This is a genomic window from Pseudarthrobacter sp. NPDC055928, from assembly GCF_042270935.1.
Lineage (GTDB): Bacteria > Actinomycetota > Actinomycetes > Actinomycetales > Micrococcaceae > Arthrobacter.
The window spans coordinates 1-94,197 of the sequence record NZ_JBHJZH010000018.1; the positions used below are offsets into that span (position 1 = coordinate 1).

A 94,197-nucleotide genomic window follows, 5' to 3' on the forward strand; every position below is an offset into this window, starting at 1 on the left:
CCCGATGAGGGCGCGACGATCCGGTTCGGGTCCAAGGTCCCGGGCACGCAGATGGAAGTCCGGGACGTGACGATGGACTTCGGCTACGGGCATTCGTTTACCGAGTCCTCTCCGGAGGCGTATGAGCGTTTGATCCTGGATGTGCTTTTGGGTGAGCCGCCGTTGTTCCCGCGGCACGAGGAAGTGGAACTGTCCTGGAAGATCCTGGACCCGTTCGAGGACTACTGGGCCACCCTGGACGAACAGCCCGAACCCTACGCCCCGGGGTCCTGGGGCCCCGCCAGCGCTGATGAGCTGCTGGCCCGTGACGGACGAACCTGGAGAAGGCCATGATTGTTGACCTGCCGGACACCACTACCTCGAAGATTTCCAAGAAGATCATGTCGCTGCGGGAGCAGGGCGGCGTGATCGCCCTGGGCCGGGTCCTGACCCTGGTGGTGGTGACCAAGTCCGGGCTGGAGGAAGAAGCGATCGAGGCCGCGAACGAGGCCAGCCGCGAACACCCCTGCCGGATCATCGTGCTCGCCGACGCCGGAGCGCAGGCCCCGGACAGGCTGGACGCGCAGATCCGGGTCGGCGGGGACGCCGGCGCGTCCGAAGTCATCGTGCTGCGCGGCTACGGGGAACTCGCGCACGAGTCCGAATCACTCGTCGCGGCCCTGCTGCTGCCGGATGCCCCGATCGTGGCCTGGTGGCCGCACGGGGCGCCGGAGAACGCCTGCGAAACCTCGATCGGCCGGATCGCGCACCGCCGGATCACGGACTCGGCCAACGAACCGGACCCCCAACTGGCGCTGGAGAACATCCGGTCCACGTACAAGGCAGGCGACACCGACCTCGCCTGGACCCGGCTGACTAACTGGCGGATCCAGCTCGCCGCGGTCCTGGACCAGGTCGATTCCTCCCCGGTGACCGCCGTCGCCGTCGAAGGAGCCTCCGACTCCCCCTCCACCATCCTGCTCGCAGCCTGGCTCACCCTGTCCCTGGACGCCCCCGTCACCATCGTCGCGGACCCCGCCGGGACCGGCATCCGCCGCGTCCGCCTCACCCGCCCCGGCGGCGACGTCCAACTCTTCCGCCCCGGACTCTCTATCGCCGAACTCACCCAACCAGGCCAACCCGCCCAACGCATCTCCCTGCCACGCCGCAGCCTCCGCGACTGCCTCGCCGAAGAACTCCGCCGCCTCGACCCCGACGAGGTCTTCGGAGAAGTGATTACTATTGGACTGCCACGTACAAATCTAAGGAGCGTCCGACCCAGTGAGCGTTGAGCCAAGAGTAAGCATTCATCCTGATTCGTCCGTCCTGATGGCTGCCATCGCAGCCCGCCTGATCACCAAACTCGTTGATGTACAGGACAAACACGGTGAAGCCACCGTGGTCCTGACTGGCGGCACGGTGGGCATCGGTACCTTGAAGGCTGTTGCTGACTCCCCGGCTGCGCCCGCGGTCGACTGGTCGAGGGTGAACTTCTGGTGGGGTGACGAGCGGTTTGTTGCCGCTAACGACGCCGACCGGAACACCAAGCAGGCGTTCGACGCACTGCTGTCCCACATCCCGGTGGATCCCGCCAGGATCAACCAGCCGGCGTCGTCCGACGATTTTGACACTCCGGAGGAGGCTGCAGAAGATTACGCACGCAGGCTTCGGGAAGCCGCCCAGGCCGAACATGCTGCAGACATGTCGGATGACCGTCCGGACGAGCCGGGCATTATTCCGCGGCTGGATGTTGTCCTGCTGGGCGTTGGGCCCGACGCGCATGTGGCATCCCTGTTCCCGGAGCAGGGCGGTATCCGGGAGAAGTCGCTGACCGTGGTCGGTGTGCGCAACTCCCCCAAGCCGCCGCCGATGCGTATCTCACTGACGCTGCCTGCCATTAACACGGCAGCCGAAGTCTGGATGGTAGTCGCAGGTGAGGACAAGGCCGGTGCGGTGGGCCTGGCCCTGGCCGGTGCAAACCCGGTACAGGTCCCTGCAGCCGGCCCGAGGGGCACCGCCCGGACTCTGTGGCTTATCGACGAGAACGCAGCCTCACGTGTCCCGCAGCAGCTCGTCCGCAAGGACGCCGCGGGCGCGTAGCCTTTCGAGCGCTCCGGCCAGGACGTCTTCGGCGTCCTGGTCGGAGCGTCTTTCTTTAACGTATTCGAGGTGGCTCTTGAAACCCTCGTCCGGGATGTCCAGGCCTGCGGCTTCGCTGCCGTCCCTGGATGCCGGGGCGCCACACCTTCGGCAGTCCCACATCACCGGGATCTGGTCCTCCGGAAGTTTGATAAACACGGGGGTGGTCTCGTGTCCCTTGGCGCACCAGTAGGACACGCGGATACGAGGGAGACTTTCACCGTGAAGGTCTTCGGACTGGTGCCTGGGGCCGGCTCCCTCCGTGACACCCACACGGGTGCCGCGGAAGCCTGAAGCAGTATGTACCATTCGGGACTCCTGACCGCTTAAACGAAACTGTGGCTGTTGGGAGCCAACAGCCACAGTTTAGTTCGCAGTTTCCCCTGGCGGCAGTGCCGGACGGGGATCAGTTGCTTCCGGACCTCAGGAGTCGCCGGAGCCGCTGAACCTCATGATGAGGCCGAGGGCGATGATGACAATGCCCCACGTGACGCCCAGGATGATCGTGAACCTGTTCAGGTTCCGTTCCGCAACGCCGGAGGAACTCAGTCCGGAGCTCATGCCGCCACCGAACATGTCCGACAGGCCACCGCCCCGTCCTTTGTGCAGGAGGATGAGCAGCGTCAGCAGAAGGCTGGTGATGCCCAGGAGAATCTGCAGAATGACATGAAGAACGTCCACGACGGCCTTTCGGAAGATTGGGAATTACGGGAGCTTACGCTGCGTACTGGACTAATCCGTCAGCAGGTGACTCTCGAACCTGACAATATTAGCAAACTCAGCGGGGTCGAGGCTCGCGCCGCCCACCAACACGCCGTCGACGTCACGTTCCTTGAGGATTGCGGCAACGTTGCTGGCCTTGACGGAACCGCCATAGAGGAGGCGAATCTTGGCAGCGACATCGTCACCGAAAATCGTGGCCAGTTCGGCACGGATGGCGGCGCACATTTCCTGTGCATCTTCCGGGCCTGCCACCTCTCCGGTGCCGATGGCCCAGACGGGCTCGTAGGCCACAACAAGCTCGCTGGCCTGTTCCGGCGTGAGGCCTGCGACGTCGGCGCGGAGCTGGGTCAGCGTGTGCTCGACGTGGGTACCGGCCTGGCGGACTTCGAGGCCTTCACCGACGCAAAGCACGGGGACGATGCCGTGCTTGTACGCCGCCTTGACCTTGGCGTTGAGGACCTCGTCCGACTCCAGGTGGATGGTGCGGCGTTCACTGTGGCCCACAAGCACGTACTTGCAGCCGAGCTTGCCCAGGAACTGGCCGGAGATGTCCCCGGTGTACGCTCCGGAATCGAACTGGGACAGGTCCTGTGCGCCGTAGGCAACGTCCAGTTCATCGCCCTGGACGAGCGTCTGCACGCCGCGAAGGTCCGTGAACGGCGGGAAGACAGCAACCTCAACCCGGTTGTAGTCGTGCTTGGCGTCCGACAGGGTCCAGGCCAGTTTCTGCAGGAGGGTGATGCCCTGGACATGGTCCATGTTCATCTTCCAGTTGCCTGCGATGAAAGGCGTCCGGTCAAAAGAGCCATTCGTTGACGTAGTCACGTATTCTCCAAAAGTTCTGAGGATGTATTCGGCCGGCAGGGAACCCGCAGGCTCCCTGCCGGCCGGAGGACTTGGCAGTCCAAGTTGGCAGGCGTGATGACTTAGCGGTCCAGGACAGTCAGTCCGGGAAGGTCCTTGCCTTCAAGGTATTCCAGGCTGGCGCCGCCGCCGGTGGAAATGTGTCCGAACTGGTCATCGGAGAAACCGAGCGTACGGACGGCGGCAGCGGAGTCCCCGCCGCCCACCACGGTGAACGCGTCGGCTTCGGTCAGGGCCTGCGCTACCGCCCGGGTACCGCCGGAGAAGGCCTCGAATTCGAAGACACCCATGGGGCCGTTCCAGAACACGGTCTTGGCGCCCTTGATCCGGTCCGCAAAAGCTGCGGCGGAGTCGGGTCCGATGTCCAAGCCAATTCCCTGGGCACCAAAGCTGCTGCCCTCGATGCCGTCCGCCGGGACGGTCTCGTGATCGGCGTCGGCGGAGAACTTGCTGGCCACCACGATGTCAGTGGGAACAACAAACTCGGTTCCGGCGTCGGCTGCCCGCTTCAGGTAGTCCTGGACAACCGGGATCTGGTCCTCCTCGAGGAGGCTTCCGGCCACTTTGTGGCCTTCTGCGGCGAGGAAGGTAAACAGCATGCCGCCACCCACCAGGATGGTGTCAGCCTTGCCAATGAGGTTGTCAATGACGGCGAGTTTGTCGGAGACCTTGGAACCGCCGAGCACCACCACATAGGGACGCTGTGTGTCGGCCGTGAGCTTGCGCAGCACCTCCACTTCGGTGTGCACGAGGTCACCCTGGAACGACGGAAGCCGGGTGGCGACGTCATACACGCTGGCGTGCTTGCGGTGCACAGCGCCGAAAGCATCATCAACAAAGGCGCCGTTGTCCCCGGTAAGGGAGACCAGTTCATCCGCAAAGGCGGCGCGTTCGGCGTCGTCCTTGGAGGTTTCGCGGGCGTCAAAGCGGACGTTCTCCAGGACAAGCGCCTCACCGTCCTGCAGTGCAGCGGCTTGTTCCTTCGCGGAGCTGCCAACGGTGTCGTCGGCGAGGGAGACCTTGAACCCTGCGAGTTCGGCCAGCCGGGACGCGGCAGGCTTGAGGGAGTATTTCTCCTCCGGAGCGCCCTTGGGCCGTCCGAGGTGGGCTGTTACCAGCACGCGGGCACCGGCGTCCGTGAGCTTCGTCAGGACTGGAAGGGAGGCCTTGATCCGGCCGTCGTCCGTCACTGTAGAGCCGTCGAGCGGCACATTCAGGTCACTTCTGACAAGAATGTACCGCCCGCGGACACCTTCAGCGATCAGTTCGTTGAGGGTGTGAAATGTCATGTGTCTAACCCTAGCCCAGCTTGGATGCGACGAGCTCCGTCAGGTCCACGAGGCGGTTGGAGTAGCCCCATTCGTTGTCATACCAGGAAACAACCTTGACCTGGTTGCCGATGACCTTGGTCAGCCCTGAGTCGAAGATGGACGACGCGGGGTCACCCACGATGTCCGAGGAAACGATCGGAGCGTCCGTGTAGGTCAGGATGCCCTGGAACGCGTCGGAGTCGGCAGCCTTCTTCAGCGCAGCGTTGACTTCCTCGACGGTGGTCTCGCGGCCAACGGTGACGGTGAGGTCGGTTGCGGAGCCGGTGGGGACCGGGACGCGGATGGCGTAGCCATCCAGCTTGCCCTTGAGCTCCGGGAGGACCAGGCCGATTGCCTTGGCCGCACCGGTGGAGGTGGGGACCATGTTGATGGCGGCGGCACGGGCACGGCGGAGGTCGTTGTGCGGTCCGTCCTGCAGGTTCTGGTCGGCGGTGTAGGCGTGGACCGTGGTCATGAGGCCGCGCTCGATGCCGAACTCGTCGTTGATGACCTTGGCCAGCGGGCCGAGGCAGTTGGTGGTGCAGGACGCGTTGGAGATGATGTGGTGCGCAGCGGAGTCGTAGAGCTCGTGGTTGACGCCCATCACGATGGTGATGTCCTCGTCGGATGCCGGAGCGGAGATCAGGACCTTCTTGGCGCCTGCGTCAATGTGCTTCTGGGCGGCAGCGGCCTTGGTGAAGAAGCCGGTGGACTCGATGACGATGTCGACACCAAGCTCCCCCCACGGGAGGTTGGCCGGATCGCGCTCGGCGAGGACCTTGATGATGTTGCCGTTGACAACGATGTTTCCGTCCTTGACCTCGACGGTTTCGGTCAGGCGGCCGCCGACGGAGTCGTACTTGAGCAGGTGGGCCAGGGCCTCAGGGCTGGTGAGGTCGTTGACTGCAACGATCTCGAGGTCCGCACCCTGTGCGAGTGCTGCGCGGAAGTAGTTGCGGCCGATACGGCCAAAGCCGTTGATACCAATACGGGTCGTCACTTTTTCAGTCTCCTTGGTGCTTGCTTAAGCACAACTAGTTGAGCGGGCGTTCAAGCCAACTAACAGATCCCGCACGCCATTGGGCAGAGATGATTAACAGATTGGAGGGCGACCAGCCACGTTGCTGAAGGCTAACCGCCTTCCGTGATCCATCTTACGTTTAAGTAGGTCCGCCCCCGCAAGTGCGGGGGCGGACCTTCCACATTCCGGCCCTAAAGCGCCTAAATGTGAAGTTTGTTACAGGCAGATGTTGCGCCAGTCACTACGGGAGGGTGATCAGTCCCGTGGCGTTGGTGCGTGCTGCGTCGAACCGCTTGGCGACGTCGGCCCAGTTTACGATGTTCCAGAAAGCCTTCACGTAGTCAGCCTTGACGTTGACGTAGTCCAGGTAGAAGGCGTGCTCCCACATGTCAAGCATCAACAGCGGGGTGGTGCCCAGTGCCACGTTGCCCTGCTGGTCGTAAAGCTGCTCGATGACCAGGTTTCCGCCGATGGGCTCGTAGGCCAGGAAACCCCAGCCGGAACCCTGCAGGCCGAGCGCCGCAGCGCTGAACTGGGCGCGGAACGCGTCAAAGGAGCCGAAGGCGTCGTCGATGGCCGCAGCCAGTTCGCCTTCGGGCTTGTCGCCACCGTCCGGAGACAGGTTGTTCCAGAACACCGAGTGGTTGACGTGGCCGCCCGTGTGGAACGCGAGGTCCTTGGAAAGGCGGTTGATGTTGGCGAAGTCGCCCTTATCGCGCGCCTCTGCCAGCTGGGCCAGCGCGTTGTTGGCACCTGCAACGTAGGCAGCGTGGTGCTTGCTGTGGTGCAGCTCCATGATGCGCGCAGAGATGTGCGGCTCAAGGGCGGCGTAGTCGTAGCTGAGTTCAGGCAATACGTACTCGGTCACAAGATCCTCCAATGTCGTGGACTGACTGTCCGGTTGGTAACTCTCTCGGATTGTGCATCCGGATGGCGGGCATCCGGAAGATTGCTGCGGCGGAGATGGCGGGCATTTCCGTCACATGGTCTTGATTCTAGGGGGCTGCTACTCGTCCAGCATTTCCGGCGTCACATTGGCGTCCGTCCCGGGGATGCCAAGGTCAAGGGCACGTTTGTCGGCCATGGCCAGCAGCCGGCGGATCCGCCCGGCGATGGCGTCCTTGGTCATCACCGGGTCCGCCAGGCGGCCAAGTTCATCCAGGCTGGCCTGCTTGTGGGCGACCCTGAGCTCGCCGGCATATTTGAGGTGGTCCGGAACGTCGTCCCCCAGGATCTCCAGCGCACGATCGACCCGTGCCCCGGCGGCCACGGCGGCCTGTGCGGAGCGCCTGAGGTTGGCGTCGTCGAAGTTGGCCAGCCGGTTGGCCGTGGCGCGGACTTCCTTGCGCATCCGGCGTTCTTCCCAAACCATGAGTGCGTCGTGGGCACCCATGCGGGTCAGGAGGGCAGCAATGGTGTCGCCGTCGCGGATGACCACGCGGTCCACTCCCCGGACTTCCCTGGCCTTGGCCTGGATACCCAGGCGGCGGGCGGCCCCCACGAGTGCCAATGCCGATTCCGGCCCGGGGCAGGTCACTTCCAGGGACGAGGAACGGCCAGGTTCGGTGAGGGATCCGTGGGAGAGGAAGGCGCCGCGCCACACGGCTTCGGCGTCCGCTGCCGATCCGTTAACGACGGCGGAAGGCAGCCCCCGTACGGGCCGGCCACGGCCGTCCAGGAGCCCGGTCTGCCGGGCCAGCGCTTCGCCGTCGCGCACGACCCGGACAACGTAGCGGCTGCCCTTGCGGAGCCCGCCACCGGAGACGACGATGATTTCGCTCTGGTGTCCGTAGACTTCCGCGATGGCGGCCCTGAGTCGCCGTGCCGTGGACGCCAGGTCCACTTCAGCCTCGATCACGATCCGGCCGGAGATGATGTGCAGTCCGCCGGCGAACCGGAGCATCGCGGAGACCTCGGCTTTGCGGACCGATGATTTCTTAATGTCCAGACGGGACAGTTCTTCTTTGACCGATGCTGTCAGTGCCATGGCACCTTCCTAACTGTTCCCAAAAATGTCGTGGTACGCCGTTGCCAGACGCAAGGGGTCATGGACGGGTCGGCGGCCCGACGCCCCTACTTTACCCAAGACGACCTCGGCACCGATCATCCCGGCTGCCTTTTCGAACTCCTGCCTGTCAGGAACGGAGGCCGGATCGGCGAGCACGACGTCGACGCTGAAGTCCGGGGCGTATTTGCGCAGGGCGTGGAGGTGGTCGGCAGCGGTCATACCGGACGTCTCCTTGGTGTCCGTGGCCAGGTTCATGGTCAGGCACCGTTTGGCGGCTGTCCCGCACAGCGCCTGCCGCATTTCCGGCAGCAGCAGGTGCGGCAGCACGGAGGTGTACCAGGACCCTGGGCCGAGGATCACCCAGTCGGCGAGCTCGATGGCGGTCAGAGCCTCAACGCAGGCGGGCGCTGCCTCGGGGAGCAACCTGACGTGTTCCAGCGAACCGGCCACGGCACAGCGCGCCTGGCCGACAATGGTCTGCAGTGCCGACGTGCCATCCGGGGACGCGAGGCGGATGTCGCCTTCAATCGTGAGCGGGACGGTGGACATCGGCAGTACCTGGCCGCGAGCCCCCAGCAGCGCGCCGGCCCATTTCAGTCCGGCGACGGCGTCGCCCAGCAGTTCCCAGAGTGTGACGATCAGCAGGTTGCCCATGGCGTGCTCGTCCAGTGAGCCGCCACGGCCCTCCCCCGGCCGGAAGCGGTGCTGCATCACGTCGCGCCAGGTTCGGCCCCAGTCGGTGTCGTCACATAGCGCGGACAGTGCCATGCGCAAATCCCCGGGCGGCAGCACGCCGTACTCTTCGCGCAGACGCCCGGACGAGCCGCCGTCGTCCGCCACTGTGACGATCGCGGTGAGCTCGGAGGTGAGCAGCCGCAAGGCGGAGAGGGAAGCGAACAGGCCGTGGCCACCCCCGAGTGCAACGACGGTGGGGCCTTTGTCCTTCTGGCTGGATCCAGTTCCGCCAGAAGGCGGAACCAGAGGCAGCGGGCCGGTAAGCATCCCCATTACTCGCGGCCCAGGTCCCGGTGGGTGGTTGTCACGGTGACCCTGGGATATTGGGCCAGTTTCTTGGAAAGTTCGACGGCGACGGCTACAGACCTGTGCTTGCCACCCGTGCAGCCGACGGCGATCGTGGCGTAGTGCTTGTTTTCGCGGCGGTAGCCGTCGAGGACAGGTTCCAATGCCAGCACATAGCGGTCCACGAAATTCTTAACCCCCTCGGCCTCCAGCACGTATTCGCTGACGTCCTTGTCCAGCCCCGTGTGGGGGCGCAGTTGGGGCACCCAATGCGGGTTCGGAATAAAGCGGACGTCGGCCACGTAGTTGGAATCGACCGGAAGGCCGTATTTGAAGCCGAAGCTCATGACGTTGAGCCGCAGGGCCACCGGGCCGGTCTCGCTGAAGAGTTCGGTGATGGCCGTGGCCAGGCCATGGACGTTGTAGGTGGATGTATCCAGCACGACGTCGGCGCTGTCGCGCAGTTCCGTCAGCAGCTCACGTTCGGCTGCTATGCCGTCAAGGATCCGGCCGCCTTCCTGGAGGGGATGCGGCCGGCGGCCCTGTTCGAAGCGGCGGACCAGGACGTCGTCGTTCGCGTCCAGGAACAACACCCGGAACGTGACACCGCTGGCGGCCAGCGCGCCGAGGGCGGCGCGGATATCGGCGAACAGACCCTTGCTGCGGACGTCCATCACAACGGCCAGCCGGGGAATGGACTGGGGCGCGTGCGAGACCAGTTCCGCGAGGGTTCCCAGCATCTGCGGCGGAAGGTTCTCCACGACGTACCAGCCATGGTCCTCCAGCGCGTCCGAAGCCGTGCTGCGTCCCGCCCCGGACATCCCGGTGACCACCAGCAGTTCCGCTTCGAGGGGCTTGACCGGCGTCAGCCCGTCCTGCTCCGTCCCGGATCCCGCCGTCGAGTCTGCCATTGATTCCGCCCCGTTCCTGTCCTCATGTTGGCGGGGAACCGCAAAGGCGGAATCCCCGACCTTTACCCTAGCTAAGTTTCAAGGATTTCGCCGGTGGCCATGTTCACTGCCGGGACCAGGTCGGCAGTCTCGGCGTCGGAGCCGAAGTGGGCAACAATGGCAGCAGCCAGCGCCGGGCCGATGCCCTTTGCCTCCGAAAGCTCTTCCGCAGAGGCCGCCTTGACCCCCTTGACCGAACCGAAATGGTCCAGCAATGCTTTGCGCTTGGACTCACCCAGCCCCGGCACGCCATCAAGTGCGGAGACCGTCATGGCCTTCCCGCGCTTCTGGCGGTGGAAGGTGATGGCGAAGCGGTGGGCCTCATCGCGGATTCGCTGCAGCAGGTACAGCCCCGCCGATGTCCTGGGGAGGATTACCGGGAAGTCGCTGTCCGGCAGCCAGACTTCCTCAAGGCGTTTCGCCAGGCCCACGACGTAGACGTCGTCGATGCCGAGATCGGCGAGGGCGCGGGCGGCCGCGTTGACCTGGGGCTTGCCGCCGTCGACCACCACCAGGTTCGGCGGATAGGCGAACTTTGCCTTCGGAGCAGAGGTAGTGGTGTCCAGTACCGCCGCGTCCCCGGCGGCATTGAGCGCAGCTTGGTGCCCGGAAAGGGCAGAAGCTTCCAGCTGTGCCGTTTTGTCCGTGAGGTAGTGCCTGAAACGCCTTGTCAGGACGTCGTGCATGGCGGCGGTGTCGTCGGCGGCTGCGTCGCCGGTAACGGAAAACTTTCGGTAATCGGACTTTTTGGGCAGCCCGTCCTCAACCACCACCATGGAAGCCACCACATTGGTGCCTTGGACGTGCGAGACGTCATAGCATTCGATGCGTAGGAGCGCCACGGGCAAGTCCAGTGCTTCCTGAAGCTCCTGGAGCGCCTGGGAGCGGACCGTGAGGTCACCGGCACGCCGGGTTTTGTGCAGTTTGAGGGCATGCTCGGCGTTCTCGCGGACCGTGGACATCAAGGCAGCCTTGTCGCCGCGCTGCGGTACCCGGATGTCGACTTTGGCGCCCCGCAGCCCGCCGAGCCATTGCGTCAGCTCGGTGTGGTTGCTGGGGACAACAGGGACCAGCACTTCCCTCGGGAGCCGGCCGTGGCTGTCGCCGTCCTCGCCGTAGACCTGCTGCAGCAAGTGCTCCACGAGATCCGGAAGAGTTGAATCCTCGACCTTTTCGACCACCCAGCCCCGCTGGCCGCGGACGCGGCCGCCCCGGACGTGGAAGACCTGCACGGCGGCCTCGAGTTCGTCCTCGTGAAGTGCGAAGACGTCGGCATCCGTGTCCTCCGCCAGGACCACTGCATTCCGCTCGAAGACTTTGCGCAGTGCGGCGATGTCATCACGCAGCCGTGCGGCGCGCTCATAGTCGAGCTCCGCCACGGCGGCAGCCATTTCCTTTTCGAGCCGGGAGATAAAGCGCTTGGCCTCGCCGCCCATAAACGCGCAAAAGTCCTCAGCCAGGGCCCGGTGGTCCTCCGGGGAGATGCGGCCCACGCAGGGCGCCGAGCATTTGTCGATGTAACCAAGCAGGCACGGCCGGCCACTTGCCTGGGCCCTCTTAAGGACACCGGCTGAGCAGCTGCGCACCGGGAACACGCGCAGGAGGGTGTCCATGGTTTCCCTGATGGCACCGGCGGTGTAAGGGCCGAAGTAACGGGTGCCTTTTCGCCTGTCACCCCGCATGACCTGGACCCTGGGCAGCTTTTCGCTCATGGTGAGGGCCAGGTACGGGTAGGTCTTGTCGTCCCGGAAGACCACGTTGAACCGGGGCTTGAACTCCTTGATCCAGGTGTACTCGAGCTGCAGGGACTCCAACTCGCTGCCCACTACGGTCCACTCCACGCTGGACGCCGCGTGCACCATGGCATAGGTCTTGGGCAGCAGGCCGGCCGGGTTCGCGAAGTAGGAATTCAGCCGTGACCGGAGGCTTTTGGCTTTGCCGACGTAGATGACCCTGCCGTGGGGGTCACGGAACCTGTAGACCCCCGGGTTGGTGGGAATTTCTCCCGTTTGGGGCCGGTAACTTGCTGGATTTGCCACCTATCCAGTCTACTGAGGCGGCGCGGCGGCTTGTGCCACCTGAAGCGCGCGGCTCCTAATCCGTTGCTTTGCTCTGGTTGTAACTGGTGGAGCGTTCCTGCCCGCTGAGTTCGGCAATCGCATCCATGATGCGGTCAGTCACCTGGCGGCGGGCGGGAAGGGAGTGGTCGGGGCCGGTCTTGTCGAAATAGAGCGGCTCACCCACCTTCATGGTGAAGTGATGCGGCTTGAAACCCTTTTCACCCGCCGGCTGCAGGTTCTCCGTGCCAATCAGGCCGACGGGGACTACGGGGGCTCCGGTTGCCAGCGCAAGCCAGCCCACGCCGGTGCGCCCGCGGTAGAGGATTCCGTCCCGGGACCGTGTGCCTTCCGGGTAGATGCCGATGCCCTTTCCGTCCTCCAGGATGTCCATAAGGGTTTTGAGCGCCTGGACGCTTGCTGCCTGCTCGCCGCGCTCCACGGGGATGGACCCCACGGACTCGAAGAAAGATTTCATGACCTTTCCCTTGACGCCACCCGTGGTGAAGTACTCGGCTTTGGCGAAGAAGGCCACAGGCCGCGGCATCAGTGCCTGGACGATGACGCTGTCAAAAAACGAGAGGTGGTTCGGCGCCACAATGAAGGGCCCCTCTTTGGGGACGTTTTCAAGGCCGACGACGGTGGGCCGGCAGGTACCCGCGACGAGCCCGCGAAAGGTCCAGCGGACCGCCTCAAACAGTGCCATCGTTGTGCACCTCACTCATAGCTGCGGTGTGGATGGCTTCCAGCCGTTCGATGGCCGCCACCAGGTCCGGGGCGGTGTCCACGACGGCGACTGCGCCTGCGTTCTCCAGCTCGCCGTTGGGAGCGAATCCCCAGCTCACGCCGATGCAGTCAAGGCCGTTGGCGATAGCACCTGCCACGTCCTGGGCCCGGTCCCCCACCATGACGGCGTGCTGGGTGGTGAGGTCGCCCAGCGCCGCGGCAATAATCCCTGCCTTGCCCACCGGACCCGCGGCGGCCGCGGACTCGTCATCGGCTGAACCCCTGATGAAGCTGAACTTGCCGGCAATACCGTGGTGCTGAAGGACAATTCGGGCCAGGCCCTCAGGCTTCTGGGTGGCCACAGCCACCGGACGGCCTGCGGCTGCGAAGCTGTCCAGCACATCCAGGATTCCCGGGTAGAGCCGGCCCTGGGCAATGCCCTGCGCCAGGTAGTACTGCCGGTAGAGGCGGATGACGTCATCGAGCTTGTCCGCCGGAACCTGCGCCACGGTCAGGAGCGAGTCGCTCAGTTTGGGACCGATCATCGCGTCCAGGAGCTCCTGGCCGGGGACCGGGAGCCCCAGCTCCCGGAGGGCCGAAGCGATTCCGTCTGTTATCCCACCGGCCGGATCGACAAGAGTGCCGTCCAGGTCGAAGATCACGGGCACTGTTGTTTGAGTCACCGGCTTAGTTTCTCACGACACCTGTCCAGCCTGAAACTCGCATACCCGTCAGGGAATATTTCGGGAATGCTTCGGCCGGTGCCGACGCCGTTAGCCCAGAATTTCAGCGAGGAACGCTGCCGTGTGGCTCTCCGTCGATTTGGCTACCTGTTCCGGGGTTCCGGTGGCCACGATCTGGCCGCCGCCCGAGCCGCCGTTCGGGCCAAGGTCCACAATCCAGTCGGCGCTCTTGATGACGTCCAGGTTGTGCTCGATGGTGATGACGGTATTGCCCTTGTCTACGAGGCCCTGCAGAACCATCAGGAGCTTGCGGATGTCCTCGAAGTGCAGGCCCGTGGTGGGCTCGTCAAGGACGTAGACGCTGCGGCCGTTGGACCGCTTCTGCAGTTCCGCCGCCAGCTTGACCCGCTGGGCCTCGCCACCGGAGAGCGTTGTGGCAGGCTGTCCCAGGCGTACGTAGCCCAGGCCGACGTCCACCAGCGTGTTCAGGTGCCGTGCGATGGGCGAGAAGGCGGCAAAGAACTCCGCCCCTTCCTCGATGGGCATGTTCAGGACATCGGCGATGGTCTTACCCTTGTAGTGGACTTCCAGGGTTTCCCGGTTATACCGGGCACCATGGCAGACCTCGCAGGGCACATAAACGTCCGGGAGGAAGTTCATTTCGATTTTGAGCGTGCCGTCGCCCGAGCAGGCTTCGCAGCGTCCGCCCTTGACGTTGAAGGAGAACCGGCCCGGAAGGTAGCCGCGGACCTTTGCCTCGGTGGTCTCCGCGAACAGCTTGCGGATGTTGTCGAAGACGCCGGTGTAGGTGGCCGGGTTGGACCGCGGGGTGCGGCCGATGGGGCTCTGGTCCACATGCACCACCTTGTCAAGGTGCTCCAGGCCCTGGACCAGCTTGTGCCGGCCGGCCACCTGCTTGGCTCCGTTGAGCTTGTTGGCCAACACCTTGTAGAGGATTTCGTTGACGAGTGTGGACTTGCCTGAGCCGCTGACGCCGGTCACGGCCGTGAACAGGCCCAGCGGGAAGGCGGCATCCACGTTGACCAGGTTGTTTTCCCGGGCGCCCACAACCTTGAGCTCACGCTTTTTGTCGTACTTGCGGCGCTTTTTGGGCACCTCGATCTGCTTTCGGCCGGACAGGTAGTCGCCCGTCAGGGATTCCGTGTTCTTGAGCAGGTCCTGGTAGGACCCGGAGTGCACCACCTGGCCGCCGTGCTCGCCGGCGCCGGGTCCGATGTCCACGATCCAGTCCGCCACGTGGATGGTGTCCTCATCATGCTCAACCACGATGAGGGTGTTGCCCATGTCCCGCAGCCGAGTGAGGGTGTCGATCAACCGGCGGTTGTCCCGCTGGTGCAGCCCGATGGATGGCTCGTCGAGGACGTAGAGCACGCCCACGAGCCCCGATCCAATCTGCGTGGCCAGCCGGATTCGCTGCGCTTCGCCGCCGGACAGAGTTGCGGACGGGCGCTCCAAGTTGAGGTATTCCAGCCCCACGTCCAGCAGGAAGGTCAACCGGGCCTGGATTTCCTTGAGCACCTGATGTGCGATTTGTGCTTCGCGGCCGGTCAGCACCAGGTTGTTCAGGAAGTCCGCGCAGTCGCGCATCGGCAGGGCGGCGACGTCGGCGATGGACTTGCCGTTGATGAGGACCGAGAGGGAGGCAGGGTTCAGCCGCGCCCCGTTGCAGGCGGGGCACGGAATCTGCCGCATGTATTCTTCGTAGCGGTCGCGGGCCCAATCAGAGTCCGTTTCACCATGCTTGCGGTGGACGTACTGGATGGCGCCTTCGAAGCCGGTGCTGTATTTCCGCTCCCGGCCAAACCGGTTTTTGTACTGGACCACCACTTTGTGGTCCTTGCCGTGCAGGACCGTCTGGCGGACGTCGTTGCCCAGCTTCTCCCACGGTGTCTTCATGGAGAAGCCCAGTTCCTTCGCCAGGCCTTCCAACAGCCGGTTCCAGTACTCAGTGGTAGCCGTGCCCAGGGACCATGGGGCGATGGCACCCTCGGAGAGGGAAAGCTCCGGGTTGGGGACAATCAGTTCCTCGTCCACTTCGAGCCGGGTGCCGATGCCGCTACAGGCGGCGCAGGCGCCAAAGGGATTGTTGAAGGAGAAGGAACGGGGTTCGATCTCGTCAATGGCAAGCGGGTGCTCGTTGGGGCATGCCAGGTTCTCGGAGAACGCGCGCAGCCGGCCGGGGTCATCGGCGTCCAGGTCCACGAATTCTGCCAGTACGCGTCCTTCGGCGAGGCCGAGGGCTGTCTCGATGGAATCTGTCAGGCGCTGGCTGATGCCTTCCTTGACCACCAGCCGGTCCACCACTACCTCGATGGTGTGCTTGAACTGCTTGCCCAGCTTCGGGGCGTCACTGAGCTGGACCAGTTCACCGTCCACACGCGCCCGCGAGTAACCCTTCGCTGTGAGTTCCTTGAACAGTTCCACGAATTCGCCCTTGCGTCCGCGAACAACCGGGGCGAGGACCTGGAAGCGAGTTCCCTCCTCGAGCTCCAGCAACTGGTCCACGATCTGCTGCGGTGTCTGCTTGGCCACGGGCTCGCCACACACCGGGCAGTGCGGCCGGCCCACCCTGGCCCACAGCAGGCGCATGTAATCGTAGATTTCGGTGATGGTCCCCACAGTGGACCGCGGGTTCTTACTGGTCGATTTCTGGTCGATGGAGACTGCGGGCGAGAGTCCTTCGATGAAGTCGACGTCGGGTTTGTCCACTTGCCCCAGGAACTGCCGGGCGTAGGCTGACAGCGATTCGACGTAACGCCGTTGCCCCTCGGCGAAGATGGTGTCAAAGGCAAGGGAGGATTTCCCGGAGCCCGACAAGCCGGTGAAGACGATCATGGCATCGCGGGGAAGGTCCAGGTCCACGTTGCGCAGGTTGTGTTCGCGCGCACCCTTCACCACCAGGCGGGAGAGGTCCGGACGTACAGGCTTGACGATGGACTTTTCAATGGTGGCGGGCACGGACTCGACTGCTGTTTCTTCAGCTACGGCTTTAGGCACCCACTAATGCTAATCGAAAACTTCTTCGAATATCCATGCAGCGTGCTACTCAGCATCGTAAGCGGCCGCGAGGAGCTGTACGGCTTCTGCGAACGATGCCCCCTGTGCCCGGGCAGCGGACGCGTACGTAGCCGCCGCGGCGGAGAGTGTTCCCCAGCGTTCGTCCCGCGCGCAGACAACCGTACCGTTCCTCCCCCTGGTGGCAACCACTCCAGCCGCCTCGAGTTCCTTGTAGGCGCGGGCGACGGTATGAGGGGCGACGTCGAGCTGACTTGCGAGGCTCCGCACCGCCGGAAGCCTGGTGCCCGGCGGCAACGCTCCGCTGTCCGCCAGCTTGATCACTTGCAGTCGGAGCTGTTCGAAGAGCGCCACCGTGCTGCCCTGGTTCGGCTTCCATTCCCCGGGAAAGGGCGACGCCGCGGTCAAATGCCCGCCTCCAATGCACCGGCACCCATGGCGTCAGCCTCCAGCGGCCGACTCTCCAAGGGAGGGAGGCCTGCGGCCTCTTCCTTGGCGTCACCGTTCTTGCGTCCATTGGGGTGGCCAGCGAACTGGGCAGCGTAAAGCCGGGCGTAATAGCTGTTGGCGGCCAGCAGGCTGTGATGCGTGCCTTGCTCCGCGATGCGTCCGTGGTCCATGACCAGAATTAGATCAGCGTCCCGGACTGTGGACAAACGGTGCGCGATGACAAAACTGGTTTTCCCGCGCCGGAGCCTCTGCATGGCCTGCCGGATCAGCACTTCGGTCCGGGAATCCACGGAACTGGTGGCTTCGTCGAGGATCAGCACGCTCCTGCCCGCCAATTGGGCGCGGGCAATCGTAATCAGCTGGCGCTGGCCCTGGCTCAGCGGGTCCCCTCCGTTGTGAAGCATGGTGTCGTAGCCAGCGGGCAAGGCCCGGACGAAGTGGTCCACGTGCGTGGCCTCCGCGGCGGCAACGACCTGGTGCTCCGTGGCTCCGAGGCGCCCATAAGCGATGTTTTCCCGGATGGTTCCGGCGAAAAGCCAGGCATCCTGAAGGACCACGCCAAAGGCTGAGCGCAGAAGATCCCGGGGCATGGCCGCGATATCGGTTCCGCCTATGGTGATGCGCCCTGACCCTAATTCGTAGAACCGCATCAGGAGGTTGACCACTGTGGTCTTTCCGGCGCCGGTGTGGCCTACGATCGCCACCGTCTGGCCTGGTTCTACCGCGAAGGACAGGCCGCGCACGGCGTGGACCCGCTCGCGATAGCCGAACGTAACGTTATCGAAGACGATGCGGCCGGCCGGTTCTGTTGTTGACTTTTTCGCCCGGCGTTCCGAAGGCAGCTCCACGGCGTCGAGGAGGTCGAAAACCCGCCCTGCGGATGCCATGCAGGACTGGATGACGCTCAGCAGGCCGCCGATCTGGCCCACGGGCTGGGTAAAGAGCCTGCTGAACTGGATGAAAGCCTGGATTCCCCCGATGGTCATCGCTCCGGCAGTGACCTGCAGCGCTCCCACGACGGCAACTGCGATGTAATTGAGGTTGGCCACCAGGATCATCAGCGGCTGGACCAGGCCCGACGAGTATTGGGCCTTGGTCGCAGCCCTGGCCAGGCGATCGTTGCTGGCAGCAAACACAGCAGCTGCCTGTTCCTGGTAGCCAAAAGCCTTGATGACCTCATGCCCCGTGATGAATTCCTCGACGTGCGCGTTCAGTTCGCCTGTCTCGGTCCATTGCCGCGAGAAATGCGATTGGGACCGGCGCGCCACCAGCACGGTAATCACCGTGGAGAGCGGAACGGACAGCAGGGCTATGCAGGCGAGGAGCGGCGAGATCCAGAGCATCATCGCCAGTGCGCCGCACAGCATCAGGACCGACATGATCAATTGGGTGAGGGCCTGGCTAAGGGCCTGGGCGATGTTGTCGATGTCATTCGTGGCCCGGCTGAGGACGTCGCCCCGCGACTTTTCCTGGAAGTAGGTTGACGGCAACCGGTTCAGCTTGTCCTCCACCGCGGCCCGCAGGCGGTACATCACGCCCTGGACGGAGCTGGCCGTAAGTGAGCCCTGGATCCAGTTAAATAGCGAGGCGCCGACGTACATCAGTGAGACTGCCCCGAGCACGCTGCCCAGTGCACGCGAGTCTAGGGTGCCGGCCATCACTCCCTCCACCACGATGTCCGTGGCGTCGCCCAGGTACTTAGGGGCGGCAACATTCAGCCCGGCAAAAAGGCAGGTCGCGGCAATGGCGCCGGCCATGGCCCACCGGAAGGGGTTCAGCAGTCCGAGCAGCCTGCGGGCAGTGGGCCAGAAACGCAGCCCCGCCTCCCCACCCGGCAGCGGCGCGGTCATGGCATGTCCCCCAACGCCAACTGGGACCCTGCGATCTCACGGTACGTTGGGGAAGTTTCCAGCAGCTCACCGTGCGTACCCCCGGCCACCAGGCGGCCGTCGTCGAGCACCAGTATTTGGCCCGCACCCGCGACAGTGGAAATCCGTTCGGCCACGATAATCACGACGGCGTGTCCCAGCGCCGTTTCAAGGCGGTCGCGCAACCGGGCTTCAGTATCAAAATCCAACGCTGAGAAGCTGTCATCAAAGAGATAGAGGGGCGCGCGGCGAAGCACCGCCCTGGCAACGCACAAACGCTGGCGCTGGCCGCCGGAGAGCGTTGTTCCCCCCTGGCCCACCGGAGCCTGGAGCTGCAGTGGAAGTTCCCGCACGAATTCCGCCGCCTGGGCAGTCTCCAGCGCGTCCCAGAGCTCGGCATCTGCGGCGTCCGGGGCCGCGACCCTCAGGTTGTCGGCGATGGTCCCGGTAAAAAGGTGGGACCGCTGCGGCGCCAAGGCGATGTTCTGGCGGAGGACATCCAGGGGCATGGACCGGATGTCCCGTCCCGCGAGGGTGATGTGGCCGGACGTGGCGTCAAGAAAACGAGGCAGCAGGTTGATCAGGGTAGATTTCCCGCTGCCCGTCGAACCCACAATTGCGGTGATGCTGCCCTGCCGGGCCGTGAAGGAGACCGCTTCCAGCACCGGGGCCTCGGCGCCGGGGTAGGAGAAGGAGACGTCGCGGAAGGCGAGATCACCGCCGTCGAACGCTGGCCGGTCGGTGCCTGTGGGGACTTCCGGGCGACGGTCCGCGACCGAAGGGGAGGTGTCAAGAACGGCCCGCAGCCGCTCGGCACACACGGCGGCCCGGGGTCCGGTCATCAGGACATACATGGCCATCATGATGGCCAGCAAAATCTGCAGAATATACGCGATGAAAGCTGTCAGGGCGCCGAGCTTCATGTCACCGGCCTGGACCCGGTGTCCGCCAAACCAGATAACGGCGACCGAGGAAAGGTTCACGACGATCATGATCAGCGGCAGCATGCCTGCCACGAGCAGGGCAGACTGGAGGTTGTTCCGTGTCAGCCTGCCGTTCGCCTGCGCAAAGCGCTGGGTCTCGTGGTCCTGCCGGACGAAGGCCCTGATGATGTTCGCGCCGATGATCTGTTCCCGCAGCACTTCGCCGGTCCGGTCCAGGAGCTCCTGTCCATCACGGTACAGCGGAACCAAGCGGCGCACGATGACGTACATGATGGCCATCAGCACCGGCACCACCACAATGACGACCGAGGAAAGCGCCACATCCTGCTGCAGTGCCAGGACGATCCCGCCCGCGCCCATGACCGGTGCCGCTACCAGCATGGTGAAGACGAGCACGGCGAACGATTGGATCTGCAGGGTGTCGTTGGTGGTCCGGGTCACCAGGCTCTGAGCGCCGAAGGACGCGACTTCCTGGGATGAGAGCGATTGGATTTTCCCGAAAACCTCCTGGCGCAACTGCGCACCGAGCTGCATTGCCACTACGGCCCCAAGATACCCGGCCGCCAGGGCTGCCGCCGCCTGAACAACCGCAATGGCGGCCATGACTGCGCCGAGCCTGAGAATGACATTGGTGTCGCCAGGGACGATGCCGTCGTCGATGATGGCGGCATTGACGGTGGGCAGCAGCAGGTTGCCAAGGGTTTGGACCAACTGCAGGAAGACGATGGCTGCGACAGCGACCTTGTGGGCGGCGAGCAGCCGGATCATCAAGCCGATAAGCACTGCACCTCCACAAGTCGTCTGGAGGCCAATCGGGAACAGGATGCCCCTCCCCCAACAGCCGCTCCGTCATTGTAAGCCACATCACATTCGTTCTGTTGTCACGCGGCGTGACGCGTGCCGTAAGCAATCTACAGGGAATGGAATTCCAGGCCTAGGCGTTTTTCCGGGCTACCGCGAAGATTCTTCGGAACGGGAACGCTGTCCCTTGTTCCGTGGATGGGTAGGCCCACCATGTCCGTATCCTCGAATGTCTCCATGGTCTGTTGTTCGCACCGGTCCCGCGAGCCTGACCCGCCCTCGCCAGGATCTGCGGCGGCTCCCGGGCACTAAGCTGGAAAGCAATGAAACTCGTTGACCAGCTGCCCGTCCTGCCCGCCTCAAACCCCACGGGTGCAGGCATTGACCCGGACGCCTTGTACACACAATTCCTGGAATGGACCGAAAGCCGCGGGCTTGCCCTGTACGCTGCCCAGGACGAGGCCATCATGGAACTCGCCACGGGCGCCAACGTCATCCTCGCCACGCCCACCGGTTCCGGAAAATCGCTCGTCGCCATCGCAGCGCATTTCCAGGCAATGGCGCGGGGGCAGCGCAGCTACTACACAGCGCCCATCAAGGCACTTGTCTCGGAGAAGTTCTTTGCCCTGTGCGACATTTTCGGCGCCGAGAATGTTGGCATGATCACCGGTGATTCGGGCGTGAACCAGGACGCACCCATCATCTGCTGCACGGCCGAGATCCTGGCGAACATCGCCCTCCGCGAAGGGGCAGGTGCGGACCTTGGCGCCGTGATCATGGACGAGTTCCATTTCTACTCGGATCCCCAGCGCGGCTGGGCGTGGCAGGTGCCGCTGCTGGAGCTTCCCCAGGCCCAGTTCCTCCTGATGTCCGCGACGCTGGGCGACGTAAGCCGGTTCGAGGACGGCATCACCGAACTCACCGGCAGGCCCACCACCACCGTCAGTTCCGCCGAGCGTCCCATCCCGCTGCACTACTACTACCACCAGACGCCGGTCCACGAGACGCTCGAGGAACTGCTGTCCACCAGGCAGGTTCCTGTGTATGTGGTGCACTTCAGCCAGATCGAGGCGATCGACCGCGCCCAGACCCTGATGAGCATCAACGTGTGCACCCGCGAGGAGAAGGACAAGATCGCGGAGCTGATCGCCAACTTCCGTTTTGCCGCAGGCTTTGGCAAGACCCTCAACAGGCTCGTCAGGCACGGCATCGGCGTCCACCATGCGGGCATGCTGCCGAAGTACCGGAGGCTCGTCGAACAGCTTGCCCAGGCAGGTCTGCTAAAGGTGATCTGCGGAACCGACACGCTGGGCGTGGGTATCAACGTGCCCATCCGCACCGTGCTGCTCACGGCTTTGAGCAAGTACGACGGCGTACGCACCCGGCTGCTCAACTCACGTGAGTTCCACCAGATTGCCGGCCGGGCAGGACGCGCGGGCTATGACACCGCAGGGACGGTGGTGGTTCAGGCGCCGGAGCACGTGACGGAAAACGTGAAGGCAATGGCCAAGGCCACAGCCAAGTTCGGCGATGACCAGAAGAAACTCCGCCAGGTGGTCAAGAAAAAGCCGCCGGAAGGTTTTGTGTCGTGGGGTGAGCCTACGTTCAAGCGCCTGGTCGAGTCCGTCCCCGATCCCTTGAACTCAAGCTTTAGCGTGACCCACGCGATGCTGATGAACCTGATGGAGCGTCCGGGCGACCCGTTCCAGGCCGCCCGGCGGCTCCTGACCGAGAACCACGAATCCCGGTCATCACAGCTCCAGCTCATGAAAAGAGCCCTGGGGATCTACCGGGAACTGCTTGCCGCGGAGGTAGTGGAACGCATTCCGGTGGCGGAGCAGGGCGCTGACGGCAGGACCGTCAGGCTCACCGTCCACCTTCAGGCCAACTTTGCGCTGAACCAACCGCTCTCGCCGTTCGCCCTCGCTGCACTGGAACTGCTGGATCCGGAGTCGCCGTCGTACGCCCTGGACGTAGTGTCCGTGATTGAGGCGACGCTGGAGAAGCCCCGGCAGATCCTGTCCGCCCAGCAGAAGAAGGCACGCGGCGAAGCCATCGCCGCCATGAAGGCCGACGGCATTGAGTACGACCAGCGCATGGCCATGCTGGAGGAGGTCACGTATCCGCAGCCGCTCGCGGAGCTCCTGGGTGAAGCCTTCGAGGTCTATCGCAAGGCTGCGCCGTGGGTGGGCGACTTTGAGCTGGCACCGAAGTCCGTGGTCCGGGACATGTACGAGCGTGCCATGAACTTCGGCGAATTTGTCCAGTTTTACGGGCTGGCGCGCTCCGAAGGCATTGTCCTTCGCTACCTCGCCGACTGCTTCAAGGCGTTGCGCCAGACCGTACCGCAGGATCTCCTCCGCGAGGACCTCGAAGATCTCATCGCCTGGCTCGGCGAACTGGTCCGGCAAGTCGATTCGAGCCTGCTGGACGAATGGGAGGAACTGACGTCGGGGGCAGCGCCCACACCGCACGATGCACCGCCTCCCCCGCCGCCGTCGCTGACATCCAACATCCGGGCCTTCCGGGTGATGGTGCGCAACGAAATGTTCCGCAGGGTGGAACTGTTCGCCGATGAGGACGCCGCAGCGCTGGGCGAGCTCGACGGCGGTGCAGGCTGGGATGCCGAGCGTTGGGAGGACGTCCTGGACGACTACTTCGACGAGCACAACGACATCGGTACCGGGCCTGATGCCCGCGGCCCGGGCCTGCTGATCATCACCGAGGAACCGGGGCTGTGGAAGGTCCGGCAGATCTTTGATGACCCGGCACGTAACCACGACTGGGGAATTTCTGCGGAGGTGGACCTCGCCGCCTCCGACGAAACCGGCACGGCAATGGTCCGAGTGACAGACGTCAACCGGCTCTAGGGCCCTAGTAAACTCGGACCATGAGTGTAATCCGCCCGGCAACCCGGCACGACGTCCCCGCGATCCTGCAGATGATCCACGAACTGGCCATCTACGAGAAGGAACCGGACGCCGTCCGCAACACCCCGGAAATGTTGGCCGAGGCCCTTTTCGGGGACAATCCACGGGTGTTTGCCACCATGGCCGAAAACGCGGCGGGCGAGGTCCAGGGGTTTGCGCTGTGGTTCCTTAACTACTCCACGTGGGAAGGTGTGCACGGCATTTACCTTGAAGACCTCTATGTCAGCCCGCACGCCCGTGGTGAGGGGCACGGCAAGGCGCTCCTGCAGCACCTAGCCGCCACCGCCGTCGAAAACGGCTACGCCAGGGTGGAGTGGAGCGTCCTGGACTGGAACGAGCCCTCCATCAACTTCTATCGGGGCCTCGGGGCGCGTCCTATGGACGGCTGGTCCACGTTCCGGCTGACTGGTGACGCCCTGGAGCACTTCGGCAGCAGCACAGCAGCGGCCATCCATGGCTGAGCGGGCCGCCACGGCCGCGAGGACCAAAACGCCGGTCCGGCACACGGTACGGGCGCGCCATGAATTCCGTGGCATGCGCACCGCCGAGCACTACTTCACTGTCCCGCTGGATCATTTCGGGACGGGGACAGGCACCGGGGAGCCGGCGCCCGCCACGGGCCGGACGGCTCCGGAGACCATCACGGTATTTGCCCGTGAGTACGTCTCGACAGCCCACACCGAGGCTGAAGCGGAAGAACTGCCCTGGCTGCTGTTCCTCCAGGGCGGCCCAGGTGGCCGGGGCAACCGGCTCGCGTCACTGGGCGGCTGGAACAAGGCGGCGGCCAGGGATTTCCGGATCCTGATGCTGGACCAGCGCGGAACCGGGCTCTCCACCCCCCTTGACCGGAACACGCTGCCGTTGCACGGAACGGCTGAGGAGCAGGCGGGCTATCTTGAGCACTTCAGGGCGGATTCGATCGTGGCCGACGCGGAGCTCATCCGTGCTGCCCTCGGTTCTGGCCCCTGGAGCATCTATGGCCAAAGCTACGGCGGATTCTGCGCCCTCACCTATCTGTCGTTCGCGCCCGAGGGGCTCAAGGAAGCGCTGATCACTGGTGGGCTGGCCCCGCTGTCCGGCCACGCGGACGACGTCTACAGGGCCACCTTCCGTCGCGTCGCCGAGCGCAACACCGAATATTTCAGCTGGTACCCGGAGGACCGCAGGACGGTGGAAAGAATTGCCGCCCACCTTCGCAAGAACAAGGAAATCCTGCCCGACGGCAGCCGCCTCACCGTAGAACGGTTCCAGATGGTGGGCGCCTTCCTGGGCGGCAACACCAGGGTGGATGGCCTGCACTACCTGCTGGAGGATGCGTTCACCGGGTCACCGAATGGGGCCAGGCTCTCCGATACGTTCCTTGAGCAGGTGCAGGGTATTGTGTCCCGCCTGACCAACCCCCTCTATGCACTGATGCACGAATCCATCTACGGCCAGGGGCGGGCCAGCGACTGGGCCGCTTGGCGCGTGCTCGAGGAGTTCCCGGAGTTCGGTCCTGATGCCCAGCCCCTGCTGCTGACGGGGGAAATGGTCTACCCGTGGTACTTCGAGCAGGACCCGGCGTTGCAGCCGCTGCGGCAGGTCGCCCAACTGCTGGCTGCCAAGTCGGACTGGAAGCCGCTGTACGATTGCACCCAGTTGGCCGCCAACAGCGTCCCGGTTGCCGCCGCGGTCTACCGTGACGACATCTACGTGGATCGCGGCCTTTCCTTGGAAACGGCGGCCGCCGTCCGCGGCCTCCAGGTCTGGGAGACAGCCGACTTTCACCATGACGGCATAGCGGACGACGGCGAGGCCATCTTCGGCCGTTTGCTCGGTATGGTGCGTTCAGCCCGGCACTGACTTGCGTCGCTGCGCCAGGAGTGTCACGGAGGCAGCCGCCAGGACCGCCGCCCCTACTACGGCGCCCACCAGGTTCAACCCCAAGTAGCCCGCCCCGCTAAGGACCAGGCCAGACGTTGCCCCGCCAACCGCCCCGGCGGCTCCCATCAGCATGTCGGACACGCCTTGGACCATCACGCGGGACTCCTGGCCGACGCTTTCGGCGAGGAGGGTGGAACCGGAAATGGTGGACGCAGACCAGCCCACACCCAGCAGCACGAGCCCCACGGCAACTGCCGCAGTGGACGCTTGGCCGAACCCGGCCACCGCGACAGCCGCGATCAGTGTGGCGAAGCCGATCATGATCGTCTCTGTCCTGCCGGCCTTGTCTGTCAGCCAACCCATCACTGGCGATAGGGCAAACATCCCCGCGATGTGCAGGGAGATCGTGAACCCGATGATTACCAGCACATCGCCCGTGGCGGCGTGCCCGGCATGGCCAGGCCCTGCGACGAGTTCCTGCAAGTGCAGCGGCGTCATGGACATCACCCCCACCATGACCGCATGGGCACCGACGACGGCGGCCAGTGCCAGCCAGGCTGCCCTCGACTGGCGGATTGCACGCATGCCGCGGACGAGTGAACCGCCGCTTCGGGCCTGTGCAGGCGGAGCCTGGAGAGTCACCGGCGGCTGGCCGGCCCCCTGCTGTGCGACGAGCTCCCGGGCCAGGAGGAGGGGGTCAGGCCTGAGGCCGGCAAACAGCATCACCGTCGCCACAAGGAGGCCCGCTGCAGAAATGACGAAAGGACCCGCAATGGGAGGCAGCCCGAGTGCCTGACCCACCACCGCACCCGGCTGGACCAGGTTCGGCCCGGCGACAGCTCCGACGGTGACTGCCCACACTACGGCGGACAGCGCCCTGCCACGGTGCTCGGCATCAGCGAGGTCGACGGCGGCGAAGCGCGCCTGGAGGCTGGCTGCGGTGCCCACGCCAATGCCCGCGGCCCCCAGGACGAGAAGGATGAATTGCCCGGACACCACGGCAAGCACCATCAGGACCGTGCCCAGCAGTGCCGCGGACAGCCCCGTGACCTGGCCGATCCGGCGGCCCCGACGGTCTGCGAGGGAGGCAAGCGGCAGCGCGGCCAGCGCTGCGCCGAGAGTCATGACGGTGGCAACGGAGCCTGCCCAGGCCGTGGAGCCTGAGAGTTCCACGGCAAGGATGGAGCCGATGGAAACGGTGGCCCCCGTGCCGATGCCGGCGAAAACCTGGGCCACGCTCAGCAGCGTCACGGTGCGCCGCTGCACCTGGCGCACTCCACTTTCGGTCATCACAGTGCCAGCCATGGTCCGAGCATAGTCCTCGGCGGCGCGGTCCTACAGTGCCAGTTTTAAACCAGTAATCCCGGCCGCGCTGCGGCCGGGATTACTGGACTGGACGGTGGAGAAGCGGAGCGTTATTCGGCGTCGGTGAGGTCGGCGTCCCTGAGGCTCTTCTTGGCGTCTTCCTCGAGGCGCGGGTCCAGGTGGGCTGTCTTTGCCTTGGAACTGATGAGGCTGGCAACCACGGCAACAATGATGGTGCCCACGATGACGGCCAGGGAGACGAACGTGGGGATCTCAGGCGCCCATTCGATGTGGTGGCCACCGTTGATGAACGGCAGTTCGTTCACGTGCATGGCGTGCAGGACCAGCTTCACGCCGATGAACGCCAGGATGAAGGACAGTGCGTGCTTCAGGTAGATGAGGCGGTTCATCAGGCCACCCAGCAGGAAGTACAGCTGGCGCAGGCCCATCAGGGCGAACAGGTTGGCCGTGAACACGATGAACGGGCTCTGCGTGAGGCCGAAGATTGCGGGGATGGAGTCAACAGCGAAGAGGAGGTCAGTCAGGCCGATGGTGATGAACACGATCAGCATCGGGGTAAAGACCTTCTTGCCGTTAACCGTGGTGCGAAGCTTTCCGCCGTCGAACTTCTCCGACATCGGGATGACCTTGCGGATCCGGGCGATGAGCGGGTTTTCCTTGTCCTCTTCGTCCTCACCCTCATCCTGGGCCTGCTTCCACGCAGTCCAGAGCAGGAACGCGCCGAAGATGTAGAACACCCAGCTGAACTGCTCGATCACAATGGCGCCGAGGAGGATGAAGATCCCGCGCAGGATCAGCGCGATGATGATGCCCACCATCAGGACTTCCTGTTGGTATTTCCGGGGTACGGAGAAACGGGCCATGATGATGATGAAGACAAACAGGTTGTCGATGCTCAGGCTGTATTCGGTGACCCAGCCGGCCACGAACTGGCCGCCGAACTCGGCTCCGGTAAAGGCGAACATGGCGCCGGCGAACACCAGGGCAAGCGTGACGTAGAACGCCACCCACAGGCCGGCTTCCTTCATGGAAGGTTCATGGGGCCGCCGGATAACCAGCAGGAGGTCGATGAGGAGAATCAGGCCGAGGGCGACTAGAGAGCCAACCTCGAACCACACGGGCAATTCGAGCACAGGGTAGCCTTTCGCAGGGTACAGAGAAGCGGTGTAAGTCTCTCCGGCCATCCTGCGCACTTAGTGCTGATGTGGTGGCCCGCTACGCCCGGCCAGGCAACCATGCCTGGCGTGTTGACGATCGTAGCGCTCGGGATACTCCCCTACGTGACGTTAACTGTACAGCAGGGGGCACTCCAGATTCGAACATGACCTGGCCGGCGGTGTGGCACCGGGCAGCCGCGTCAGGCGTGGCCGGCAGCCTGCATCTGGCGGAGCTCCTTCTTGAGTTCGCTGACTTCGTCGCGGATCCTGGCGGCTACCTCGAACTGAAGTTCGGCGGCGGCACCGTGCATTTGTTCGGTCAGTTGCTCGATCAAACCCACGAGGTCCTCTGCCGGAGCCGCGGCAAGGCCATCTGCACGGACCTGGGCTGCGCCCTTCGCGGCGGACTTTCCGCGCTTGGCACCCTTGGCCAGCCTGTTGTTGTTGAGCAGCTCCTGGGTATCGGCGTCCTCCTTGGCCAGTTGGTCGGTGATGTCGGCGATCTTCTTCCGCAGGGGCTGCGGATCAATGCCCTTTTCCGTGTTGTAGGCCACCTGGATGGCGCGGCGCCGGTTGGTCTCGTCGATGGCGTGGGCCATGGAGTCGGTGATGCGGTCTGCGTACATATGAACCTGGCCGGACACGTTGCGGGCCGCACGCCCAATGGTCTGGATAAGCGAGGTGGAGGACCGCAGGAAACCTTCCTTGTCCGCGTCCAGGATGCTCACCAGCGAGACCTCTGGCAGGTCCAGGCCTTCGCGGAGCAGGTTGATGCCTACCAGGACGTCGAAGACGCCCATCCGGAGTTCCCTGAGCAGTTCAACCCGCCGCAGGGTGTCTACATCGGAGTGCAGGTATTCGACCTTGATGCCGTGGCCCAGCAGGTAGTCGGTGAGGTCCTCCGCCATCCGCTTGGTCAGCGTGGTGACCAGGACGCGTTCATTCTTCGCGGTCCGCGTCTTGATCTCGCCCAGGAGGTCGTCAATCTGGCCCTTGGTGGGCTTGACCACTACCTCGGGGTCGATCAGCCCGGTGGGCCGGATGATCTGCTGCACAAAGCCGTCAGCCTTGCCGAGCTCGTACTTGCCGGGCGTCGCAGACAGATAGACGGTCTGGCCCACACGTTCGAGGAACTCATCCCACTTGAGCGGACGGTTGTCCATGGCCGATGGCAGCCGGAAGCCGAAGTCCACAAGGTTCCGCTTCCGGGACATGTCGCCTTCGTACATGGCACCGATCTGTGGCACGGTGACGTGGGATTCGTCGATCACCAGCAGGAAGTCGTCCGGGAAGTAGTCGATGAGGCAGTGCGGGGCGGTGCCGCGGGCTCGGCCGTCAATATGCGACGAGTAGTTCTCGATGCCGTTGCAGAAGCCCATCTGCTGCATCATTTCGAGGTCGTAGGTGGTGCGCATCCTCAGCCGCTGGGCTTCCACCAGCTTGTTCTGGCTTTCCAAGACCTCCAGCCGCTCGGCGAGTTCGTCCTCGATCCGCTTGATGGCCCGTGCCATCCGCTCGGGACCGGCCACATAATGCGAGGCCGGGAAGACGTACATCTCCTCTTCGTCCCGGATCATCTCGCCGGTCAGCGGGTGAAGCGTATGGATGTTTTCGATCTCATCGCCGAAGAACTCGATCCGAATGGCCAGTTCCTCGTACATCGGGATGATTTCCACGGTGTCGCCGCGGACCCGGAAGGTGCCACGGTGGAAGTCCATGTCGTTGCGGGCATACTGCATGGAGACGAACTTCCGGAGGAGGTCGTCGCGGTTCATCTGCGCACCCTTGCGGAGCGTGACCATGCCCGCGATGTACTCCTCCGGAGTACCCAGGCCGTAGATGCAGGACACCGTGGCGACCACGATCACGTCCCGGCGGGTCAGCAGGGCGTTGGTGGCTGAGTGCCTAAGCCGCTCCACCTCCTCATTGATGGACGAATCCTTCTCAATGAAGGTGTCCGTCTGCGCTACGTACGCCTCAGGCTGGTAGTAGTCGTAATAGGAAACGAAGTACTCCACAGCGTTGTTGGGCAACAGTTCGCGGAATTCGTTGGCCAGCTGGGCGGCCAAGGTCTTGTTTTGCACCATCACCAGGGTGGGCCGCTGGATCTGTTCGATAAGCCAGGCCGTAGTGGCGCTCTTGCCGGTACCGGTGGCGCCCAGCAGGACAACATCCTTTTCGCCGTTCTTGATCCGCTCCGTCAGTTCCGCGATGGCTGCCGGCTGGTCGCCGGCCGGCTGGAACTCGCTGATGACTTCGAAGGGAGCGACGACGCGGTTGATCTCCTGGGCAAGGCTCATGCATCTAATCTACAACCGGGGACCGACAGAGGCAGCCGGATCAGTTACCGGCGAACAGGGTACGACGGCGGCGCCCACCCGGTGGCCGCGGCCCACCGCTCCATCGGGCCCTCCGCCGCGGCGAACCAAGCCTCTTTGGCGGCAGCGTAGGCGGCGGTGGTTGGGTCGCTGGCGTGCACCTCGGACAGGCGGCGCTTGAGGGCCAGGTAGTCGGCCGCCGCATCCGGGACGGCCCTGAGCCAGTCGCGGAAACACAGGGCGAAGCGCCACCCGGGAGAGCCTGCAACCCTGACATGCAGGTTGACGGCCTGGCCTGGGTCGGCGCTGGCGTGGAACCGCTTTGCCCACGCGGAGGGGTCCGGGTGCGTTGGTTTGGGCACGTCGGTGCTGATGGCCGGCACACGGGGATAACCGGCGGCCGCCAAGACCGGTTCCAGTTGCGCCGCCACGGCCAGGGCCGGGACAGTGAGCTGGAGGTCGAGCACGTCCTTGGCGTCCAGGCCGGGGACCGACGTGGAGCCGATATGGTCCAATCCCAGTGGTGCGATACCGTCTGCTCCGGCATGTTTCCGGAGTGCCGCGCGGATCCTGGCCATCACCCGCTCGGCGTCCCGGGGCCACTCTGAGCGCGGACCGTGCAGTACCGGCCCGCCCGGGCGTTCGGCCGGCGTCGCCGTCATGATGTTCCGGGCAAACGGCGCGAGCCGCCCTTGCCAGAGCCCGTCCACCTGGGCCAACAGCGCGTCGACCGGGCCGGAGTTGTCCAAGACGACGTCGGCCGCGGCCAGCCGCTCAACCCGGGAAGCCTGTGCTGCCATCCGGGAACGTGCCTCCTCGGCGGTCATCCCCCGGTTTTCCTGCATCCGCCGGACGCGGACATCGTCTGGCGCGTCAACCACAACGACCAAATGGAAGTCGCTGCCCTGGCCGGTCTCGACGAGCAGCGGTATGTCCTGGACCACCACCGCTCCGTCCGGGGCTGTCGCAAGGATGCCGGCGGCAGCTTCGCGGACCAGCGGATGGACAATGCCATTCAGTACGGCCCGTTGCGCGTCGTTCCCGAACACCACGGCCCCAAGCCGGGCCCGGTCCAGCCGGCCGGCACCATCGAGCATGTCCTGCCCAAACGCCTCCACCACCCGTGCCAGGCCCGGTGTTCCCGGTTCGACGACGTCCCTGGCCAAGGCGTCGGCATCCACGAGCACGGCACCGAGCTCAGCCAGGCGAGAGGCCACCACTGACTTCCCCGAGGCGATGCCGCCCGTCAAACCGATCTTCAGCACCCCACCAGCCTACTAGTGGGCCCCGCGTGGGTTCCCTGGCCGGGCGTCACGAGGTGAAGGGGTGGTGGGGCCTAGACTCGGATGGTGCAAGAGCAAGACAGCCGGGCAACGTCCTACACCACCCTTGCCGCGGGTGAAGAGTTCCGGCACGAGCTTGAGATCAAACGGTCCAGGTTCATCACGGTGCTCCGCCGCGCAGACACCGAGGAAGCGGCACGCGACCTGGTGAACGGGCTGCGGCGCGAATTCCACGATGCCCGCCACCACTGCTCTGCCTTCGTCCTCGGACCGGATCGCGGGATCCAGCGGTCCAGTGACGACGGCGAACCGTCCGGCACAGCCGGCATCCCCATGCTGGAAGTACTCATCAAAAGGGAAAGCGCACCGGGCGCAACGGACCTCAGCGACGTCAGCGCCGTCGTCGTGCGTTATTTTGGCGGCATCCTCCTGGGGGCAGGCGGACTGGTACGTGCCTACTCAGAGTCCGTGTCCTCTGCTTTGGACGTGGCTCCGCTGGTCAGGCGCCGACGGCTGCGGATCTGCGAAGTGTCCGTTCCGCACGCCGCCGCCGGCCGGCTGGAGAATGACCTGCGGGCGGCGGGATATGTGATGGCGGAAACCAGTTACGGCGCGCGGGAAACCGTGCTTCGCCTGGCCATTGCCGACGAACCAGCCGAAATCGCCGCAGCCGCCGAACGTGTTCTGTCACTCACCGCCGGAAAGGCCGGGCTGACACCCACAGGAACGGAGTGGATCGATGTCCCGCTCCCCTGAGGTCCGACTGGCCGAAGTCGACGAACCCATGCTGGAGCAGCTCCTTGCACTGGCCACCTGCGACGCCACGGCTGATGAAGTCACTCCGCCCCTGGGCAACGCGACCGGGTGGACCACCGAACGGATCGACTGGTTCCGTGCCTATCACCGTGCTGCCTACGCCGGCCTGGACGGACCGGCCAGGGAAAAGAGCTGGGCTGTGCTGTGCGACGGCAGCCCCGCAGGCGCGATAAGGCTTAAACGGGCTGCAGAAGGTGTGGCCGAGACCGGCATCTGGCTGGGCCGCGGATTCCGCGGGCACGGGGTGGGCGCCGCCGCACTCGACCTGGTGCTGGCGGAAGCACGCCGTGCCGGGCTGGGGCAAGTTATTGCCCACACCACGGCAGACAACATTGGCGCCCAGCGCCTCCTCAGCAGGGCGGGCGCCCAGTTGGCTTACGACGACGGCGGCGCGGTGAGGGCCGCCGTCGTACTTTAGCGGTAACCCCGACCGGATTGCGTCACTTTTGCCGTCCGGCCGATGCCCTCAGCCCGCAGCTGCAGGGCAAGCCGTGGCTGACGCCGCCAAAAGTTACGCATTCCCGTCGAGCACACAGGTATTAAAGACCACGGGCCCCTGCTCAATGCAGGGGCCCATGGTGTTGGCCCGGGAAGGGGCCGGTGGCAATTAGTTGCCGGTCAGCTTCTCGCGCAGAGCGGCAAGAGCCTCGTCCGAAGCAAGCGTACCTGCACCGGTCTCGGCCGCAGCGGGCTCGGAGGAGTAGCTGGTGGTGCCGGAATCGCTGTCACCGGACGTTGCAGCTGCAGCGTCGTCGGCAGCGTGCTGGGCAACCTGCTTCTTGTGTGCTTCCCAGCGGGTCTGGGCGTCAGCGTACTGCTGCTCCCAGGCGGCGCGCTGGTTCTCGTAGCCTTCAAGCCACTCGTTGGACTCCGGGTCGAAGCCCTCCGGGTACTTGTAGTTGCCCTCTTCGTCGTACTCAGCGGCCATGCCGTAGAGAGCCGGATCGAATTCGGTGCTCTCGGCGTCAACGCCCTCGTTAGCCTGCTTGAGGGAGAGGGAGATGCGGCGGCGCTCGAGGTCGATGTCGATAACCTTGACGAACAGCTCGTCGCCAACGGAGACAACCTGCTCAGCAAGCTCAACGTGGCGGACAGCCAGCTCGGAGATGTGAACGAGGCCTTCGATGCCGTCTTCGACGCGAACGAACGCACCGAACGGAACGAGCTTGGTGACCTTACCCGGAACAACTTGGCCGAGGGCGTGGGTGCGGGCGAAGGTCTGCCACGGATCTTCCTGCGTAGCCTTGAGCGACAGGGAAACACGCTCGCGGTCCAGGTCGACCTCGAGAACCTCGACGGTGACTTCCTGGCCAACTTCGACAACCTCGGACGGGTGGTCGATGTGCTTCCAGGACAGCTCGGAAACGTGGACGAGGCCGTCTACGCCGCCCAGGTCCACGAAGGCACCGAAGTTGACGATGGAGGAAACGACGCCGGGACGGACCTGGCCCTTTTCCAGCTTGTTGAGGAACGTGGAGCGGACCTCGGACTGGGTCTGCTCGAGCCATGCACGGCGGGACAGGACAACGTTGTTGCGGTTCTTGTCCAGCTCGATGATCTTGGCTTCGATCTGCTGACCGATGTACGGAGCAAGGTCGCGCACACGGCGCATCTCGACGAGGGATGCGGGCAGGAAGCCGCGCAGACCGATGTCGAGGATAAGACCACCCTTGACAACCTCGATGACGGTACCGGTGACAACACCGTCTTCTTCCTTGACCTTCTCGATGTCGCCCCAGGCACGCTCGTACTGAGCGCGCTTCTTGGAGAGGATCAGGCGGCCTTCTTTGTCTTCCTTGGTGAGCACCAGGGCTTCGACCTGATCGCCAACGGAGACGACGTCTCCGGGATCAACATCGTGCTTGATGGAAAGCTCGCGGGAGGGGATGACACCTTCGGTCTTGTAACCGATGTCGAGCAGAACTTCATCGCGGTCGACTTTGACGACGGTACCTTCGACGAGGTCTCCGTCGTTGAAGTACTTGATGGTGGCGTCGACTGCTGCGAGGAAGTCCTCAGCGGTACCGATGTCGTTAATGGCGACTACGGGGGTACCGGGCTTCTCGGTGGAGGTGATGGTCATGTAGTAGGGGCTCCGTTGTGGATAGTTAGTCGGTCAGGCAAACCACCGCGCCCGCGTTATGGAACGCAGGCGCAGGTCTCGGCAGATCACGAGGATCTGCCGGGTCATCCTGATTTTGTGGATTCTAGAAACGTGCACGTAGTACACGCCCGTTTATTCTAGTCGTAGGGGCCAACACGGGTCAAAGCGCGGGCAGCACGTCGCCCAGGCGGCCAAACGCGGTACCCCCATCCTGCAGCCGGGGCAGCGCCTGCCGAAAGCCACCTGCGGTGCCGCTGCCTGGCTTGTTGAAGTGCGCGATGACGATGTCTCCGGGTCCTGCGGCGGATAGGGCCGAAGCGACTGCTGCCGGTGGCATGGTGGCACCGGCGTCGGCGTTGATGCTGAAATTCACAGGCAGTATGCCCAAGCGGCGGGTCATCGCGACTGCCACGTCGTCGAAGTACGCCGTGCCTGCCCGGAAAAAGCGTGACGGCTGACCGGCGGCCTCGGTGAGCACGTCCTGGCAGCCTGTCAGTTCGTCGTAAGCGTCCGAGACACTCGCGGTGCCGGGGATGCCGTAGGCGGTTCTGCCGTTGACGGACAGCGGCCGGTGAAGCCAGCCGTGGTTGGCCAGTTCAAACAGCGGGTCTGCGCCGAGTTCGGCGGCGAGCTGGCGGTTCGTGTGGATCCACCGGGCGTTCACAAACAAGGTGGCCGGAATGTTCAGCCGCCGCAGGGTGGCAAGGAGCTCCTGGTCAACTCCGGAACCGCCCGGGCCGCCGCAGGCATCCAGGGTGATGACCGTTCTCTGCGTGGCGGACCTGGTCACCACGCCGGTCACCTCCAGTCCCCACTCGGTAGGGCGCCTGCCGGCGAACTCCGCCACGACCTGGGCCTTCGACAGCGGTTGCACCACGACCGGCGGGCTTGGTGGGGCCTGGGTTGGCGGGCCTTCTGTGGGCACTGGCACGGGCTGTCCAGGCACAGTTGGCACCGGCGAGGCTGCCGCGGCCAGATTCTGTGTTTGAACCGGACTGGCCGCTCCGCCGGTCCCGGTTGCGGACGGCGCGGCACACGCCGACACCGCCGCGAAAACGCCCGACGTAACGCCAAGCAAAAGTGCCCGGCGGCCTGTCAGCCCCGGTGCCCCAATATCCCCCATGAATTGTCCTTGGATCCGGCAGGAGCCCCTAGAAGTGGGTCAGGCAATGCGTGGACCGCTCAACCGCAAACATGCCACGAGCCTGGAGCGCCGCGCCCTGCTTGTGTTCGCGGATCCGCCCAGCCGCCGCCAGCGTAACCGGGCAGACCCCGCCGAGGTAAATTGATGACAGGGCGGAGACATCCAGCGTCAGGTCTGCCTCTTCCTTCTCAAGGCGTACGACGGCGACCTCGCCGCCTGTGACTTCCAAGGCGTACGTCCCAGCCGTGAGGCCAAGCGGATCAAGGACGTCCAGAACCAGCCTGCCGTCCACGGGATAATGCCGGGCTTCAAGTGCCGCAGGAACATCCAGAATCCGGAGCCAGAGCATGTCCCGGCCGTCCGAGGACTCGATGCAGCGGGGATCGGCCAGCGCCCAGGCCAGCGGATCATCCATCGGCGCCTCCGCCCAGGTGACCCGTTCCACCAGGTCGATGGCGCCCAGGAACTGCCAGAGTTCGAGGTACGCCTCGTTGGTGGCGGCCACCAGGTCCACCACCTCGACCGTGTAGGGCGTTGTATCCCAGCCCAGGAATTTGTAGGAGACATAGCCGTCCACGGTGGAATCAGGACCGTAGTGCAACGCCACTTTGACGGCCGGATCCTCCTTTCCGTCGCGGCCAAGGGACCCCGAAGCCAGCTGGCGGTACCACTCCTGGCGGCCGATCGATCCCGGCGTCACGCGGTGGACACGGTCGAAGATTTGTGGTGCCACGTCCAGCAGCACTGTGGGTTCGGCCACTTCCACAGTGCCGACGGCCTGGTGGTTCAGTTGAAACCGCACTGTTGTGTCCACTTTTACGGTGCGTTCGAAGCTGGCCACGCCGTAGCCGAACCGTCCGTAGATGGACCCTTCGGAGGCGGTCAGGGCGCCCATCGCGATGCCGTCGCGGCGGGCCAGGTCCAGGTCCTCGGACATCATCCTGCGCAGGAGGCCGCGGCGCCGATGCGAGGTGCGCACGGTCACGGCGGTCACCATCTGGGTTTCCAGCATCCGGCCGAAGCCGATGTTGAGGGTCTTGCGGAGCGTCCCGAAGGTGGCGACGGGGACATCCGCGGGGAGGGAACCGGGAGCCACCTCCCCCGTTTGGTATGCGCCGGTCAGGACACGGCGGTCAGCCCGGTAGGTCGCCAGGGACTTCGCCACGTGCTCCGGGCTCCGGGTGGACTCGTGGAAGCCAAAGGCCACTGCCCTGACCCACTTTTCCGCTTCGGCGTATCCGTGCTCATCTTTGGAGACGGCGTCGAAGCGCCGGATTTCGTAGTTTCCACTCAGTTCAGCCACATTGCCGAGCCTAACCAACCCATCGGGCCTCTGGCCAGCAACAACACACGGTCGCGAGGTGGGTCAGATCCTCCGCACGGGCTGGCGGAGGATAGTTTTGAGCTTTTCCGGCGCCACCCTCCGGGCGTCGCTGAGGTAGATCTCGTGGTGCGGCCCGGCGAACCCGAAGCCGTTGGCCGGCATGAACTCATGGTGCAGGCGGTGCAGGGTGGGAGCCTCGTCGTCGTAGCTGCCGATGTGCAGGATCTGCACCGAAAGCCCTTCGTCGAGCGTCTCAAGCCGGAGCCGGTCCAGCCGCGGCACCTTCTTCGCAGCGGCGTTTGCGATGCCGTCCTGGAGGTCGGCGGGTCCAATCCAGTCGGGCTGCGGGATCATCATGGTCCACTTCCAACTGTCCTTGTCGCCCCGGGTGAAGGCCCCGGGATCGTCGGCCATCCATAGACCCTCCAGCGGCCCGACGGCGTAGTCCCGGCCCGCGTGCTTGCTGGCAAACTTCACGGCATAGGAGACCGAGTACAGCGCTTCCAGGGCAGCGGCGTACTCGGGCGCAGTTCCGGGGTTACCTTGGCCGTCCAGCATCAGGTAGTTCAGCGGGGGCACGGTAACCACCGCGAAGTCCCGGGCGCGGGGCGCGTACAGTTCCTTGAACTGTTTCCTGACGTCGTACTTGTCCATCGCGCCCCGCCCTTCGGTCCCCTGCCCCTGCCCCTGGCCTGTGCCGCTGGCGTTCCTAGTGCCCGGCGTCGTACCAGCTCGGACCCACGCCGATCTGTACGTCGAGGGGGACGCTGAGGTCCGCGGCGCCGGCCATCTGTTCGGTGACGAGTTTCTCCACCACTTCCCGCTCGCCGGTAGCCACTTCGAGCACCAGTTCGTCATGGACCTGGAGGAGCATACGGGACTTCAGGCCCTGGGCCGCCAGTTCCTCGTGCACACCCAGCATGGCGCGCTTGATGATGTCCGCCGCCGAGCCCTGGATGGGCGAGTTCAGCGCGATGCGTTCTGCGTTCTCGCGCAGCTGGCGATCCGTGCTGGTGAGGTCCGGGAGGTAGCGGCGGCGCCCCTCGATAGTGGCGGTGTAGCCGTCAATCCGGGCCTGGTCCACCACCCCGCGGAGGTAGTCGCGAACGGCGCCGAACCGGTCGAAGTAGTCCTTCATGAGTGTCCGGGCTTCGTCGACGGAAATTTCCAGCTGCTTGGAGAGGCCAAAGGACGTCAGGCCGTAGGCGAGGCCATATGACATGGCCTTGACCTTCGAACGCATGGCGCTGGTGACTTGGTCGGTGGGGACGTGGAAGATGTTGGAGCCCACAAAGCGGTGGAGGTCCTCGCCGTCCTTGTAGGCCTGGATCAGGCCGGCGTCCCCCGAAAGGTGCGCCATGATGCGCATTTCGATCTGCGAGTAGTCGGCGGACAGCAGGCAGTCATAGCCTTCGCTGACCACAAAGATGCCGCGGACTCGCCGGCCTTCCTCGCTGCGGATGGGGATGTTCTGCAAGTTGGGGTTATTGGAAGAGATCCGGCCCGTGGCTGCGACGTTCTGCGCGTAGGTGGTGTGGATCCGGCCGTCTTCCGTGACGGACTTCTTCAGCGACTCCAGCATTTGGCGCAGCTTCGAGGACTCGCGGTGGGCCATGAGCTGGACCAGGAATTCATGCCCGGTTTTTTCCAACAGGTTCTTCAACGACGCGGCATCGGTGGTGTAGCCCGATTTGATCTTCTTGGTCTTCGGCAACTGCAGTTCCTCGAACAGAACAGTCTGGAGCTGCTTGGGTGAACCGAGGTTGACCTCGTGGCCGATCGCCGCGAACGCGAGTTCCTGGGCGTTGTCAATTACCTTGGCGAGGTCCGCGAGCTGCTCATCCATACGGGGCATATCGATGGCGATGCCGGCGAGCTCCATGTCGGCCAGCACCCTGCTGACAGGCAATTCCAGGGTGGCCAGCAAGTCCGCGGCCTGGCGTTCGGCAAGTTCCGATTCGAAGTATCGGCTCAGCGCCTGGACGACGGCGGCCACTTGGACCAGTGCGTCAGCGGCGGCGGCGTCATCGCCGTCGAACGACAGCTCAAGCTGGCCTGCTTTGGCAGTCTCGGAGGAGATGCTCACGTTCAGGTGGTGCTGGGCGAGCTCGGCCAGTTCATAGGTGCGGCGGTCCGGCTGGATGAGGTAGCCGGAGATGGACGTGTCATCCACCACCCCTTCCAGACCCAGGCCGCGGCTGGACAGCGCCTTCAGGGCAGCTTTGTAGCCGTGCATGACCTTGGGCGACGACGCGTCCCGCAGCCAGTCCGCAAGGACGTTTTCGGCTGCGGCGTCCTGGCCGGCGAGGTCGATGTATACGGCCGCATCGTCACGGACAATGGCGATGGCTGCGGCGTCTTCGCCGATTCGGCCGGGAACAAGGTCAACGGCGACGGCCGAGCGTTTCCCTGCACCGGCAGCGAGGAAAGCACCCAATTCTGCTGCGTTGGACGGGGTTTTATACTCCGGCACTGCGACGTTCTCGCGCTCCGCCGGTTCCAGGTCCTCGCTGCCGTACAGCGCGAAGAGCCGGGCACGGATGGTTTTGAACTCCAACTCGTCGAACAACTGCTCGAGGGCAGCTTCGTCCGGCCGCGGGTCCGCGAGGTCCTCCAGGGTCACCGGCAGTTCGAGGTCAGTGTGGAGCCGGTTCAGACGGCGATTGCGCTTAACGTCCTCGATGTTTTCCCGGAGGGCGTCGCCCACCTTGCCGCCGATCGCATCCACGTGCTCAAGGACACCCTCGAGTCCGCCGTAAAGGTTGATCCACTTCGCGGCGGTCTTGGGCCCGACACCCGGAACACCCGGAAGGTTATCGGAGGACTCCCCCACCAGCGCGGCGAGGTCGGAATACTGCGGCGGCGTGACAAAGTACTTCTCCTGGATTGCCGCAGCGTCCAGCCGGGGGATGTCGCTGACACCCTTGCGGGGGTACAACACAAAAACGTTGTCGGTGATGAGCTGGAACGCATCGCGGTCGCCGGTGACCAGGAGGACTTCGTAGCCGGCCTTCTCCCCCATCACGGACAGCGTTGCCAGGATGTCGTCCGCTTCGTAGCCGGGCAGCTTGATGGTCTTGATGCCCCACGCCTGCATGACCTTGTCGATGAGGTCGATCTGGCCGCTCATCTCCCGGGGCGTTTCGTTGCGGCCACCTTTGTAGTCGCTGTACTCGGCTTTGCGGTGCGTGGTCTCGTCCGAGACATCGAAGGCGACGGCGATGTGCGTGGGCTGCTGTTCCTTGATCAGGTTGATCAGCATGGAGGTAAAGCCGTGGATTGCGTTGGTGTGCTGTCCGTTGGCGGTGGAAAACTTGTCGGCGGGCAGCGCGAAGAACGCCCGGAACGCCATCGAATGCCCGTCCAGCACCAGGAGGCGCGGCTGGCTGGTAATAGGAATGACGGGAGCCTCGGTAGCGGAAACCCGGCCCCCGGCCGGCGGGACCTTGATGTCCTGCAGGGCGGCGTCAGCCTCAAGGGCAACGGTTTCGGAAGGGAAGGGGGCCGGTTTGGTAGTTTCACTCACAGGTGCCAGCCTAGTTCCCATGATGGACAATTTCACGCCCGGCCCCTTTACTGAGGAGTTGGTCACAGCAGGCATCCCCGAACAGCTGCATGAGTGGCTCAGCGGATATGGGATCGGTGCCCTGGTGCTCAAGATGGGCATCCACTTCCTGGAGATGAGTCCCGAGCGGACGGTGGCCACCATGCCGGTGGAAGGCAACACCCAGGTGGCGGGCATCCTGCATGGCGGAGCCCACGTTGTGCTGGCCGAAACACTGGGATCCTTTGCGGCGGGCATGCACGCCGGCGCCGGCAGGCATGCCGTGGGCATCGAGGTCAACGCCACCCACCACCGGTCCGTTGCGGCCGGCACCGTCACCGGTACGTGCACCGCCGTCCACCTCGGCGGGACGCTGACCACACACGAGGTGGTCATGACCGATGACAAGGGCAGGCGGCTGTCAACGGCCCGCATCACCAACATGCTCAGGGACAATGGGTCCGCGAAAAAGGGCGACTAGTCCAGCAGGCAGGGGATCCTAGCCAGCCGTGTCCGCAGGGTTGAGGTTGTAGCGCAACTCAACTACCCCCCGCCCCATGGTGCGCGAAGCAGTCAGCTCCAGTGGCGCCGTCGGGCCTTCCAGCGGCAACAACCGCTTGCCATCGCCCAGCACCACCGGGATGACCGAGAGGATGAGTTCATCCAGGTACCCCGCAGCGGCGAACTGGGCTGCCAGGTTGCCGCCGCCCACCACCCACACATTCTTCCCGCCGGCGTCGTCCTTGAAATCCTGTACGAACTCCCGGACCGGGCCGCGGACAAATGTGACGTCTGAACCGGCCGGCGCCGTGTGCTCGTGCCGGGTGAAGACGTAGCAGGGCGTGGACGGGTAGGGCCATTTGCCGGCTTCGTGCTTCATCAGCCAGGCGTAGGTTTCCCCGCCCATGACGATGCAGCCCACGCCCTCCATGAAGGTGTCGTAGCTGTCCTGCCCGCCGTCGAAGCCGTCGAATTGCAGGAGCCAGGTGAGGTCGTCATGTGCGGTGGCGATGAAGCCGTCCAGGGACGCGGCCACGAAGTACTGGAAGCGGGACATGGCTCAAGCGTAGTCATTTCGACTCCGGGTTCCCATACTCCACCCGCAGTCCGGGCTCGTCGCAACAGTCTTAGCTATTCCCCGCCGGGGCCTATCCCCCGGAAAAAACTACTTGCTGAAGTACGGGATGATCAGGTACAGCCCAAACAGCACGGCAACACCGCAGAGGCCGAAACAGATATATGCGAAGGAGCGTTTGGCGCGCGGCGAGGCCTGCTGGGCGTCACCGGCGATGGCGGTCAGCCGGACGCCAAGCGAGTACAGGACTACTACGGTCACGGCAGCCACCAAGGTGGCGCCGCCTACGGTCAGGAGTTCCAACCACTTCATCGCTGCGTATCCTTCTGCTCAGACGCTTCGGCTGGGGCTTCAGCTGCGGTCTTGTCCTTGGTGCGGGCGCGGGCCCGCGCGAGGGCTTTCTTCTTGGCGAAGCGGACGACCTGCCCGGCTTCCTCGACCTCCACGGCGTTGTGGTGGCCAACATGGGACTTACGGGAGTAGAAGAACATAAACAGCACGGCAGCCGTACCGGCGACGGCGGCAATCAGTACACCCACCACGCCTGTCTTGACGAGCAATGCCGTCAAGGCACCGACAATGCCCGCGGCCGGGAGTGTAAACAGCCAGCCCAGCGCGATCTTGCCCACCATGTTCCAGCGGACCGTGGTGCCCTTGCGGCCCATGCCGGAGCCGATGACCGATCCGGACGCAACCTGCGTTGTGGAAAGGGCAAAGCCCAGGTGGGAGGAGGCCAGGATGGCCGAAGCGGTGCTGGTCTCGGCCGCGAAACCCTGGGCGGGCTTAACCTCGGTGAGCCCGGAGCCCATGGTGCGGATGATGCGCCAGCCGCCAGCATAGGTGCCTACGGCAATGGCAATGGCGCACGCGGCGATGACCCAGAACTGCGGGCCGGAGCCTGGTGCCTGGGTTCCTGCGGCAATCAGGACCAGGGTGATGATGCCCATGGTCTTCTGCGCGTCATTAGTGCCGTGCGCCAGTGCCACCAGGCTGGAGGTAAAGATCTGGCCGGTGCGGAATCCGCCTCGCTTCTGCGTGAGCTTGCTGCCCGTTTCGGGGTCGTGGCGGGCGGTCAGGGCATAGGCGAGCCTGGTGCAGATGTAGGCCACAATCCCAGCGATGAGGGGGGCGAAGATGGCCGGCAGGATGACCTTCTGCAGGAGTGTCTCCAGATTGACGGAGTTGAACCCGATCCCCGCGATGGCCGCGCCGATCAGTCCACCGAACAGTGCATGGGACGAACTGGACGGCAGGCCCTTCAGCCAGGTGATCATGTTCCACAGGATGGCGCCCATCAGGCCGGCGAAGATGATGTCCGGCGTGATCTGGACGCCGTCGGAGCCTTCCCTGATGATGCCGCCGGAAACTGTCTTGGCGACCTCCGTTGACAGGAATGCGCCCACCAGGTTCAGGACAGCGGCGAGTGTCACCGCCGTTTTTGGCTTGATGGCACCTGTGGCGATAGGCGTGGCCATCGCATTCGCGGTGTCATGGAAGCCGTTCGTGAAGTCGAAAAATAGTGCCAGTGCGATGACCAGCGCCACCATGAAGGTGATATCCACCTGTTGCCCAATCTGCAGAGTCGACGTTCAGCAGTTTCTTTCCCCCGGCTGCCTTGCACACCATAATTCACCAGCTGTTCGCGTGGAATGACCTGTGGCGTTAACACAACCGGCGTGAAACCTTATCGATCGTACGCGTACCGGGCATCAGGTCAAAACAGCGGCGATATCAGAAAGGAACTGACGGATTCGAGTTCCGCGGGCGAAATTCCCAGCCGTGGATCCGGCGAGACCAGGAGGATCCGCGCGCCGAGGAACCGGGCCCATTGCTGTGCCTCTTTCTCGAACCGGAGCTGGTCGTCGATCCAGACAATGCGCTCCGGGCTACTACGTTCCAGATCCGCCTGGAGCGCCGCAAGCTTCCACCACCGCTCCCCTGTATTGCCGCCGTCAGCGGTCAGGTATGGCCATCGGCCGCCGTCCAGTCCAATGGCGGGGCACAGGTATTCCGGCGCCATCTCCTCCCAGCTGGTAAGCCAAATGCACGCGACGCCCGACCTCGCGGCGAGGTCATTGAGCCCGTCCACCAGTTCCTGTGCATAGGCCACGGGCAGCAAACCGGCATCGGCCTGGCACCATTCGCTGCCCCATTCGCTCCTGCCGGCGGGGCCGAAAGGGCAGATGACTCCGTCCACATCCAAGTAGAGGGTGACGTTCCGCACAGCCGAACCGCAGCTCTAGCGTTGTGGGTAGTCCGGGGCGTGGCCGGAGTCCAGCATGGGCGCCACTTTCTCCTCGAGAGCTATCACCGTGGCGTCGGGAAGGACAATCAGACCGTCCAGTTCGCGGCGAGCCCGCTTGTACGCTGCCTGACGCTCTGCCGGCGTGGCTGCGCTGTCTTCCGCGAGACGAAGCAGCTTCCTGGCTGTAGCCAGGCGTTCACGCTCAGGGCCCGAAAAGTTCGAATCCTTGATGCGCCTGGCCTCGCGTTCGGCTACGGAAAAAGCCACCTCATAGCCGTTGACCGCCGAGCGGTAGGCCTCGAGCCGGGAGGGCACCGTGAGTTCTTTAGCCGCGGCAGGCCGAAGCCCGTCGGCCTCGCGTTTCGCCCGCAGGAACGCCACGGTCAGGGGTTCGCGGACATCAGTCATCAAGGGAAAATCGATCAGCTTGCCTACATCGAGCTCGTAGTCCAGCCATCGTTTGTTCACGGCGTCATGACTGGCCATCAGCATGGCCACTTCGGCCTCGGCTACCTGCTCCGCCTGCAGCGTCAGATTCCTCAGCTTGTAGAGCTCCACCCGGCGCTGGTGCCTGCGCTCGGTGGAGTTCTGCCACGCCTTGGCCCAACCGCCCATGACACCACTGAGCGGAAAGACCAGCCACCAGTAATGGGCCATAAAATCCAGGATGGGCTGCACGCTTCTATCGTCGCACCGCGCGAGGCAGCTGCTCAAGGACTATGGCTTCGGGCCTGCCTAGGACGCGGGAGCCGCCAGGGGGTTATTGACGTTTACCAACCAGGCGGTACCGAATTTGTCCGTGCACATGCCGAAGATGTCGCCCCAAGGTGCCGGTTCCAGCGGAACGGTCACAGAGCCGCCGTCGCCGGACAGCTTGTCCCAGTAGCCGCGGAGCTCTGCTTCGTCATCGCCGCTGAGGGAAACCGAGATGGAGCTGCCCTGCGCGAGGTCCATGCCGTTGGGGGTGTCTGCCCCCATCAGTACCAGGCCCTTATCGGTGGTCAGCATGCCATGCATGATTTTATCGGCCTCTGCCGGATCTTCGCTGGCCTGGAATTCGCCGAACGTGCTCAGGGCAAGGTCGCCGCCGAACACGGACTGGTAAAAGGTCATCGCCTCCCGGGCGTTGTCGCGGAATCCGAGGTAGGGGTTGAGCGTCGTTGGCATGGACAAATCTCCTTGCGGTACGGAACGGAATCGGAAAGGAACAGTCAACATACTGCCCCAATTCCACCCGGCTTCATAGGGTTCCCTGGCCGCCGGTTTCACTGTTGGCCGACGGCGTGGCTCAAGGCACGAACCGGTACCCCACGCCGGGTTCGGTGAGCAGGTGGCGCGGGTTTCCGGGGTCGGTCTCCAGCTTCCGGCGAAGCTGCGCCATGTACACGCGCAGGTAATTGGCTTCCTTCTGGTAAGCAGGCCCCCAGACGTCCAGCAGGAGTTGCTGCTGCGTTACCAGCCGGGCCGGGTTCCGGACCAGCAGCTCCAGGATGCTCCATTCGGTGGGTGTCAGCCGCACAGCGTCGCCATCCCTGGTGACGCGCCGCTGGGCAAGGTCCACAGTGAAGGACGAGGCCGCCACGGTGGGTGCCGATTCGGGCTCGGGCACACGGCGGAGCAGCGCGCGCAGCCGGGCGAGGAGTTCGTCCAGACCGAAGGGTTTGGTGATGTAGTCATCCGCGCCGGCGTCGAGGGCGTCCACTTTATCCGAGGAGCCATGGCGGGCGGACAGCACCAGCACCGGCAGGCTGCTCCAGCGGCGGAGTTCCCGGAGTACCTCCGCTCCGTCCAGGTCCGGTAGCCCGAGGTCCAAAACCATCAGGTCCGGCGGCCGGTGCGATGCGGCACGCAAGGCGCTGCCGCCGTCGGCCGCTGTATCCACGGCATAGCCATGGGCCTGGAGCGTGATCCGGAGCGCCTTCAGCAGGTGGGGGTCGTCGTCCACCACGAGGACGCTGGTCCGTTGGCCCGGATGCGTGCCCGAAGAGTGTGTCTGGGCCGCGTTCACGTGGCATCCTGCCGCGGCTGGCCTGCAGCATGGCGCGCGCCCGCTTCGCCGGTGGAAAGGGCCAACGTGATGACCATGGTCAATCCCCCGCCGGGAGTCTCCTGTGCGGTCAGCGTGCCGCCCATGGCCTTGATGAATCCGTCCGCGACGGCCAGGCCCAGGCCCACCCCCGTGGATTGGGGAAGGTCGTGGAGCCGCTGGAACGGCCGGAACATGTCCAGCACTTTTTGGGCGGGTACGCCAGCGCCGTGGTCGATGATCCGCAACTCTCCGGAAGGATAGCCATCCAGGGTGTCTGCACCCATTCCGTCGGAAGCGCCGGTGATGGTGATGCCGGATCCGGGGGCGTACTTGACGGCGTTTTCGACGATGTTGGCGATGACGCGTTCCAGCAGCACCGGATCGGCTTCCACGACAGGCATGTTGGCCGGCAGTTCAACCCGGACAGTTCCCTCCGGCAGCCCACGGAGGGCCGGGGAAACAACGTCGCTCCACCGAACCGGCCCAAGCGTGGGCATAACCGAATCGGCGGTAATCCTTGACATATCCAGGAGGTTACCGACTAGCTGGTCCAGCCGGTCGGTGCACTCATCGATGGTTTCCAGCAACTCCCTCTCCTCAGCAGCGGTATAGGTGACTGTCCGTTGCAGCAGTCCACCTGCGGCGAGCTTGATTCCGGCCAGTGGCGTCCGCAGATCGTGCGAAACAGCCCGCAGGATGGCAGTGCGCATGGTGTTCCCTTCGGCCAGGCGCAGCACCTCGCGGCGACTTACGGCCAACTGCCGGCGCTCCAGCTGGGCTTTGACGTGGACCGCAAAGGCACCCAGCAGCCTGCTTTCCGACGCCGGCACCTGCCGGCCGAACAGCACGAGCCGGGTATCGGCGTCGACCGGCTCTGCAGTGCTGCCCGCTATGACAGCAACACCCGGCTCCCACCCGGCAATGTCCCCGGCACCGGCCACCAACCGCCATACCCGGCCGTCAGCGTCCGGGCCCCCGTCCCTTGAAAGTTCCGACACCGGTCCAGCGCCTTCCGCTTTCACGGTTTGGCTGCTGAACACTCCAGCGCCTGTTGCACCGAAAACGTCCAGGGCTTCCGCCAGGAGGCCTTCGAGGGTGTCCTCCGAGCGGGAGGCGCCCAAGGCGAGATCACCCAGCGTGGCGGCCTCGGCCTGGGCCCGGGCGGCTTCCTTTGACCGGCGGGCGGACCTGTCCACTACACCGGCCACTGCCACGGACACGCCCACAAAGATACCCAGGGACAGGAAGTCCTGCGGATCACTGACAGCGAGGTCCCCCAGCGGCGGCGTCGAAAAATAGTTCACCAGCAGGCTGCTCCACAGCGCGCCGACGACGGCGGGCCACAGCCCGCCCACCAGCGCCACCGCGACGGCGCCCGCAAGCTGGATCAGGACCGCGGTGGCAACGCTGTGGTCGAACGCGGCCAGCAGCAACTGCAGCAGGACAGGAAGGGCAGCTGCGAGCGCAAAGCCGGCACCGGCCCGCGCCCCGCCAAGGGTGGGCCTCCTGCGCCGCGGGGTGTGCACGGGCGCGGAGCGGGGCACTACCTGGACGTCAATGTCCCCCGCGCCGCGGACCACCCTGGTTTCCACGCTGCCGCCGGACAGGAGCCCGGACAGCTGGCCGGCCAACGGCCTGCGGCGGGACTGGCCGACCACGATGTGGGTGGCATCGGACTTGCGGGCGTAGTCGAGCAGGGCCGACGCCGGGTCAAGTGCCGAGAGCGTGTGGTAGCTTCCGCCCAGTTCTACGACCAGCCGCCGCTGGGCCTCCAGCGCCTGCGGCGATTCTCCCGGCGCATCCTCTGCGGTGCGGACGTGGACGGCCACCAGTTCGCCGCCGTCGCTCCTTTCCAGGATCCTGGCGGCGCGGCGGATGAGCAGTTCTGCGTCGTCGCTGCCGTTGAGGCCAATGACTATCCGTTCCCGTGCCATGCGGCCATTCTCCCACCAGGATCCTGCACGCCTTCACCGTCCGGCCGCACAAGCTGTGGTGTTGGTCATAGCGGTGTTAAGGATGCGTCAAGATGCTGGGGAATCCAGGTCCCGCAGGTCCGGCCGGTACTAGATTCGGCTGTGCCCGCGGCGCCGTGCTGTGGACTGAAAGGCTTTCATGACCACCATGAGCAGGCCCCCGGCCGACCCGTCCGCCCTCCGCCCGACGCGGAAGGCGGCCTTTGGCAGTTGGCTGCTGTTCGGACTGCAGGACTCCAAAGGCGCACACCAGGGCCCAGGTGGCCTCGCGGCTGACGAGGAGAAGAAGCACCACTGGTGGCAGGTGATGTGCCTGACGGGCGTGGACTACTTCTCTACCCTCGGGTACCAGCCGGCCATCGCGGCACTGGCTGCCGGTGCCATCTCTCCCCTGGCCACGCTGGTCCTGGTTGCTGTGACCTTGTTAGGGGCCCTGCCGGTCTATCGGAGGGTGGCGGGCGAGAGCCCCCGCGGTGAGGGGTCCATCGCGATGCTGGAACGGCTGCTCCCCCGGTGGGGCGGAAAGCTTCTGGTGCTGGTGCTGCTCGGTTTTGCCGCGACGGACTTCATGATCACCATGACCCTCTCCGCTGCCGATGCCACCGCGCACCTCATCGAAAACCCGTTTGCTCCGGAGTTCCTGCACGGCCAGGAGGTGGCAGTGACGCTGGTGCTGCTTGCGTTGCTCGCCGCGGTCTTCCTTCGCGGGTTCAAGGAGGCCATCGGCGTCGCCGTCGTACTGGTGGTCCTGTACCTGGGGCTCAATGTGGTGGTCATCGCCACGTCGCTCGGCGAGGCGGCGGCCCATCCGGTTGCTGTCGGTGACTGGTGGCAGACCCTCAACACATCGCACGGCAATCCGCTCATGGCAGTGGCCATGGCATTACTGGTCTTCCCCAAACTGGCCCTGGGACTGTCCGGCTTCGAAACAGGAGTGGCGGTGATGCCGCAGGTGCGCGGTGGCGCCGGTGATACCGACGGGGACCCGGCCGGACGGATCCAGGGGACACGGAAGATGCTGACCGCCGCCGCAATGATCATGAGTGCCTTCCTGGTGACGAGCAGTTTTACGACGGTGGTCCTGATCCCCGGGCACGAGTTCCAGCCCGGCGGGGAAGCGAACGGAAGGGCGTTGGCGTTCCTTGCGCACGAATACCTGGGAGACGGGTTCGGAACCGTGTATGACCTCAGCACCATCGCCATTCTCTGGTTCGCCGGGGCATCCGCAATGGCGGGCCTGCTGAACCTTGTTCCCCGATACTTGCCGCGGTACGGCATGGCCCCCGAATGGGCGAAGGCCGTCCGCCCACTGGTGCTCGTCTTCACGCTCACCGGGTTCCTCATCACATGGCTGTTTGAGGCCGACGTCGATGCCCAGGGCGGTGCGTACGCCACCGGCGTCCTGGTGCTGATGACTTCGGCGGCGGTGGCCGTGACGCTCTCGGCGCGCCGCCTGCAGCAACGGAAGCGGGCCATGGGGTTCGGAGTGATTGCCGTGCTTTTTGTCTACACCACAGTCACCAACATCTTTGAGCGGCCCGAGGGAATCAGGATTGCGGGGTTTTTCATCCTGGGGATCGTGAGCATTTCGCTGCTGTCCAGGGTGTTGCGTTCCTTCGAATTGCACGCCACCCATGTCCGGTTGGATACGCAGGCGCTGGAGTTCATGGCGGAGAACCTGTCGGGGCCCATCGGCATCATCGCCCACGAACCGCTCCGCCAGTCCGCGGAGGCCTACCGGCAGAAGCTGGCGTCCGCCACCGAAGCCAGCCACTTCCCCTCGGACTACCGGCCCCTGTTCCTGGAAGTCACCGTGGATGATTCCTCCGACTTCGAAACGGCGCTGGAAGTCCGGGGCGTAGTGCGGCATGGTTTCGCCGTGCTGGAGGTGCACGGACCCGTAGTACCCAACACCATCGCCTCGGTGCTCCTCCATATCCGGGACGTGACTGGCCTGATGCCGCACGTGTACTTCCGCTGGACCGAAGGCAACCCTGCCGTGAACCTCCTGCGCTTCCTGGTGCTGGGCGAGGGTGAGATCGCTCCCGTGACACGGGAGATCCTGCGGGAGGCCGAACCGGATGTCACCAAGCGGCCGTGGGTGCACGTGGGGTGAGGACGTCCGACGGCGGCCGGATCACTTTGGTGCGGCCCGGGACATTGCCGGGTATCTCCTTGCCTGTCCCTAGACTTGGTGCGTGACTGATGCGCAGGTTCTGCATGCCTACGCCGCGCGTGCGGCAGAATACACGAGCGTCCTTGGCGCCATCGAGGACATGCACGAGCACGACCTGCGCCGGATTGAACGGTGGGCCGGGGAGATTCGCGGTCCGGTTATCGACGCCGGGTGCGGCCCGGGACATTGGACGGACTACCTTCACAAACGGGGTGTCGACATCGCAGGTGTTGATGTCGTTCCCGAGTTCATAGAGATCGCCCGACTCCGCTTCCCCGAGGTACTGTTCCGGGTCTCCTCAGTTCGTGCCCTGGACGTGGCGGACGGGGGCCTGAGTGGCGTGCTCGCCTGGTATTCGCTGATTCACTTGGTTCCGGCGGAGCTACCGCATATTCTTTCCGAACTCGCACGCGTGCTCAGGCCCCAAGGGCGCCTGCTCATTGGCTTTTTCGAGGGCGTTTCCGCCGAGCCATTCGACCATGCCATCACAAAGGCTTACTACTGCTCTTTAGACCAGATGAGCCGGCTACTGCAGGATGCCGGGTTCGAGGTTCTCGACGTCGAAACGAGGCATGACGCCGGCAGGCGGCCGCATGCAGCCATTGCTGCGATCCGCCGGTAAGGGTTCGCTTTTCCCGAACCCGGGGAACAACCGGAACGGCACGACGTCGAATACTGTGGATCCGGTGACGGACGAGCAATTTCAGGCAAAAAGCGGCTGGGTGACTGTGCCCCATGCCGAAATCTACTGGGAAGCCACCGGAGATCCCGACGGGATTGCGGTCCTTTACCTTCATGGAGGCCCTGGCGGTTCCCTTGGTCGGGGCGGGTACCGTAAACGCCACGACCCCGGCCGGTTCCGCACTATCGGTCTTGACCAACGCGGTTGCGGCAAGAGCACTCCCGTCGTCCAGGACGACCTTGACCACCTGCCCGAGAACACGACGCAAGCCTTGATCAAAGACATCGAGGCTGTGAGAGAACACTTGGGTGTACAGAAGTGGATCGTGACCGGCGTTTCCTGGGGTAGCACGCTTGCCCTCGCCTATGCCCTGGAGTACCCCGCGCGGGTTCTCGGCATCGCTTTGGTAGCGGTGACAACAAGCAGCAGGGACGAGATCCAGTGGATCACAGAAGACGTTGGACGCATCTTCCCCGAAGCATGGGCTGAGTTCGCACAAGCGGCCAGCGCGGCCCCCGGCGAACGGATAGTGGATGCTTACGCTCGTCGGCTGGCGGGCCAGGATCGCGCAGACGCGCGCCTCGCTGCACTGTCTTGGGACCGGTGGGAATCAACGCACATTTCGCTTGATCCTAACTGGCTTCCTGGCCTGCTGTTCGAAGACGAGCGCCAACGGATGACCTTCGCGCTCCTGGTCACGCACTACTGGTCCAAGGACGGATTCCTCGTCGATGGCCGGGAAATCATCCCGCGGATCCACGAGCTCAATGGCATCCCCGGCTACCTCATCCACGGCAGGCGGGACATCAGCGGCCCCGCCGTCACGGCATGGCAGTTGCACCGGCGCTGGGAGTCCAGCCGGCTTATCGTCATCGAGGACGAGGGCCATGGCGGAACTCGATGCATGGCAGCACTGACACGAGCAGTCGAAGAAATCGCTGCACTGGCCTGAGTTCACTTGCACCGACGGCTGCGGAGCGTTCTAGGCCAGTTGAGTGAGAATGACGGGTCCGGATTCCGTGACTGCAACCGTGTGCTCGGAATGCGCGGTCCGCCGGCCATTGGAGCTGCACAGGGTCCACCCGTCGGGAGCTGTCACCAGCTTGCTGGTGCCGTCCATAACCCAAGGCTCTATTGCCAGAAGCAGTCCAGGCCGCAGCACGTATCCACGGCCAGGCGCACCGATATTCGGAATATGCGGATCCTGGTGCATGGTGCTTCCAACACCATGTCCGCCAAATTCGGTATTGACCTCAAAATGCGCTGATTCGAGCACTGCGCCAATTGCGTGGGAGATATCTCCGATACGGGCTCCGGACTCGGCCGCCCGGATGCCAGCCAGAAGCGCTTTTTCCGTGGTTTCAATCATCTTCAGGTCCCCGGGCGCGGCAGAACTCCCTACAACGAAGCTGATGGCGGAATCAGTGACCCAACCATCGACACTTGCCGCGAAATCAAGCGTGAGCAGGTCCCCGTCCACTAAAACGTAGTCATGAGGGAGTCCGTGCAGGACGGCATCGTTGACGGACGTGCAGATGACTTTTCCGAATGGCCCGCGCCCAAACGCCGGGGCATAGTCGACATAACACGAGCGGGCTCCTGCGCTCCGGATCATCGAAGCTGCCCATTCGTTGATGTCCAGGAGATTGGTCCCCGGCTCGATTCTCTGACGCAAGTCCGACAAGGTTTTTGCCACGAATTGGCCCGAGTGACGTGCTTGGTCAATTTCCCGGGGTGTGAGTAGCTCAATCAACGAATCCTCCAATATAGAACCGGTATTATTATAACGGTACTATGCTGGGAGGATGGTCAGAGTTCCTCTTAGCCCCGAAGATGTCCGCGCCGGGAGGCTGCTCGGAGAGATGCTCCGTCATGCACGCGGAGAACGGACCCTTGTCCAGGTGGCTCTCGGAGCAGGAATATCCCCTGAGACGCTCAGGAAAATCGAGACGGGTCGAATCGCGACGCCTTCTTTCGTGATCGTGGCTTCCCTGGCCGAGGAACTGGGCCTCTCGTTGGATGCTATCCAGCGAACGCTGCGAAGGTCGTCCGGCGAAAAGCTCGATGTAGCCTCCTAGAGCACGTAGGGTTCGAACCATGGACGCATCTGGGGGGACCGTTTTTCGTCGGGTGCGCAGGCAAATAGTGCTGTCGACGGCGGGCCTTACTATCGGCGTCGTAGCAGCTGCGTGTGGGTTGGCGCCTCCGCAGGGCTCAGTCTCCGACAACCACACCGCCGCCAGGCCGTCGTCTATGGCTCAAGCACCCTCGACGGGCGCAGAGTTGTCGCCGGGCAAGACTCCCGCACCGGTTCCGCCGGCGCCTCCCACGGCTTCCAGTCAGGGTGCAGACGACTGCTTGGAACAAGGCCCGGAAGAGGCCCGTGCCAATGGAGTGCTGCAGTGCCAGTACTTCACTTCCGGCTCCCTGATGCCGGACTCAGTCCCGTCTGGCCCGGGCCTAAGCTCCGGCGACTACGCCGTAAGGTTCTCCAACGTTGGGGGAAGCACATTGATGACCGTCCGGATCCCCTATGCTTCGTACGCGCTGAGGGTTAGCATTGTCGGCCAGACAATCACGCCGGAGCCGGGGTCCATGGAAAGCTCCATTGGCACCTGCAACTTCCCGTGGGATGAGGAGCAGAAGCGGATGGCAAGGTACCTCCAAGGGCCGTTGCAGTTCGCGCCAAAGGAAGCTGGCATCGTGCTCCATAACCCTGAATGGGGAGTCACTCTGTTCCGCACTCCCTACGCTTGACGGCGGCCGTGTCGTTGCCCAACGACGTCCACCTGTCTATCCGGCCCGGCTCTCTCCCGCCCGGCGCACCATTTCGTTGATCCAGATGGGCGCGAACGGAGAAGTGCAGTTGGGCGGCGTCGGGTAATCCTTGAGCACTTCGAGTCGCTCACCGATGTCCAGTGCACGGGCGCGGAGCTCGGCGTGCTCAATCCCGATCTGAGCCAGGCAATGGTTCATCGCCCACTGCAGCCGATCAGGTGCCTCCCGCATCTCGGACTCAATGACGTCGAGGAGGCCGGGGAGGTCCAGACCTTCAGGACTCTTCGCCACGCGTTCAGTGGTCAGCGCCCAGCCGGCACTGGCGACCACTGGATCCGGATCCGCGAACCAGGACTGGCGCAGGTCTTCGGAGTGGGGGCTCTTCTTTACTACGTAGTTCACGAGCCAGTCGTGCACCTTGGGCGTACCTGCCTCGCGCAGCATGGCGTCCAGCTCATCGCGCTCGTACGCCTTGGGCCGGCAGATCAGAAGCGCCAGGAGCCTCGCCGCGGTGTCATTCGTTTCCCAGAGCTGGCGCGCAAGTTCCTGCTGGGTCTTCAGCCGCTTCGCCACAGCGCGCAGCTTGCTGAGGTTCACGCCGTGATCGTCCCCGCGCTTCTCGTTCACCTCGCGTGCCCTTGGGTCCTCGAGTGCGGCGAGCTCGGCCATCACCTGGTCCACTGTCGTTTCGGCCACCGTCGTATCAGCCACGTCTGCCTCCCTGTCGATCATGTGTGCGATTCAGCCTACGACCGAAAACTGGAAGCATCGAACACTTAGTCACGAACCCATTCACGTACGAGCCTTACGAAATCCTCCTGCCGTGCTGCCGCTACTTCCGCGCTGGGAAAAATCACTTGGCCGCGGTCTTGCCCGATCATTTCCAACAGCCCGCTCCACTTCGACGCATCAAAATGGAAGACATCCTCGTTCGTCTTGGCACCCCGGTGGAAAATGAGCTGAATGTGATTCAGCGGGCGCAGGTTGAATGTCACCCGGTCAACGGAATTGAAGCAGAAGCTCGGTGCTTTCCACTTGATGTGCTCCGTTATTGCGTCATCGCCGTTGAGGACTGCCAGCCGGAGCGACTCAATTGCCGGCTTGAAGGGGTGATCCAGCGACTCCAGGAACGAATCAACCACCGGGTTTCGATTTAGTGTCATGAAACAGTCAAGCACTTTCGCTGTCCGCTACGTGCTCATCGCTGAGATATCTGACGATAGGCTTTGACATGTCCGAATCAGGTCAACGTAGCTTCTTGGGGGAAGAACGCATGGACGCCAATCCGCTGAATTTTCTGGTGCTGTGCGCCGTGGGCGCAGCCGTTTTCTTTTATGTCCTGTACGGCGTGGTTCGCGCTGCGACCCTTGATGGAATCATCGACGCGGCACGCCAAGCCGAAAAGGCGAAGGCATCTGGGGATGAATCGGAACTCCGCGGCTAGCTGAACGGCAGCAGGCCAACTACAGCGGCTGCATCGACAGGCGAGGACGTATCCACCCTGACAACGGTGTCGATGCTCAAAGGCGCGCCGTTTGCTGACCACTCGGCCCAGTCCCGCTCCGCACTGATCCCGACCGGATGAATCTTGTGACGCCGCCGACCAGGAAGGCCATTTACCATGATTACTGAGTCGGCCAGGATTTGCCTGATTGAGAGGGCAAGTCGCGAGTGCGCTATTCCCAGCCGGGCCGTAGGCTCATGGGCATGGCCAGATACTTCGACGTTCATCCCCAGGATCCCCAGCCGCGCGCCATCACGCAGGCCGTCCGCATAGTGCTCGACGGCGGCCTGATCGCCTACCCAACGGACTCCTGCTACGCGTTAGGCGCACAGTTGGGCAATAAAGACGCGTTGGACCGGATCCGGACCATCCGCAAGCTCGACGACAAGCACCACTTCACCCTTGTCTGCAAGGACTTCGCCCAGCTGGGCCAGTTCGTGAACATCGGCAACGACGTCTTTCGCAGCATCAAGTCCGTTACCCCTGGCAGCTATACCTTTATCCTGCCGGCCACCAAGGAAGTCCCGCGCCGGCTGCTGCACCCCAAGAAGAAAACTGTGGGCGTGCGGATCCCGGACAACCGCGTGGTGCAGGCACTGCTGGCAGAGCTGGGCGAGCCACTCCTTTCCAGTACATTGCTCCTTCCCGACGAAGAGGACCCGCTGACCCAAGGCTGGGAGATCAAGGAACGCCTGGACCACGAAGTGGACGCAGTCATCGATTCCGGCGACTGCGGGTCCGAGCCCACCACCGTGGTGGATTTCTCCAGCGGCGTTGCCGAGGTGGTACGCCGCGGCACCGGAGACCCCTCCCGCTTCGAATAGGTTCCCTTCCGCGAGATGACACTTAACGACAGTGTTCGACGGCGGAGCTACCGTTAAGTGCCACCTCGCGGGAACGAACGGGCCCCCGATCAGTCAGTGAATCCCGCCTTAGTCCTGCTTGCGCGCCCGGCTGGGCTGCACACGCGGAGGCTCGCCAGGCATCTTGGGATAGTCGGGCGGGAACGGCATCTCACCGAGTCCTGCCTTCACGTCACGGTCCCACCAGTCCAAAAGGGTGTCGATGGTCCCCGGATTCGCGTTAATGTCCGCCCAAGGATCGCCAACGGTTTTCAGCCGGTCCGGGACAGTGAGGATGGTGAAGTCCTTCGGACTGATGCTCTCCAGTTCCTCCCACGTGATGGGGCAGGAAACCGACGCGTGGGCCAGGGCGCGGGGACTATAGGCGCCGGCGATGGTCCGGTCGCGGTTCGCCTGGTTGAAGTCCAGGAAGACCTTCTCGCCGCGCTCCTCCTTCCACCAGGACGTAGTGACCTTGTCGGGCATGCGCCGTTCCAGCTCGCGGGCGGCAGCGATGACCGCGTGCCGGACATCCAGGAACTCATGCGTGGGCTTGATCGGTGCGTAAACGTGGAGCCCACGGTTTCCTGATGTCTTGATGAAACAGTCCAGGCCTGCCTCCGCCAGTACCTCCTTCAGCGCCAGCGCGGCCGGAACTGCGTCGTCGAAGTCAGTTCCCGGCTGGGGATCCAAGTCGATCCGGAGCTGGTCGGGGTTGTCCGTATTCCCGGTCCGCGACGGCCAGGGGTGGAACACCACAGTGTTCATCTGCACGGCCCAGACCGCGGCCGCCGGCTCGTCGAGCACCAGCATGGGATGCGAGCGCGCGCTCGGAAAAACCACCTTCACCGACCGGATGAACTCCGGCGTACCCTTGGGCGGGTTCTTTGAGAAGAACTGCTCTCCGTCGACGTTGTCTGAGTACCTTTGCAGTGCCACCGGCCGGTCGCCGTTAGCGGCAATGAAGGCCTCCCCAACGTCCACTATGTAGCGCGCCAGGTCCAGCTTGGTCAGCCCCAGCTCGGGCCAGAGGACCCTGCTGGGGCTGGAAATCCGCATCTCACGCTCGCCGTTGGGCCCGGGGACGGTAAGGGTAGTCTGTTCGCTCGCCATGGGGACAAGCTACACCCCGCCTTTCCGCTGGCAAACCACATTGCATCGGGCCCGGCGTCGGAACCAGCGGACTTCCGGCATGATGGATCCATGACCGTCTCAGAGTCCCCCCTGACCATCGCCGTGGGCGACGTCGGGGTTTCTGCTTCCTATGCCCGTCCCGAGCAGCCGTTTGCAACGCTGGTATTGGCCCACGGAGCGGGTGCGGGCATGGAGCATCCGTTCATGCGCGGGTTCACCGACGCCCTCAACGACGAAGGCGTGGCCACCTTGCGGTTCAACTTTCCGTACCGGGAGGCGGGACGGAAGTTCCCGGACCGGCCCCCGGTGGCGGTCGCGGCCTGGCGTGCGGCAATGGACGAGGCAGCGCGGCAGGGCGCGGAGCACGGGAAGAGCGGACCCATCTGGGCGGCCGGCAAGTCGTTCGGCGGGCGGATGGCGTCGATGGCCGTCGCGGAAGGCATGGACACCGCCGGGCTGGTTTACCTCGGCTATCCGCTGCACCCGCCGGGCAAGCCGGAAAAAATCCGCGACGAACACCTTTACGGGCTGACGCTTCCCATGTTGTTCCTGCAGGGTTCCCGCGACACCTTTGCCACTCCGGAACTATTGGAGGGCGTGGTGTCCCGGATCGGCACATCCGCCGTAGTGGAGTGGATCGAGGGTGGAGACCACTCCTTTGCCATCGCAGGCAGGAAGCGAAGCGCCGAAGACATCGGAGCGTCATTGGCCCCGACGGTTGCGGACTTCATGCGCGCCCGCAGCTGACCCTCCCGCTATGCGGCGTCCTCGTGCCACCAGCCTTCCCAGGCGGTGGAACTCAATTGTCCGTTGGGGAACCCGGCCTGGCCGTTTCCGCTGCCATACGGACGGTTCTCGTCACTCCGGCGGGCGTCCAGCAGGAGGTTAAGGCTACTCAAAAGCAACATTGTTGTGTCCTTTCATGTCGTGGTGTGGACCACGCTGTCCACGTACCGACGAGCCTAACGGCGTGATGTTTCAGCACGTCGACGCCACGTTTCCGGTATGTATCGTTCCTCTCACCCTGTCTTCCGGGGACGATGAATCCGCCCGCTGATATCGTCACATCCGGGATTTGGTCCGTGCGGTTGGCTGCGCCGTCCATGGATCCTCGGGCCACGGGTGCTTCGGATAGCGGCCCCTCATCTCGGCCCTCACCTGCGCGTACGGCCCGGACCAGAAGGACGCCAGATCGTCCGTTACGGCCAGCGGACGCCGGGCCGGTGACAGGAGGTGAAACAGGACGGGCACGCGTCCTCCCACCAGCCTCGGCGTCTCCGCCCAGCCGAAGCATTCCTGGAGCTTGACCGCCACTACCGGCCTGCCGCCGGCGCCAGGTTCCGCAGGTTCAGGCCGTCCAGGAGCCGCCGCGGCACCAGCCGCCGTTGCGCGGTCCGGAACGTCCGGGTAGTCGATGCGCACCCGCGATCCACTGGGAACTTCCAGGGTTTCCGGCGCGAGCTCCGGCAGCTTCGCAGCTTCGGGCCAGGGCAGGAGCCGCCGCAGAGGGTCGGTGAGGTCGATGCTGCCGGTGGCCGCTCCCCCGGCCAATTTCTCAAGCTCCGGCCCCAGCCAGTCGTCCAGGCGCGCGAGCAGTGCGGATTCGGAGACGTCGGGCCAGGGCTCGCCCAGTTCGCGGCGGAGCAGGGCGAGCCGACGGCGCAAGGTGTCCGCCGCCGTCGACCATCCGATCGTTTCCAGCCCGTCTTTGGCCAGGGCGCGTGCCACCGCAGCGCGCCCTTCGTCCGGGGAGGGGCGGACCGGAGTGGAGGACAGCACGATCGCTCCGAGCCGGCGCTCCCGCCGTGCTGTGACGCGGGCCCTGCTGAAGTTCGCTTCGATAGTGTCGGTGAGGAGGTGGCGGGCCGCCGCTTCCGCGGTGTCCGCCGTGATCGGTGCAGCGGAACGGATCACGGCACCCGTGCCGGCAGCGTCCCGGCCCTCTGCGCGCGACACCTCCGCAACGGCCAGCCACTCATGCCCGGCCAGGGAACTTCCCGCCGGTAACCCGGCCCGGGTGCCTGACGACAGCAGGTAGCGCTCCGGCCCCTGGCCTGGAACGCGCCGCGCCACCCGGTCTGGAAATGCGAGGGCGACGACGGCACCCACCGCTTCCGCCTTGGCAGACGTCGAGTTCGGGGCAGCGCTCAGGACTGGGGGCACGACGCCGGCGCCCTCCTTCCGAGCGATGGTTTCCATCCGCCTCACGTCCTCCTCCCAACGCCGGGATCCAGGCTCCTTGCCCGTGCGGAGGGCCGCGATGAGCCGCGTAAGGTCGGCACCCGGGGCGCGTTGGTCCCCCGCTACCAGGGCCACCGCCTCGGCGGCTGTCCGTACGCCAACGGAGGCGGCGCCGTCCAGGAGCGCGCGGGCCAGCCTCGGATCGGCGGGGATCCTCGCCAGGGTCCTGCCCAGCGCTGTGGCGTGGCCGTCCTGCGCCACCGCGCCGAGTTCCCGGAGCACCTCAACGGCCTCCTGCATCGCTGCCGGCGGGGGCGCATCCGGAAGCGCCAGTCCCGCTCCGGCGGGCGAACCCCAGCAGGCCAGGACCAGGGCAGCGGCGGTGAGGTCGGCGACGGCGATCTCCGGCGTGACATGGGCAGGTGCCGCGCCGAAGGCCTTCTGGTCGTAGCAGCGGACCACCAGGCCCGGACCTTGCCGGGCGGCCCGGCCGGCGCGCTGCTCCGCAGAGGCACGGGAGCACGAGACAGTCACCAGACCGGACATGCCCCGGCTTGCGTCTCGCCGCGGCTCGCGGGTCAGGCCCGAGTCAACGACGACGCGGACGCCCGGGACGGTCAGTGAGGATTCGGCGAGGTCTGTGCAGACGATGATCCGGGACAGCGCTTCGTCGGTGCGACCGGACACGGCACGGTCCTGCTCGGCCGGGCTGACCTGACCATGCAGCTCCAGGATTTCCGTTCCTGGGCCGGTCCTGGCCCGCAGGCGTCCTGCAACGTGGGACACTTCCCGGGCGCCGGGGACAAACACCAGCGTGTCCGTATCGGGAGTGGCCCTGGCGTGCGCCCCTGCGGCGGTGTCCGCAACGTGGTCCAGGAAGCCGCGGGTCACGCCGCGGCTGTCCAGCCTGGCAGCCCCGGCGGGCATCCATTCAACGGCCAGGGGGTACAGGGCCGATGGGCAGTCGATCACGGGAGCCGGCCCGCCGCCGTCGTGATCTTCTGTTCCTGCGGTGGAGGCACCAATCAGGGCCGCAAACCGTGGCGCGTCCAGTGTGGCGGACATGGCCACCAGGGTGAGGTCCCCGCGGAGCTGGCGCACTTCAGTGAGCATGCCCAGCAACAGGTCCGTCTCCAGCCCGCGTTCGTGGACCTCGTCCAGGATCACCGCGCCCGCCGTCTCCAGTCCCGGGTCATCAAGCAGCCGGCGGAGCAGAATCCCCGGAGTGACGAACTCGATGACGGTGCCGGAGCCCGTTTGGCGCTCGCCGCGGACGGTGTAGCCCACCCGGTCGCCGAGGCGGCTGCCGTCCAGTGCGGCCAGGCGCCGGGCTGCTGCGCGGGCAGCCACGCGCCGTGGCTGCGTGACCACCACCCGCCGCTGCCCGTCAGGGGTACCGGCCAGCAGGTTGGCGAGCAGAGGCGGAACCAGCGTGGTCTTGCCCGTTCCCGGCGGCGCCTGCACCACCGCAGTCCCGGCCTCTGCGTCCCGCCTGAGCGCCGCAGTGAGGTCGCCGAGGGAATCGGCAAAGGCCAGGCCGGCCCCAATGGCAGCCAGGTCAAACGTCGCGGCAGAGTTCGGAGAAGTCACCCGTCCATTCTCCCCGCACGACAGGTGCCCGGCTGTCTATCCCGTCAGGAGCCTGCGTAGGAGAGACTGGAGGCTGCCACACACGAAAGCGGGACCAAGCATGATCAATCTCCAGCAGGACGCAGAAGGCTTCATCCGGATGAAGCGCCATTTTCCCGGCAGTGCGGAGGTGACTGTCACGTTTGCCGACGGCACCCAGGAAGTATTCAGCGGCCTCCGGCTGAACCGTATCTACGACGAAGCCAAGGCCGAATACCGAGCACAGAACCAGCTCGACGCCAAGGGATTTTCCAGGGGTCCGAAGAAGAAGGTCCAGGAAGGCATCGAATTCGTGGCCATCCATCCTGGCATGGGGAAGACGGAGGACGGGCGGCAGAAGCAGTAGCCCACCCCATGGCCTAGGAAGGAGGGAGCAGGGTCAGCCCTTGTCTTCCTTGCCTATATCGTGCAGGCTGCCCGGACCTCCGGGGCCGGCGTTGGTCCTTCTGTTGATCAGCCACGTGAGGACCCAGAGCACCACACCGATGGCCATCAGGCCGCCGGCGATCTGGTACTGGATGACGTTCCGGCCCACCCACGGGCCGGCCAGGAAGGCGCACAGCAGCGCGGCGACCAGCGGCAGCTGCCCCGGCGAGGTGAAGAACACCTTGCGGTTGGGATCCCGCTTGCGGCGCAGGACCAGGCAGGCCACGTTGACCACGGTGAAGACGCATAGCAGCAGGAACGCGGTGGTCCCGGAGAGGTTTGCCACGATGTTGCTCTGAGGGTCGGATGTGACGTACCAGATAAGGCCGAGCGCCAGGACGGTGGAGAACAGGATGCCGGCCCACGGTGTGCGGCGTACCGGGAGCACCTTCCCGAGCGGCCGGGGCAAGACGTGCTGGCGGGCCATGCCGTAGATCAGGCGGCTGGCCATCAGCATATTTATCAAGGCTGTGTTGGCGACGGCGAAGACGGCAAGGAACGGGAAGATCCTGTCGATCGGGAAGTCCGGCGAACCCTTATGCACCACCTCAAGGAGGGCCGCCCCCTCGGCTTCCCTGATGTTCTCCAGCTCCGTGGGCGAGAGCACGCTGACCACGGATATGGCAACCAGCATGTAGAGGATTACCGCCACGCCAAGACCGGTGAGCATGGTCCGGGGGAAGATCTTCTCCGGATGATGGGTCTCCTCCACCATGTTCACGGAGTCCTCGAAACCAACCATCGCGAAGAACGCGATGGATGTCGCCGCCGTGACTGCCAGGAACAACCCTTTGTCCTGGTAGTCGTTGAAGACGAATATTTCTCCAGCGTTCCCCGTCCCCTGGGCCATGACGAAGAAGCCGACACCGATCACGATGCAGAGCGCGATCATCTCCACGAGGGTCAGCACCACGTTGAACTTCACGCTCTCGCCCACGCCGCGGAGGTTGATGACCGCCAGCAGCAGCATAAAGGCCATCGCCACCAGGGTGATGACCTCCCGTCCAGGCACTTCCATCCAGCCGTTGACTTCCAGGCCGCCGAAGAAGTTCTGGGCGAGGACGTTCGCTGAGGTGGAAGCGCTGGTGATGCCGGAGCAGACCACGGCGAATGCCACCAGGAACGTGACGAAGTGGATTCCGAAGGCCTTGTGCGTGTACAGCGCCGCACCGGCGGCCTGAGGGTACTGCGTAACCAGCTCCAGGTACGAGAACGCCGTCAGCGTCGCGACGACGAAGGCCAGCAGGAACGGCAACCACACGATGCCGCCCACGGTGCCGGCCATGGTGCCAGTCACGGCGTAGACGCCGGCACCAAGGATGTCGCCGACGATAAAGAGGAGCAGGAGCTTGGGGCCGAGGACCCGCTTGAGTTTGGGTCCGTCCCCCTCGGGCGTCACGTCGTACACTTCTTCAGACGTCTGGCTCATGGCTGACCTCCACAACGGGTAGACGGCTCCCGGTGGAACCGCAGCAGGATTCCCGGTCTTTTGTGACCTACTTCACTTTGAACCTCTCAGGTCACTTTGGCAACACCCCAGAGGCGCGGCGGTATAGCCTAGCCCGATGGAGCGAACATGACAGTCCGGAGCGCAGGCATCCTGCTGTACCGAGGGGATCCGGCGTCGGGCCTCCAGTTTTGGATCGCCCACATGGGTGGACCGTTCTGGGCGCGCAAGGACGCCGGGGCCTGGTCCGTCCCCAAAGGCGAGTACGCCGAGGACGAGGACCCATGGGCGGCTGCGCAACGGGAGTTCACTGAAGAAATGGGCGTGCCCGCACCCGCCGGCGACTACCGGCTGCTGGGTTCGTTCCGCCAGCCCTCGGGGAAGGTCATCACAGTCTTCGCGGCGGAGTCGGATTTCACGCCGGAGCGGATCGTCAGCAACACCTTTCCGCTGGAATGGCCGAAGGGCTCGGGCGTCATCACGGACTTCCCCGAGATCGACCGTGCAGAGTGGGCCACCGAGGCCGAAGCCCGGACCAGGCTGGTGCGGGGCCAACTGCCCATCCTCGACGCACTGGTCGAACAACTCAAACAAGGCGGCACTTAAGGGCAGTCCCGGCGTCGAACACTGCCTTTAAGTGCCACCTCTAAGTGCCACCTCGCAAAAGGGAGCCCTCCTACAGCGGCACGCTGTCAGCGTAGACGAGGCGCGGAACGCGGGCGCTGCGCTCGCCCGGCGCCGGGTCGGCGTCGAGCAGTTCATGCTCCTCAACCAACACGCGCCACAGTGAGTCGGGGTTTCCCGGCTGGCGCAGTCCCGGGACGCCGGCCGCGTCCCCGGCCGGCGTCCCGGCGTTCGGCGGCAGGCTGGTGGCCCCGGACCAAGTGGCCCGGAATCCCCCGGATTCCTCGACGCTGACGGCAAGCAGCAGCCAACTGGATACCGTCTGCCATTCCAGGTCTCCCGCACCCGCGGACCGGCTCTGCACCGAGGCGCGCACCGTCCTGGACTGCTGCAGGCGGGAAGCCCGTGTGGCGGCGTCACCGGTGGGGCTGTCGGCGGTGAGCTGCTCGCCCGGCAGGCCCGGCGCACCGTGGGGATCCCAGCGCAGCCAGCTGACCACGCCCGTCAACGTCACCTGGACGTGCTGGAGGTCCGGCCGGCTCACCGTCAGGGTCCGGGCGGGCAGCGGCTGGACCCAGCTGGTCAGCGCCACCGGTGAGAGCTCACAGCCCGCGATGGAATGCGGCTGGAAACGGGCCACCGCCAGCCGCACGAAGGGCCACAGGGCGGAGGTCTCCTGGAGGGCGACGTCGACGAACCAGCGGCCCGACGCCTCGTCGTACTCCGGCCGGTAGCCCAGGACACGCACGGCTGGGCGTCCCCGAACATCCCGTAACGGCAGGGACGCGGCGACCGCTACCGGGTTTCCAGGCGCATCCGGCCACCCACGGTCCCGCCCGCCCGGCGGCCTGCCCCCGAGCGGCGGGCGAATGCCTGCTCCTTCCGCAGCGCCCGTTTCCACGAGGTCAAGCACCAACTGGTCGAGGGTGAGCAGGGGCGGCACGGTGGCTGGGGAAACGCCGCCGCCCTGGTGGATGATCGGGTCCGCTGCCCACAGGCTGGTGGCGCCATCCGGGGCCTGCCTCGCCTTTGGCCGGCGGGCCCACGAACCGTCCGGCTGCTGCACCCATTCGTCGGGGTCGAAGACGAGCACTCCCAGCAGTTCCCCGTCACCGGACGAGAACCACGGGCGGGCCAGCCAGATGCGTACGCCGGAACGCCGCACCTGCCGCCAGGCGAACGGGTCCGCTGGTTCAGGCACCGCCTCCCAGCGCAGCAGTGGCACCGCATCGAGCACCAGGGGCGCAGCCGGCCGCGCGGACGAGGGAATATCGAGCTCCACCGGCTCGCCGGCCAGGGCCGGGTCCTCCGGATCCGGCACGTGCGGGAAGTACTCGGAGTACCGTGTGGCGCCGGAGGGCACGTACGTCACCCGCCGGTAGTGGGTGTCTTCAAAGCTCTGCAGTGCCCGGTGGAAGCCGATGTTCCCGAGCGCCTGCGCCAGCGGGCCTGTGGGCAGGAAGTCGTACAGGAAAAGCACCCCCGTCCGTTCTGTTTCCGCGACGGCGGAGCGGACCACGACGTCGGACTTGGACACCGTCTGCGGCCCCGGGGCCGCGGGGTCATCGACGGTCTCGGTCCAACGCGCGCGCACGAGCAGCGTGTCGGTGCTGGGGCCATGCACGTCCACCAGTCCGGTGAGCGCCACGACCGCACGGCCCGGCGGCCGCAGGAATACCTCCAGCGCCCTGAGCCCGGGCGGCCGCACCGGCGCCGGCACGGCGTGCACGAGCCGCAGGTCGGTCGAAGGGGTCAGCCACCACGTCCAGCCCGAGGACGCCGCACGCATGAGCGCGGCCGCGGCCACCACCTCGTCCGGAGTGTAGCCGTCCTCCGGATCTGCGACGCTGGCCAGGTGCGACCGCCACAGGCCGAATTTGTCCAGCGATGCCTGCTCCAAAGTGCTGGAGAGTGCCACCCGCACCTGCTCACCCGGCGGGACAGACACGTACACTTCGTGGCCGGAAACACGGGCACCCAGCTTGTCGCCGGGCTCCAGGACGAGCCTCAGCGGCTGCAGCGCAGGCCACGAGCCCGGGTAGGGGACGGTCACGGATTGCAGCGCCCGCGGCTCCCGCAGGCCATGTGGCGCTCCCGCCTCGTAGAACACCAGCGAAACGCCGGTGGCAAACGGGTCCGGAAGATACGGCAGCCTCAGGGCGTCGGTGTTGTGCACCACATACTGGCCCTCACCGATGGGCCGGCCACGGTCGGCGGCGATGTCCGCCAAAGTGGCCCGGTGGCTCGAACCCGTGTCTGCGCCCGGCCGGTCAACGAGCGCGATGCCGTTCTGTTCCTCCGTGGCCCTGGCGTCGGTGTGGCTGGGTACGGACTGGTCCAGCAGTGTTCCGCGCTCGGCCAGGGCAACGGCGTAGAGCCTGCGGATCTCGGTGGCGTTGCCTGTGCCGATCGCGGCGTCGAAGTATCCGGCGGTCTCGGCCTCCAACTGGGTGGATTTCGGCGGGGCAATGTGGCGTTCGGCCGAGGACCGCGAATCGGGACCCTCGTCCGGAACACCGTCACCCGGGGCACCGTCTGCCGGCAGTCCGCTGCGAACCACCAGGTGGGCTGGCTGCTCCCCTGTTCCCAACTCTTGCCGGGCAACCAGTGCCGGGGCCGGAACCGGTTCCCACCGCAGGTAGGGCCGCGGGGCGGTGACGGTGGGCCGGCCGGGCCTCCGAGCGTTCTCTGGCAGGTGCAGGTCATCGTTTCGCGCTAACCGGGCGAAGTCGCCGGGATCGATGCGCAGCTGCGGCCGCACCCGCAATGTTTCGCGGGATTCCGCCAGGACCCTCGACGCCGCCACCACGTCATCGAACGCACGTTGGGCAGGTGCCGCCGCCGCGGGAGCTGACGCCTGGGCCACCAGGGCCTCCAACGTCGCGTCGATGCCTGGATCACCGGACAGCATCTCCCCAGGGAGCGCGACGTCAGCAACCCTGCGCCCGGCGGTCCGCAAATGTTCGACGACGGCGTCGCGGCGGTCCGCCGCCACTCCGGCGCGGTCGCGCTCGCGGTAGGACGTCCGCAGCCGGTCGAGGTGAGTCCAGGCAGCCTCGACTGCTGCTTCGTCAGGAGCATGGGGCGAACGGTGCCGCGGCATCACCTGCGGCACGGAATTTCCGGCCAGGTCCACGGCGAGTACCCGGAAGCTGTAGGACATGCCATACCGCAGCCTCGGCAGTGACCCCGGTTCCACCCTGGAGGTGATGTGTGCACCGTCGATCGGCTCATCCGGCGGGGTTTCGACGACGGCCTCCGTGGCGCCGTCGGGCCCCGGCGGCTCGACGTGCACAATGGTCAGCCCGGGCCGCGGGGCGGACAGGCTCCAACCGTCCCAGCCAGCCACTACCTCGTGCAGGTAGTACCCGTTGGTGGTGTCGCCTGGGGCCCGGTTAAGCGCCGACAGCTGCAGGAATCCGACGTCGGCCGCATCTTCCAGGACAGGCACGTTCCCCGGCTGCCCGGTCACTGTGACGCGGCGGCGGTGCAGGCTGTGCCACTGCCTCGTGACGTCGTCCCAGACCTCAACCCTGATGCCGCGGACCAGATCATCCAACGAGAGCTCGCGGCTTCCGTCGTCGGCGGCCAACTGCTCAGCCTGGTGGACTCGTGCCCGCACCTGGGCGGCCCTGTTCCGGCGGGCGAGGGCGAACCCTGTGGCGCGCAGGGTGCCGGGCGCGGAGGTGGCAGGATCGCCGTTGGCCTCGCTCGCGTATTGGCGGGCGAGGTTCCGGGCGTGCTGGTCGAGCTTGAGGCCCGACGCATCCGGGTCGGCGTCGAGCACCACCCAATCGTCCTCACCCAACGGCAGGGCTCCGCCTACCCACGCCTCGCCCGATCTGGCCGCGAACACAGGACCCTCCACTACCACCGAAGTGCGCCGCGGCGGCAGCACCTCAACGTCCGCGTCCGGGGACGAGATCGCGACACTCACCCAGGTGGCACCTGCCAGTGCTGCCCTTGCACCAGCGGCATCAACGCCGTCGAGCACCACATCGATGGCAAGGCCGAGCCTGCGGAGCAACGCCGGCGTGGACCCGAAGGACGCGGCCTTGGCATGGAAGTCATGCTCAGGCCGGCCCGGACGCGGCGTGGGCGGGGCGTCCGGATCAGGTTCTGTCCGGGGCTCCTGCTGCGGCTGCTCGGGACGCTCGTAGTAACGCCGCATCGCGTGGGCGTCCACCATCAGCTGCAACTGCGGGTTGGCCGACAGGTCCTGGCCGACGAGCCGGTCAAGGCGCTTCGTGACCCGCAGGTCGGCCTCGGGGTCGTCCAGCAGTACCTGCAAAGGGGAAGGGTTGTCCTTGATCTCCGACTGGTATGGCGGCAGTGGCGGGAGTTCCCGGCCGTGTCCCCGCTCGGGGTCCGCGTCCTCGGGGTCGGTGAGGGGGCCAAGGGTGGCCAGGGTGTCCCGCAGCCGCTGCGCCGGAACCTGCAGCGCGCGGCGGGCCCGGGCCGGGGCGTCCCGGAGGAGCCGCCGCAAGGCGCCGCGTTCGTCGAGGTTGGCCAGCGTCTCCAGCAGGCCACCCGCCACCGGGTCGGTTGCTAACCCCGGCCTGAGTGCCGGCGAGGCGGTGATGGCGGCAAGGTGCAGGTCAACGGCGTGGTCGCTCATCCGGCTGGCAGGATTGGTCCGCCAGGTCTTACCGGACAGGGCGGGGGTGGGAAACGGGGCCACCGGCGTACCGGGTGGCAGGACGGCGGCCCAGGATGCGCCGTCGGCAGTAGAGACGACGCGCAGCGGCAACGCGGTGCCCGGGTCCAGGGAGGTGGCCAGCGTCAGCGTACAAGCAGACAGTGTGCCCACCCAGTCCACCGCCGCGGGATAGCCGGAGAGCAGCGCTCCACCGCCGGTCAGCTTGTGCGTGATGAACACCGTGAGGTGGAACGGTGCGTCGTCGGCAAGCGAGTAGGGCAGTGCTGTGGCCAGGACGGTGGTGGGCATAGTCTCTCCTGTCTTAGGCCGGCACCGGGGCGAAGGCACCGCAGTACTCTGCCCAGTCCGAGTTCATGCCGTCCGCATCGGGCGGCATCACCTGGTACATCGTGGGGTCGCCCTTGGAGCCGGCGAGTTTGCGTTCCACGGAAATCTCCACGGAGGCGGAAAAGAACAGCACTTCCACCTCAACCACCAGCGAAGCCCTGCCAATCAGTTTGCCGGTCTCGAAGTGGTAGATCAGCGACAGCTCAAGGGTGATCGATGCGCTGATCAGGCCTAGGACGTCCACCTCACCGCGGATGCGGAAGTAGGCGGCGAGCAGGCCCTTGTCGGCTTCGAGGCGGAGGTAGACGCCGACGGCGATGGACACCGAGCCGGACGCCACTCCCAGGTCCACCGACAGACACGCACACGCCTCGAGCCCTAGCTCCAGCAGTACCAGGCCCTTGGGGGATGCCCGCAGTACCAGCCACCCACCACCGCCGATGCACATCACCGTGAGCCGGAAGGGCGCGTCCTTTGAGCAGAAGTTGAACCCCACCGTGAGCGCATCACCGAGGAACGGCACGCGTGCGTCGGCGCCAAGTGAGATGTTCTCGAGGCTGAACACTCCGACGGACACGTTGGGCAGCGTCAGGTCGAAGCCGGCTGTCACACCGGTCGGGGCCACGTCCACGTAGGGCGGGTCCGAGAACCCGTCAAAGGGGATGAGTTCGCGCAGCCGGTCCACGAATGACAGCGGTCCCAGGAAGCCGATGCCGCCGAACACCACGTCCACTTCGGGCTTGCCGGCGGATCCGGCGTGGAACCCGATCCGCCGGAACATCAGCCTCATCAAGGCTGCGGAGCCGTCGCCGATCAGGTTCAGGTCGAAGTCGACGATCTCGGCAACGATGTCCACCGCGGGCGGCGCGGCGGCGGACGCGCGCACCTCGACGTCAACATGCAGGGCGTGCTCGTCCTTGGGCTTGAAGATGTTGGGAACCCCCGGCAGGCCCCACGGCTTGATTGCCGGACGCCAGCGCAGCTGCGCGGTGACCTGTCCGCCCGCCGCACCCTGCAGCAGTTGCGCCAGGCCGGCCGCATCCTTGGCTAGATCGGTGAGGGTCTTCAGCGCCTGGACCGGTTTTACCAGCGCAGACCGGACGGCGGCGGGAACGCCCGGGCCACCGATAGCGTCCAGCAGGGGCTGCAGCTCCAAAGCGAGGGCGACGGCGGCGGCGCTGACGGCGTCAGGGCTCCCCGGCAGTCCATGGACGGCAGTAATCACTGCGTCGAGGCGGGCTCCCAAGGCTGCGGTCCGCGCGTCGAGCCGGTCTTTCGCGTGCTGCGCGACCGCCCGCGCGCCGTCGTGGGCTGCATCGGTGACCTCGTTGGCAAGGCGCGTGCCGGCGTCGTCCAGCGCGTTCCGGAGCCGTTGCGCCTCTGTCAGGAGCCTGGCGACAGCGTCCAGGGCGTCGGACACGAACGCTGGTGCCTCATCGAGGGCGGCTGCTTTGAGCAGGTCCACCAGGCTGAACAGGCCGAACAGTTTGGGCATGGCCCCGGACAGGAACGACGCCGGATCGAACGTGCCGGCGTCGAAGGGCGATGGCGCGTTGCCGCTTTCGCCGATCGCGCCGAGAGCCCGGGAGATCCCCTTGACTGACAGGTTGGGGGCGATGAAACCGCCTGCCCGGTCGGAACCGCTGGTGAAGTCGACGGCGGCGGGCGGGCTTTTCAAGGCCAGGACCAGTTCACCGGCGTTGGGCGTACCGGGCACTGGCTTGTCGTCCGGGCCACGTGTGGGCAGGCCGTCGGCAAGGTAGGGCTTGGCGAAGACAAGGTCGACGGCGGGCGCCTGCGGGGCCAGGTGCCTCATAGAGGGCACCACGGCCCGGGCCTCGGTCAGGAACGGCCGCGACGTGACGTTTGTTTGGTCAATCTCCCCGTCGAAGACGAGGTGTACGACATCCACCGAGGTGTCCCCGGCCTTCACCGGTGCGGCAACCGCGAGCGCCTGTCCGCGGCCCTGGATCTGCCGGACCGTGAAGTAGCGCGGCGACGCGTCCTCGGCGTGGAAGATGAAGGCCTGTGGCCCGTCCTTGCCGGCCTGGACGAACACCAGCGGTGCGGACCAGCTGCGGGTGCCGCCGCCGCGGTCCACGGTGGTCAGGGTGAACGGGAACGGGACTCCGTTGCGCGTGGGGACAAACGGCTGCTGGTTCTCCGGCGGCTTGTCGATGTCCGGGGTGACCAGCGGGCTGACCGTGACCTGGCCGAAGGGGTTGTCCCGCTCAGCCGGCGGATAGGTGCGTGTTGGCTGGCGCACGATGATGAACCATCGTTGCCACAGGTAAGCGACCGGCTTGTCACGGTGCTTGACCTCGCGCTCGGTGATTTTCACCAGGAAGCACCTGTGACCGAACGGGAAGAGGATCCCGGGATAGGCGACGCGGACGTAGCCGTCACGGCCCATAAAGGCCTGGTGCCGGTAGTCGACGATGTTGGACGGGAACTCCCACGATTGCTTCCAGTCGAACCAGGCGCCCAGGCTGGAGAGCGAGAGGTTGCTGACGAGCAGCGGCGTGTCGGCGTTGGCGGGGTCTCCGCCGCTGGTCTGGTCCACGATGGCGGTGCGGTCGAACGGAATGAGTGGCTGGTCGAAGCCCGGCGGCGGCAACTCACTGTCGCGGGTCCAGAGCGCGCGCACGATGCGCTGGTCCGTGTCGCCGTCGTCCGTTCCTGTGTCAGTGCGGACCGTGAGGTGCGTGCGCCAGAGCTCGGCCCGGCCGGGCGGTCCCAGTGGCGTTGTGGAGTGCCGGAAGGCGCCCAGCCTGCTGGGCGAGACAATCAGCCGGTAAGGAGCCTCGATGGCCGTCTCCAGGTCGCCCGGCTTGTGGATGCCGCGGTACCCGGCCTCGCCGGCGGGCGTCGCGTTCGGTGAGACCCGCAGGGTGAGGCTCCGGAGGGCTTCCAACACTTTCTCGAGCGTGAACGTGATGCGCATGCCTTCGGGAACCTCATAGACGAGGCGGCTTGGCCCTGCTGCCAGATGCATCGACGGTCGCGGGGGCTGCGCGGGAGGGGGCGGCGGCGCACCCGCCTGCCAGACTTCCTCTCCCACGTGCTGCGGCGGGAAGTGGACCACCAGCGATGCGTCCGGACCGGCAACCAGTTCCGCGCCGCCGTCGGTGGGCTCTATCGCGCAGCCGGGGGCTTCGAGCCGCAGGTCGATGAGGTCGTGGGGGCGCAGCAGGCGGACATCAACGGGTGGCTCCTCATCCCGTGGCGGCATCAGATGGACACTTTCCGCGGCGTGACGGTCAGCCGGATGCCGGCGTTGGCGCCGAGCAGTTCCTTGGAGAACTCCGGGACGTCGATGCGCCCGCGCCAAAACTCGGGGGTGTCCACGGTGTCGGCGAGGAAGTCCTTCTCTTCTGGGTTCCAGTCCCTGACGGCGGTGGGGACGGTGCTCGTCCAGGCAGCCCAGGCCCGCGGCAGGCCGCCTGGGCCCGGTGGTTCGATGTCCACTAACAAAGCGTCCATCCAGTCCTCCGTCTGCTCCATATGGTCATCGAAGAAGAACCTGCCTTGCCGTTCCTTGATGGACATCAGCCGCAGCTTGAGCGCGTGCCGCAGCCTGGGCACCTCCCTGCCGGCAACCCGCGGGCGGGGGGCGTGGGAGGACAGGAACGTGGTCAGCAACGGGACGGGAGTGTCAATCGGGTTTCCTTCCTTCCAGTGCTCGATCTGGACGGGGCAGAAGTGGGCGGCGCTCTGCTCGTGCACCAGGACCGGAAGCCCGCGGATGGCCAGGCCCACATCAAGCTGGAACTCGATGTCGCTTGGGGCGTCGCGGCCCACGGTGAAGCCCACAAGCTCGACCTCGACCTTCAGGTCGCCGAAGAGGAACCGCTGCAGGTTCTGGTAGCCCTCCTCCGAATTGACGATGCCGTACCGGCCGCTGTGGCTCCGATGGACCACGGCCAGGGGAGCGCCCCTGACTGCTGCGTTTTCGATTTGGACCAGGCCGTCGCTGCGGGCGCCCACGGCCTTCGAGGACAGGCCGAAGGCCACGTCATAGTCCTCGGGGTTGGATCCCACCAGGCAAAACAGCTCATCCACCGGAAACCCGTCATCCGGCATCGTTGTCCCGCTGAATTCCTCCCGTGTGCGCCGGTTCCGCAGCGCCGGGGCCGTGAGGTAGTCATACATCCGGTCCGGCCCGAAGATGTCGGCGCCCTGGAAGCCGGTGGCGTCGCGGATACGCTCCAGGAGGCCAAAGCCGACGGCGAAGCTGATCCCGCCGTGTGGCGTGGCATAAGTGAACACCCGGGCCACGTATTTAGCCCCGGCCGCAGGGTCGATCTCGCCGTCGTCTCCTGCCAGCTGTTCAGGGATCACGCGCTGCAGGAGTGACCGGCAGATCAGGCCGCCCATGGAATGGGCCACGAGGAAGACCTTGGGCGCGCGGGTCTTGTCCAGGACCAGCTTGATGAGCTCGAACAGGTCCGCCGCGGCCCGTTCGAAGGAGAAGTTCTCCGGGTCCTCCGAAAACGTGGCAGCGGCGTCGTCATAGAACCGGTGGATCCACACGGACGCTGGAGTTACGGTACCGGCGTCGACGCTCTGGAGGTAGGCCCACTGGTCGCCGTGGACAGGAACTTCGTATTTGTGGTCGGTAATCAGGCGAAGCATCGGAGACTCAAACTGGTGGAACTTTGCCCGGCCGCTGCTGTCGGCACGGACGTGGACGGATCCCTGGCTGAAACCATAGAACGGATCATCCACCGCACTGTTGATCGCTGAGCCGTTGCCCGCGAATCCTCGGACGTAGATAACCGGGAGCCTGCCGTCGTCGCCGGGATTACCCATCTCGCAGCCCTCTTTCAGAAAATAGGCGCCCCGCTCCGGCAAGGGACAAGGGCACATTCGTGCGGGCAGTAGAGCATCCAAGGCGTTACTGCGGTGTTACCGCAGTTGCGCTTCGGATGGTTGGACCCCGGCCGGCGCAGGGCACCTGCTGATAACGCGGCAGTAACGGGCCCGCCGCTCTACTGGATCAGGAGCCGCTGTATTGAAGGAGCAAGTCATGGCTAAGACCGCACCCCAGCCGCATTGTGATGTCAGGCCGCAAACCAGGCCGCTGCTCCGGCCGGACCTTTCCCCCGCCAGGGACCGCCTCATACGCCTTTTGCGGCTGAAATGGGTCAACGGTACTGTGCTGCACTACTGGTTCCTCGAGGGCCCTGCGCCGCAGAAGGAAGCGGTGCGCAAAGCCTTCAAGGAATGGAAGGACCTCGGCATCGGTCTGGAGTTCACGGAGGTGGCGGACCGCAGCGAATCCGAGGTCCGGATCGCCTTTGACCAGGCGGACGGCTCGTGGTCCTACGTTGGCCGGGATGTGCTGAGCATCAGTAGTAATGAACCCACCATGAACTTCGGCTGGGACCTGACCGATGACTACGGCCGGACTACGGCCCTGCACGAGATCGGGCACACCTTGGGCATGCCGCACGAGCACCAGAACCCGTTTGCCGGCATCGTCTGGGATGAACCGAAGGTGTACGCCTATTTCACCGGTGCACCCAACCACTGGACGCCGGAACAAACGCTGCACAATGTGCTGCGCAAGATCGAAACCACCGAAGTGGAGGGGTCCCCTTGGGATCCGGATTCGGTCATGGAGTACTGGTTCCCCGCAGGACTGATCAAGGAGCCTGCGCGGTTCAAAACCGGCCTCAATCCCCCGGGCGGGTTGTCCAACGCGGACAAGGAGTGGGTGCGTAAGTTCTTTCCGGCCCTGGAGCCCACGGTTCCCGTGCTCCAGCCCTTCCAATCGGTTCCCCTCTCGCTCTCCCCGGGGGGCCAGGCGGATTTCTCCATCCAGCCGCAGGCCTCACGGAAGTACGAAATCGCGACGTTCGGGACCTCAGATACCGTAGTGGTCCTCTTCGAAGAAATCGATGGCGAGTTCCGCTTCGTGGCGGGCGACGACGACAGCGGCGAGGACCGGAACTCCCGGGTCAGCGCAAAGCTGTTCCAAGGCCGCAACTACGTGGTGCGCGTGCGGCTGTACTGGGCGGGTGAATCGGGACAGACCGCGGTGATGTACTGGTAGCAGGCACCGGGCCGCAGTTAGCAGGTAGCAGGTAGCAGGCTCCAGGCAGCGAGTGACAGGCTCCGGGGCCCAATCTTGAGCAAACCTTATGAATAACCACGCTGATTCCTGATTCTCGTACTGGACCATCAAGGCAGCCGGGGGTGCAAGCCAGCAGAGGCAACCGGCTGGGATAAAGGTGGAATGCCATGGCACACGGGGACGGCCAGTCAGGAATCGCCGACGACGGCACAGATTCCGCCGCGCCGTCCCAGTCCCGTCCCGAGGCCCCTACCCAGGCCCAGGGCACCCTGGTCATCCGTACCTGGTGGGAGCCGGACCACGTGCACGGTTTCCGCGCCAGGGTCACCTCTACTCCGCCTGTTGAAGCCGGACCGACCATAGTGACTACCGCAGATCCCGAAGAGGTCCTGGCAGTTGTCCGCCGGTGGCTGATCGCCAGGCCTGGAGCAGTCAATTAGTAGGTTTCCCCCTGCCGTGACGTCTGGCTTTCCCGGACCTCACTCACGAGCCGGAAGATAGTGTCCGAAGGGGTCAGGCCCAGTTCCTCCTTCAACCTGGCCCTGTATTTCTCGAAGGCACGCAGGGCAGCAACGGCGTTTCCCTGCCTGCTTTCGGCCTGGATCAGCAGGCCAACAGCGCTCTCGTACAGTGGCTCTACCTCCAGCGCAGCTGCGGCCGCTTCCGAGGCAGTTTCGTAGTCCCCATGGGCCAGGGATTCCCGGGCAATGATGTTGTACGCGTGGAGGCGCTCCTGGCTAAGCCTTCCCTGTTCAAACAGCACCCAGTCCTCGTACCAGCCCGGGAGGAGTTCGGCGTCCCGGAGCAGCGGCAGGCAGGCGGCCATGTTTCCGTTAAGCCCGGGCTGGGCCAGGGCCCGGATCCCTGCCCGGACTCGGTGCAGGTCTACCTCCACCTGGCTGTTCAGCGAGAGCACGGCACCGTCGTTGACCAGCAGGCCCGGCAACTGCCGCGATACCAGATGCACGCTGACGCGCAGGCTCTCCAGCGCCCTCGCCTCAGCCTTGTCCGGCCATAAGAGGCCCACAAGGTAGCTTCGGGGCCGGGGACCGGTAATCGCCAGGGCAGTAATGAGCCGCTGTTGCCGTGCCGCGACATGCACGACGTCGGTATCGCGGCGGAGTTGCCAGGATTGAAGCAGGCGCAACTGAAAATGGCCATAGCCGTCGTCGCCCATGCGTTCCCCCCATTTCAGTCTGGGTCTGATGAGCTGGAACTTATGTAGCAATGACGATCCGCAGTTTGACGCGGGATGTCAATGACATTCCGTCCGTGTCGCGCCCGGAGCCGCAGCGCCAGATCCGCTGTGCGGCGCCGTAACGCCGTGATAACGGCCCCCTGCTAGTGTCCGCAGCATGGCTCAAATCCAGGATTTCCAGGGCGGCGGATACTCTGCCGGCTTCCTCGGTGAAACTATTGAACCCCCTGTGCTCGATGCAACGCTGGAGGACGATGCCGTCCAGCTCGAGGGGTCCGAGATCATTCCCTACACCCACTTCTCGCTCGCGCTCAGCAAGTCCCGCCGGTTCGCCCGGTGGGTGGCCTGGAATATCGACGGCGGCCGCCTCAAGCGGGTCAGCCGGAAAGGCAGCTCCTTCATCAAGGACCCCAGGATTCCCGCGGCGTTCCAGAACGGTGATGAGCTCTACAGTGGTAACCGCCTGGACCGGGGCCACCTGGCCCGCCGCGCAGACCTGGTGTGGGGCGAGTTGCCCGAGGCGGAGAGCGCAAACGACGACTCCTTTTTCTTCACGAACATCGCACCCCACATGGACGATTTCAACCAAAGCAGCAAGGACGGCGTTTGGGGACGGCTGGAAGAGACGGTCTTCGCCGACGTCGACGTCCAGGATTTGAAAGTCAGTGTGTTCGGCGGGCCGGTCTTCCAGGACAATGACCGCGAGTACCGGGGAGTCCGGCTGCCGCGGGAGTACTGGAAGATCCTTGCCTACGTGGAGCAGGGCGTGTTCAAGAGCAACGCCTTCTTGCTGACGCAGAACCTGAACCCCTTTGAGGCACTGGACCTGGATGAATTCCGGGCGTTCCAGGTCAGCACGGCCGAACTGGAAGATCGGACGCAGCTTCGGTTTGCCGACGCGCTGCGGGGCGCAGACGCCTTTGCTCCTTTGCCCCCGGCGGGCGACCGGGAGCCGCTTAACGGCCCATCCGACATCCAATGGTGACAGTTGATGGCTTTTAGTCTTCCACCCCCTCAGGAGGAAGTGCTGTTCCACCTCGGCAACCGCTGAACGTGGCGTTCGGGCAGGAGGCATCGAAGCCCATCCCAAATTTGGCGAAAGCCTCCCATACAGCGCCCCGGACTCCAGTGTACTCACCGTCCGCGAGCCGGCCGGTGCCCTTCATCGACTTGAAGGCACGCAGGACGGCGTCACGGGCCGTCAGGAAGGAAGGGTTCTTGGGCGTCAGTTTGAGCCCGTCAACCACGGCCTGCCATGTCACCCGGTACCCGCGCTCCTTGCTGCCAAGCGCGGCCCCGACCTCACGCGTTACCTGCATAAGGGCCGCGCACCAGATCTCCCCGACGTCGTGCACCTCCTGGTAGGAAAGATCCGCATTGCCGGCGCCGCCGACTTCTCCCGCCCCCTTGCCGATGTCGCCAAAAGTCCCCGGGTACCGCGAATCATAGGGCCGCTGCCGGATTCCGGACTCCCGGGCCGTCACCCAACTGCCCGTGACCACACGCTCAAGGGTGCCTGGAAAGTTGTTGATGGTCAGTGCGAAGAAATCGCTCCAGCCCTCCCCCATGGCCACCGACTGGTCTTCGTTCAGGCCTTCTGCATCCAGCATCCCGCCCACCAGCCGGTTGCTCACGCCGTGAACATACTCGTGAAAAACGACGTCGGAGTCGTTGGCCGTGTGCCGGCCGGTGGAGGTCACCAGGCCCATGTTCATCAGGCCGGCCACGCCATCGGCGCGGGTGCTCATGTTGGCGGTGCCCACTACCCGGCCAGGATGTGCGAGGGCATCGACGGGGTCCGCGCCCCTGCCCACTCCGCCGGGATTGATGGCCTGGAAATTTCCTGATTCCTCATTGAATCCAAGCATCAGGAAGAAATCGTGCATGTAGTTGCAGAAGAAGAAGATGTTGGTGACGAACTGTTCCGGGCTGTCGGCGTTGGCAGCGAAGACCCCGCCGCTGGGTGACGCGGTAATCTCGAAGGGCTTCCGGGTGGTCCCGTTGAGGGCCCGCACGTTGTTGCCCACCGTGGCCAGCTTCCCGTTTACCGGGTCCGTCCACGATCCGAAGGCCGGGAAGCCAACCGGCGGCTCAACCGGATACTCACTGACGGGCAGGGGGAACGGGACGTCGCGGAAGTCGGTCTGGCCGGGGTTCCTGGTGATGACGCGGCCGCCCACAGCGTGGCTGGCGGAGTCATAGAAGTACAGGATCTCCGGCGCTTCCGGGTCCCTGGTCTGTTCATCGGCTTCCACAAAGGCCTTGTATTGGACGATCAGGTCCTCGCGGGAGAGCGTAAAGAACCAAGTGAGCCTGAAGCTGCCGCCCATGTCCAAGTACACCAGCCGGGCCGGGATGTCCTCGGCGAAAGCTCCGCGGCTGAACGTCATCGGCCTGGCCGGCAACGACTGGAACGACAACCGGGTGAAGTCTCCCTCCGAGATCTCGAGCTGCGGCAGTTCGTCATCGCCGAAATTGCTCCTCACGGTCCGTGCCTTCGCCGCTTCCCGGACTGCAGCCAGCAGGGCCGCCTCTGCGGCGACGACAGGTTTGGCGGGGAGATCCGGTGGGACGCTCACCGTGTCGCCCACCAGCCGGTCCACAGCCCCGTCGCTGTGAAGCCACACTTTGGGAGCCATGGACCAAACCTCAATGCCGTTCGACATCTGTTGCAGGCTGACCACCCGCATTCCTTCCGATGTGGTGGTGACTGTTGGATCGGCCTCAAATTCCGGTGCAACGCCCGCCTCGAATCCGACGGCGTCCGCCACGGAGACGGCATACGACTTCGCTTTGGCAATGAACTCTGACTCGCTGCGTTCTTCCCCGCCGTCGAAGCCGGGTACCCGGTCTGCCCTTAGTTCGGAACGGTGCCCGGTGAAGCGGTTCACGTTCTCGCGTACGTTGCCCGCTTCGCTACCGGATTCCGGACCGGCAACCGACGCAGCCCTGCCGGCACTTTCTCGCGGGGGCCGTTCGCCGCCGCGCTCAGCGAGGCGGTCGTAGTCCAGATTCCGTTGATCAATGATGCTGCCCATGGCGTATCCCTTCGGCGGTTGTTCAGAGTCCGGCAAGCGTCAGCGCCGCCACAGTGACGGCGCGCGCGATCGTAGCGGCGTACTCGGTGTTGTGGTCGGCGTCGTCAAGCGTGTCTCCCGGTAGGTGATACTGCCGGGTGCCGGTGGCGGGTGAGGTGTCGGCGAAGAAGTTCTCGGAGATGGCAACTGCCGCCCAGCCTCGTTCGTGGAAGCTCGCGTGGTCGCTGCGCCCCGCGGCTGGATCCGCGCTCCCGGTGAGCCGTTGGACTTCCAGCCCGGGCTCCACCGCGGCCGCCGCCTCCGCAACCCGGTCACCCAGTGCGTTCGAAGCAGCCACCGCTGGCCCCGGCACTGACGAACCCGCGTGAATCTCCACCCTGCGGGCGCCGTCCTGCAGGCCGGCGATCATATCCATCTGCAGTACGGCGGTGATGCTGTCGCCCATCGCGGCAGCTGCGCGGGCGTACAGCTTGCTGCCGATGAGGCCCTGTTCCTCGGCATTGAACAGGACAAAGCGGACGGTCCGCGCCGGCGTGGCGCCGCGGGCCAGCATGTCGCTGAGGCACTCTGCCGCCGCCAGGACGCCCGCGGTGCCGCTCCCGTCGTCGTCTGCTCCCGGCGCCGGGTCGGTCCGCGGATCGTAGGGGCGGGGACTGCCGTCCGGATCCAGGAAGGCGCCGTAGGCCGCTGTTGAATCGAGGTGCGCGGTAACCAGGACGGCCCCGTCCGATCCCTCGACCCGGTGTTCGGCCGCCAGGTTGGCGAGCCGGTGGCCCCGCCATGTGAAGGGCTGCAGGGTGACGGCAAGGCCCAAGCCGCGGAACTGTGCCGCCAAAGCATCCACCACCACCATGTTGTCGGGATGCGAGGCGTCGCGGCTCCTGACCGTCCGCTCGCCACCGTCAACCAGCGGGGCCTTACCGGAGATCCTCGCGATGTGCCGGCGGATTGCCGAGGACGTGACCGCAGCACGGACGCCGTCGAGCGTTTCCGGCGACGGCACAGCCGCCGCGAAGCCGGCCCGGGCGAACCCGGACACCAGCGCGCCGGCGTCGCGTTCCCCCGGACGGCCGAGGAGGCCTGGGTCAGGCAGCAGCCGTTCGGTGTGGCCATGGCGGGCGCCGGGGATGTGCAGTTCCTCCACCGGTGTGCCGGCGGCCGCCGCGATGTAGACGCCGCCGGGTGCCGGACCCAGGGAAGTCACCGTCTGCCTAAGCCCGGTCAGCCCACCGGTCATAAACGCAAAGGCGGCGGAGGCGCGGGCCAGGCCCATCGACGGCCCTCCCGCGTTAGTCTCGGCCGCTTCTGCCGCGGCTTCAACGCCCGACGGCGGCTGGACAGGTCTGTCGTCCCGCACCAGGAACGCAACGGTGTCGTCCACGGGCTCCTGCTGGTCCACGGAGAAGCCTGCCTGCTCCAGCTGCTCCGCGCCGGACGCAGTGGCCATGGCAAGGACAAGCAGTGCCGACGGCACGTGAACGGGGACAACTTCGGCAGCATTTGCCACGGCCCCGAGATCCTGGAGGTTTTGGTCCGCCGTCAGGTCAATGCGGATCCAGAAGACGCGCCGCCCGTCGATGGCAGCGGTGGCAAACACGGGATGGGGAGCTGTCCGCAGTCCCGCGTCGCGGGCAAAAGCGCGCTCGTCCGGGTCCTCGCCGACAAAAACGCAGTCTCCCGCGTCGATTCCCGCCCCGGCCACGGCGTCGTCAAAAATGGCGCGTGAATCCTTCGGTCCCCAGCGGATCAGCGCGTCGTCGGTAAAACGCCCGGGGAACCCAACCTCCAGTGCCGCGGCGGCGTTGGACCGTGCGCGCTCGCCGGGGCCAGGATTCGAAATGATCCCCAGAGGTATGTCGGCGAGCGCGTCGAGGACTTCGAGGACACGGGGACGCGGCCGGAAGGTCAACGAACCGTCCGGGGCAGCACTCGCATCCGCGAGCGTCGCGCCGATGTCGAAGAAGACGGTGGCCATCTTCGTGCCTCCAGTGCCAGGCGTTGAGGTGGCTAGGCCCGAGCCACGTAGACCCCGGCTTCGCCGAAGCCGACGATGTCAGCCTTCCCGCCCCCGGTCACGTCCACCACAAAGCGGGGATGCCGTTCGATCCGCCAGCCGCCTGCCGTGTTCGCATACCCAAAATGCGTGTCCACCAAGCCGGGGCCCTCGAAAGCGCCGCCGCCCAGGTTCCGGGAAACGTACACTCCGGCGTCGCCGAACCCCACGATGTCCGGCAAGCCATCGCCGGTGGTGTCGGCCAGGAACCGGGGATGCCGCTCCACGCGCCAGCCGCCGCCAACGTACCCGAAGTTGGCCACGGCCAGGGTCACCGGGCCGTAGCTGCCGTCGGCCTGGGCAAGGGAAACATAAGCCCCGGCATCCCCGAAGCCCAGGATGTCCGCCCGCCCGTCACCTGTCAGGTCAACCACGAAGCGCGGGTGTTTCTCCACGCGCCAGCCGCCTGCCACGTAGCCAAAGTTGGCGACAGCCAGCGTCACGGGGCCGTAGCTGCCGTCTGCCTGGGCACGGGAGATATACACGCCGGCGTCCCCGAAGCCCACAATGTCGGCCCGGCCGTCCGCCGTGGTGTCGGCCAGGAACCGCGGATGGTTCTCCACGCGCCAGCCGCCGGCCACATACCCAAAGTTGTTCACCACCAGCCGCAAGGCGTCGTAACTGCCGTCCGCCTGGGCCCGGGAGACGTACACGCCGGCGTTGCCGAAGCCGACGATGTCGGCCCGGCCGTCCGCCGTGGTGTCGGCCAGGAACCGCGGATGGTTCTCCACCCGCCAGCCGCCGGCCACATACCCGAAGTTGTCCACTACTCGGCGCAGGGCATCAAACGTGCCGTCCGCCTGGGCCCGGGACACGTACACGCCGGCGTCGCCGAACCCCACAATGTCGGCCCGGCCGTCACCCGTAGTGTCGGCCAGGAACCGCGGGTGCTTCTCCACCCGCCAGCCGCCAGCCACATACCCGAAGTCGTTCACGGCAAGATGGGGCACCTCGAACCGTCCGTCCGCCTGGGCACGGGACAGGTAGGCGCCGGCGTCGCCGAACCCCACAATGTCCGCCCGCCCATCCGCCGTGGTGTCGGCCAGGATCCGCGGGTGGCGGCCCACCTGCCAGCCGCCGGCGGAAGCCCCGTAGTTGCGGACCAGGAGTTGCGGCGACCAGCCCAAATGGGCGGGGGTGTAGCCGCACAGCGTGAAAGTATTGCCCTTCATCAGGCACGGGACACCGCCGCTGGCAGCACAGTTCTCACAGTTGCCGTTGGTTGTCCCGTACCGGCCCCAGCTTCCGCCGCAGTTGCAGCCGCTGGCCGCGTACTCGTCGGGGCAGCCGAAGATGTGCCCGGTTTCGTGGGCGAAGACCCTGTCGATGTTGTCCGGTCCCCAGCCGTCGTTGTTGTAGTCCATCACAATCCGCGGTCCGCCGATCGACGCGTACGCAAAATGCCCGAGCGGGTACTTGGTGAAGAAGCCGCAGAAGGTCCAGCGTGTGCCAAAGCGTGTCCGCAGGTCCTCCACGTAGGCACCCACGCCGCTCCAGTCGGCGCTGTATCCGATGGCGCCCATGGCCGGATTCCGCCACAGCCCTTCCAGATCGGGGTTTGCCGGATCCGCCGGGGTGGCCAGGGTGACGTTCTGGATGTCATAGGCAAAGCTGATGCCGGCGATCGGGTTGGTCGTGGCAAAGTAGCCCAGCCCGTTCTGGACCTCAGCCACCACCTTCAGGACCTCTGCGTCCGAAAACCGCAGGGCCGCCGTCGGGCCCTGGACTATCACTATGCCCACAGCAACGGTGCCCTCGAGGTAACTGCTGGTGGGTGCGGCAGCGAAGGCCAGGCTGTCAGCGCCTACGTCCGCCTCCCCCACGGGCGCGACGTCCGTGCAGCCGGTCATGTCCCAGGGCTCCCCCTGCCGCGGACGGTTCTCCTTGGCGGTCCGGAACTCCTGCGAATCGCGCAGGCGGAGCGCATCCAAGCCGAGTCGCTCGGTGTCCGTGAGATCCTCCGGCACCGCGTCAGGCGCCAGGCCGTTCCGCAGTGGACCGCCGCCTTGCGGCACAACGGTGATCCGGATCCGCCCGTACTGGTGGACCGGCGGGTTCGGATCCGCCCCGCTCCGCAGCCCCGGAAAATCGTCCAGGACGGCCTGCTCCCTGACATTCAAATCTCCAGACATTGCCCTCTCCTTACACCGGCGTACAGCAAGGACTATGCGACGGCGGGCGTTACTGGAGTGTTATTGCTGCTGCGGAGGCTCCTCCGGCCAGTCAGGGGCTTCCCTTCCGGGCGCGTCCCACGGCAGGCCTTCCCCCGGGCGGGTCTTGGCTTCGCGGCGGGACAGCCACGCATCGGCAAACAGCCGCTCCGCCGGCGTGAAATCCGCTGCCACTTCCGCCGGGACGCCCCCAGTGAACCAGCGCGTCCCCGGGACTGCCTCGGGCAGCGGATGGGTTGCCGGCACTCGCACAATGGCAATCCGCGGCGGCAGCCATTGAAGCACGACGGCGTGCTGGCGCAACTCCGCCAGCCGCCCACCGGCGCCCTCCACGTCCAGTACTACCAGCGCCTCCACGAATTCCTCGGCCATGCGTTCCTCCGGAGTGCCCATCGGAGCGCTAGGTCCGGGCTCCGTGCGGTTTCCCGCCGACGCCGTCCAGGACACCCCTCGCCTGCCGGTCCACAAGGCCGGTTAACAACTGCTGGGACGCCCCGAAGAGGATGGCCCAGGCCAGGATCTGGGGCGCCGAATCCAGTGCGCTCAGTCCGGGCACAAACCCGCCGCCCATGAGGACCAGGCCCAGCACCGCGGTAAGTGCCCCGGTGGGGAGCTTGAGGACCGTGAGGGCAATCGGGAGGCTGAACGGAACCGGGGTTGCCTCCATGCGGTGCAGGGACGTTGCCCCGGACACGGCAGCCGCCACCAGCCCAACGAACTGGATCAGGAAGATGTCCCCCGGCATCGCTGTCCTCAAGACCACCAGATCCTTGTCGTCACCGGCGTCCGGGCGGTACAGCGACTCTGCAGCAGGGCAGACGATCTTGTCATCGGGATTGAAGCACAGCGGGATGGACTGCGGCGCGCTCAGGCCCCAGATCCCCAATGCCACGGCCACCGAGAACAGCACCACGGTGGCCACCACCACCGCGTTCCGGAAGTTCCGGACCTTGATGTACTGCTGCCGAGAATGCGACCGGGCCGCCGTGAGGGCTATGCCAAGGCTCTCGCGCGTGTCGACGCTGACCGGCGACTCAAGGCTCTGTTTGGACAGCGCTTCGATCCGCCGCCTCCGTGGGTCTTCGGCTTCAAGGTACCGGCGGACGTCCGAGTGGATGCCGGGAAAATGCCCCTGGATGTAATCGTCCGGCGCGCGTAGCAGCAGCAGGGATTCTGCGGCATCCAGGTTGCTGACAGCGCATTCGATGGCTGATCCGCCGAAGTCGGTGAATCCGCGGTGGTTCCTGCCCCCGGCGGAGGTCTCGGCGATATCCAGGTGCCGGCTGATGCCCTCGTCGAGGACTGCAAGGAATTCGTCGTTGCTGCGGGACTGCATCCACACGGACAGGGCCCTGAGCCGGGTTGCGCGGGTCAGGACCTGCTCCGCCCAGATCCTGTTTTTGTGGCGTAACCGGTCTTGCTGGACCGTCCCGTTCTCGGTTGGATCACTCATCCCGGTCGCCTTCCGCCCGTGCGGCTGAATCTGTCATCCCCCCACGAGCACCCAGTATGGACAGGCGGCGTTACACCGGCGTTACGGAACCATCCTTTCCACCGCTCACTTGGCCGGCCGGACCACCATCGCTGAACCACCCCCGCGCCTGAGGGGCTCGGCCACTGCGGTCATGCTCCCGCCCGGGCCAAATTCAATGGCTGTTGCGGCGCCGATCTCTGCAGCGGACGTGAAGGCGTCCCCTGCGGGTACCAGGTTGTGCCCGTACGGTGCCAGCTGGGATCCATAGAGCGTGATGAAGTCCGGCTCGGCCGTGACGTTCACCGTGTTGCGCTGGGCTGCACGGGGCGCGGCGAGCGCGTCGAAAATGCCCATGCCCAGATCCACCCGGTTAAGGATGGTTTGCAGAACCGTGGTGATGATGGTCGAGCCGCCGGGCGAACCGAGCGCCAGGAACGGTTCTCCTTCGTGAAGGATGATGGTGGGCGACATTGACGAGCGCGGACGCTTCCCGGGTTCAATCCGGTTCGGGTCGTCCGGATTTGTGGAGGTATAGGAGAAGTCGGTCAGCTCGTTGTTGAGCAGGAATCCGCGGCCGGGCACCACAATGCCCGAGCCGCCGGTCTGCTCGATGGTGAGGGTGTATTCCACGACGTTGCCCCACTTGTCAGCCACGGTCAGGTTGGTGGTTGAGATGTTTTCGGTGTCCGTTTCATCAGCGGCCGCAGCGGGTGGAACCGGGCATACGCCGTCGTAGGATGTCACGTTCCCGGCCGGTACCGGTTTGATGGCCGCAGTGTCCGGATCGATCTGGCAGGACCGTTCCTTGCCGAATACCGGGTCCGTCAGTACCTCGGTGGGGACGTCGAAGAACGCGGGGTCACCCACGTAGGCGCCACGGTCCGCGAAGGCAAGCGCACTCGCCTCGAGGTAGTGGTGCAGGGCACCGGCGTCGGACATTCCGGCGAGGTCGAACGGCTCAAGGATGTTCAGTGCCTCGCCGACTGTTGTACCGCCGCTGCTGGACGGCGCCATGCCGTAGACGTCGTAGCCGCGGTAGTTGACGTGCGTGGGCTCCTGGTCAATCGTCCGGTACGCAGCCAAATCCGCCGTCGTGAGGTATCCGGGCACAGCGGGAATGGAGACAGGCGTCGTCGCAGGTGGCACGGGGGCAGGAGCCACCCAGGTGGGATCCTTCGGCGGATCCTGCACCGTGGCGGCGATCTCCGCCGCGAGCGGGCCGCCGTAGAAGGCATCCGTCCCCTCCTTCGCGAGGAGCCGGTAGGTCTTCGCGAGGTCCTGGTTGTGGAAGACACTGCCGACGGCGGGGGCGTCGCCACCGGGAAGGAAAAGCTCACTGGTGGGCGTGAAAGCGGAGAAACGGACTTTGTTGTCAAGGGTCTGCTGGCGGAACGTTTCGTCCACCACAAACCCGCGGTTGGCCACCTTGATGGCAGGCTCGAGGGCCTCATCGAGGTCCAGCGTGCCCCATCGTTCCAAGGCGCGTTCCCATGTGGCCGGCGTGCCCGGTACACCAACCGAGACGCCGCTGGAGACGAGCTCCGCAAACGTGTAGAAGGTCCCTGTCGCCGGGTTCACGAACGCCGTTGGCGGCATGGTTGCCGGGGCGGTTTCACGGCCGTCGATAGTGCCCACCTTGCCGGTCTTCGCGTCGTAGAACACAAAGTAGCCGCCCCCGCCAATCCCGGCACTATAAGGCTCTGTGACGCCCAACGTAGCGGCGGCGGCAACAGCGGCGTCCACGGCATTACCGCCGTTCCGCAGGACCTCAATGGCCGTAGCCGATGCCTCCGGGTCAACGGTGCTCACCGCCCCGCCGTACCCGGTGGCAACCGCCTCCTTCGTCGTCTCGCGAGGATCGGCGGAGGCTGGATTCATCACCGCCCCGCCCATAACGCTCAAAGCCAAAACCGCCGTAGAGGCAGCAAGTCGACGTCGTAAACCTGGCATAGTCGCTCCCTGGTGAGGGTGGTGCGGGTTGAGGTGGGCGTTAGCCTACTCCGCGGCAGTTCGACATTCAACGGTGGATCGAAAGCCCGCGCCCTGGTAACGCGCCAGCCCGCGGCCCTGCCGTTCAGGCGACAGGAACCGTGTTGCCGGGCACAGGGTCGTGCCTCAGGTACCGGCGCCGGAACCGTCCTGTGCCGGCAGTAAGGGCCCGCAATTCCACGGCGTACTTCAGGAGTTCCTGGTCGGGGACCTCAGCACTGATTTCGGTCAGATCCGAGCCGGAGGACGTTGTCCCGGTCAGGCGGCCGCGGCGGGCGGAAAGATCACTCATCACCGCTCCCACATGCTCATCCGAGACGCTGATGACAACCGAAGAAACTGGTTCCAGCAACTGGATACGCCCCGCTGCCGCGGCTTCCCGCAGCGCCAGGGCGCCGGCTGCCTGGAAGGCGGCGTCCGAGGAGTCCACGCTGTGAGCTTTTCCGCCCACCAGGGTTACGCGCAGGTCCACTACCGGGAAACCAGCGGAGACACCTTTCTGCATCTGCGACCGGACACCTTTCTCGACGGACGAGATGAACGTTCCCGGGATCACTCCACCCACAGTCCGGTCTACGAATTCGAAGCCACCACCCCGGCTGAGGGGTTCGACTTCAATGTCGCAAATCGCGTACTGCCCGTGGCCGCCGGACTGTTTTACGTGCCGGCCGTGGCCGGCAGCAGGAGCGGCGAAGGTTTCCCGGAGGGGCGTCACGACGCTGACGGTGTGCAGTTTCACGCCCTGGTCGCGCAGCCTGTCGAGCACCACCTCGGCATGGGCTTCTCCCATGCACCACAGGATCTGCTGGTGGGTTTCGGCGTTTCGTTCCACCCTCAGGGTAGGGTCCCCCGCTGCCACCTTTCCAAGGCTGCGGGCCAGTACGTCTTCGTCGCTGTGGGAGTCAGCCTCGATGGCCACGGGCATCAGGGGCTCGGGGATCTCCCAAGTGGCCAGGAGCAGGGGCTGCTCGCGGCCGGAAATCGTATCCCCGGTCTCGGCGCTGCCGAGCTTGGCCACAGCACAGATGTCCCCGGCAATGCAGCTGGACACAGGACGCAGGTTGGCTCCCAACGGGGAATACAGGTGGGTGACGCGTTCGTCTGTGTCATGGTCCTGGTGGCCCCGGTCCGCCAGGCCGTGGCCAGCCACATGCACCGGGGTATCCGCCCGCAGCTCCCCGGAGAACACCCTGACCAGACACACGCGGCCCAGGAACGGATCAATGCTGGTCCTGACAACCTCCGCGGCCAGCGGCCCGGCAGGGTCGCACGCCAAGGCACCCAGCGGGGTTCCGGCCAGATCGGTCACGTCAGGCAGGGAACGCTCCAGCGGTGATGGAAACGCCTGTGTCAGGACCTCCAGCAGTTCGGCCGCGCCCACCCCTGTCACGGCCGATGTGGAGAGAACCGGGAAGAAGGAACCGTGGGCGACGGCGGTTTCCAGGTCCTCGACCAGCACAGCGGTATCGATGTCCTCACCGCCCAAATAGCGGTCCATCAGCGTCTCGTCTTCGCTTTCGGCGATGATCCCTTCAATGAGTTCCGCCCGGGCAGATTCTGCTTCCTCCAGCTCCCGGGCACTGCCGGGGCGCCCGGTGGGGCGAACCTCCCCCGTCCCGTATTCAGAGACAGTCCCCGACAACAGGCCGAGGAGGCCGGTGACTTCACCGCCGGTCCGGACCGGGACATAGAGCGGCAGCACTGAATCCCCGAACGCCGCACGGCAGGCGGCCAGGACGCCGTCGTAATCGGCGCGGGGATGGTCCAGACGGGTGATGGCCACGGCGCGGGGCATCCCCAAGTGTTCGCACTCACCCCACAGGGCCGTGGTGGTCGCGTCGATGCCGTCAACGGCCGACACCACAAAAAGGACGGCGTCCGCAGCCCGCAGCCCTGCCCGGAGCTCCCCGATGAAGTCCGGATATCCGGGCGTGTCCAGGAGGTTCACTTTGGTGTCGCCAAGCAACAGCGGAACTACTGACAGCGTGACCGAGCGCTGCTGATGGACGGCAGAAGGATCCGAGTCGCTGACCGTTGTGCCGTCCGCGATACTGCCCTTGCGGGTAATCATGCCGTTCGCGGCAAGCAGCGCTTCAATGAGCATGGTCTTGCCCGCTCCGGAGTGGCCCACCAGCGCCACATTCCGGACCTGCGCAGGGTCCTGGGCGGGGATGCCGGCCGAGGCATCGGACCGGCGTGCCTCCGGTCCGCCGCGGCCAGCCGTCCTCGCTGCGTCCTTGGTACCTTTCACCGACATTGGAACCTCCTGGCGTCTTTGCCATGCCACCCGGGCTGAACGTGTTACTTGATTCGACACCCTGGCGGGCGGAACGGCAAGGGCACCGCCGGGCGATTCATGGACCGGTGGATAATTGCAACCAAGCCGAACAGTCAGCGCTGGCGTGAGGGGGTCCGGATGCAGCCAATTCCGCGCATCACGGTGGAGGTACCTGTGCTGGGTGTGGGATCGGGGCCGGCAGACTATGAGGGCCTTGCCCAGCGCGTCGATAGCCTGCGCCGGGTGGGGGGACTGCACATGACGCTGCTGCACATCGGCATCCTGGAGGACTTCTCCCGAGATGTCACCGAGTGGACCAAAGGCATCACCAGCGCCGACGCTGCAGCCCGGGAAACGGTACGTTGGCTGCGGTCCCTGCCGGTGCTCGGCGCCTTCTCCGGAACGTCAGACCGGCTCATTGTGCTGGGCGGAGGTCGCATCGCCGGACTGGAAGTGGATGTGCCGCAACAGGTGCATGATTTCCAGGTGTCGCTGGTGGAGGGACTGCGGGTGCTGCTCGACGGCCTGCTCGTGGACAACGTGGACGACTTCATCCTCAGTTCGCCCGCACTGGGGTTCAGATACCCGCACTGGGTGCCGCACGTGGCGGTGGGCAGGCCGAAGTCACGGTCCCGCGGACCGGTGGGGATCCCGCCCATGACCGTGGCGTTCGGTGAATCGCGGGTCAGGAACGGGAGGTTCCTGCCGGCAGTTGACTGAGGTCAGCGGATCCGGCGTCGTTCGCTCCTGGCGGGGCGATTCTTGCGCAGCACTGCCCGGGAGTGCTGTTCCCCAGCACCCTGTCCTCGGAATCACCGCATCCGGACGCCGCACCGCGGAGGAATGCGCCGTTCATCGCGCAAACCGTGTCCGGATGCCTGTCCGCCAGCCGATGGAAAGGGCAATTCAGCAGCGTCAGGCCGCCGGCGCCATCCGGTTCAGGCTGGTAGCCCTCGGCCGTGAGGAAGCCCTTCAGTGTCCCGTTTCCCGCAGCCGCGGTGCGGCCGGCTTCACGTGAAGTGACAAGGAGCGCTTCCCGGACAGGTGTCCCGCCGGACGACGAATGCTCAATGGCTGCAGCGAGCAGCTCGCCGGCGAGATCGTAGTTCCGGTCCGGAACGAAGGCCCCGATCTCAGGCTCGGCGGTCCTGTACATCTTGGCTGGCCGTCCCGACCCCGGGCCGGTCTTTCCCGCCGGTTTGTGGAACTCCACGGCCAACAGGCCGTCCTTCACCAGCCGGTCCAGGTGGAAGGACGCGGTGCTTCGCGGTAAGTCCACGGCCGCTGCCGCTTCGTCGCGGCCAACGGCACCGTCCGACGCTGAGACAAACTCGAACAGCTGGCGGCGCTTTTCATCCCCCAACGATGCGACGGCGGCCAGCCGGCCGGCCCACGGAAGTCTGCGCATGAGGGAACCTCCTTCTAAAAACAACCACAGTTGATTAATCATAGCTTCACTTCTAAAATAGCATTACCTACTTTTAGAAGGAGTCATCATGAAATCCACTGCTGCGGAGCGGACGAACGGCCGGAGCCTGGTCGCTGAACCGGGGCATCAGGCGTTCCTCCTGCTTCGCACCGTCTTTACCGTTGCCCCCATCCTTTTCGGGCTGGACAAGTTCACGAACCTTCTTGCCGACTGGACCATCTATCTGGCCCCCGTGGCGACCACCGTGGTGCCCCTTCCGGCGCAGACCATCATGTATGCCGTTGGAGTGGTGGAGATCATCGCCGGCCTCGTGGTGGCGGTCCGACCGCGCTTCGGGTCCCTGCTCGTGGCAGCCTGGTTGCTGGGAATCATCGTCAACCTCCTGCTGCTGGGCAGTTTCTTTGATATTGCCTTGCGCGACTTCGGCCTCCTGGTTAGTGCCCTGGCACTTAATCGGCTCGCCACGGCGGAGTCGCATTAGGCGTCTCAAGGGCCCTTTCCGGACCCTTGCCGGGCTGTGGGCGCGGAGAAATAATGGCCGCATGGTCCACTTCAGCGCTCTCGTTCGGCTGCAGGGACGCAACCCCTGCCTCGATGTACCCGATCCGGCCGAGAGCGGTTTGTTGCCCTTTGCGGAGAATGGCCGGATCAGGATTGCCGGTCAGCTCAACGGCACCGGCTTCAACGCCACCCTGATGCCCGTCAAGGGCAGGGGGCACGTGCTGTATCTTCCCGGTGGTCTTCGGGCGGCAACTGGCGTGAGGGCCGGCGACGTGGTGTCCGTCGATCTCCAGCCGCAAACTGCCCAGCAGGTCCTCCCGCCCGGCGAACTGGCCTCCGCGCTCCACGATCAACAAGGCGTCGCGGACCGTTGGAGCCAGCTGCCGGTGGCGTATCGGCGGGAGCTGGCCCGCTTCATCGAAGACGGCCGATCCCAGGGATCACGGAAGCGAAGGGTTGACCAGGTCGTGGCGCAGCTCGTCGGCGGGGCGGTTCTCCCGCCGGGCCGCCAAAGCGACCTGCCTTTGTGGACATGCCCGGACTGCGGTCAGTCATTTGTCACTCGGAACATGAACCATTCCTGCGCCGTGCACTCACTGGACGAACCATACCGCGGGAAGCCGCCCGAAATCCGGCAACTGTTCGATCTGGTCCGCCAAACTGTGGAAGCGATGGGACCTGTGACGCTTGTCCCCTACCGGGACCGCATGGCCTTTATGGTCCGAGTGCGCTTTGCCGGAGCCAAGCCGGCGAAGAGATGGCTCGATGTGGACTTCTGGCTCACCCGCAGGATCGAGTCTCCCCGGTTCCGGAAAGTTGAAACGCTAACGCCGTACACGCACATCTACACCGTCCGCGTCACCAATCGCGCCGCTGTCGACGACGAGCTCGCCGGCTGGCTCCGCGAAGCCTATGAGGTGGGCTGCCAGCATCAGCTGCGGGAACCCTAGCCACTTTGCCCATGCCCGTTCAGGCCTGAATGAGGGCCGGGCGGTGGAGCACAAGCTTGGTGGCATGTTCGGCGTACGCGCTGGGAGCGTCGTCGAAGTCCGCGAGGTGGCTCGTGACCTTCTCCGCGGGGAAGTTGTTGGCATGGACCCAGTCCAGGAGTTCGGGCAGGACCGCGCGGGGATGGGAAACACCCAGATGCAAGGTGATGTCGTTGGCGTACATGTGCATCAGAGGGATTCCGGTATTGGTGCCCGGATAGTAGCCAATGGCCGTGCAGATCCCTCCTGGGGCCGTGGCGCGGATGGCCTTGCGGACCCCGGAAGCAGTGCTGGAAGCCTCGACCACAATGTCGTACCCGGCCCTTGGACTGGCAGACTTCCCGGTGCGCTGGTGGGCATCGGCTCCGAGGGAATGGGCAGCATCAAGGCGACGGTGACTGGTGTCCACATAATCGACCTTCGAGGCGCCGTGTGCGACGGCGAGGCCGGCGGCGTATAGACCGATGGACTTGCCCCCGCCGCCAAGGACCAAGACTTTCGCACCAGGCCTGGCCCGGAGCTGCGGCACCACGGTCCGCCATCCATCCGCGAGGTTGTCGCTGGCGGCCGCGACGCGCAGTGGGTCGAGCCCGTCGGGCAGGGGGACGAGCATGTGCTCTGCAAACGGCACCCGGATCAGGTCTGCCACCATCCCGCCGTAGGGCCCGCAGGCCGGGCCGAACCCGTAAGCAGCGATGGCGCGTCCGTCCCGGGCAACGGTGCATTTGGAGGTCAGGCCCCGCTTGCACATCCCACACCGTCCGCAAGAAACGGACCATGGCACAACCACTTTGTCGCCCACATTGAGATTCCTTACGTACGGCCCGGTCTCGACCACCTCCGCGATCGCTTCGTGCCCAATCGCGAACGGTCCTTGGAAGGGCACCGGCCCACAGATGTTTCCGACGACGGGGTCGATCACCCCTGCCTTCAAACCGGCCTGCAACCCCCGCGAGACACGGTGGTGGATCGGCAGAGTGTCACCGTCGCATCGGCCCACAACAATCGGGCGCACGATCGCATCATCTCCTGTGATCAGCCTCGGGTCGATGCGTTCAATCCACTCCAGCTTGCCGGTGCTGATGAAATTCAGTTCACGCATGGGTGGATCCGTTCTGTGGGGAGCCCTGTGCTGATGATTTTCTCCCCTGCCGCTCATTCTGCCGGGGACGCCCACCACGATACGGGCAGCAGCGGCTTCCGAGAAGACCGGTTGGGAGCGCTAACTCATTCAGTGTCCTTAGTGGCCGCAGCGATGGTCCGGCACGGATCATGGGGATGACACCGCCGACGGAGAAAAGTTCGCTCTCGAGTCCGGTTTTCACGGCAGCCTCGGCCGGAGGCCTTCAACTTGCGGCCCTGCACCTGGGGACGAAAACGCCCAAAGGCAATTCTGAGAGGGTCCTGAGGTTATCCACAGAGGGAATTTGCTGGGCTGTTTTTGTTGGCGGGTCGCTGGATGATGGGGGTATGGGGATCCCGGGTGTTGAGGAGGCGGTGGAGGCCTTTGAGGCTGCTGCGGCGGAGTTTGCTGCCTTTGTGCGCCGGGGGCTGGGCGGCCGCGGTTCCGGGACGGTTCCCAGATGGATTCCGGGACGGGTTCCGGGATGGGTTCCGGGGGTGGTGATCCTTTGCGGGGGCAGGCGGATGCTTGCTTGGACGGGCTGGGCGGTTCGGTCCGGGTGGACGCGATGGTGGCGGCGTTCAGGGTGCGCCTGGCCGCCGCGTACGCGGGGAAGGCGGCGGCCCTGGACGGCCCGGTCAGGAGCCCTGGGGAGCACACGGCCCAGGAGATGGGTGTGGTGTCCGAGGTCGCGTGTGCGCTGACGGTGAGTGAACGCTCGGCCTCTGCGCTGTTGGCGCAGGCCCATGAGCTGACCACTGCCTTGCCGCTGACGCTGGCTGCGCTGCAGTCCGGGGACGTGTCGTGGCAGCACGCGCGGGTTATGGTCGATGAAACTACAGGGCTGGATGCGGCCGGGGCGGCGGCGTTGGAGGCCCGTTTCCTGGGCCCGGACGTTCCTGACCGGGTGCGGGAGTGCCCGGCCGGTGAGCTGGTCCCGTCCCGGTTCCGGCACAAGGCGAGGATCTGGCGCGAACGGCACCACCCGGTCAGTATCGAAAAGCGCCATGCCAGGAGTGTGTTGGACCGGCGGTTGGAGTACGTCCCGGACCGGGACGGCATGGCCTGGCTTTCGGCTTACCTGCCCGCGGACCGGGCGGCCGGGATCTGGAACGGCATCACCGCCACCGCCCGCACCCTCCAGGGCCCGGCCGAGACCCGCACCATGACCCAGCTCCGCGCCGACATCGCCGCCAAACTGCTCCTGAGCGCAGGCTTCACCGGCACCACGGCCAGCCCGGCCGGGGGCCGCAATGATGTCGAGGCCGGCAACAGCGGCTACACCACCACGGCAGGCAGTACCCCGGCCCGTGAAGCCGCCGCAGGCACCCGTGCCCCGGACCGCGACGTCTCGGCAGGCTGCCCCGCGGGCCCCGACCTTACCGTTGGTAGTTCCCCGGACAGCCATGGCGGCGCTGGAAGCGTCCTGGCCACCGGGACCATGACGGGCAACGGCGTCCTGGCGGGCCGTGTCGAAACCAACGGGACCGCGGCGGGCAACGAATCCGTGGCGGGCAGCGACGTCTCGCCGGGCAACGACTTGATGGCGGGCCGGGTCCCGTCGCCGGCGGCGCAGGTCCTCGTGACCGTGCCGGTGTTAGCCCTGATGGGCCTCACGGACGAACCAGCCACCCTCGACGGATACGGGCCAATCCCGGCGTCGATGGCCCGGAGCCTGGTCGCCGACGGCGCCGGCTCGTTCCATCGCGTGTTGACCGACCCCCGGAACGGGGCGCCGCTGGAGATCGGCCGCCA

At 65.4% G+C, this 94,197-nt stretch carries 77 protein-coding genes and 1 pseudogene; 25 read left to right on the forward strand and 53 right to left on the reverse strand.

All coding sequences use genetic code 11. The annotated features are described in order from the left end of the window. The 3 genes and pseudogenes from ACFC25_RS18945 to pgl form a co-directional block, all read left to right on the forward strand. Positions 1–333: pseudogene (locus ACFC25_RS18945) on the forward strand (glucose-6-phosphate dehydrogenase); the annotation flags it as partial. Next, positions 330–1,271, forward strand: a complete 942-nt coding sequence (locus tag ACFC25_RS18950; RefSeq protein ID WP_376048045.1) for a glucose-6-phosphate dehydrogenase assembly protein OpcA — start codon at positions 330–332, stop codon at positions 1,269–1,271. The pseudogene ACFC25_RS18945 and the gene ACFC25_RS18950, both read left to right, overlap by 4 nt. After that, on the forward strand, positions 1,261–2,079 hold the full coding sequence (gene pgl, locus ACFC25_RS18955; protein ID WP_376048048.1) for a 6-phosphogluconolactonase: 819 nt from the start codon (positions 1,261–1,263) through the stop codon (positions 2,077–2,079). Before ACFC25_RS18950 ends, pgl begins: the two co-directional genes overlap by 11 nt. Here the strand turns inward: pgl and ACFC25_RS18960 are convergent. The 16 genes from ACFC25_RS18960 to ACFC25_RS19035 form a co-directional block, all read right to left on the reverse strand. Beyond that, positions 2,032–2,427: an RNA polymerase-binding protein RbpA gene (locus tag ACFC25_RS18960; RefSeq protein ID WP_337347309.1), complete on the reverse strand. Its 396-nt coding sequence runs from the start codon at positions 2,425–2,427 to the stop codon at positions 2,032–2,034. The two genes, pgl and ACFC25_RS18960, sit on opposite strands and share 48 nt — an antisense overlap. A gap of 114 nt (positions 2,428–2,541) precedes the next feature. Next, positions 2,542–2,799, reverse strand: coding sequence for a preprotein translocase subunit SecG (gene secG, locus ACFC25_RS18965; RefSeq protein ID WP_337347308.1), 258 nt, complete (start codon positions 2,797–2,799; stop codon positions 2,542–2,544). Positions 2,800–2,850: 51 nt separating this feature from the next. Beyond that, positions 2,851–3,666, reverse strand: coding sequence for a triose-phosphate isomerase (tpiA, locus tag ACFC25_RS18970; RefSeq protein ID WP_376048051.1), 816 nt, complete (start codon positions 3,664–3,666; stop codon positions 2,851–2,853). Positions 3,667–3,767: 101 nt separating this feature from the next. Next, entirely contained in the window at positions 3,768–4,994 is a 1,227-nt protein-coding gene (locus tag ACFC25_RS18975; protein ID WP_337347306.1) for a phosphoglycerate kinase, read from the reverse strand. A 10-nt stretch (positions 4,995–5,004) separates the two neighbouring features. Beyond that, positions 5,005–6,015, reverse strand: coding sequence for a type I glyceraldehyde-3-phosphate dehydrogenase (gene gap / locus ACFC25_RS18980; RefSeq protein ID WP_337347305.1), 1,011 nt, complete (start codon positions 6,013–6,015; stop codon positions 5,005–5,007). Between the two features lie 262 nt (positions 6,016–6,277). After that, positions 6,278–6,904 carry a superoxide dismutase gene (locus ACFC25_RS18985; protein WP_337352486.1) on the reverse strand — a complete coding sequence of 209 codons (627 nt, stop codon included), beginning with the start codon at positions 6,902–6,904 and terminating at the stop codon, positions 6,278–6,280. 138 nt (positions 6,905–7,042) lie between these two features. After that, positions 7,043–8,023, reverse strand: a complete 981-nt coding sequence (whiA, locus tag ACFC25_RS18990; protein ID WP_066284919.1) for a DNA-binding protein WhiA — start codon at positions 8,021–8,023, stop codon at positions 7,043–7,045. Between the two features lie 9 nt (positions 8,024–8,032). After that, positions 8,033–9,052 carry a uridine diphosphate-N-acetylglucosamine-binding protein YvcK gene (gene yvcK / locus ACFC25_RS18995; RefSeq protein ID WP_337347304.1) on the reverse strand — a complete coding sequence of 340 codons (1,020 nt, stop codon included), beginning with the start codon at positions 9,050–9,052 and terminating at the stop codon, positions 8,033–8,035. Beyond that, positions 9,052–9,975, reverse strand: a complete 924-nt coding sequence (gene rapZ / locus ACFC25_RS19000) for an RNase adapter RapZ (protein ID WP_337347303.1) — start codon at positions 9,973–9,975, stop codon at positions 9,052–9,054. Before rapZ ends, yvcK begins: the two co-directional genes overlap by 1 nt. A gap of 71 nt (positions 9,976–10,046) precedes the next feature. Further along, positions 10,047–12,053, reverse strand: coding sequence for an excinuclease ABC subunit UvrC (gene uvrC, locus ACFC25_RS19005; RefSeq protein ID WP_337352487.1), 2,007 nt, complete (start codon positions 12,051–12,053; stop codon positions 10,047–10,049). 55 nt (positions 12,054–12,108) lie between these two features. Next, positions 12,109–12,777: a lysophospholipid acyltransferase family protein gene (locus tag ACFC25_RS19010; RefSeq protein WP_337347301.1), complete on the reverse strand. Its 669-nt coding sequence runs from the start codon at positions 12,775–12,777 to the stop codon at positions 12,109–12,111. After that, positions 12,764–13,480 carry an HAD hydrolase-like protein gene (locus ACFC25_RS19015; protein ID WP_337347300.1) on the reverse strand — a complete coding sequence of 239 codons (717 nt, stop codon included), beginning with the start codon at positions 13,478–13,480 and terminating at the stop codon, positions 12,764–12,766. Before ACFC25_RS19015 ends, ACFC25_RS19010 begins: the two co-directional genes overlap by 14 nt. Before the next feature lie 90 nt (positions 13,481–13,570). Beyond that, entirely contained in the window at positions 13,571–16,498 is a 2,928-nt protein-coding gene (gene uvrA / locus ACFC25_RS19020) for an excinuclease ABC subunit UvrA (RefSeq protein WP_337347299.1), read from the reverse strand. Positions 16,499–16,543: 45 nt separating this feature from the next. After that, the gene (locus ACFC25_RS19025) at positions 16,544–16,924 is read right to left on the reverse strand and encodes a GntR family transcriptional regulator (protein ID WP_337347298.1); all 381 of its coding nucleotides are present in this window, start codon (positions 16,922–16,924) and stop codon (positions 16,544–16,546) included. After that, positions 16,921–18,816, reverse strand: a complete 1,896-nt coding sequence (locus tag ACFC25_RS19030) for an ABC transporter ATP-binding protein (RefSeq protein ID WP_376048060.1) — start codon at positions 18,814–18,816, stop codon at positions 16,921–16,923. Before ACFC25_RS19030 ends, ACFC25_RS19025 begins: the two co-directional genes overlap by 4 nt. After that, positions 18,813–20,546, reverse strand: a complete 1,734-nt coding sequence (locus ACFC25_RS19035) for an ABC transporter ATP-binding protein (RefSeq protein ID WP_376048181.1) — start codon at positions 20,544–20,546, stop codon at positions 18,813–18,815. The genes ACFC25_RS19030 and ACFC25_RS19035 overlap by 4 nt, the downstream gene beginning before the upstream one ends. A 356-nt stretch (positions 20,547–20,902) precedes the next feature. On the opposite strand from ACFC25_RS19035, the gene ACFC25_RS19040 reads away from it, so the two are divergent. From ACFC25_RS19040 to ACFC25_RS19050, 3 genes are read left to right on the forward strand one after another with little or no spacing between them, the layout of a single operon-like run. Next, positions 20,903–23,449, forward strand: coding sequence for a DUF3516 domain-containing protein (locus ACFC25_RS19040; RefSeq protein WP_337347296.1), 2,547 nt, complete (start codon positions 20,903–20,905; stop codon positions 23,447–23,449). Between the two features lie 20 nt (positions 23,450–23,469). Further along, positions 23,470–23,970: a GNAT family N-acetyltransferase gene (locus tag ACFC25_RS19045; RefSeq protein WP_376048062.1), complete on the forward strand. Its 501-nt coding sequence runs from the start codon at positions 23,470–23,472 to the stop codon at positions 23,968–23,970. Further along, positions 23,963–25,351 carry an alpha/beta fold hydrolase gene (locus ACFC25_RS19050; RefSeq protein ID WP_376048065.1) on the forward strand — a complete coding sequence of 463 codons (1,389 nt, stop codon included), beginning with the start codon at positions 23,963–23,965 and terminating at the stop codon, positions 25,349–25,351. Before ACFC25_RS19045 ends, ACFC25_RS19050 begins: the two co-directional genes overlap by 8 nt. On the opposite strand, the gene ACFC25_RS19055 is transcribed toward ACFC25_RS19050, so the two are convergent. The 4 genes from ACFC25_RS19055 to coaE form a co-directional block, all read right to left on the reverse strand. Continuing rightward, positions 25,337–26,677 carry an MFS transporter gene (locus ACFC25_RS19055; protein WP_337347293.1) on the reverse strand — a complete coding sequence of 447 codons (1,341 nt, stop codon included), beginning with the start codon at positions 26,675–26,677 and terminating at the stop codon, positions 25,337–25,339. The two genes, ACFC25_RS19050 and ACFC25_RS19055, sit on opposite strands and share 15 nt — an antisense overlap. 110 nt (positions 26,678–26,787) lie before the next feature. Continuing rightward, a complete protein-coding gene (locus ACFC25_RS19060) occupies positions 26,788–27,831 on the reverse strand; it encodes a TerC family protein (RefSeq protein ID WP_337347292.1) in 1,044 nt (347 codons plus the stop codon). Between the two features lie 224 nt (positions 27,832–28,055). Next, positions 28,056–30,155, reverse strand: a complete 2,100-nt coding sequence (gene uvrB / locus ACFC25_RS19065; protein ID WP_337347291.1) for an excinuclease ABC subunit UvrB — start codon at positions 30,153–30,155, stop codon at positions 28,056–28,058. Positions 30,156–30,199: 44 nt separating this feature from the next. Continuing rightward, complete coding sequence (gene coaE, locus ACFC25_RS19070; protein ID WP_376048069.1) at positions 30,200–31,438, reverse strand: dephospho-CoA kinase; 1,239 nt, start codon at positions 31,436–31,438, stop codon at positions 30,200–30,202. A gap of 81 nt (positions 31,439–31,519) precedes the next feature. On the opposite strand from coaE, the gene ACFC25_RS19075 reads away from it, so the two are divergent. Further along, positions 31,520–32,212: an IMPACT family protein gene (locus tag ACFC25_RS19075; RefSeq protein WP_376048072.1), complete on the forward strand. Its 693-nt coding sequence runs from the start codon at positions 31,520–31,522 to the stop codon at positions 32,210–32,212. Continuing rightward, entirely contained in the window at positions 32,196–32,690 is a 495-nt protein-coding gene (locus tag ACFC25_RS19080) for a GNAT family N-acetyltransferase (RefSeq protein WP_337347288.1), read from the forward strand. Before ACFC25_RS19075 ends, ACFC25_RS19080 begins: the two co-directional genes overlap by 17 nt. 189 nt (positions 32,691–32,879) lie before the next feature. Here the strand turns inward: ACFC25_RS19080 and rpsA are convergent, their stop codons facing one another. The 5 genes from rpsA to polA all read right to left on the reverse strand — a co-directional run bounded on the left by rpsA (position 32,880) and on the right by polA (position 40,196). Continuing rightward, positions 32,880–34,355, reverse strand: coding sequence for a 30S ribosomal protein S1 (rpsA, locus tag ACFC25_RS19085; protein WP_305940977.1), 1,476 nt, complete (start codon positions 34,353–34,355; stop codon positions 32,880–32,882). Between the two features lie 181 nt (positions 34,356–34,536). Continuing rightward, positions 34,537–35,223, reverse strand: a complete 687-nt coding sequence (locus ACFC25_RS19090) for a polysaccharide deacetylase family protein (protein WP_376048076.1) — start codon at positions 35,221–35,223, stop codon at positions 34,537–34,539. Between the two features lie 304 nt (positions 35,224–35,527). Beyond that, positions 35,528–36,814: a GNAT family N-acetyltransferase gene (locus ACFC25_RS19095; protein WP_376048183.1), complete on the reverse strand. Its 1,287-nt coding sequence runs from the start codon at positions 36,812–36,814 to the stop codon at positions 35,528–35,530. Positions 36,815–36,886: 72 nt separating this feature from the next. Further along, complete coding sequence (locus ACFC25_RS19100) at positions 36,887–37,498, reverse strand: GyrI-like domain-containing protein (RefSeq protein ID WP_376048079.1); 612 nt, start codon at positions 37,496–37,498, stop codon at positions 36,887–36,889. Positions 37,499–37,553: 55 nt separating this feature from the next. Beyond that, positions 37,554–40,196, reverse strand: coding sequence for a DNA polymerase I (gene polA / locus ACFC25_RS19105; RefSeq protein ID WP_376048186.1), 2,643 nt, complete (start codon positions 40,194–40,196; stop codon positions 37,554–37,556). Between the two features lie 193 nt (positions 40,197–40,389). On the opposite strand from polA, the gene ACFC25_RS19110 reads away from it, so the two are divergent. Continuing rightward, complete coding sequence (locus ACFC25_RS19110; RefSeq protein WP_376048082.1) at positions 40,390–40,869, forward strand: hotdog fold thioesterase; 480 nt, start codon at positions 40,390–40,392, stop codon at positions 40,867–40,869. Between the two features lie 18 nt (positions 40,870–40,887). On the opposite strand, the gene ACFC25_RS19115 is transcribed toward ACFC25_RS19110, so the two are convergent. The 8 genes from ACFC25_RS19115 to ACFC25_RS19150 form a co-directional block, all read right to left on the reverse strand. Then, positions 40,888–41,445: a dihydrofolate reductase family protein gene (locus ACFC25_RS19115; protein ID WP_337347283.1), complete on the reverse strand. Its 558-nt coding sequence runs from the start codon at positions 41,443–41,445 to the stop codon at positions 40,888–40,890. Positions 41,446–41,553: 108 nt separating this feature from the next. Continuing rightward, entirely contained in the window at positions 41,554–41,775 is a 222-nt protein-coding gene (locus ACFC25_RS19120; RefSeq protein WP_337347282.1) for a hypothetical protein, read from the reverse strand. Then, positions 41,772–43,025 (reverse strand): anion permease, encoded by a 1,254-nt coding sequence (locus tag ACFC25_RS19125; protein WP_376048086.1) that lies wholly within the window; start codon positions 43,023–43,025, stop codon positions 41,772–41,774. The genes ACFC25_RS19120 and ACFC25_RS19125 overlap by 4 nt, the downstream gene beginning before the upstream one ends. 152 nt (positions 43,026–43,177) lie before the next feature. Then, positions 43,178–43,687, reverse strand: a complete 510-nt coding sequence (locus ACFC25_RS19130) for an HAD domain-containing protein (protein WP_376048089.1) — start codon at positions 43,685–43,687, stop codon at positions 43,178–43,180. 15 nt (positions 43,688–43,702) lie between these two features. Beyond that, positions 43,703–44,386, reverse strand: coding sequence for a hypothetical protein (locus ACFC25_RS19135; RefSeq protein ID WP_376048092.1), 684 nt, complete (start codon positions 44,384–44,386; stop codon positions 43,703–43,705). Between the two features lie 57 nt (positions 44,387–44,443). After that, positions 44,444–44,875, reverse strand: a complete 432-nt coding sequence (locus ACFC25_RS19140; protein WP_337352502.1) for a VOC family protein — start codon at positions 44,873–44,875, stop codon at positions 44,444–44,446. A gap of 121 nt (positions 44,876–44,996) precedes the next feature. Beyond that, positions 44,997–45,716 (reverse strand): response regulator, encoded by a 720-nt coding sequence (locus ACFC25_RS19145; RefSeq protein WP_376048095.1) that lies wholly within the window; start codon positions 45,714–45,716, stop codon positions 44,997–44,999. Beyond that, positions 45,713–47,671, reverse strand: coding sequence for a DUF4118 domain-containing protein (locus ACFC25_RS19150; protein ID WP_376048098.1), 1,959 nt, complete (start codon positions 47,669–47,671; stop codon positions 45,713–45,715). The genes ACFC25_RS19145 and ACFC25_RS19150 overlap by 4 nt, the downstream gene beginning before the upstream one ends. A 178-nt stretch (positions 47,672–47,849) precedes the next feature. Between ACFC25_RS19150 and ACFC25_RS19155 the strand changes: the two genes are divergently transcribed. From ACFC25_RS19155 to ACFC25_RS19165, 3 genes are all read left to right on the forward strand, one after another. Continuing rightward, complete coding sequence (locus ACFC25_RS19155; RefSeq protein ID WP_376048101.1) at positions 47,850–49,826, forward strand: amino acid transporter; 1,977 nt, start codon at positions 47,850–47,852, stop codon at positions 49,824–49,826. An 82-nt stretch (positions 49,827–49,908) separates the two neighbouring features. Beyond that, complete coding sequence (locus tag ACFC25_RS19160) at positions 49,909–50,508, forward strand: class I SAM-dependent methyltransferase (RefSeq protein ID WP_376048104.1); 600 nt, start codon at positions 49,909–49,911, stop codon at positions 50,506–50,508. Next, entirely contained in the window at positions 50,480–51,520 is a 1,041-nt protein-coding gene (locus ACFC25_RS19165) for an alpha/beta fold hydrolase (RefSeq protein ID WP_376048107.1), read from the forward strand. The genes ACFC25_RS19160 and ACFC25_RS19165 overlap by 29 nt, the downstream gene beginning before the upstream one ends. Before the next feature lie 30 nt (positions 51,521–51,550). Here the strand turns inward: ACFC25_RS19165 and map are convergent, their stop codons facing one another. Beyond that, positions 51,551–52,321: a type I methionyl aminopeptidase gene (map, locus tag ACFC25_RS19170; protein WP_337347272.1), complete on the reverse strand. Its 771-nt coding sequence runs from the start codon at positions 52,319–52,321 to the stop codon at positions 51,551–51,553. Between the two features lie 52 nt (positions 52,322–52,373). On the opposite strand from map, the gene ACFC25_RS19175 reads away from it, so the two are divergent. Beyond that, complete coding sequence (locus tag ACFC25_RS19175) at positions 52,374–52,646, forward strand: helix-turn-helix transcriptional regulator (RefSeq protein WP_337347271.1); 273 nt, start codon at positions 52,374–52,376, stop codon at positions 52,644–52,646. A gap of 715 nt (positions 52,647–53,361) precedes the next feature. Here ACFC25_RS19175 and ACFC25_RS19180 read toward each other — a convergent pair. Together ACFC25_RS19180 and ACFC25_RS19185 are read right to left on the reverse strand one after the other, a co-directional pair. Continuing rightward, positions 53,362–54,015: a DNA alkylation repair protein gene (locus tag ACFC25_RS19180; RefSeq protein ID WP_376048189.1), complete on the reverse strand. Its 654-nt coding sequence runs from the start codon at positions 54,013–54,015 to the stop codon at positions 53,362–53,364. A 107-nt stretch (positions 54,016–54,122) separates the two neighbouring features. Next, positions 54,123–54,488 (reverse strand): DUF1801 domain-containing protein, encoded by a 366-nt coding sequence (locus tag ACFC25_RS19185; protein WP_337352510.1) that lies wholly within the window; start codon positions 54,486–54,488, stop codon positions 54,123–54,125. A gap of 131 nt (positions 54,489–54,619) precedes the next feature. Here ACFC25_RS19185 and ACFC25_RS19190 point away from each other — a divergent pair, with 131 nt between their 5' ends. Next, positions 54,620–54,790, forward strand: a complete 171-nt coding sequence (locus tag ACFC25_RS19190) for a hypothetical protein (RefSeq protein WP_376048112.1) — start codon at positions 54,620–54,622, stop codon at positions 54,788–54,790. 263 nt (positions 54,791–55,053) lie between these two features. Beyond that, positions 55,054–55,674 carry an L-threonylcarbamoyladenylate synthase gene (locus ACFC25_RS19195; protein WP_337347266.1) on the forward strand — a complete coding sequence of 207 codons (621 nt, stop codon included), beginning with the start codon at positions 55,054–55,056 and terminating at the stop codon, positions 55,672–55,674. 108 nt (positions 55,675–55,782) lie between these two features. On the opposite strand, the gene ligD is transcribed toward ACFC25_RS19195, so the two are convergent. After that, the gene (gene ligD, locus ACFC25_RS19200; RefSeq protein WP_376048115.1) at positions 55,783–56,805 is read right to left on the reverse strand and encodes a non-homologous end-joining DNA ligase; all 1,023 of its coding nucleotides are present in this window, start codon (positions 56,803–56,805) and stop codon (positions 55,783–55,785) included. A 90-nt stretch (positions 56,806–56,895) separates the two neighbouring features. Here ligD and ACFC25_RS19205 point away from each other — a divergent pair, with 90 nt between their 5' ends. Further along, entirely contained in the window at positions 56,896–57,573 is a 678-nt protein-coding gene (locus ACFC25_RS19205) for an alpha/beta family hydrolase (protein ID WP_376048118.1), read from the forward strand. 8 nt (positions 57,574–57,581) lie between these two features. Here ACFC25_RS19205 and ACFC25_RS19210 read toward each other — a convergent pair whose 3' ends face one another. Next, positions 57,582–57,725, reverse strand: a complete 144-nt coding sequence (locus ACFC25_RS19210) for a hypothetical protein (protein WP_376048192.1) — start codon at positions 57,723–57,725, stop codon at positions 57,582–57,584. A 163-nt stretch (positions 57,726–57,888) separates the two neighbouring features. Next, positions 57,889–60,597: an ATP-dependent helicase HrpB gene (hrpB, locus tag ACFC25_RS19215; protein WP_376048121.1), complete on the reverse strand. Its 2,709-nt coding sequence runs from the start codon at positions 60,595–60,597 to the stop codon at positions 57,889–57,891. A 100-nt stretch (positions 60,598–60,697) separates the two neighbouring features. On the opposite strand from hrpB, the gene ACFC25_RS19220 reads away from it, so the two are divergent. Further along, the gene (locus ACFC25_RS19220; protein WP_376048124.1) at positions 60,698–60,982 is read left to right on the forward strand and encodes a hypothetical protein; all 285 of its coding nucleotides are present in this window, start codon (positions 60,698–60,700) and stop codon (positions 60,980–60,982) included. A gap of 33 nt (positions 60,983–61,015) precedes the next feature. On the opposite strand, the gene ACFC25_RS19225 is transcribed toward ACFC25_RS19220, so the two are convergent. Then, positions 61,016–62,491 carry an APC family permease gene (locus ACFC25_RS19225; protein ID WP_376048127.1) on the reverse strand — a complete coding sequence of 492 codons (1,476 nt, stop codon included), beginning with the start codon at positions 62,489–62,491 and terminating at the stop codon, positions 61,016–61,018. A gap of 147 nt (positions 62,492–62,638) precedes the next feature. Between ACFC25_RS19225 and ACFC25_RS19230 the strand changes: the two genes are divergently transcribed. Then, a complete protein-coding gene (locus ACFC25_RS19230; protein WP_337347259.1) occupies positions 62,639–63,115 on the forward strand; it encodes an NUDIX domain-containing protein in 477 nt (158 codons plus the stop codon). Positions 63,116–63,185: 70 nt separating this feature from the next. Here ACFC25_RS19230 and ACFC25_RS19235 read toward each other — a convergent pair whose 3' ends face one another. The 3 genes from ACFC25_RS19235 to ACFC25_RS19245 are packed head-to-tail and all read right to left on the reverse strand — an operon-like array spanning position 63,186 to position 72,932. Continuing rightward, on the reverse strand, positions 63,186–68,081 hold the full coding sequence (locus ACFC25_RS19235; RefSeq protein ID WP_376048130.1) for a hypothetical protein: 4,896 nt from the start codon (positions 68,079–68,081) through the stop codon (positions 63,186–63,188). A 13-nt stretch (positions 68,082–68,094) separates the two neighbouring features. Then, positions 68,095–71,352: a hypothetical protein gene (locus tag ACFC25_RS19240; protein ID WP_376048133.1), complete on the reverse strand. Its 3,258-nt coding sequence runs from the start codon at positions 71,350–71,352 to the stop codon at positions 68,095–68,097. Further along, entirely contained in the window at positions 71,352–72,932 is a 1,581-nt protein-coding gene (locus tag ACFC25_RS19245) for a hypothetical protein (RefSeq protein ID WP_337347256.1), read from the reverse strand. The genes ACFC25_RS19240 and ACFC25_RS19245 overlap by 1 nt, the downstream gene beginning before the upstream one ends. Before the next feature lie 217 nt (positions 72,933–73,149). On the opposite strand from ACFC25_RS19245, the gene ACFC25_RS19250 reads away from it, so the two are divergent. Next, positions 73,150–74,178 carry a M12 family metallopeptidase gene (locus tag ACFC25_RS19250; RefSeq protein WP_337347255.1) on the forward strand — a complete coding sequence of 343 codons (1,029 nt, stop codon included), beginning with the start codon at positions 73,150–73,152 and terminating at the stop codon, positions 74,176–74,178. 188 nt (positions 74,179–74,366) lie between these two features. Beyond that, a complete protein-coding gene (locus tag ACFC25_RS19255) occupies positions 74,367–74,639 on the forward strand; it encodes a hypothetical protein (protein ID WP_337347254.1) in 273 nt (90 codons plus the stop codon). Here ACFC25_RS19255 and ACFC25_RS19260 read toward each other — a convergent pair. Further along, positions 74,636–75,376, reverse strand: coding sequence for a BTAD domain-containing putative transcriptional regulator (locus ACFC25_RS19260; RefSeq protein ID WP_376048138.1), 741 nt, complete (start codon positions 75,374–75,376; stop codon positions 74,636–74,638). The two genes, ACFC25_RS19255 and ACFC25_RS19260, sit on opposite strands and share 4 nt — an antisense overlap. Before the next feature lie 178 nt (positions 75,377–75,554). Between ACFC25_RS19260 and ACFC25_RS19265 the strand changes: the two genes are divergently transcribed. Continuing rightward, a complete protein-coding gene (locus ACFC25_RS19265; protein ID WP_376048141.1) occupies positions 75,555–76,382 on the forward strand; it encodes a DNA/RNA non-specific endonuclease in 828 nt (275 codons plus the stop codon). Positions 76,383–76,395: 13 nt separating this feature from the next. Here the strand turns inward: ACFC25_RS19265 and ACFC25_RS19270 are convergent, their stop codons facing one another. From ACFC25_RS19270 to ACFC25_RS19300, 7 genes are all read right to left on the reverse strand, one after another. Beyond that, positions 76,396–78,435, reverse strand: a complete 2,040-nt coding sequence (locus ACFC25_RS19270) for a M36 family metallopeptidase (protein WP_376048144.1) — start codon at positions 78,433–78,435, stop codon at positions 76,396–76,398. A 22-nt stretch (positions 78,436–78,457) separates the two neighbouring features. Next, positions 78,458–80,410, reverse strand: coding sequence for a M20/M25/M40 family metallo-hydrolase (locus tag ACFC25_RS19275; protein ID WP_376048147.1), 1,953 nt, complete (start codon positions 80,408–80,410; stop codon positions 78,458–78,460). Between the two features lie 32 nt (positions 80,411–80,442). After that, the gene (locus ACFC25_RS19280; RefSeq protein WP_376048150.1) at positions 80,443–82,620 is read right to left on the reverse strand and encodes a hypothetical protein; all 2,178 of its coding nucleotides are present in this window, start codon (positions 82,618–82,620) and stop codon (positions 80,443–80,445) included. A gap of 60 nt (positions 82,621–82,680) precedes the next feature. Beyond that, positions 82,681–83,031, reverse strand: coding sequence for a hypothetical protein (locus tag ACFC25_RS19285; protein WP_376048153.1), 351 nt, complete (start codon positions 83,029–83,031; stop codon positions 82,681–82,683). 28 nt (positions 83,032–83,059) lie between these two features. After that, on the reverse strand, positions 83,060–84,112 hold the full coding sequence (locus ACFC25_RS19290; protein ID WP_376048156.1) for a hypothetical protein: 1,053 nt from the start codon (positions 84,110–84,112) through the stop codon (positions 83,060–83,062). 105 nt (positions 84,113–84,217) lie between these two features. Next, entirely contained in the window at positions 84,218–86,083 is a 1,866-nt protein-coding gene (locus ACFC25_RS19295) for a gamma-glutamyltransferase family protein (protein WP_376048158.1), read from the reverse strand. A gap of 124 nt (positions 86,084–86,207) precedes the next feature. Next, positions 86,208–88,379 (reverse strand): elongation factor G-like protein EF-G2, encoded by a 2,172-nt coding sequence (locus tag ACFC25_RS19300; protein WP_376048161.1) that lies wholly within the window; start codon positions 88,377–88,379, stop codon positions 86,208–86,210. A 159-nt stretch (positions 88,380–88,538) separates the two neighbouring features. Between ACFC25_RS19300 and ACFC25_RS19305 the strand changes: the two genes are divergently transcribed. Next, positions 88,539–89,120, forward strand: a complete 582-nt coding sequence (locus ACFC25_RS19305; protein ID WP_376048164.1) for a hypothetical protein — start codon at positions 88,539–88,541, stop codon at positions 89,118–89,120. Here ACFC25_RS19305 and ACFC25_RS19310 read toward each other — a convergent pair. Then, on the reverse strand, positions 89,086–89,808 hold the full coding sequence (locus ACFC25_RS19310; protein WP_376048167.1) for a helix-turn-helix transcriptional regulator: 723 nt from the start codon (positions 89,806–89,808) through the stop codon (positions 89,086–89,088). The two genes, ACFC25_RS19305 and ACFC25_RS19310, sit on opposite strands and share 35 nt — an antisense overlap. Positions 89,809–89,896: 88 nt before the next feature. Here ACFC25_RS19310 and ACFC25_RS19315 point away from each other — a divergent pair, with 88 nt between their 5' ends. Both ACFC25_RS19315 and ACFC25_RS19320 read left to right on the forward strand, forming a co-directional pair. Continuing rightward, a complete protein-coding gene (locus ACFC25_RS19315; protein ID WP_376048171.1) occupies positions 89,897–90,310 on the forward strand; it encodes a hypothetical protein in 414 nt (137 codons plus the stop codon). A 61-nt stretch (positions 90,311–90,371) separates the two neighbouring features. After that, positions 90,372–91,280, forward strand: coding sequence for a DUF1905 domain-containing protein (locus tag ACFC25_RS19320; RefSeq protein ID WP_376048174.1), 909 nt, complete (start codon positions 90,372–90,374; stop codon positions 91,278–91,280). 19 nt (positions 91,281–91,299) lie between these two features. Here the strand turns inward: ACFC25_RS19320 and ACFC25_RS19325 are convergent, their stop codons facing one another. Beyond that, a complete protein-coding gene (locus tag ACFC25_RS19325) occupies positions 91,300–92,421 on the reverse strand; it encodes a zinc-binding dehydrogenase (RefSeq protein WP_376048177.1) in 1,122 nt (373 codons plus the stop codon). Between the two features lie 481 nt (positions 92,422–92,902). On the opposite strand from ACFC25_RS19325, the gene ACFC25_RS19330 reads away from it, so the two are divergent. Then, positions 92,903–94,197, forward strand: a 1,295-nt coding sequence (locus ACFC25_RS19330; protein WP_376048179.1) for a DUF222 domain-containing protein, incomplete at its 3' end; no start/stop codon positions are given.

Coding starts and splice junctions, on each gene's coding strand:
- rpsA (WP_305940977.1), bottom strand. CDS start 34,355: ATGACCATCACCTCCACCGAGAAGCCCGGTACCCCCGTAGTCGCCATT.
- ACFC25_RS19080 (WP_337347288.1), top strand. CDS start 32,196: ATGTCCCGCTCCCCTGAGGTCCGACTGGCCGAAGTCGACGAACCCATG.
- ACFC25_RS19245 (WP_337347256.1), bottom strand. CDS start 72,932: ATGGGTAATCCCGGCGACGACGGCAGGCTCCCGGTTATCTACGTCCGA.
- ACFC25_RS19155 (WP_376048101.1), top strand. CDS start 47,850: ATGACCACCATGAGCAGGCCCCCGGCCGACCCGTCCGCCCTCCGCCCG.
- ACFC25_RS19275 (WP_376048147.1), bottom strand. CDS start 80,410: ATGGCCACCGTCTTCTTCGACATCGGCGCGACGCTCGCGGATGCGAGT.
- ACFC25_RS19220 (WP_376048124.1), top strand. CDS start 60,698: ATGATCAATCTCCAGCAGGACGCAGAAGGCTTCATCCGGATGAAGCGC.
- ACFC25_RS19300 (WP_376048161.1), bottom strand. CDS start 88,379: ATGTCGGTGAAAGGTACCAAGGACGCAGCGAGGACGGCTGGCCGCGGC.
- ACFC25_RS19045 (WP_376048062.1), top strand. CDS start 23,470: ATGAGTGTAATCCGCCCGGCAACCCGGCACGACGTCCCCGCGATCCTG.
- ACFC25_RS19100 (WP_376048079.1), bottom strand. CDS start 37,498: ATGGACAAGTACGACGTCAGGAAACAGTTCAAGGAACTGTACGCGCCC.
- ACFC25_RS19180 (WP_376048189.1), bottom strand. CDS start 54,015: ATGGCCGAGCTCGCCGCACTCGAGGACCCAAGGGCACGCGAGGTGAAC.
- ACFC25_RS18950 (WP_376048045.1), top strand. CDS start 330: ATGATTGTTGACCTGCCGGACACCACTACCTCGAAGATTTCCAAGAAG.
- ACFC25_RS19290 (WP_376048156.1), bottom strand. CDS start 84,112: ATGAGTGATCCAACCGAGAACGGGACGGTCCAGCAAGACCGGTTACGC.
- ACFC25_RS19295 (WP_376048158.1), bottom strand. CDS start 86,083: ATGCCAGGTTTACGACGTCGACTTGCTGCCTCTACGGCGGTTTTGGCT.
- ACFC25_RS19190 (WP_376048112.1), top strand. CDS start 54,620: ATGGACGCCAATCCGCTGAATTTTCTGGTGCTGTGCGCCGTGGGCGCA.
- ligD (WP_376048115.1), bottom strand. CDS start 56,805: ATGGCGAGCGAACAGACTACCCTTACCGTCCCCGGGCCCAACGGCGAG.
- ACFC25_RS19205 (WP_376048118.1), top strand. CDS start 56,896: ATGACCGTCTCAGAGTCCCCCCTGACCATCGCCGTGGGCGACGTCGGG.
- ACFC25_RS19320 (WP_376048174.1), top strand. CDS start 90,372: ATGGTCCACTTCAGCGCTCTCGTTCGGCTGCAGGGACGCAACCCCTGC.
- ACFC25_RS19305 (WP_376048164.1), top strand. CDS start 88,539: ATGCAGCCAATTCCGCGCATCACGGTGGAGGTACCTGTGCTGGGTGTG.
- ACFC25_RS18975 (WP_337347306.1), bottom strand. CDS start 4,994: ATGACATTTCACACCCTCAACGAACTGATCGCTGAAGGTGTCCGCGGG.
- ACFC25_RS19165 (WP_376048107.1), top strand. CDS start 50,480: ATGCAGCCATTGCTGCGATCCGCCGGTAAGGGTTCGCTTTTCCCGAAC.
- ACFC25_RS19230 (WP_337347259.1), top strand. CDS start 62,639: ATGACAGTCCGGAGCGCAGGCATCCTGCTGTACCGAGGGGATCCGGCG.
- polA (WP_376048186.1), bottom strand. CDS start 40,196: ATGGCGTTCCGGGCGTTCTTCGCGCTGCCCGCCGACAAGTTTTCCACC.
- uvrB (WP_337347291.1), bottom strand. CDS start 30,155: ATGAGCCTTGCCCAGGAGATCAACCGCGTCGTCGCTCCCTTCGAAGTC.
- ACFC25_RS19055 (WP_337347293.1), bottom strand. CDS start 26,677: ATGGCTGGCACTGTGATGACCGAAAGTGGAGTGCGCCAGGTGCAGCGG.
- ACFC25_RS19325 (WP_376048177.1), bottom strand. CDS start 92,421: ATGCGTGAACTGAATTTCATCAGCACCGGCAAGCTGGAGTGGATTGAA.
- ACFC25_RS19140 (WP_337352502.1), bottom strand. CDS start 44,875: ATGCCAACGACGCTCAACCCCTACCTCGGATTCCGCGACAACGCCCGG.
- ACFC25_RS19265 (WP_376048141.1), top strand. CDS start 75,555: ATGGCTCAAATCCAGGATTTCCAGGGCGGCGGATACTCTGCCGGCTTC.
- ACFC25_RS19270 (WP_376048144.1), bottom strand. CDS start 78,435: ATGGGCAGCATCATTGATCAACGGAATCTGGACTACGACCGCCTCGCT.
- ACFC25_RS19285 (WP_376048153.1), bottom strand. CDS start 83,031: ATGGCCGAGGAATTCGTGGAGGCGCTGGTAGTACTGGACGTGGAGGGC.
- ACFC25_RS19150 (WP_376048098.1), bottom strand. CDS start 47,671: ATGGCACGGGAACGGATAGTCATTGGCCTCAACGGCAGCGACGACGCA.
- ACFC25_RS19030 (WP_376048060.1), bottom strand. CDS start 18,816: ATGACCGCGCCGCTGCCGGGTGGGGAGGCGGGGCTGCGTTTCTGGCCC.
- ACFC25_RS19115 (WP_337347283.1), bottom strand. CDS start 41,445: ATGTCCCGCTTCCAGTACTTCGTGGCCGCGTCCCTGGACGGCTTCATC.
- ACFC25_RS19315 (WP_376048171.1), top strand. CDS start 89,897: ATGAAATCCACTGCTGCGGAGCGGACGAACGGCCGGAGCCTGGTCGCT.
- ACFC25_RS19225 (WP_376048127.1), bottom strand. CDS start 62,491: ATGAGCCAGACGTCTGAAGAAGTGTACGACGTGACGCCCGAGGGGGAC.
- ACFC25_RS19310 (WP_376048167.1), bottom strand. CDS start 89,808: ATGCGCAGACTTCCGTGGGCCGGCCGGCTGGCCGCCGTCGCATCGTTG.
- ACFC25_RS19110 (WP_376048082.1), top strand. CDS start 40,390: ATGATGGACAATTTCACGCCCGGCCCCTTTACTGAGGAGTTGGTCACA.
- ACFC25_RS19240 (WP_376048133.1), bottom strand. CDS start 71,352: ATGCCGCCACGGGATGAGGAGCCACCCGTTGATGTCCGCCTGCTGCGC.
- ACFC25_RS19050 (WP_376048065.1), top strand. CDS start 23,963: ATGGCTGAGCGGGCCGCCACGGCCGCGAGGACCAAAACGCCGGTCCGG.
- ACFC25_RS19075 (WP_376048072.1), top strand. CDS start 31,520: ATGGTGCAAGAGCAAGACAGCCGGGCAACGTCCTACACCACCCTTGCC.
- ACFC25_RS18960 (WP_337347309.1), bottom strand. CDS start 2,427: ATGGTACATACTGCTTCAGGCTTCCGCGGCACCCGTGTGGGTGTCACG.
- ACFC25_RS19280 (WP_376048150.1), bottom strand. CDS start 82,620: ATGTCTGGAGATTTGAATGTCAGGGAGCAGGCCGTCCTGGACGATTTT.
- ACFC25_RS19255 (WP_337347254.1), top strand. CDS start 74,367: ATGGCACACGGGGACGGCCAGTCAGGAATCGCCGACGACGGCACAGAT.
- yvcK (WP_337347304.1), bottom strand. CDS start 9,052: ATGGGGATGCTTACCGGCCCGCTGCCTCTGGTTCCGCCTTCTGGCGGA.
- ACFC25_RS19260 (WP_376048138.1), bottom strand. CDS start 75,376: ATGGGCGACGACGGCTATGGCCATTTTCAGTTGCGCCTGCTTCAATCC.
- ACFC25_RS19175 (WP_337347271.1), top strand. CDS start 52,374: ATGGTCAGAGTTCCTCTTAGCCCCGAAGATGTCCGCGCCGGGAGGCTG.
- ACFC25_RS19010 (WP_337347301.1), bottom strand. CDS start 12,777: ATGGCACTGTTTGAGGCGGTCCGCTGGACCTTTCGCGGGCTCGTCGCG.
- ACFC25_RS19040 (WP_337347296.1), top strand. CDS start 20,903: ATGAAACTCGTTGACCAGCTGCCCGTCCTGCCCGCCTCAAACCCCACG.
- ACFC25_RS19235 (WP_376048130.1), bottom strand. CDS start 68,081: ATGCCCACCACCGTCCTGGCCACAGCACTGCCCTACTCGCTTGCCGAC.
- ACFC25_RS19035 (WP_376048181.1), bottom strand. CDS start 20,546: ATGATCCGGCTGCTCGCCGCCCACAAGGTCGCTGTCGCAGCCATCGTC.
- ACFC25_RS19250 (WP_337347255.1), top strand. CDS start 73,150: ATGGCTAAGACCGCACCCCAGCCGCATTGTGATGTCAGGCCGCAAACC.
- ACFC25_RS19120 (WP_337347282.1), bottom strand. CDS start 41,775: ATGAAGTGGTTGGAACTCCTGACCGTAGGCGGCGCCACCTTGGTGGCT.
- ACFC25_RS19195 (WP_337347266.1), top strand. CDS start 55,054: ATGGCCAGATACTTCGACGTTCATCCCCAGGATCCCCAGCCGCGCGCC.
- rapZ (WP_337347303.1), bottom strand. CDS start 9,975: ATGGCAGACTCGACGGCGGGATCCGGGACGGAGCAGGACGGGCTGACG.
- whiA (WP_066284919.1), bottom strand. CDS start 8,023: ATGGCACTGACAGCATCGGTCAAAGAAGAACTGTCCCGTCTGGACATT.